This window comes from uncultured Sunxiuqinia sp., from assembly GCF_947495665.1.
Lineage (GTDB): Bacteria > Bacteroidota > Bacteroidia > Bacteroidales > Prolixibacteraceae > Sunxiuqinia > Sunxiuqinia rutila.
On record NZ_CANLZV010000003.1, the window covers coordinates 230,146 to 345,488 of the forward strand.

102 protein-coding genes and 1 tRNA gene (2 of these 103 only partly in view) are annotated in these 115,343 nt (G+C 43.1%); 53 read left to right on the plus strand and 50 right to left on the minus strand.

Annotated features, from left to right (window positions below; translation table 11 throughout):
* From Q1A18_RS06070 to Q1A18_RS06095, 6 genes are all read left to right on the plus strand, one after another.
* A protein-coding gene (locus Q1A18_RS06070) for a DUF5107 domain-containing protein (protein WP_299578139.1) crosses the window boundary here: on the plus strand, window positions 1-641 show its 3' portion. It extends 2,356 nt beyond the left edge of the window; the window shows 641 of its 2,997 coding nt (coding positions 2,357-2,997); its start codon lies off the left edge, out of view; it ends in the stop codon at window positions 639-641.
* A gap of 84 nt (window positions 642-725) precedes the next feature.
* Window positions 726-2,111 (plus strand): Gfo/Idh/MocA family oxidoreductase, encoded by a 1,386-nt coding sequence (locus Q1A18_RS06075; protein WP_299578035.1) that lies wholly within the window; start codon window positions 726-728, stop codon window positions 2,109-2,111.
* A gap of 26 nt (window positions 2,112-2,137) precedes the next feature.
* Window positions 2,138-4,432, plus strand: coding sequence for a glycoside hydrolase family 95-like protein (locus tag Q1A18_RS06080; protein ID WP_299578036.1), 2,295 nt, complete (start codon window positions 2,138-2,140; stop codon window positions 4,430-4,432).
* Window positions 4,429-7,374 carry a glycoside hydrolase domain-containing protein gene (locus Q1A18_RS06085; RefSeq protein ID WP_299578037.1) on the plus strand — a complete coding sequence of 982 codons (2,946 nt, stop codon included), beginning with the start codon at window positions 4,429-4,431 and terminating at the stop codon, window positions 7,372-7,374. Before Q1A18_RS06080 ends, Q1A18_RS06085 begins: the two co-directional genes overlap by 4 nt.
* Before the next feature lie 81 nt (window positions 7,375-7,455).
* The gene (locus Q1A18_RS06090) at window positions 7,456-9,105 is read left to right on the plus strand and encodes a glycoside hydrolase family protein (protein ID WP_299578038.1); all 1,650 of its coding nucleotides are present in this window, start codon (window positions 7,456-7,458) and stop codon (window positions 9,103-9,105) included.
* Window positions 9,106-9,116: 11 nt separating this feature from the next.
* Window positions 9,117-11,483, plus strand: coding sequence for a glycoside hydrolase N-terminal domain-containing protein (locus Q1A18_RS06095; RefSeq protein WP_299578039.1), 2,367 nt, complete (start codon window positions 9,117-9,119; stop codon window positions 11,481-11,483).
* A 434-nt stretch (window positions 11,484-11,917) separates the two neighbouring features.
* Here Q1A18_RS06095 and Q1A18_RS06100 read toward each other — a convergent pair whose 3' ends face one another.
* Entirely contained in the window at window positions 11,918-14,173 is a 2,256-nt protein-coding gene (locus tag Q1A18_RS06100) for a nitric-oxide reductase large subunit (RefSeq protein WP_299578040.1), read from the minus strand.
* A gap of 139 nt (window positions 14,174-14,312) precedes the next feature.
* Between Q1A18_RS06100 and ric the strand changes: the two genes are divergently transcribed.
* Entirely contained in the window at window positions 14,313-15,038 is a 726-nt protein-coding gene (ric, locus tag Q1A18_RS06105; RefSeq protein WP_299578041.1) for an iron-sulfur cluster repair di-iron protein, read from the plus strand.
* 23 nt (window positions 15,039-15,061) lie between these two features.
* Window positions 15,062-15,502: an Rrf2 family transcriptional regulator gene (locus Q1A18_RS06110; RefSeq protein WP_299578042.1), complete on the plus strand. Its 441-nt coding sequence runs from the start codon at window positions 15,062-15,064 to the stop codon at window positions 15,500-15,502.
* 134 nt (window positions 15,503-15,636) lie between these two features.
* On the opposite strand, the gene Q1A18_RS06115 is transcribed toward Q1A18_RS06110, so the two are convergent.
* Window positions 15,637-16,053: a hypothetical protein gene (locus tag Q1A18_RS06115; protein ID WP_299578043.1), complete on the minus strand. Its 417-nt coding sequence runs from the start codon at window positions 16,051-16,053 to the stop codon at window positions 15,637-15,639.
* Between Q1A18_RS06115 and Q1A18_RS06120 the strand changes: the two genes are divergently transcribed.
* Window positions 16,041-16,946: a zincin-like metallopeptidase domain-containing protein gene (locus tag Q1A18_RS06120; RefSeq protein ID WP_299578044.1), complete on the plus strand. Its 906-nt coding sequence runs from the start codon at window positions 16,041-16,043 to the stop codon at window positions 16,944-16,946. The two genes, Q1A18_RS06115 and Q1A18_RS06120, sit on opposite strands and share 13 nt — an antisense overlap.
* A 39-nt stretch (window positions 16,947-16,985) precedes the next feature.
* On the opposite strand, the gene Q1A18_RS06125 is transcribed toward Q1A18_RS06120, so the two are convergent.
* From Q1A18_RS06125 to Q1A18_RS06150, 6 genes are all read right to left on the minus strand, one after another.
* A complete protein-coding gene (locus Q1A18_RS06125) occupies window positions 16,986-18,215 on the minus strand; it encodes a site-specific integrase (protein WP_299578045.1) in 1,230 nt (409 codons plus the stop codon).
* Window positions 18,216-18,501: 286 nt separating this feature from the next.
* Window positions 18,502-18,585 (minus strand) — tRNA-Leu (locus tag Q1A18_RS06130).
* A gap of 108 nt (window positions 18,586-18,693) precedes the next feature.
* Entirely contained in the window at window positions 18,694-19,032 is a 339-nt protein-coding gene (locus Q1A18_RS06135; protein WP_299578046.1) for a hypothetical protein, read from the minus strand.
* A gap of 272 nt (window positions 19,033-19,304) precedes the next feature.
* On the minus strand, window positions 19,305-20,579 hold the full coding sequence (locus tag Q1A18_RS06140) for an L-rhamnose isomerase (protein WP_299578047.1): 1,275 nt from the start codon (window positions 20,577-20,579) through the stop codon (window positions 19,305-19,307).
* Window positions 20,580-20,644: 65 nt separating this feature from the next.
* Window positions 20,645-20,959: an L-rhamnose mutarotase gene (gene rhaM, locus Q1A18_RS06145; protein WP_299578048.1), complete on the minus strand. Its 315-nt coding sequence runs from the start codon at window positions 20,957-20,959 to the stop codon at window positions 20,645-20,647.
* A gap of 12 nt (window positions 20,960-20,971) precedes the next feature.
* A complete protein-coding gene (locus tag Q1A18_RS06150; protein ID WP_299578049.1) occupies window positions 20,972-22,072 on the minus strand; it encodes an L-rhamnose/proton symporter RhaT in 1,101 nt (366 codons plus the stop codon).
* A 146-nt stretch (window positions 22,073-22,218) separates the two neighbouring features.
* On the opposite strand from Q1A18_RS06150, the gene Q1A18_RS06155 reads away from it, so the two are divergent.
* From Q1A18_RS06155 to rlmF, 3 genes are all read left to right on the plus strand, one after another.
* Window positions 22,219-23,082 carry an AraC family transcriptional regulator gene (locus tag Q1A18_RS06155; protein ID WP_299578050.1) on the plus strand — a complete coding sequence of 288 codons (864 nt, stop codon included), beginning with the start codon at window positions 22,219-22,221 and terminating at the stop codon, window positions 23,080-23,082.
* 35 nt (window positions 23,083-23,117) lie between these two features.
* The gene (locus tag Q1A18_RS06160) at window positions 23,118-23,576 is read left to right on the plus strand and encodes a ribose-5-phosphate isomerase (protein ID WP_299578051.1); all 459 of its coding nucleotides are present in this window, start codon (window positions 23,118-23,120) and stop codon (window positions 23,574-23,576) included.
* 197 nt (window positions 23,577-23,773) lie between these two features.
* Window positions 23,774-24,739 (plus strand): 23S rRNA (adenine(1618)-N(6))-methyltransferase RlmF, encoded by a 966-nt coding sequence (rlmF, locus tag Q1A18_RS06165; protein ID WP_299578052.1) that lies wholly within the window; start codon window positions 23,774-23,776, stop codon window positions 24,737-24,739.
* 107 nt (window positions 24,740-24,846) lie between these two features.
* Here the strand turns inward: rlmF and Q1A18_RS06170 are convergent, their stop codons facing one another.
* On the minus strand, window positions 24,847-25,431 hold the full coding sequence (locus Q1A18_RS06170) for an alkylphosphonate utilization protein (protein WP_299578053.1): 585 nt from the start codon (window positions 25,429-25,431) through the stop codon (window positions 24,847-24,849).
* A 244-nt stretch (window positions 25,432-25,675) separates the two neighbouring features.
* Window positions 25,676-28,933 (minus strand): S41 family peptidase, encoded by a 3,258-nt coding sequence (locus Q1A18_RS06175; protein ID WP_299578054.1) that lies wholly within the window; start codon window positions 28,931-28,933, stop codon window positions 25,676-25,678.
* Window positions 28,934-29,190: 257 nt separating this feature from the next.
* Between Q1A18_RS06175 and Q1A18_RS06180 the strand changes: the two genes are divergently transcribed.
* From Q1A18_RS06180 to Q1A18_RS06195, 4 genes are all read left to right on the plus strand, one after another.
* Window positions 29,191-29,799 carry a histidine phosphatase family protein gene (locus Q1A18_RS06180; RefSeq protein ID WP_299578055.1) on the plus strand — a complete coding sequence of 203 codons (609 nt, stop codon included), beginning with the start codon at window positions 29,191-29,193 and terminating at the stop codon, window positions 29,797-29,799.
* 144 nt (window positions 29,800-29,943) lie between these two features.
* Window positions 29,944-30,537, plus strand: coding sequence for an HAD-IA family hydrolase (locus Q1A18_RS06185; RefSeq protein ID WP_299578056.1), 594 nt, complete (start codon window positions 29,944-29,946; stop codon window positions 30,535-30,537).
* A 46-nt stretch (window positions 30,538-30,583) separates the two neighbouring features.
* A complete protein-coding gene (locus tag Q1A18_RS06190) occupies window positions 30,584-30,952 on the plus strand; it encodes a CidA/LrgA family protein (RefSeq protein ID WP_299578057.1) in 369 nt (122 codons plus the stop codon).
* A complete protein-coding gene (locus tag Q1A18_RS06195; protein WP_299578058.1) occupies window positions 30,936-31,631 on the plus strand; it encodes an LrgB family protein in 696 nt (231 codons plus the stop codon). Before Q1A18_RS06190 ends, Q1A18_RS06195 begins: the two co-directional genes overlap by 17 nt.
* A gap of 8 nt (window positions 31,632-31,639) precedes the next feature.
* Here Q1A18_RS06195 and Q1A18_RS06200 read toward each other — a convergent pair whose 3' ends face one another.
* Both Q1A18_RS06200 and tsaD read right to left on the minus strand, forming a co-directional pair.
* Entirely contained in the window at window positions 31,640-32,608 is a 969-nt protein-coding gene (locus tag Q1A18_RS06200; RefSeq protein ID WP_299578059.1) for a GTP-binding protein, read from the minus strand.
* A 132-nt stretch (window positions 32,609-32,740) separates the two neighbouring features.
* Complete coding sequence (gene tsaD / locus Q1A18_RS06205; RefSeq protein ID WP_299578060.1) at window positions 32,741-33,778, minus strand: tRNA (adenosine(37)-N6)-threonylcarbamoyltransferase complex transferase subunit TsaD; 1,038 nt, start codon at window positions 33,776-33,778, stop codon at window positions 32,741-32,743.
* Between the two features lie 169 nt (window positions 33,779-33,947).
* On the opposite strand from tsaD, the gene Q1A18_RS06210 reads away from it, so the two are divergent.
* The 4 genes from Q1A18_RS06210 (at window position 33,948) to tolA (ending at window position 40,541) form a co-directional block, all read left to right on the plus strand.
* Window positions 33,948-38,264: a translocation/assembly module TamB domain-containing protein gene (locus Q1A18_RS06210; protein ID WP_299578140.1), complete on the plus strand. Its 4,317-nt coding sequence runs from the start codon at window positions 33,948-33,950 to the stop codon at window positions 38,262-38,264.
* A gap of 149 nt (window positions 38,265-38,413) precedes the next feature.
* Complete coding sequence (locus Q1A18_RS06215) at window positions 38,414-39,121, plus strand: MotA/TolQ/ExbB proton channel family protein (RefSeq protein WP_299578061.1); 708 nt, start codon at window positions 38,414-38,416, stop codon at window positions 39,119-39,121.
* 5 nt (window positions 39,122-39,126) lie between these two features.
* Window positions 39,127-39,537: a biopolymer transporter ExbD gene (locus tag Q1A18_RS06220; protein ID WP_299578062.1), complete on the plus strand. Its 411-nt coding sequence runs from the start codon at window positions 39,127-39,129 to the stop codon at window positions 39,535-39,537.
* A complete protein-coding gene (tolA, locus tag Q1A18_RS06225) occupies window positions 39,537-40,541 on the plus strand; it encodes a cell envelope integrity protein TolA (RefSeq protein WP_299578063.1) in 1,005 nt (334 codons plus the stop codon). Before Q1A18_RS06220 ends, tolA begins: the two co-directional genes overlap by 1 nt.
* A gap of 39 nt (window positions 40,542-40,580) precedes the next feature.
* On the opposite strand, the gene Q1A18_RS06230 is transcribed toward tolA, so the two are convergent.
* The 4 genes from Q1A18_RS06230 to Q1A18_RS06245 form a co-directional block, all read right to left on the minus strand.
* The gene (locus Q1A18_RS06230; RefSeq protein WP_299578064.1) at window positions 40,581-41,330 is read right to left on the minus strand and encodes a shikimate dehydrogenase; all 750 of its coding nucleotides are present in this window, start codon (window positions 41,328-41,330) and stop codon (window positions 40,581-40,583) included.
* A complete protein-coding gene (locus tag Q1A18_RS06235) occupies window positions 41,327-42,262 on the minus strand; it encodes a DUF368 domain-containing protein (RefSeq protein ID WP_299578065.1) in 936 nt (311 codons plus the stop codon). The genes Q1A18_RS06230 and Q1A18_RS06235 overlap by 4 nt, the downstream gene beginning before the upstream one ends.
* A 115-nt stretch (window positions 42,263-42,377) precedes the next feature.
* The gene (locus Q1A18_RS06240) at window positions 42,378-43,079 is read right to left on the minus strand and encodes a 16S rRNA (uracil(1498)-N(3))-methyltransferase (protein WP_299578066.1); all 702 of its coding nucleotides are present in this window, start codon (window positions 43,077-43,079) and stop codon (window positions 42,378-42,380) included.
* 126 nt (window positions 43,080-43,205) lie between these two features.
* Window positions 43,206-43,700, minus strand: a complete 495-nt coding sequence (locus tag Q1A18_RS06245) for a histidine phosphatase family protein (protein WP_299578067.1) — start codon at window positions 43,698-43,700, stop codon at window positions 43,206-43,208.
* A 127-nt stretch (window positions 43,701-43,827) separates the two neighbouring features.
* Between Q1A18_RS06245 and Q1A18_RS06250 the strand changes: the two genes are divergently transcribed.
* From Q1A18_RS06250 to Q1A18_RS06260, 3 genes are all read left to right on the plus strand, one after another.
* Window positions 43,828-44,328, plus strand: coding sequence for a metallophosphoesterase family protein (locus Q1A18_RS06250; RefSeq protein ID WP_299578068.1), 501 nt, complete (start codon window positions 43,828-43,830; stop codon window positions 44,326-44,328).
* An 87-nt stretch (window positions 44,329-44,415) separates the two neighbouring features.
* Window positions 44,416-45,069 carry a hypothetical protein gene (locus Q1A18_RS06255; RefSeq protein WP_299578069.1) on the plus strand — a complete coding sequence of 218 codons (654 nt, stop codon included), beginning with the start codon at window positions 44,416-44,418 and terminating at the stop codon, window positions 45,067-45,069.
* 2 nt (window positions 45,070-45,071) lie between these two features.
* A complete protein-coding gene (locus Q1A18_RS06260; RefSeq protein WP_299578070.1) occupies window positions 45,072-45,794 on the plus strand; it encodes a DUF3307 domain-containing protein in 723 nt (240 codons plus the stop codon).
* Window positions 45,795-45,897: 103 nt separating this feature from the next.
* Here the strand turns inward: Q1A18_RS06260 and prmA are convergent, their stop codons facing one another.
* The 3 genes from prmA to Q1A18_RS06275 form a co-directional block, all read right to left on the minus strand.
* A complete protein-coding gene (prmA, locus tag Q1A18_RS06265; RefSeq protein WP_299578071.1) occupies window positions 45,898-46,728 on the minus strand; it encodes a 50S ribosomal protein L11 methyltransferase in 831 nt (276 codons plus the stop codon).
* Window positions 46,729-46,818: 90 nt separating this feature from the next.
* Window positions 46,819-47,577: a triose-phosphate isomerase gene (gene tpiA, locus Q1A18_RS06270; protein WP_299578072.1), complete on the minus strand. Its 759-nt coding sequence runs from the start codon at window positions 47,575-47,577 to the stop codon at window positions 46,819-46,821.
* Window positions 47,578-47,706: 129 nt separating this feature from the next.
* The gene (locus Q1A18_RS06275) at window positions 47,707-48,129 is read right to left on the minus strand and encodes a DsrE family protein (protein ID WP_299578073.1); all 423 of its coding nucleotides are present in this window, start codon (window positions 48,127-48,129) and stop codon (window positions 47,707-47,709) included.
* A 215-nt stretch (window positions 48,130-48,344) separates the two neighbouring features.
* On the opposite strand from Q1A18_RS06275, the gene Q1A18_RS06280 reads away from it, so the two are divergent.
* The 4 genes from Q1A18_RS06280 to Q1A18_RS06295 all read left to right on the plus strand — a co-directional run bounded on the left by Q1A18_RS06280 (window position 48,345) and on the right by Q1A18_RS06295 (window position 52,601).
* Window positions 48,345-49,136 carry an amidohydrolase gene (locus Q1A18_RS06280; RefSeq protein WP_299578074.1) on the plus strand — a complete coding sequence of 264 codons (792 nt, stop codon included), beginning with the start codon at window positions 48,345-48,347 and terminating at the stop codon, window positions 49,134-49,136.
* Window positions 49,137-49,429: 293 nt separating this feature from the next.
* Window positions 49,430-49,816 carry a BlaI/MecI/CopY family transcriptional regulator gene (locus tag Q1A18_RS06285; RefSeq protein WP_299578075.1) on the plus strand — a complete coding sequence of 129 codons (387 nt, stop codon included), beginning with the start codon at window positions 49,430-49,432 and terminating at the stop codon, window positions 49,814-49,816.
* Window positions 49,809-51,305, plus strand: coding sequence for a TonB family protein (locus tag Q1A18_RS06290; protein ID WP_299578076.1), 1,497 nt, complete (start codon window positions 49,809-49,811; stop codon window positions 51,303-51,305). Before Q1A18_RS06285 ends, Q1A18_RS06290 begins: the two co-directional genes overlap by 8 nt.
* Window positions 51,306-51,362: 57 nt before the next feature.
* Complete coding sequence (locus Q1A18_RS06295) at window positions 51,363-52,601, plus strand: tetratricopeptide repeat protein (protein ID WP_299578077.1); 1,239 nt, start codon at window positions 51,363-51,365, stop codon at window positions 52,599-52,601.
* 2 nt (window positions 52,602-52,603) lie between these two features.
* On the opposite strand, the gene Q1A18_RS06300 is transcribed toward Q1A18_RS06295, so the two are convergent.
* Window positions 52,604-53,002: a hypothetical protein gene (locus Q1A18_RS06300; protein WP_299578078.1), complete on the minus strand. Its 399-nt coding sequence runs from the start codon at window positions 53,000-53,002 to the stop codon at window positions 52,604-52,606.
* A 296-nt stretch (window positions 53,003-53,298) separates the two neighbouring features.
* On the opposite strand from Q1A18_RS06300, the gene Q1A18_RS06305 reads away from it, so the two are divergent.
* A complete protein-coding gene (locus Q1A18_RS06305; protein WP_299578079.1) occupies window positions 53,299-55,434 on the plus strand; it encodes a Tex family protein in 2,136 nt (711 codons plus the stop codon).
* On the opposite strand, the gene Q1A18_RS06310 is transcribed toward Q1A18_RS06305, so the two are convergent.
* Together Q1A18_RS06310 and Q1A18_RS06315 are read right to left on the minus strand one after the other, a co-directional pair.
* Window positions 55,431-55,637: a PspC domain-containing protein gene (locus Q1A18_RS06310; protein ID WP_299578080.1), complete on the minus strand. Its 207-nt coding sequence runs from the start codon at window positions 55,635-55,637 to the stop codon at window positions 55,431-55,433. The genes Q1A18_RS06305 and Q1A18_RS06310 overlap by 4 nt on opposite strands.
* 5 nt (window positions 55,638-55,642) lie before the next feature.
* Complete coding sequence (locus Q1A18_RS06315; RefSeq protein WP_299578081.1) at window positions 55,643-55,951, minus strand: hypothetical protein; 309 nt, start codon at window positions 55,949-55,951, stop codon at window positions 55,643-55,645.
* Between the two features lie 150 nt (window positions 55,952-56,101).
* On the opposite strand from Q1A18_RS06315, the gene Q1A18_RS06320 reads away from it, so the two are divergent.
* From Q1A18_RS06320 to Q1A18_RS06340, 5 genes are all read left to right on the plus strand, one after another.
* Window positions 56,102-57,766 (plus strand): sodium:alanine symporter family protein, encoded by a 1,665-nt coding sequence (locus Q1A18_RS06320; RefSeq protein ID WP_299578082.1) that lies wholly within the window; start codon window positions 56,102-56,104, stop codon window positions 57,764-57,766.
* Between the two features lie 47 nt (window positions 57,767-57,813).
* Window positions 57,814-58,203, plus strand: coding sequence for a response regulator (locus tag Q1A18_RS06325; protein ID WP_299578083.1), 390 nt, complete (start codon window positions 57,814-57,816; stop codon window positions 58,201-58,203).
* A gap of 53 nt (window positions 58,204-58,256) precedes the next feature.
* Window positions 58,257-60,743: an endonuclease MutS2 gene (locus Q1A18_RS06330; RefSeq protein WP_299578084.1), complete on the plus strand. Its 2,487-nt coding sequence runs from the start codon at window positions 58,257-58,259 to the stop codon at window positions 60,741-60,743.
* A gap of 121 nt (window positions 60,744-60,864) precedes the next feature.
* Complete coding sequence (locus Q1A18_RS06335; protein ID WP_299578085.1) at window positions 60,865-61,737, plus strand: pyridoxamine kinase; 873 nt, start codon at window positions 60,865-60,867, stop codon at window positions 61,735-61,737.
* Between the two features lies 1 nt (window position 61,738).
* Window positions 61,739-62,572 carry an HAD-IIB family hydrolase gene (locus Q1A18_RS06340; RefSeq protein WP_299578086.1) on the plus strand — a complete coding sequence of 278 codons (834 nt, stop codon included), beginning with the start codon at window positions 61,739-61,741 and terminating at the stop codon, window positions 62,570-62,572.
* 15 nt (window positions 62,573-62,587) lie between these two features.
* Here Q1A18_RS06340 and Q1A18_RS06345 read toward each other — a convergent pair whose 3' ends face one another.
* The 4 genes from Q1A18_RS06345 to ligA all read right to left on the minus strand — a co-directional run bounded on the left by Q1A18_RS06345 (window position 62,588) and on the right by ligA (window position 67,130).
* On the minus strand, window positions 62,588-63,415 hold the full coding sequence (locus tag Q1A18_RS06345) for an FRG domain-containing protein (RefSeq protein WP_299578087.1): 828 nt from the start codon (window positions 63,413-63,415) through the stop codon (window positions 62,588-62,590).
* Between the two features lie 147 nt (window positions 63,416-63,562).
* Window positions 63,563-64,444: a 4-hydroxy-tetrahydrodipicolinate synthase gene (dapA, locus tag Q1A18_RS06350; RefSeq protein ID WP_299578088.1), complete on the minus strand. Its 882-nt coding sequence runs from the start codon at window positions 64,442-64,444 to the stop codon at window positions 63,563-63,565.
* A gap of 22 nt (window positions 64,445-64,466) precedes the next feature.
* The gene (locus Q1A18_RS06355) at window positions 64,467-64,994 is read right to left on the minus strand and encodes a hypothetical protein (protein WP_299578089.1); all 528 of its coding nucleotides are present in this window, start codon (window positions 64,992-64,994) and stop codon (window positions 64,467-64,469) included.
* Between the two features lie 129 nt (window positions 64,995-65,123).
* A complete protein-coding gene (ligA, locus tag Q1A18_RS06360; RefSeq protein WP_299578090.1) occupies window positions 65,124-67,130 on the minus strand; it encodes an NAD-dependent DNA ligase LigA in 2,007 nt (668 codons plus the stop codon).
* A 246-nt stretch (window positions 67,131-67,376) separates the two neighbouring features.
* Here ligA and Q1A18_RS06365 point away from each other — a divergent pair, with 246 nt between their 5' ends.
* The 8 genes from Q1A18_RS06365 to Q1A18_RS06400 all read left to right on the plus strand — a co-directional run bounded on the left by Q1A18_RS06365 (window position 67,377) and on the right by Q1A18_RS06400 (window position 75,314).
* Window positions 67,377-67,754, plus strand: a complete 378-nt coding sequence (locus Q1A18_RS06365) for a RidA family protein (protein WP_299578091.1) — start codon at window positions 67,377-67,379, stop codon at window positions 67,752-67,754.
* Window positions 67,755-67,953: 199 nt separating this feature from the next.
* On the plus strand, window positions 67,954-68,667 hold the full coding sequence (locus Q1A18_RS06370; protein ID WP_299578092.1) for a LytTR family DNA-binding domain-containing protein: 714 nt from the start codon (window positions 67,954-67,956) through the stop codon (window positions 68,665-68,667).
* A gap of 130 nt (window positions 68,668-68,797) precedes the next feature.
* The gene (locus tag Q1A18_RS06375; RefSeq protein ID WP_299578093.1) at window positions 68,798-69,628 is read left to right on the plus strand and encodes an aminotransferase class IV; all 831 of its coding nucleotides are present in this window, start codon (window positions 68,798-68,800) and stop codon (window positions 69,626-69,628) included.
* Window positions 69,629-69,784: 156 nt separating this feature from the next.
* Window positions 69,785-71,389 carry a fumarate hydratase gene (locus tag Q1A18_RS06380; RefSeq protein ID WP_299578094.1) on the plus strand — a complete coding sequence of 535 codons (1,605 nt, stop codon included), beginning with the start codon at window positions 69,785-69,787 and terminating at the stop codon, window positions 71,387-71,389.
* A 212-nt stretch (window positions 71,390-71,601) separates the two neighbouring features.
* Window positions 71,602-72,489, plus strand: coding sequence for a hypothetical protein (locus Q1A18_RS06385; protein WP_299578095.1), 888 nt, complete (start codon window positions 71,602-71,604; stop codon window positions 72,487-72,489).
* A 100-nt stretch (window positions 72,490-72,589) separates the two neighbouring features.
* Window positions 72,590-73,015: a DUF5606 domain-containing protein gene (locus tag Q1A18_RS06390; RefSeq protein ID WP_299578096.1), complete on the plus strand. Its 426-nt coding sequence runs from the start codon at window positions 72,590-72,592 to the stop codon at window positions 73,013-73,015.
* 93 nt (window positions 73,016-73,108) lie between these two features.
* Window positions 73,109-73,990 carry a fructosamine kinase family protein gene (locus Q1A18_RS06395; RefSeq protein ID WP_299578097.1) on the plus strand — a complete coding sequence of 294 codons (882 nt, stop codon included), beginning with the start codon at window positions 73,109-73,111 and terminating at the stop codon, window positions 73,988-73,990.
* 103 nt (window positions 73,991-74,093) lie between these two features.
* Entirely contained in the window at window positions 74,094-75,314 is a 1,221-nt protein-coding gene (locus tag Q1A18_RS06400) for a transaldolase family protein (RefSeq protein ID WP_299578098.1), read from the plus strand.
* Window positions 75,315-75,347: 33 nt separating this feature from the next.
* Here the strand turns inward: Q1A18_RS06400 and Q1A18_RS06405 are convergent, their stop codons facing one another.
* The gene (locus Q1A18_RS06405; protein WP_299578099.1) at window positions 75,348-75,998 is read right to left on the minus strand and encodes a response regulator transcription factor; all 651 of its coding nucleotides are present in this window, start codon (window positions 75,996-75,998) and stop codon (window positions 75,348-75,350) included.
* Window positions 75,991-76,953 carry a sensor histidine kinase gene (locus Q1A18_RS06410; RefSeq protein ID WP_299578100.1) on the minus strand — a complete coding sequence of 321 codons (963 nt, stop codon included), beginning with the start codon at window positions 76,951-76,953 and terminating at the stop codon, window positions 75,991-75,993. The genes Q1A18_RS06405 and Q1A18_RS06410 overlap by 8 nt, the downstream gene beginning before the upstream one ends.
* Here Q1A18_RS06410 and Q1A18_RS06415 point away from each other — a divergent pair.
* The 3 genes from Q1A18_RS06415 to Q1A18_RS06425 all read left to right on the plus strand — a co-directional run bounded on the left by Q1A18_RS06415 (window position 76,952) and on the right by Q1A18_RS06425 (window position 81,020).
* Window positions 76,952-77,074: a hypothetical protein gene (locus Q1A18_RS06415; RefSeq protein ID WP_299578101.1), complete on the plus strand. Its 123-nt coding sequence runs from the start codon at window positions 76,952-76,954 to the stop codon at window positions 77,072-77,074. The two genes, Q1A18_RS06410 and Q1A18_RS06415, sit on opposite strands and share 2 nt — an antisense overlap.
* An 86-nt stretch (window positions 77,075-77,160) precedes the next feature.
* Window positions 77,161-80,475, plus strand: a complete 3,315-nt coding sequence (locus tag Q1A18_RS06420) for a UvrD-helicase domain-containing protein (RefSeq protein WP_299578102.1) — start codon at window positions 77,161-77,163, stop codon at window positions 80,473-80,475.
* Between the two features lie 101 nt (window positions 80,476-80,576).
* On the plus strand, window positions 80,577-81,020 hold the full coding sequence (locus tag Q1A18_RS06425) for a DUF4293 domain-containing protein (protein WP_299578103.1): 444 nt from the start codon (window positions 80,577-80,579) through the stop codon (window positions 81,018-81,020).
* Between the two features lie 405 nt (window positions 81,021-81,425).
* Here Q1A18_RS06425 and rsxA read toward each other — a convergent pair whose 3' ends face one another.
* The 8 genes from rsxA to recG form a co-directional block, all read right to left on the minus strand.
* Window positions 81,426-81,998, minus strand: coding sequence for an electron transport complex subunit RsxA (gene rsxA / locus Q1A18_RS06430; RefSeq protein WP_299578104.1), 573 nt, complete (start codon window positions 81,996-81,998; stop codon window positions 81,426-81,428).
* An 11-nt stretch (window positions 81,999-82,009) separates the two neighbouring features.
* Window positions 82,010-82,594 carry an electron transport complex subunit E gene (locus Q1A18_RS06435; protein WP_299578105.1) on the minus strand — a complete coding sequence of 195 codons (585 nt, stop codon included), beginning with the start codon at window positions 82,592-82,594 and terminating at the stop codon, window positions 82,010-82,012.
* Window positions 82,591-83,223: an RnfABCDGE type electron transport complex subunit G gene (locus Q1A18_RS06440; protein ID WP_299578106.1), complete on the minus strand. Its 633-nt coding sequence runs from the start codon at window positions 83,221-83,223 to the stop codon at window positions 82,591-82,593. Before Q1A18_RS06440 ends, Q1A18_RS06435 begins: the two co-directional genes overlap by 4 nt.
* Window positions 83,223-84,206, minus strand: a complete 984-nt coding sequence (locus tag Q1A18_RS06445; RefSeq protein WP_299578107.1) for an RnfABCDGE type electron transport complex subunit D — start codon at window positions 84,204-84,206, stop codon at window positions 83,223-83,225. The genes Q1A18_RS06440 and Q1A18_RS06445 overlap by 1 nt, the downstream gene beginning before the upstream one ends.
* 36 nt (window positions 84,207-84,242) lie before the next feature.
* The gene (gene rsxC / locus Q1A18_RS06450) at window positions 84,243-85,574 is read right to left on the minus strand and encodes an electron transport complex subunit RsxC (RefSeq protein ID WP_299578108.1); all 1,332 of its coding nucleotides are present in this window, start codon (window positions 85,572-85,574) and stop codon (window positions 84,243-84,245) included.
* Between the two features lie 14 nt (window positions 85,575-85,588).
* The gene (locus tag Q1A18_RS06455) at window positions 85,589-86,515 is read right to left on the minus strand and encodes a Fe-S cluster domain-containing protein (RefSeq protein ID WP_299578109.1); all 927 of its coding nucleotides are present in this window, start codon (window positions 86,513-86,515) and stop codon (window positions 85,589-85,591) included.
* A gap of 2 nt (window positions 86,516-86,517) precedes the next feature.
* Entirely contained in the window at window positions 86,518-86,934 is a 417-nt protein-coding gene (locus Q1A18_RS06460) for a SoxR reducing system RseC family protein (protein ID WP_299578110.1), read from the minus strand.
* Between the two features lie 302 nt (window positions 86,935-87,236).
* Window positions 87,237-89,336 carry an ATP-dependent DNA helicase RecG gene (gene recG, locus Q1A18_RS06465; RefSeq protein WP_299578111.1) on the minus strand — a complete coding sequence of 700 codons (2,100 nt, stop codon included), beginning with the start codon at window positions 89,334-89,336 and terminating at the stop codon, window positions 87,237-87,239.
* A 247-nt stretch (window positions 89,337-89,583) separates the two neighbouring features.
* On the opposite strand from recG, the gene Q1A18_RS06470 reads away from it, so the two are divergent.
* The 3 genes from Q1A18_RS06470 to Q1A18_RS06480 all read left to right on the plus strand — a co-directional run bounded on the left by Q1A18_RS06470 (window position 89,584) and on the right by Q1A18_RS06480 (window position 91,156).
* On the plus strand, window positions 89,584-90,282 hold the full coding sequence (locus Q1A18_RS06470) for an ABC transporter ATP-binding protein (RefSeq protein WP_299578112.1): 699 nt from the start codon (window positions 89,584-89,586) through the stop codon (window positions 90,280-90,282).
* Window positions 90,282-90,845, plus strand: coding sequence for a cob(I)yrinic acid a,c-diamide adenosyltransferase (locus tag Q1A18_RS06475; protein WP_299578113.1), 564 nt, complete (start codon window positions 90,282-90,284; stop codon window positions 90,843-90,845). Before Q1A18_RS06470 ends, Q1A18_RS06475 begins: the two co-directional genes overlap by 1 nt.
* 89 nt (window positions 90,846-90,934) lie before the next feature.
* Complete coding sequence (locus Q1A18_RS06480; protein WP_299578114.1) at window positions 90,935-91,156, plus strand: DUF2795 domain-containing protein; 222 nt, start codon at window positions 90,935-90,937, stop codon at window positions 91,154-91,156.
* 47 nt (window positions 91,157-91,203) lie between these two features.
* Here Q1A18_RS06480 and Q1A18_RS06485 read toward each other — a convergent pair whose 3' ends face one another.
* The 6 genes from Q1A18_RS06485 to guaB form a co-directional block, all read right to left on the minus strand.
* A complete protein-coding gene (locus Q1A18_RS06485; protein WP_299578115.1) occupies window positions 91,204-92,655 on the minus strand; it encodes an OstA-like protein in 1,452 nt (483 codons plus the stop codon).
* Between the two features lie 74 nt (window positions 92,656-92,729).
* Window positions 92,730-93,692 carry an AAA family ATPase gene (locus Q1A18_RS06490; RefSeq protein ID WP_299578116.1) on the minus strand — a complete coding sequence of 321 codons (963 nt, stop codon included), beginning with the start codon at window positions 93,690-93,692 and terminating at the stop codon, window positions 92,730-92,732.
* 14 nt (window positions 93,693-93,706) lie between these two features.
* Window positions 93,707-95,050, minus strand: coding sequence for a peptidylprolyl isomerase (locus Q1A18_RS06495; protein ID WP_299578117.1), 1,344 nt, complete (start codon window positions 95,048-95,050; stop codon window positions 93,707-93,709).
* Window positions 95,051-95,056: 6 nt separating this feature from the next.
* Window positions 95,057-95,908, minus strand: coding sequence for a hypothetical protein (locus Q1A18_RS06500; RefSeq protein WP_299578118.1), 852 nt, complete (start codon window positions 95,906-95,908; stop codon window positions 95,057-95,059).
* Complete coding sequence (locus Q1A18_RS06505) at window positions 95,905-97,845, minus strand: peptidylprolyl isomerase (protein ID WP_299578119.1); 1,941 nt, start codon at window positions 97,843-97,845, stop codon at window positions 95,905-95,907. Before Q1A18_RS06505 ends, Q1A18_RS06500 begins: the two co-directional genes overlap by 4 nt.
* A 48-nt stretch (window positions 97,846-97,893) precedes the next feature.
* Window positions 97,894-99,366, minus strand: coding sequence for an IMP dehydrogenase (guaB, locus tag Q1A18_RS06510; protein WP_299578120.1), 1,473 nt, complete (start codon window positions 99,364-99,366; stop codon window positions 97,894-97,896).
* Window positions 99,367-99,526: 160 nt separating this feature from the next.
* On the opposite strand from guaB, the gene Q1A18_RS06515 reads away from it, so the two are divergent.
* The 5 genes from Q1A18_RS06515 to Q1A18_RS06535 all read left to right on the plus strand — a co-directional run bounded on the left by Q1A18_RS06515 (window position 99,527) and on the right by Q1A18_RS06535 (window position 104,483).
* The gene (locus Q1A18_RS06515; RefSeq protein ID WP_299578121.1) at window positions 99,527-101,458 is read left to right on the plus strand and encodes an ATP-dependent DNA helicase RecQ; all 1,932 of its coding nucleotides are present in this window, start codon (window positions 99,527-99,529) and stop codon (window positions 101,456-101,458) included.
* A gap of 41 nt (window positions 101,459-101,499) precedes the next feature.
* On the plus strand, window positions 101,500-102,135 hold the full coding sequence (locus Q1A18_RS06520; protein ID WP_299578122.1) for a DUF5063 domain-containing protein: 636 nt from the start codon (window positions 101,500-101,502) through the stop codon (window positions 102,133-102,135).
* Window positions 102,136-102,137: 2 nt separating this feature from the next.
* Window positions 102,138-102,716, plus strand: coding sequence for a 3'-5' exonuclease (locus tag Q1A18_RS06525; RefSeq protein ID WP_299578123.1), 579 nt, complete (start codon window positions 102,138-102,140; stop codon window positions 102,714-102,716).
* Entirely contained in the window at window positions 102,713-103,894 is a 1,182-nt protein-coding gene (locus Q1A18_RS06530; protein ID WP_299578124.1) for a class I SAM-dependent rRNA methyltransferase, read from the plus strand. Before Q1A18_RS06525 ends, Q1A18_RS06530 begins: the two co-directional genes overlap by 4 nt.
* A 316-nt stretch (window positions 103,895-104,210) precedes the next feature.
* Complete coding sequence (locus tag Q1A18_RS06535; RefSeq protein WP_299578125.1) at window positions 104,211-104,483, plus strand: RNA-binding protein; 273 nt, start codon at window positions 104,211-104,213, stop codon at window positions 104,481-104,483.
* A gap of 64 nt (window positions 104,484-104,547) precedes the next feature.
* Here Q1A18_RS06535 and Q1A18_RS06540 read toward each other — a convergent pair whose 3' ends face one another.
* From Q1A18_RS06540 to Q1A18_RS06570, 7 genes are all read right to left on the minus strand, one after another.
* Entirely contained in the window at window positions 104,548-104,994 is a 447-nt protein-coding gene (locus tag Q1A18_RS06540) for a GAF domain-containing protein (RefSeq protein WP_299578126.1), read from the minus strand.
* A gap of 56 nt (window positions 104,995-105,050) precedes the next feature.
* The gene (gene pyrI / locus Q1A18_RS06545; RefSeq protein WP_299578127.1) at window positions 105,051-105,518 is read right to left on the minus strand and encodes an aspartate carbamoyltransferase regulatory subunit; all 468 of its coding nucleotides are present in this window, start codon (window positions 105,516-105,518) and stop codon (window positions 105,051-105,053) included.
* Window positions 105,519-105,523: 5 nt separating this feature from the next.
* Complete coding sequence (gene pyrB / locus Q1A18_RS06550; RefSeq protein WP_299578128.1) at window positions 105,524-106,435, minus strand: aspartate carbamoyltransferase; 912 nt, start codon at window positions 106,433-106,435, stop codon at window positions 105,524-105,526.
* 302 nt (window positions 106,436-106,737) lie between these two features.
* Window positions 106,738-107,340, minus strand: a complete 603-nt coding sequence (locus Q1A18_RS06555; protein WP_299578129.1) for a YigZ family protein — start codon at window positions 107,338-107,340, stop codon at window positions 106,738-106,740.
* A gap of 53 nt (window positions 107,341-107,393) precedes the next feature.
* The gene (gene dnaA / locus Q1A18_RS06560) at window positions 107,394-108,824 is read right to left on the minus strand and encodes a chromosomal replication initiator protein DnaA (RefSeq protein WP_299578130.1); all 1,431 of its coding nucleotides are present in this window, start codon (window positions 108,822-108,824) and stop codon (window positions 107,394-107,396) included.
* Window positions 108,825-109,099: 275 nt separating this feature from the next.
* Window positions 109,100-110,359 (minus strand): MlaD family protein, encoded by a 1,260-nt coding sequence (locus Q1A18_RS06565; protein WP_299578131.1) that lies wholly within the window; start codon window positions 110,357-110,359, stop codon window positions 109,100-109,102.
* A gap of 68 nt (window positions 110,360-110,427) precedes the next feature.
* Window positions 110,428-111,585, minus strand: coding sequence for an N-acetylmuramoyl-L-alanine amidase (locus tag Q1A18_RS06570; RefSeq protein WP_299578132.1), 1,158 nt, complete (start codon window positions 111,583-111,585; stop codon window positions 110,428-110,430).
* An 84-nt stretch (window positions 111,586-111,669) separates the two neighbouring features.
* On the opposite strand from Q1A18_RS06570, the gene Q1A18_RS06575 reads away from it, so the two are divergent.
* Window positions 111,670-114,291, plus strand: a complete 2,622-nt coding sequence (locus Q1A18_RS06575) for a putative LPS assembly protein LptD (protein WP_299578133.1) — start codon at window positions 111,670-111,672, stop codon at window positions 114,289-114,291.
* Between the two features lie 91 nt (window positions 114,292-114,382).
* Here Q1A18_RS06575 and Q1A18_RS06580 read toward each other — a convergent pair whose 3' ends face one another.
* On the minus strand, window positions 114,383-115,343 hold the 3' portion of the coding sequence (locus tag Q1A18_RS06580; protein ID WP_299578134.1) for a TonB-dependent receptor. The gene runs 1,289 nt beyond the window's last position; 961 of the gene's 2,250 nt are visible here — the last part of the coding sequence; its start codon lies off the right edge, out of view — the gene reads right to left on this strand; the stop codon is at window positions 114,383-114,385.

Sequence of the window (115,343 nt, forward strand, 5' to 3'; positions counted from 1 at the left end):
AGTCGGCAATAGGATTGTGTTACGCTCAATGTTTAAGTGGTGAAGAGAAATTTGAGGAGGCCGCTTATTTTCTGGAGAACTATGAGCTTTTACCCTTTGAGGGAGCGACTGTAGGTCGCGATTTGTATAATGAGGTATGCATCCGCTCAGCTGCGCGGGCATTAAATGGCGGAAAATATAATAAAGCCATCAAACTGGCACAAAAAGCAAAAAAATGGCCACTGAATCTTGGAGTGGGCAAACCTTTCGATGTGGATGAAAGAATTGAAGATTACATTCTGTTTTTAGCCTACAACGCCAAAGGAGACAAGCAAAAGGCAAAAGCTACTGCATTAAAAATAACAGATTACAACCATCCCGACTTTAAGGAAGAAAATTCTAGCTTATTCCTTCAGTTAATGATGTTGAAACGGACTAACAGGGAAGAAGATGCCCAATTGAAGCTTTCTGGCTTTTTAAGAAAGTATCCTGAAAGTAGATATCTGAAGTGGGTAGAAGCAAAGTTTCGGGGAGCTTCTAATGTTGGAGACATTGAAGAGGCGATTCTGGGCAATTCGGGCACAACGATGGCTTACGACACAAAGTTTAAAGATAAACGCGTTGAATTACTGCTTTACCTACTAATAGAACTTAATCAATAATTAAATCTTTTCTTTTTATAATGTATAAGAAGTAGAACGTGATTTATACATTATGCCTGTATTGCACAAAATAACATTATTACCATGACAGAATCAAACTGGAACAGAAGGAACCTATTAAAATCGTTAGGATTAGCAGCGGTTGGAGCGCCACTGGCTTCAAATGTCTTAGCTGGCGAAAAGCAAAACCATCTTATTCCTATTAATAAAGTAAATGATAAAAAGCTGGATAAACCACTTAAGGTTATTGTTATTGGTGCCGGAAGTAGAGGTTGGGGAGCCTACAGTTCGTATGGCTTAAAGTTTCCGAAGGAATTAAAGGTGGTTGGTGTTGCTGAACCAGTTCCTTATCGCCGCGAGCGTATCTCAAGGGCTTATAACATCCCTAAAGAGAATCAGTTTATTACTTGGGAGCATGTTTTCAATGTGCCCAAATTTGCAGATGCTTTGTTTATCACCACACCAGACGATTTGCATTATGGTCCTGCAATAGCTGGCTTAAAGGCTGGTTATCATCTCTTGCTGGAAAAAGTAATTGCTCAAACATGGAACGAATGTAATGACATTTTAAAACTGGCAGAACAGAAAAATTCGATTGTTGCAGTATGTCATGTATTGCGATACACGCCATATTTTAAGAAGCTTAAGGAGATTCTGGATGACGAGGAAATTGGCGAAGTGGTAAGTATACAACATCTTGAACCTGTAGAACGAATTCACATGTCGCACTCTTTTGTTCGGGGGAATTGGGGAAATACAAAAAAATCGAATCCGATGATTCTTTCAAAATCATGCCATGACACAGATATTTTGCGTTGGTTGGTGAATAAACCTAGTAAAAAGGTTTCTTCTTTTGGCTCGCTGACTTTGTTCCGAGAGGAAATGGCACCCAACGGTTCTACCGATCGCTGTACAAACAATTGTGCTGTTGAAAGAGATTGTCCTTATTCTGCCATAAAATTGTACAAGGGAAAAAGGGTATGGTTACAGCACCTGAATCTGGAGGAAGTAAACGAACATACGATATTACGCGAATTAAAAAACGGACCTTACGGACGTTGTGTCTATCGTTGCGACAATGATGTGGTTGATCATCAAATAACCAATTTTGAATTTGAAAATGGGGTTACTGTTGCATTTTCGATGGAAGCATTAACTCATTACGGGGGGCGTAAAACCCGTATTTTTGGAACTAAAGGAGATGTTATTGGTGATGAAAAAAACATAATTGTTACCAATGCTGAGACAGGTAAACAACAAACATGGGATGCCAGTAAAGCTCAAAAATTTGAATCAGGCCACGGTGGTGGCGATCACGGTTTAGTTTACGATTTTGTGCGTGCTGTAAGTTTCGAAGATCCTACTTTGCTTACATCAACCATTCAGGCATCAATGGAAAGTCATTTAATGGGATTCCAGGCTGAGGCATCGCGTTTGGAAGGTGGAGCTCTAAAATATATTAAAATGTAGTTTAAGAATACACACAAAACTTAGTTATGATACAAAAAACTCTTCTTGGCTTATTTCTCGTTTTTATCTTTTTTTCATGTTCCAAACAGTTGGGGCAAAAATCGTTGACTTGTTCAGGAAACAATCTTATTTTTTACGAATTAGCCGATGTTTGGGACGAAGCCATGCCTCTTGGAAATGGAATGGTTGGCAACCTGGTTTGGCAAAAAGATGGCAAACTACGCTTCTCGCTAGATCGGGCCGATCTTTGGGATTTACGCCCGATGCAAAACATTGACTTTAATAAATGGAAATTCCAAAACGTTTATGAGCATTGGAAAGCCGGTAAATACAACGAAGTACAAAAGGTATTCGATGTACCCTACGATAAATTGCCGGCACCATCTAAAATACCTGCAGGGGCCTTGGAGTTCGACATTGAAGAACTAGGAAAAATAAAGCAGGTAAGTCTCGATCTTAAATCGGCAACTTGTGTTGTAGAATGGTTGAATGGGGCAAAACTTACCACCTTTGTACACGCCGAAAAACCAGTTGGTTGGTATAGATTTGAAAACCTGCCTGAGCAAATAAATATAGAATTAATATCACCGGCTTATAATCGTGAGAATAAAGAAGGTTATACCAGTCAGTCGCGTAACGACCTGAACCAATTAGGGTATGAGCAGGGTGAAATAATAAAAGGAGAAAATTCACTTACATACGATCAAAAAGGATGGGGAGAATTTGCATACCAAATTCATACTTCGTGGGAAGCAACAGAAAAAGAACTAACCGGTTGTTGGTCGGTTTCTTCAGAAAATGAAGGATGGGAGAAGACTCCTTTGGCAAGCGAAGTAGTTTCGACCGAATTTCAGCGCGGTATGGATAACTCTTTATCTACGCATTTAAACTGGTGGGAAAATTACTGGTCGAAGTCGAGTGTATGTATTCCTGATTCATTGTTGCAAAAACAATATTACCTTGAAATGTATAAGTTTGGTGCAGCAGCCCGTGTGGATGCGCCACCCATTTCCTTACAGGCTGTATGGACTGCAGATCATGGTAAACTTCCACCATGGAAAGGCGATTTTCACCACGACTTAAATACGCAATTGAGTTACTGGCCTGCTTATGCCGGAAACTACCTGAATTTGGAAGAGGGCTTTTTGAACTGGTTATGGAAATATCGTCCTGCATTTAAAAAATATACCAAAGATTATTTTGGAGTAGAGGGAATGAATGTACCAGGAGTTACCACTCTGGAAGGAGAACCAATGGGAGGCTGGATTCAGTATTCGATGGGACAAAGTGTTGCTTCGTGGCTGGCACACCATTTTTATCTGCACTGGAAATTTTCAATGGATCGGGATTTTCTGAAAGAACGTGCTTATCCCTGGATTAAGGATGTTGCTGTTTTTCTCGGTCAAGTTTCGGTAAAAAGCGAAGATGGCACCCGAAAGCTGAAGATGAGTTCAAGTCCCGAAATATACAATAATTCTGCAGAGGCTTGGTTTGCCGAAACCACCAATTTCGATTTGGCACTTATTCGCTGGACCTATGAAAAAGCAACAGAAATGGCTGAAGAATTGGGTTTGCAGGAAGAAGCAAGTCAGTGGCAAGGAATCCTGAAAGAATGGCCAGAGTTGACCGTTGATAAGGAAAACGGATTAATGTTCGCTCCGGGATTCCCATATGATGAGTCGCACCGTCATTTTTCACATTTAATGGCTTATCATCCGCTTGGATTGTTGGATGTGGCTAATGGTGAAAGCGATAGAACAATCATTGAAAATACCCTAAAAAATCTTGAAAAGCAGGGATCAGGTGCCTGGACTGGGTATTCTTTCAGTTGGCAGGGAAATTTATATGCACGTGCCCTTGATGGTGAAAATGCTGCTAAAGTTCTGCGCATATTTGCCGAATGTTTTTGCCTGAAAAACTCGTTCCATGTAAATGGCGACCAGTGTAAAGCGGGTCATTCAAACTTTACCTATCGGCCGTTTACTCTCGAAGGCAACTTCGCTTTCGCTTCCGGTATTCAGGAGATGTTGATACAAAGTCATACAGGTGTTGTAAAGCTTTTTCCAGCTATTCCCGAAGATTGGAATGATGTAAGCTTTGAGCAACTTCGTACTTATGGCGCTTTTGTTATTTCGGCTAATAAAGCAAACGGTTTGGTTCAGGATGTGAAAATTGTTTCTGAAAAGGGTGGGCTTCTCAGGATGCAGAATCCATTCGCAGGCAAGTTCGAAATGAATAAAAACTATCAATTTGAGGGCGATAATATTGTCATAGAAATGCAAGAAGGAGAAGTCATTAATTTAAAATCAATCAACTTATGAAACTAAGAATACCGATCTGGACTATCTGGACAACTACGCTGATTTTGTTATTCACTGCATGTCAGCCTGAAACAAACTCTTTGTATTCAGTGGCCGATAGGCCTTGGGAAGAGTCACTTGGCAATCATCGTGCTGTAGTTAAGATAAACCAAGCTGCGGATGCCGTAGCTATGGATATTGTTTGGCGTCGACACGATCGAAATCCTGATGAAAAGCAATTTATAATTATCCACGAAAGTGGCGAAAAAGTTGAAAATATTAAACGTATTCATGTGGATAATGAGCGTTGCAAGTTGGTTTTTGGGCCAGTAGTAAAAACGGGCACGTATTACTTTTATTACCTGCCTTATATTGTTCAAGAAGAATATGGATTCTACAATAAAGGCTATTTAGAACCAGAAAAGAACTGGTCGGATAAATTTGATTTTTCTGCGCTTCCAAAAGCGGAATTTGAAGAATTCCAGTCAAGAACTGAATTCGATAGTTTTTATCCTATGGAAGTAATTGCAGTTCAATCCGAAAAAGATTCGTTGCTAAAAGTTTATGGTAATGATTTTCTGGTTTTCCCTGAAGATCGCTTATTTCCCATTCGAATGTTGGATGAAATTCCGCAGCGGTGGATTAAAAAAGGCCCATCCAATAATTTTAAAGGAGAAGCACAAAGAAATGAGTACTACACTTTTCAGTTGGGTGTTTTTGCAGCACAAAAGGACTTAGCTGATCTAAAAGTTGAGTTTACATCATTAAAAAATGGAGATACTGAACTTCCGATTTCGAAGCTGACTTGTTTTAATACAGGGGGAGTGGGACCTTACGGCAAGCCTTTTGTAAAACGATTGGATTTAAAGCAGGGAAATGTTCAGCCGCTTTGGATCGGAGTGGATATTCCTGAAAATATAAAAAGTGGAAACTACAGAGGAACAGTAAATGTTATTGCTGAAAATGCCGAGCCACAAAGCATAAATATCAGTATTAAAATTACCGATGAAATTATAGGCGATCGCGGCGATAGCGAGGCATGGAGGCATTCTCGCCTTCGCTGGTTAAACTCAACACTTGGTATCGATGACCAACCCACTAAAGGTTACAACCCAATTTCAGTTTTGAGTGACAGAACCTATGGTTTTACAGGGAAAACAATGCAGGTGTCGGAAAGCGGATTTCCAGGTAGCTTTAAGGTAAAAGAAACAGAAATTCTGAACCGCCCCATTTCTTTTGTGGTGGAGACTCAAAAAGGCAAGGAGAATTTCACAGCACCTCAAAATGTGCAGTTGGTGAAAAATTCGCAAGGGAAAATGATTGGCTCATGGGAAAGCACCTCCGAGAATATAAAAATAGAAGGGCTTGGAACGATCGAATCTGACGGGTTTATTAACTACAAATTAAAACTGAAAGCCCTGAATACTGTTGATGCAAAAGACATTCGTTTAGAGTTACCATTTAAAAGCCAAGTGGCAAAATACATGATGGGCATGGATTTGCCGGGAACCACAGTGCCACAACAACATAAGGCAAAGTGGAATGGTCCGCACGATAGCTTTTGGATGGGAAACGAAGAGGCCGGAATTTGGTGCGAACTAAGAGGGGGTGAATATCATGGTCCGCTTTTAAACCTTTATAAACCAGATTTCCCTGAATCATGGTATAACGCTAACAAAGGTGGTTTTAAAATAAAAAAAGCAAATGGTGAAGTAAACGTACAGGTTTTCTCCGGCAACCGTAAGCTGCAAAAAGGAGAGGAAATAGAATTTGAATGGTCGTTTCTGATAACACCGGTAAAAGACATTGACTATGAAAGCCAGTTTACCGACCGATATTACCACAATGGAGGCAACCCCATTCCATCGGATGAAGACTTGGCGAGTGGTGTCAAGATTGTTAACCTGCACCATGCCAATAATTACAATCCGCATATTAATTATCCTTTTGTAGCGGTCGATTCCATGAAATGGTTTGTGGATCGGATGCATGAGAAAGGGCAAAAAGTAAAAATCTACTACACCATCCGCGAACTGACCAACTATACTACTGAGTTGTGGGCGCTGCGTAGCTTGGGTGATGAGATTCTGGGTGATGGTCGTGGTGGCGGATACCCTTGGTTGCGCGAACACCTTGTTTATGGCTACCGTCCTCAGTGGTATCAGTGGTTTCCTGATAAAAGTGCCGATGCATCTGTAGTTAACGCCCCGGGCGATTCACGTTGGTACAATTACTACATTGAGGGTTTGAAATGGATGGTTGAAAATATCGACATCGATGGCTTGTATCTCGATGATGTATCATACGACCGTCGCACGGTAAAACGAATTCGTAAAGTATTGGACAATACTAAACCTGGTTGTATGCTAGACTTGCATTCGAATACCGGTTTTTCAAAAGGACCTGCAACACAATACGCTGAATTTTTTCCATACCTGGATAAATTGTGGTTTGGCGAGAGTTTTCATTACGATGAAATGCCACCTGAAAACTGGTTTGTCGAAGTATCTGGAATCCCATTTGGTTTAATGGGCGACATGCTTCACCGCGGAGGAAACCGTTGGTTGGGAATGCTTTATGGAATGACCGTCCGCCATCCATGGATGACTGATGGAATAATTTGCGACCCGCGTCCGATTTGGAAAATCTGGGATGATTTCGGAATAGAAGAAGCAAAAATGACAGGCTTCTGGAATTCCGATGTACCTGTAACAACCAACAATCAAAATGTAAAAGTAACGGTTTATAAAAAAGAAGGAAAAACATTATTGTCCATTGGTAATTTCTCCGATTCTACTCAAAAGGTTGCATTGAAAATAGATTTTAAAGAGCTGGGAATTAATGCGGATAGAGCAACGCTTATTGCGCCTGAAATTGAAGATTTTCAATCGGCTAAAGAATGGAAAAACGGTGAGCAAATTAGTGTTGATGCACGAAAAGGATGGTTGATTTATGTTGAATAATATTTCGAGTAAAACATGTGTGGAATGTAGGTGCCATAAGAGAATCAATAGATAGATTTATATATGCATAAGATATAGGAAATGAAAAATCGAATTCTTACTACGCTACTAACGCTACTTTTTTCAATCCAATTGTGGGCTCAAATAATCGAGCGCGAACGCCCAAAAGAGTGGGGAAACCTGATAGAAGGTGGACGCTTTATAGACCGCTTTCAAGCTATTCCGATAATTGGAGAATTAACGGATGAAACATGGGGGGCTGATGATGTTATACCTCGTTATGTGGATAATGGCATTGAGGAAAAAGAATGGTCGTACTGGGGGGGGAATATTTTGGTTGGCGATGATGATAAATTTCATCTTTTTGTTTGTCGTTGGCCTGAAAATGCAAAAAAAGGACACATGGAATGGCCTCGTTCCGAAGTAGTACATGCCGTTTGTGAGAACAGTTTTGGTCCATTTCAGGTGAAAGAAGTAATTGGAAAAGGGCATAATCCTGAAATATACCGCTTAAAAAATGGTGGCTATGTTTTGTATGTTTACCAAGGCTACTATTATTCTGATAAAATTGATGGACCATGGGAGTACCACCAATTTGAATTTAATGCCCGCAATCGAAAAATCCCCGATGGCTTGTCGAACTTGACTTTTGCACAACGCGAGGATGGTTCGTACATAATGCTGTGTCGCGGTGGAAGTATATGGTTCAGCGAAGATGGACTTTCTGGCTATAATTTGGTGAGCGAGAATAGTATTTACCCACCTTATAAAGGAGAATATGAAGATCCGGTAATGTGGAAAACAAACATTCAATACCATGCTATTGTACACGACTGGAAGGGACGAATTGCCTATTACATGCGCTCGAAAGATGGTATAAACTGGAAATTAGACCCTGGAGAGGCTTATGAAACCGGAATTGCTATTTACGAAGATGGAACCAAAGTAGATTGGTATAAATACGAACGTATAAAAATGTTGCAGGATAAATACGGACGTGCCGTTCAGGCTAATTTTGCAGTAATCGATACCATTAAATGGGACGATTTGGGAGGCGACAATCATAGCTCAAAAAACATTGGAATTCCTTTAACTTATGGCAGGTTGCTTACCATCTTAAATAAAGAACCAATTGATGCAACAACAAAATCAATAAAGGTTAAAGTAGAGGCAGAAAAAGGCTTTAATCCACATAAAGACATCGATTTGATTTCGTTACGATTTGGAGCACCTGAAGAAGTTAATTTTGGGAAAGGATGTAAATTATTGGATTCAGAAAAAGAGGGTAACGATTTGGTATTAACTTTTGAAGGAACAGGAAATGGGATTACGGAAGATAATTTCACCGCCAAATTAATAGGACAAACCACCAAGGGGAAATTGCTTTTTGGTTATGCTCGATTACCGGGAGTAGATTATCTGCAAGCTGCCTTATCGGCTTGTTTGCCCAAAATTAATAGCGGTGAAAATGGAAGTGTTGAAATTGAGGTTCAGAATTTTGGACAGGTTGAATCTGAAAAATCAGGATTAAAAATAGAAGTGAAAACGGAAGGCAACTGGAAACGCTTTGCCTACACCGAAATAGAACCTTTGAAGTCTTTTGAGAAAAGAATAGTAAGGGTCAAAAAGCCAATAGATTATGCTAAAAATGAATGTTTGGATGTTCGGGTGGTTATACTTCAGCCCGGACAAAGAGAGGTAAGCCTTACGGGCCAATTAACAGTTAAATAAAAAACGATACAATGAAAATAACTCTACAGCTATTAACTCTTGGTTTTTTACTACTTGGTGCGTGCAGTTCAGGTGAAAAAAAAGAAAAACAGCTAACGCTTTGGTACGATGAGCCTGCCACGGATTGGATGACCGAAGCTTTACCCATTGGAAATGGTTATATGGGAGCCATGTTTTTTGGTGGAGTTGATAAAGAACAAATACAGTTTACCGAAGGAACTCTTTGGAGTGGAGGGCCAGGTTCAAATCCTGAATATAATTTTGGTACGCGTGAAGAAGCATGGAAGAACCTTGAGAATATTCGGGAGTTGTTGGATGCCGAAAAAATGGACGAAGCCCATAATCTGGCAAGTCGACAGTTAACCGGTGTGATACACGAAAAAGGAGGCGCCATGTTTGGCGATTACGGGGCACAACAAACCATGGGCGACCTTTTTATAAAGGTTGAACATGCAGGCACTCCCAGCAGTTACAAACGTGAACTTGATATTACGAATTCTGAGGCGCGGGTGTATTACGAAATTGCTGGAGAGAAGTATAAAAGGACGTATTTTGGAAGTTACCCGGCAAAAGCAATGGTTTATCGTTTTGAAAGTACTACCCAAACAGATTACTCGATTGAATACAACTCGCCTCACAAAAAAAACAAAGAGTCTTTTTCCAATTCAATATACTCCCATCAGGGAGAAGTTAAAGATAACGGAATGCAATATGAAACCTGTTTGAAAATTGATACCGATGGTGAGGTATTGTTTGAAAAGGGAAGTTTACTTGTTACGGATGCCAAATACCTTATCATTTATCACGTTGCTGCAACCGATTATACTTTAAAATATCCAAACTACAAAGGCTTTGATTTTATTGCCGACAACAAAAGATCCCTGTCAAAACTAGAAGGTAAATCATACGCAGAAATACGGAATGAGCATCAGAAAGACTATCGGAATTTATTTGCTCGGGTAGAATTAGATTTAGGAGAAAGCAATCGTGACTCGGTTCCTACAAACCAACGTTTAATGGAATATGCAGAAGGTTCAACTGACCCGGGATTGGAGCAAACCTACTTTCAATACAGCCGATATATGATGATTGCTGCTTCGCGCCCCGGAACCATGCCATTAAACCTACAAGGGAAATGGAACAACAGCACCAATCCACCCTGGGCATGCGATTACCACATGAATATAAACCAGCAGATGTTGTACTGGTCAGCCGAAATTACCAATTTAGACGAGTGCCACCTTCCGCTATTTGATTATATGGAAAGTTTAGTTGAGCCTGGAAAAGTATCGGCAAAAGAGTTTTTTAATACCCGTGGCTGGATAGTCAACACGATGAATAATCCCTTTGGTTATACTGCACCGGGCTGGGGATTTCCGTGGGGGTTTTTCCCCGGGGGGGCCGCCTGGCTGTGCCAGCACGTTTGGGAACATTACGATTTTACCAGAGATGAGAAGTTTTTAAAAGAAACAGGCTATCCACTGATGAAAGAAGCCGCACTTTTTTGGATAGACTATTTGGTTAAAGACGAAAATGGATATTTAGTATCCTCTCCTTCTTATTCGCCCGAGCATGGAGGAATTTCGCGAGGAGCATCGATGGACCACCAAATGGCATGGGATTTATTAAATAACTGCATTGAAGCCTGTAATGTGTTGGGAATTGATGAAGAGTTTAAAAAAGAAGCCATAACAGTAAGGGATAAAATATGCCCGCCAAGGATAGGGAAATGGGGGCAGTTACAAGAGTGGAAAGAAGATGTTGATGACCCGGAAAATAAGCATCGTCACGTTTCGCATTTGTACGCCCTACACCCTGGGAAACAAATTACAGTAGAAACAACACCTGATTTGGCCGAGGCAGCAAAAGTTAGTCTTAATGCACGTGGCGACGATGGAACAGGTTGGTCGTTGGCATGGAAAGTAAATTTTTGGGCACGTTTGAAAGATGGCGACCGCGCTTATAAATTGTTCAAACGCCTGTTACGCCCGACCGGAGAACAGGAAACTGAAATGATGAGTGGAGGCGGAAGTTATTCCAATCTTTTGTGCGCACATCCGCCATTTCAGCTCGACGGAAATATGGGAGGGTGTGCTGGTTTAGCTGAGCTTTTATTGCAATCCCACACGGGAGTAATTGATTTGTTACCAGCCTTGCCTTCTGCATGGAAAACGGGAAGCGTGAAAGGGTTAAAAGCGCGTGGTGGCTTCATCGTGGCTATTGATTGGCAAAACGGTCAATTGACCCAAGCTACAATAACATCTCTTAATGGCTTGCCTGTGAAATTGAAATATGGAAACAAACTGATTGAGTTTGAGCAAACGGAGAAAGACCAAAGCTATCAATTCGATTCAAACATTCGATTAGTTAGAGATTAAAATGATTTGATCCATAAACATCTTTACAACATATGAGGCTCTCTCAAAACAAGTTTTTTTGGGAGAGCCTTGTTTATTTATGTTGATTTTATATTCAGTTCTTCTCCTGACTTGAACTGCTTCAGAAAGTCATCATTCAATAATTCTTCTTTCTTCATCTCTGTGTAAATTTAAGTAAACAAAAAATACCGGGAGATAACCCTCGGTATTTTAGACTTTACTCAGTTTATGAGATAGTGCTACCGTTAACGTTAAATGCTTTTCCTTCCTTGTAATAAACTATATAACTACTCCTATTGAACACTCGCTACGCTTCTCGAACAGTAAGCCCGACGCTTTACAGCCCTCAATCAATTCTATGCATTCTCAGTAAAAATAAAAGCCACCCCAAAGGAGCAGCTTTTAAGCGGAAAATCAACAATAGAAAGGAACAATCAGTCCTGCGTTGTATCTTTTTCAAATGACCAGCCAAAGGCCAGGCCAAACACATGATAAACCAAAACAAATACCCCGGCAGCAAAAATCGTATCTCCAATCACCCGTAACCATTTCAGCGTTGCCATAAAGGGCTGCTGCATAAACTCGGCCGAACGGGCATACCACAAACCAAACTTAACACTGGCCCAGGTTTGTGCCAATCCAACCGGCAGAACACTAATCAACACCATCAGCAAAAGGCCAATATTAATGGCCCAAAAAGCAAACTTAATTGGCTTCTCTTTCCATTCGCTTTTCAGATTCATATCTCGCAACACAAACAACATCAAGCCAATTCCAAGAAAACCATAAACCCCGAATAAAGCAGTATGACCATGAACCGGAGTGGTATTCAAGCCTTGCATGTAGTAAAGAGCAATGGGTGGATTGATCAAAAATCCAAAGATTCCGGCTCCCAGAAAATTCCAGAACGCAACAGCAATAAAACAATAGATCGGCCACTTGTAAGCTTTTACCCATTCCCCCGAACGACTCAAAGTCAGGTTATGGTAGGCTTCGAAGCCCATTAATACCAGCGGGACAACTTCAAGCGCGCTGAATGTAGCCCCCAAGGCCAACACGGCTGTGGGCGTTCCGGTAAAATATAAGTGATGGAAAGTTCCCAAAATACCTCCACTCAGAAAAATGATGGTGGAAAACAAAACCGTAGTGGTGGCTATCTTCGAACCAATCAGCTGCATCCGTACAAACAGGTAAGCAATAATCACCGTTGCAAATACTTCGAAGAATCCTTCCACCCAAAGGTGAACCACCCACCAGCGCCAATATTCCGCAATAGCCAGGTGTGTTTGCCGCCCCCACATCAGTCCGGCACCGTAAAACGAGGCAATGGCGATAGATGCAATCAGGAACATGATGAGCAGGTTCCTATTTTCTGACCGCTCGCGCAAGGCTGGTAACAGGGCCCGCCCCATCAAAAACAACCAAATAAATAAACCAATAAACAGAAAGATTTGCCAAAAACGCCCTAGTTCAACGTACTCATAGCCTTGGTGTCCGAACCAGAAATTCTCAACCAAACCCAGTTTCTGCATCACCCCAAGCCATTGTCCGGCCAATGATCCGACAACAATAACCAGCAAGGCAAAAAACAACAGGTCAACTCCCAGCTTCTGAAATTTGGGTTCTTTACCGGCAATGGCCGGAGCAAAAAACAAGCCGGTAGCCAGCCAGGAAGTAGCAATCCAGAAAATACCAATTTGAACATGCCAGGTTCTGGATATGGAATAAGGCAACCATTGATCCAGCGGAATGCCATAAAAAGCACTGCCTTCAACCCCATAGTGAGCCGTAATAACTCCGGCAATAATCTGCACCAGCATCAGCAGAGAAACCACCCAAAAATACTTTAAGGTAGCTTTCATCGATGGAAACAATTTCATCCCACTAACCGGGTTCACTTCCGGCACGGGCTGATGTTCTTCATCACCTTTGGAAGAAGCATAGTACCACGACAACCATCCAATACCAGCCAGCAGAATAATTACACTGAAACCCGTCCACAAAATCAAAGCACTGGTCGGTCTATTGCCTACCAGTTCTTCCGGGGGCCAGTTGTTGGTGTACGATATTTCCTGTCCGGGGCGCTCCGTTACCGTAGCCCATGTCGCCCAGAAGAAGAAAGCATTCATTTGATCCATTCGTTTCTGTTCCTTAATGGTATTCTCCGGAATAGCATAAGCTTCCCGCAGAGCAGCTTCCTCAGGGCCATCCTGAAACAAACCGGAATAGTGCTTACTAACCTCCCGGATAGCCAAAGCCCGAAGTTCTGAAATAACAAGATTTCCCGTTGACTCGTCGTAGGTGTTGGTTCGCATTTCCTTTTGAACCCGAGCCTCCAGAGCCGCTTTTTGCTCTTCATTCAACAGCTCATAAGCCTTTCCAAAATCTTTTTTGCCCCAATAGTTCAACAAAAACATGGCCTCCCGGTGAAGCCAGTCTGCTGTCCAGTCTGGGGCCTGGTACGCACCATGCCCCCATACCGTTCCTAACTGATGTCCACCAATTGATTGCCATACATTCTGACCATCCTTAATGTCTTGCCCACTAAAAACAGTTTTTCCGGAGCTTGTCACCACCTGATCAGGCATTGGTGGAGCCTGCCGGTAAATTTCGTAACCATAAAACAAAAGTACCGCGAAAGACAGCACCATTACTGCGGTAAATCCATACCATAACTTCTTCGTGCTCATAAAATTTTAGTTTAGTAGATATTAACCTCCATTGATCTTCTATTGCAAATATAAAAAGATTGCGTTAGATTTGTAGATCAATGGATGTGCTTATCCACAAATATTTTTACAAAGTCTTTATCCCTAAAAATTAAACGTCATGATTAGCTTAGAAACACCCGTTGGCGAAATTGCCAAAACCCATTTTCAAACCGTTAAAGTTTTTGATGATTACCAGATTGACTTTTGCTGTGGAGGAAAAGAAAGTCTGGAAAGAGTCTGTCAAGAAAAATCGCTCAATCCTGGCGAGGTGATTAGCCGACTGGAAGAAGCCATTCAGCAACCGACCAATGCCCCTAACTTTGATTCGATGGAACTGGTCGACTTGATTCAGTACATTATTAATACCCACCATAGTTTTGTCCGGGAGACCATCCCACTGCTTTCCCGGATGCTGGATAAAATCGAAGAAGTACATGGCGAACGCCATCCTGAGATTATTGAGGTAAATGCCCATTTCAAAGAGTCGGCAGGGCAATTGACGATGCATATGCAAAAAGAAGAAATTGTTTTGTTTCCTTTAATTGAGAAGTTAAGCCAGTTGAAGCGAGAAACCAAAACCATCACGATTTCCAACAATGCGTCGGTAAACAACCCCATCAATGCCATGATGCAGGAACATGAAAATGAAGGAGCCCGTTTCGAAGAAATAGCCCGTTTAACACAAAATTACACCATCCCACAGGATGCGTGCAATACTTATCGGGCAGCTTATGAAACCCTGCACTCTTTCGAAAAAGACCTGCACCGGCATATACACCTGGAAAACAACATTCTTTTTCCAAAGGCAGCGCTACTCGAGCAAGAAGTTGTGAAAAAGAACTAAATTTGCGTTCAAACAAAAAAAACATGCTTTCAAAATCTGCAGAATATGCTATTCGTGCACTGGTTTACATCCAAATGCAAAATTGGGAAGGAAAACGTCCGGGATACCGGCAAGTAGCACGGGAGATTGATTCTCCGGAACATTTCACGGCAAAGATTCTTCAGATTATGACCCGCTTCAGTTTGATTTACAGCTTGAAAGGGCGCAATGGTGGTTTTACCTTTGATGAGCAGGATGGCCCGTTAAAACTGTATCGGGTTATTGTGGCCATTGACGGTGAAAAATCCTTTACACGCTGTAGTTTTGGATTTAAAAATTGCGATGCGACCAACAAATGTCCGTTGCACGATGAATTTTCCAAAATCAGAGACAACTTTGCGGAGATGGTAAATAAAGAAACCATCCAATCGCTGGCTCAGCGCATCAAAGCCGGCGAAGCTGTTTTAACACAAAAAATCCATTAAAATAGAGTAGGAGGGAAATTAAATAGGTTTTCCTCCTTTTTTATTTCCTCTGGCTAGTGCTAGTCGCTAGCGAGGCCCAGCTGTATTATGCTTAAATTCTCTTATAAAAGTTCTTCTGGCTTTTTATATAATACTCAGGTGTAATTTAAGGCAATCATACCTTTACTTTCTGTCTGTTCAAATATAGCAACTCCAGTCTGATTTGGATTGACCACTCCTTTTTTCGTTTCATTAATTCTAGGGAGATCTGTATTGAGGATTCTTGTTACACTCAAATTTCTGACAAAGTTATTAATCACTTCCCGGAACGGTAAAGGGGAACTCGCTTTTCGCGGCTCGTTTCCTTCGGATGCGTTCAGCTTTTCATTTTTCACACGGCACATACTCTCCGCGCGAAAACCTGACATGCACCCCATTGACCTCATCCGGGACAGCTCAATAGAGGTACGCCAAAAATTTAAGTTTAATGGCGTGCCAGAGATTTCCTTGGATACTTCAAGGGTGCCAAAATAAGTCTGCAGGGCAGCAGCATTTTCCAATGAAAACTTCATTTGATATTTATGAAATGGTTACCAACCTGATTGTTGAGCGTTTGGAAAAAGGTGTTATTCCTTGGCAAATGCCGTGGAAAGTAGAAAACGGGTTACCGCAGAATATGATTCACCGTAAAGTTTACCGTGGTTCTAATTTCTGGTTTCTTCTGACGGTTGCCAGTCAATTTGATTCCCCGTTTTTCCTCACCTTCAGGCAAGTGCAAGAACTTGGAGGTCATGTTTTGAAAGGGCAGAAAGGATTTCCTGTTGTTTTTTGGAAGATATTGGAAAAGGAAGAAAGTATTGACCAAATTCCGTTTCTAAGGTATTACACCGTTTTCAATCTGAAACAAACCGAAGGAATTGATGAAGGTAAAATTCCATTGACCGAAGCCTACGATCATGATTTTAATCCGATTGATCAGGCTGAAAAGTTAATTGAGTGCTGGTCCGATTGTCCGAAAATTAGCCTTGATCAATCTCATGCGTTCTATTCCCCTTCCGGGGATTATATTGGAATGCCCAATCCACGAACCTTTTTTAAGGATGAACAATTTTATTCAGTTCTATACCATGAATGCACACACGCAACGGGGCATATCAAACGAACCGGGAGGCATGAAAAACTACCTAATCATAAGTTCGGCTCTTCAGATTATAGTATTGAAGAACTTGTTGCTGAAATGGGGGCTGCTTACCTGTGCTACCTCACCGGTATTCAGAATGCCACAATCGATAACAGTGCTGCTTACATTAAAAGCTGGATCGGGAAATTAAAGGAGGATAAAAAGTTATTGCTTACAGCTTCGTCAATGGCTCAGAAAGCAGTTGATTACATCCTGGAGCATCGGACTGAACCGGACGGACTGGTAAGTTTACAAGGATTGGGAGCATTAGCGAAGGCCGAATAGCCTTCGCCTTTTTTACTTTAGAAATTACAGGAATGGCAATTAATCTTTGGGAGGACTGGTCTGGACTTGATTTAATTTCGATTCTAATAATTCCATGTCCTCTGCAATTTTCGTATCCAATACTTTGGCATATATCTGGGTTGTTTTTAGCGAAGAGTGCCCCAGTAACTTTGATACGGTTTCAATTGGAACACCATTGCTGAGGGTGACTGTCGTTGCAAAAGTATGTCTGGCAATGTGCATGGTAATATTCTTATTGATATTGCAGATATCACCTAACTCTTTGAGGTAGCTGTTCATTTTCTGGTTCGTCAAAACCGGAAGGAGAATTGCTTTGCCGGATATTTTCGGATAATCTTCGTATTTCTTTAATATCTCCTTTGCTTTGGGGAGCAATGGTATCCGACACCGGTTATTTGTTTTCTTTCGGTCGATAATAATCCATTCCCTTCCATCATTTTTTTGTTGAAGATGAATTGCACTGAGTTTGGCTATATCAGAGAATGAAAGCCCCGTATAGCAGGCGAAAACGAAAATATCACGAACAACAGCCAACCGTTCAATCTGGATTTGCTTTCCTTCAATCCTCTTCAACTCATCGCTTGACAGAATCTCGCGATGAGTTTCATCCAAGCGAACTTTAAATTTTGAATAGGGATTTTTATCGATGTAATCCAAAGAGATTGCCAGGTTTAAAACCCGTCTGAGGTGTTTGTGATAATTCCATGCCGTATTTTGGGAATTGTTGAAGTTCTTTTTGATGAAAACATCAAAGGCATTAAGGAATTTATAATCAATGGATAAAGCTGAGATGTCTGAACGTCTTAATTTCTTGGTAATAAACTCAGACAACCTTTTTCTGGACGACTTATAGTGTTTGTAGGTTTCCATTGAATAGCCCTTGTTTAGCTTTGCAAGGATGCTATCCAAATAATAATCAAAGACGTCCAAAATACCTTTGGAATCCTGAATTTTCAATAGTCTCTGCTTGATGGTAATTACATCAAACTCCTCATTAGAGGATCTGAGCTGGTTGAAAATATCTAAGATCTCGATTTTAATCCGGTCAAGGTTTTCATTCAGAATCTTTGATCCTTTGACTTTGCTATTAATCTTTTGCCTGGAAATATCCCAATGCTCCGGTAAAGCGTATAGGCCAGTTGAGAGTTCGGTTCGACTACCTCGGTATGTGTACCTTACACAGATCGATGATCGGCCATCTTCTGATTTTCTGCTTTTTCGTAATAAAAAGTTGATACTAATCTTCATGGTGCAACAATAAAAAAATCAAAAACTAAGTCCTTTGGACTAATTAAAATACCTCATTTTGACTTTTTTAAAAAGCGGCAAAATGAGTCAATGTGAATCAAATAAAATGTTTTGAGTCAATTTGTTGCGTGATTTGCCGCGACCAGAAGTTTTTTTGGGTGGCTTGGTCTCGATTTTGTCGCGTTTTATTTGTTTTCCGCGACCAATTTTTGATTTGGTCCCTTAAAACAAAAGCGCTTAAATCGTTGAATTTAAGCGCTTTTGTTTTAATTTGAATCTCTAAGTGTGCCCAGTAAAGGACTCGAACCTTCACGTCCAGATGGACACTAGTCCCTGAAACTAGCGCGTCTACCAATTCCGCCAACTGGGCATTTCTGTTAAGAACGTAACCGGATGTTAATCCGTGTCTCAATTGTGTGTGCAAAACTATAAAAAAATCCAGAACGACGACACTTTTATTTAAAAATATTATCGCCAATTAGAGTCTTTTATAGCTGCTATTATATTGCGTATTGATAATCAATTCGTTTTCGTCGACAATAAAAATGAACTGTTCAACCTTTGTTACGGCCGGCGAGCTCATCGGGTCCAAAGATTTTGTTCCTTGACTGATGGTTGTTTCAGGAAGCCGCTCTTCTTTGGTGAAAATATACTTGGTGTGGTCATTGTTCATTGGGATTTTTGATAGTGGAAGGTTTGAGAACATTTCGGTGACTTTTTCTATCCGTTCACCTTTGAAATCACGATTAAGTTTGCTTTGCATGCTGCAACCTGCTGCGATAATCAATATAAATAGTATACCCAAAATTCGATTCATAGTTTCCAAGTTAACTGTTTGCTGAATGGAAATTCAAAGGTAGAAGAATTCTATTTGTTAAAATGCAAACAAAGGCTAATAAATGTGTAAAAACAGGCACGAAGTATTGTGTCGTGTGATGTTGTGGGATGGCTACTTTTGTTTGGAGAGTGCAGCTGGATTGTGTGAGGAGTGCGTCAAATATTTGTCGAAGAGACGAGTAAGCAAAAATGATTGCCGGCAGAATTTTCTGCCAACAACCATTTTGCATAAATCAACCAATAAGCAGACAATCAACTACTACGTTTTCTTAAAGTTTCTTTTTCATATTGTTGAATTTCAGCAATGTAATCAGCTCCGGAGGGAACCCCTTCCTGCAGGCAGTAGTAGTCCCAAACAGCAGCGAAAGGCATTGTTTTCAATTCTTCCAACATAGCCAGGCGTTCAAAGTTTTGGCCAGCCTCTTCCAGTTCAACCAGTGTTTTAGTTGGCTCCAGCATGGCAATAAGGAAGGCTTTTTGCGCGGCACGTGTACCTACCACATAAGCGCCAATCCGGTTGATTGAAGCATCGAAGAAGTCTAAGCCTACATTGACACGGCTCATAAAGTCGTTACGAACAATTTCTGAAGCGATTAGCTGCACGTCTTCATTCAGGGTAACCACATGGTCAGAATCCCAGCGAACCGGACGTGTTACGTGGAGCAACAGTTCATCGACAAATTGCAAACAAGACGAAATTTTGTCGCCAACCACTTCTGTTGGGTGAAAGTGCCCGCTATCCAGGCAAATCAGCTTGTTATTTTTGATGGCGTAGCCTAAGTAGAAATCATGCGAACCAACAGTCATTGACTCAACACCAATACCGAACACCTTGCTCTCTACGGCGTCTTTCATAAACTCTTTTGGGTATTCTTCAGCAAAAGCTTCATCGAGCGACTTGCGCAGGGTGGCACGATAACCATTACGGTCTACAGGAATATCTTTTGTTCCGTCCGGAATCCAAGTGTTATGCACGCAGGGAGTTCCCAGTTGTTTTCCCATTTCAGCCGAAATTGCCCGGCAACGTTTAACGTGTTCAACCCAAAACTTACGGTTTCCTTCATTTTTACTCGATAGGGTAAAACCATCTTCTGCTTTTGGGTGTGAGAAGCAGGTTGCATTGAAATCCAATCCTATACCGCGGGCTTTGGCCCAGTCAATCCAACTCTGGAAGTGCTTGACTTCAATTTGGTCCCGATCAACAAATTCGCCTCCAAAATCTCCGTATATTGCGTGCAGGTTTAAGCGTTGCTTGCCAGGAAGCAAGGACATGACCTTGTCCAAATCAGCTCGCATTTCTTCAATCGTACGTGCCTTTCCAGGGTAGTTGCCAGTTGTTTTAATACCGCCGCCGCCAAGCTCAGCATCGGGAGTTTCAAAACCACCTACGTCGTCGGTTTGCCAGCAGTGCAGAGAAATAGCCAGTTCGCCCATTTTTTTCAGTGCAGCATCCGTATCCACACCAATGGCCGCATATTGTTCCTTGGCTAGTTCATAAGCCTTTTTAATCAACTCTGTTTTACTCATATTTATAGAAATTTAATTTTTAGATTTTTGATAAATGGATTTTGAAGCTCATTAGCTGAGCCTTCCTATTTCATATAGAAGACCTCTTTTAATGGAATGCTTACCGGTGAATTATCCGGATTGGTTTTCATGATATCGGCCATAAAAGCCCACCATTGTTGCACAATCTCCGTTTTTCCAAGATTTTGAGAGCCTTCTTTCCCGTGCGTATGCTGGAAAGCAAAAAGCGTGTTGGTTTCTTCGTCTAAAAAGATCGAATACTCACTGATACCGGAATCCTTCAGGAGCTTTTTCAGCTCGGGCCAGATTTTCTGGTGCCGCTTGATGTATTCTTCTTTTTGACCATCATTCAGATACATCTTAAATGCTAAACGACTCATGCGATTGGTGTTTTAATTTAAGAAATCACTTTTCGCAATACCCATGATGATGATGGATAACAGAATCAGACCAATTCCAAGAAAAATGGCCGACCGCGTTTTACTCGAAACGCCTGCCCATTCTTTTCGGTAAAAACCCCAGAAGTTGGCCGTAAGAATAATCGTAGACATGTGTAAAATCCATGAGCTGGCGCCGTTTCCAATTTTTGTTTCACCCATTCCGTAAAAGAAAAACTGAAGGAACCAGGTGGTACCGGCTAAGGCACAAAGCAGGTAGTTTCTGAGTAATGGCGAAGATGAATCAACAAAATCACCCCCGGTTTTATTTTTCAGAATAAGAGCCACTGACCAGATTAAATTGGTTGTTAATCCCCCCCAAAGAATAACCAAAAAGATGATGTTATTTTCGAACAGGTAAGTGCCGTCGCTAACAAAGGGAAAATTGTTGGATACAGCAATTTCACGCACGGCTTCTCCCATTTGCTTACCGGCATCGATACCAAAGCTGAAGAATGCACTTAAAATACCCGAAACTCCGGCAATAATTAAGCCTTTGGTCAATTTAAACTCTGTGTTTACGCCATCTTTATGGCCCAGAAGATCCTTGTCTTTCATCAGTCCGGCTTTTCCACAAAGAACAATTCCGACCATGAGTACCAGGATTCCGAACAAAACCACCTGACCGCTTGCGGTTGACAGCATATCGGTAAAAGAATCTCCTGCAGGTAAAACTTCGGCTAAATTTCCAACATCGCGAAGAATTGGTAAGCCCAGCGAACCCACGAGCGAGGTAATTCCCAATAAAACCGAATTACCCAACGACATTCCCAGGTAACGAATACCCAAACCATAGGTCAGCCCTCCGATTCCCCAAAGCACGCCGAGAATGTAAGTTGTTCTTAGGACGGAAGAATCAGCAGCAGCTAAAATTCCCTGCCATTCCGGAGTGGTTAACAAAACTGCGATGAAAGGCATGATTAGCCAGGAAAATAATCCTCCGACAATCCAGTAAACTTCCCATCGCCATTTTTTAACAAGATTATACGGCATGTACCAGCTTCCGGAGGAAGCGCCACCGAGCGAGTGAAAAATAATTCCTAAAATTGCTTGCATGTTTAGTTTGATTTAATCCTGTGAAGCCACAGGAATTTAGTAATTTTGATTTTGTTTGCTTACTAGTCCAATTTCAAAAGTAGCTTGATTAGTAGATTTGAACAATGCACAATCTGGCAGATAGTTTGCACTTTTTGATACCAATTATGAATGACTTTTTTAAATACCTGACCGCTGGTGAGGAGGATCAAAACTGGGGATTGTATTTGAGTGTGGCAGGTGCCTATCGGGCTATGCCCGAGAAGGCTTATCCGCCCATGAAGCACCCCAGTGGGTATTATTTTAGCTGGGATGGTGGCCGGATTCTGCAGGAATATCAGCTTAATTACATAACCCAGGGGAGTGGCGTGTTTGAAAGTCGGGAAGGGCGTTTGCCTATACGGGCCGGCGCTGTTTTGCTGATTAAGCCGGGAGAATGGCACCGTTATCAGCCCAGCCGAAAAAGTGGCTGGCAGGAGCACTATATTGGCTTTGACGGGGAGCTGGCTTCCCGCTTGTTGACGCATCCGCTGTTTAACCGTAATCCGCCGGTTTTAAATGTTGGGGTGCGCGAAGATTTGATTGATACTTACTATAAGATTTTTGACCTGGTGAGTGATGAGAAGCCCGGTTTTCAGCAGATTGCCTCGGGCTTGATTATGAAAATGCTGGGACAACTCATTTCCATTGAAAAACAAAAAGAATTTACCGGGAAGCGTATTGAAGCGATTATTGAAGGGGCCCGCTTTAAAATAAGGGAGCAAGTTGACCAGACTTTGGATATGAAAGAACTGGCACATAATTATAACATTGGCTACTCCTATTTTCGTAAGATGTTTAAAAGCTATACGGGCATGTCGCCGCATAAGTATCATTTGGAGTTAAAAGTGATGCGTGCCAAGGAGCTTTTGCTGGTGACGGATAAAAGTGTGAAGGAAATTAGCTATGAGTTGGGTTTTCAGTCCATTCATTATTTCAGTCGCTTGTTTAAAAACAAAGTAGGGAAGAGCCCTTCCGAGTTTCGTTGTTAAGAACAAAAAGCTTTAAAAACGAATAAATTGTCATTATGAAAAAGATTGCACTGGGAACAGACCATGCCGGTTACCGTTTGAAGGAAGCTATAAAAGCATTCTTGCTGAAAGAAGGTTATGAGCTTGTGGATTTGGGAACTTTCTCGGAAGAGGCCGTTGATTATACCGATTATGTGATTCCTGCTGCTGAGGCGGTTGTCACCGGCCAGGCCGATTGTGGGGTTGTTTTTGGAGGAAGTGGTAATGGGGAGGCTATGGCCGCCAATAAGGTGAAGGGCATTCGCTGTGCGCTTTGTTGGAATGAAAAGTCGGCTGTGCTTGCCAAGGAACATAACAATGCCAATGTGATTGCTTTGGGCGGGCGAATGGTTTCGGAAGAAGAAGCAATCAAATTGGTTGCAGCCTGGCTGGGAGCCAACTTCGAAAACGGCCGGCACTTGAAACGTATTCAGAAATTAGCCGACTACGAGGGCTATACCGGTCCGCTAGGCTAGCATGTGGATTTTGTTGCTTCCATCTTGAGTAAATATTCCACTAACGGTTGCTTTTAATTTTAACAATTGGGTTTTGGTCGTTTTGAAAGAGTTGAGAAGCTAAAACTTCGGAATATAAAAAAGCCCAGGCAGGCAAAAAAAAACTTGTATCTAGACTCAGCTCATTCTAAATTTGCAGCACAGAAAAGCCACGATGCATGCATGCGAAAAAGAAAATTCATCCGAACGAAAAATCAAACTTACATCCACGAAATAAAAACCGATGCCGCTATGATTTCCAACGGCTGGTAACTGCTTGCTCCGAATTGAAGCCCTTTGTACGGCTGAATGATTATGGTGATGAATCCATCGATTTTGCAGATCCGAAGGCCGTAAAAATCTTAAATAAGGCCTTGCTTTTGGCTAATTATGATCTGGCATATTGGGAGATTCCTGACGGTTATCTCTGTCCGCCTATTCCTGGGCGCGCAGATTATATCCATCATATGGCGGATTTGCTTGCCCGTTCAAATCAAGGTAAAATCCCCAGTGGAGGTACCATCACCGGCCTTGATGTCGGTGTTGGAGCCAATTGTATTTACCCCATCTTGGGGACACTGGAATACGGTTGGTCGTTTGTTGGCGCAGATATAGATGCCGTGGCTCTAAAGTCAGCTGCCAACATTGTTTCAAAAAATGAGGTGCTAAGCGGGAAAATAGACTTGCGTCAGCAACCCAATTCGAAGGATATCTTTCGGGGGATTATTCGTGCCGATGAGCGTTTTGACCTGACGATTTGCAATCCCCCCTTTCATGCTTCGGCAGCGGAGGCGCAGGCTGGAACACTTCGGAAGCTGCGTAATTTGAACAAGCAAAAAGGCGGCAAGCTCAAATTGAACTTCGGAGGTCAGAATAATGAATTGTGGTGCGAAGGGGGAGAAGCAAACTTTGTGCGCAGAATGATTCAACAAAGCCGACAGTTTGCGAATTCCTGCTATTGGTTTTCTACTTTAATTTCCAAGAAGGAAAATCTTCCGACAGTCTATTGCGCTTTGAAGCAAGCTGAAGCCGCTGAAATAGAAACGTTGCCAATGGGACAAGGCCAAAAAAACAGCCGCATTGTAGCATGGACATTTCTGACAAAAGAAGCGAGAGCCAGCTGGAGAAACAGCCGATGGAAGTGACGGCAAACTGAAAGGACTGAATATGACAAAGGCAGCGCAATCGGAATAACCGACTATGCTGCCTTTGTTGTTATGGTGAAGTTAAAAACCGGTATCCAGCCAGGTTTCTAGTTTGTTTTCTTGGTAAACTTGGTCAGAATAACAATTTGTTGTCCGTTTACGCGACCTTCAATGTGTTCCGGATTATCGTGCACCAATGAAATTCCGCGTACAGCCGTGCCTCGTTTGGCTACAAAGCTGGTTCCTTTTACGTTCAGGTCTTTGATCAGCACAACAGTATCGCCGGCTAAAAGGGGAACTCCATTGCTGTCCATGTGTTTCGGGGCGTCATCTTGTTCTGCTCCGGTGCTTTGTCCTGTTTTGGCCCATTCCAATACGTCTTCTTCCAGGTAAAGCATGTCCAGCAGGTTTTGCGCCCAGCCTTCATTCCGAAGTTGGTTTAACATGCGCCAGGCCATGACTTGAACAGCGGGCTCCTGGCTCCACATGCTGTCGTTCAGGCAATGCCAGTGGTTGACATCCAATTGGTCTGGATTTTCAATTTGTGTCAGGCAGTGGTTGCAGACAAGAATGCTTTCATCAACCGATCCACTGGTTTTAGGGGGTACTTCATAAGCTTTCAGTTCTTGGTTTGATCCACATAATTCGCATACCGATCCGCTGCGCTCCAGTAATTTTTTCTCCAGGCTCATCTCGTAATAATTCTATGGTTATGATTTTTTGTTTTTTATGAGGGGGCAAAGGTAAGGCAGAATGCTTAGATTGGAACACTTCAGGCCGTTTATTTTCAGAAAAGCACTTTTGATAGGTGTAAGTTTGAAGGTCAGTCCGGATTGGTTAAAGTTGATGTAACCGATTTATTTGGAGTGTGTTTGAGAAATTTGAAGCAAAAAAAAGGAGGCCGTATCGGCCTCCTTCTATGCTTGTTTGATTGGACTATTTTGATTTGTCCGGTGCTTGCGGAACCGCGGGTAATGGTTTGTATTCCGTTTTAACTTTTGCTTGGATCAGCTCAATTGCTTTTTCCAGCTGAGCATCATTGCCCAGGTATTCCTGGTAAGGATCATTGTCTAAAACAATGTCCGGATCAACGCCGTATCCTTCAATAATCCACTCGCTTTTTTCAGACGAGTAAGAGGCGAATTCCGGTTTGTTGAGTTCGCCACCATCGATAAACGGAAGTGAACCGCTGATACCGACAACACCACCCCAGCTGCGTGTTCCGATAACTGTTCCCAGTTTGTAATGTTTGAAAGCATAAGGGAATAAATCGCCATCAGAAGCAGAGTAACGGTCAATTAACAATACTTTAGGACCAAGAACCATCTGGCTGGGAACGGGAGTAGGATGTTTGACATTTCGGCGAACATTGGCGCGTTGTGCCACCCGCTGCAGGCGTTCAATAAGCATAGGCGAAACATTTCCGCCACCGTTGCCACGATCATCAATAATCAGCCCTTTTTTATTCAGCTGGGGATAAAACAAGCGGGAAAATTGATTAAGCCCATCACGCCCCATGTCCGGAACATGAATGTAACCTACTTCGCCGTTTGTGGCTTCGCTTACTTTTTTGATGTTGTTTTGTACCCAGTTGTAGTAATAAAGATTGGCCTCATCGGCAATCGGAGTTACCAGCACCTTGCGCGCATCGGTTTCTGATGGTTTGCTGTTGAGGCTGATTTCTACCTCTTTGCCGGCTTTGCCTACCAGTAGAGCGTAAATATCCTTGGTTGATTGGGTGCTTACGCCATTTACGGCAACAATGTAATCTCCTGCCTGGGCATTAACACCTACTTCGGTTAATGGCGAGCGCAATTCCTTACTCCAGTTCGCTCCCTCCAAAATTTCATCAATCTTGAAATAGCCTGAAGCATCGGCACTGATTTTGGCACCAAGAAGTCCGGTTTGAATACGGGCTGGCTCGGGGCGTTCGCCGCTCTGCACGTAGGCGTGGCCAACATTCAGTTCGCCAATCAATTCGCCAATAATGTAGGTCAGGTCATCGCGGTGACGGGCATGGGGAACTAATGGAGCATATTTGTCGTGCATGGCTTTCCAGTTCACTCCGTGCATATTTTCTACATAGAAAAAGTCACGCATTTGCCGCCAGCTTTCATCGTAAATCTGTTTCCATTCAGCCTGGTAATCCACCCAAACGTCCATGTTTGACAGGTCAATCGTTTCTTCAAGTGAAACTTTAGAGGAAGGGAGGTCGATAACAGCCCATTTCCGGTCTTTGACCACCAGCATTTTTTTGTGGTTGGCAGAAATACTGAAATTGAAGTTACCCAGTACCGTTTCCTTTTTCTTTTCCAGGTCGTAAAGTTTTGCATTGCGCTCATCGCCATAGTCGTAATAGTAAACTTTATTGTTCACACAATTTACATTGTAGTAGTTTGAAGCTGGAATAGGCAGCGAAACAATCCGATCCGACAACCCTTGCAAATCAATTTTTACTGCTTTATCGGTTGACTTCTGCTCGGCAGATTTGGCCACATCTTTCTTGCTGTCTTCTTTCGATGCGTCTGCAACTTTTACCGTGTCGTTTTCAGGCGCAAAGGGCGATGTGGTTTCACTGGATAAAATAGCCAGGTAGATGCGTGACATCTTGGTGTAAGCATGGTTCCATTCGGTGTGGCTGTATGTGGGATTGAAGTCGCGCGCCGAAACGAATACGATGTATTTTCCATCGCTGGAGAAGGACGGCGAGCCGGAATCGTACCAGTTGTCAGTCACTTCATGCAATTCCTTGGCTTCGGTATTGTAGACCACAATTTTTGAAAAGCGGTTATCTGTTGGGAGGCTGAAGGTGATCCATTTACTGTCGGGTGACCAGTTATAAGCCCGGATTAAACCATACTCAGCCGTATGAACCGTGGTTATTTTTTTCGAATCAATATCGACATAGCGGAGTCTTAGTTTACGATCCGACCACATGATTTTTTTGCTGTCAGGCGACCACTCGAGGCTAAATTTATAGGTGTCGGCTCCTTTGGTGAGCTGAATCGGGGCCTGGTTGCCCAGTTGATCCTGGATGTAGACTTCAAACTCACCGGATTGATCGGACAAGTAAGCGATGTATTTGCCGTTAGGCGACCAAACCGCACTGCGATCGTGGGCTCCGGAGCTTTTGGTCAGGTTGTAAGTGATCCCTTTTTTAGCCGGAACACTAAATACTTCGCCGCGAGCTGAAAATGCGACACGCTCTCCGTTGGGCGAAATGTCGCCGTCAGTAATGTGTTTGGAAGCATCTTTCCATTCGTTACGGGCATATGTAAAATCGTTGTTGATGTGAACAGGAACCTTTACCGGTTGCTTGTCATTCACATTCATTTTATACAGGTAACCACCGTTCTCAAACACAATGTAATCTCCGCCGATCGATGGGAATTTAACATCATATTCGGTGAAGTTGGTTACTTTTTCAACCGATTCGGTTTTGGTGTTGTACACAAAGATGTTCATGGTTCGGTCGCGGTCGGAGATAAAGAAAATCTCGTCGCCGGCCCACATGGGGAAAATATCCTGACCATCATTGTCTGTTATTTGTTTGATTGCCTTGGTTTTGAAGTCGAAAACCCAAACGTCGTCAGCCATCCCTCCTTTGTAGTATTTCCAGGTTCTGAATTCGCGAAAAACACGATTGAAGGCCAGTTGTTTGCCGTCAGGAGAGTAGCTGCAAAATCCGCCTTCGGACAGTGGCAGTTCAGAAGATAAACCACCATCAACAGATACCTGAAAAAGCTGTCCTTTAAAGGAATTGAAGCTTTGCTTACGCGAACGGTACACAATGTTTTTCCCATCCGGAGTCCAGCTCATCACAATGTTGTTAGGTCCCATGCGGTCCGAAACTTTATCGCGGCTCAGGGTCGCCGTGTGGGTTAGTCGTTTGGGAGTGCCTCCATTGGCAGGCATTACAAACACTTCGGTGTTCCCATCATATTGGCCGGTAAATGCCAGTTGGCTTCCATCCGGAGAAAAGTGGGCAAAGAGTTCAAAGCCAATGTCGTTGGTTAGTTTTCTTGCGGTGCCTCCATCGGCTGGCACCGAGTACAAATCGCCGGCATAGGTAAAAACAATTTGGTTGCCGGAAATTGCCGGAAAACGCAGGAGTCGGGCTTCAGCGTTTTCTGCGGAAACCGTACTGATTCCCATAAGAAGAACAAAAATGAACGAAAGATAAATTTTAAACATACTGAATCGTTTTAATTGATATCGATAAGGTTGTATTGGATTTCGTACCCAATAAGTATCATTTGCTCAAATGAATTACACTCAAATTTAGGGGTTTGATTTCGTTTTATTAACAAACAGATGCTTGAAAGGTTATTTCTTAGTAAAGGTAATTCCTGTATTAAGGGGGCATTGAACAGAAACTTTTCATCTTTGTCTTAGTTAGTTCATATTTGTATGCAAATACTATAAATAGTCAGTTAAATAATGTCAGACTTATGGTTCAATTGATGATTATACGGCACGGAGAGACGGTTGAAAACGCAAATAATATTTGTCAGGGGCAGCAGCATGGTTGCTTGTCGGAACTGGGGATCAGGCAAGCCCGTCAATTGGGCGTTCAGCTGAAAGAAGAACCTTTGGATCTGGTTTATTCCAGCGATTTGCAGCGGACGATTGATACAGCTAATGAAATCTTAAAGTTTCACCCGGAGATGAAGTTGATTACAGACCCTCTCTTGCGCGAACGATCGCTCACCTCGTGGGAAGGCAAAGCATTTCCCAAAAACTGGAGTTGGGATTATTTACCTGAAGGAGCGGAAACCAATGAAGACATGCTGGAGCGTGCAGAACAGTTTATTGATAAAATGCTGAGGCTGCATGATGGACAGCGGGTGGCTGCCATTACTCATGGCGGCTTGATTCGGGCTTTTTGGACCGTACTTGCCAACAAGCCGGCTAGTGAGTATTTTTCGTGGGAAGTAACTAAAAATACCTCGGTCAGCCGGGTGGAGTTGTATGCCGATGGCAGGCACCGTGTGGTTGAGCTGAACAATGTCGATCACCTGGACGCAGAAACTCCGGGAACCATGCAGCACTTTTCCTGATTTTAATGGGCGTGCATTAAGCTCGGTTCATACTGAAAATTAAAAGAAGTTTAAATTGCCGGTATTCCCTGCGCTAAACCAAGGGCTTTATTTTTTAGGGCGAAAAAAAGCGTAATTTCGCCGCAAACATCAAGAAAAATAGTTATGAAACTAGATAAGCACCCCGAGGCTAAAGCCTTAATTTTTGATTTGGATGGAACTTTGTCGGATTCGCTTCCGGTACATATTGCCACTTGGCATAAGGTATGTGAGCACTTCAATTGCCGTTTCGATGAAAGTATGGTCGCCGAGCTAACTGGCATGCCAACCATTCAATTTGCCTACCGCATTATCAGCGATAATCAGTTGGAAGGGGTTGATCCGGAGGCACTGGTTCGCATGAAGCAAGAAATATTTTGGCAGAGCGCCGATCAGTTGCGTGCGCATGATTCAGTGGTTCAATTGGTGCATGACTATTTTGGAAAAATTCCACTGGCCGTGGGAACAGGCGCCAGCCGCAAAAGTGCCGAAATGCAATTGCAAACGCTGAAGATTATGGATAAGTTTGATGCGATTGTTACGGCTGACGATGTGACCGAGCATAAGCCGGAACCGCAGACTTTTCTGAAGTGTGCTGAGTTAATCAATGTTACGCCAGAGAAGTGTCATGTATACGAAGATGGGGTGTTGGGAATGCAGGCAGCCAAAACTGCAGGCATGTTTCTGACCGACGTTCGTCCTTTTGTTGAGAAGGTTTAAGTGAGCTTGTTCAGCTTCGGTTGGCCGCGTTTTTAATCCGCAAATAATGAAGGTATTTAAACAACTTTTAATTCTGTTGGGAATTAACTTTATGGGAGAATTGCTTTCCCATTATTTGAGTTTGCCCATTCCAGGGAGCATTACCGGCATGATTTTATTGCTCGTGCTATTGTTTGCCGGAGTAATCAAGGAAAGGCAGATTGCAGAAACTGCGGATTTTTTTCTGAAGAACATGGGGTTCTTTTTTATCCCAGCCGGAGTTGGCGTTATGGTTTCGTACCAATCGCTTGAAGGACGGTATGTTCAAACGATTGTTGCTATTTTGGCTTCAACGCTTATTGTTATGGCTTGCGCTGGCCTGGTGACCCAATTTTTAATTAAACGAAGAAAAAATCACGATGAAGTTTCTGACTGATACCCACTTGTTTGGCATTCTGCTATCGGTAGCTTCGTTTTATGGAATTAGCTACCTGAGGGACAAATTGAAAGCCACCTGGCTGAATCCGTTGATGTCTTCCATCGCTTTGATTATTGGGTTGCTACTTCTTTTCGATATTCCTTTTGAACACTTTATGGAAGGTGGTAGTGTTATCCATTCGTTTTTAGGACCGGTAACGGTGGTGCTGGCCCTGCCTTTGTACCGCAACCGAAAGTTGCTGAAAGCCCATAAATTCGCCATCATGGGAGGCATTACCGCTGGTGTTTTTGCGGCCGTGGCATCGGTTATTTTACTTGGGCGGCTGTTTCAGTTGAATGAGCTGTTGGAGCGTTCCATTATGGGGCATTCGGTAACGACTCCGATTGGTATCGGAATTAGCGACAGTTTAGGTGCCAATGAAGGAATCACAGTGCTTTCGATCATGATTACCGGAATTTTTGGGGTGATCATTGCACCTTCTTTGTATCGTTTATTGCGAATAGTACATCCGGTAGCTAAAGGAATTGGCCTGGGAACTTCGGCTCATGCCTTGGGAACGACCAAAGCCATGGAAATGGGGGAGACGGAAGGTGCCATGAGTAGTCTGGCCATTGGAGTTACCGCCTTGACAACGGTATTGGTGGTCATTATTCTTCAGGTGCTGGGCTGGTATTAATTGAACGTTTATTCCTTGTTTAGGTAGTGATCAAGCTCAAAACTGATCCGGTCAAAATCAATTTCCTTTCCGATAAAAACCAACCTGTTTATAGGTTTTTCACCAGGTATAATCATGCTGCCTTCGGCATAGCTGGTTGCTCCGCCAACAGATTGTACAATGGTCTTGGTAGGAGAATTCTGAGAGAATAAAATGCCTTTGATGCGATAAATCTCGCGTTGATTGATGGCCGCAAAGTAATTGAACCAGTATTTGAAGCGTTCCAAAGAAATTTCACCCGAAAACTCATGGGTGAAAGTGGTGTACTTTTTAGATTGCACGAGGCGAAACATAACAGGTTCTGCCATCTTCTTCTCCAGCTGTCCATGCACACTTTCAGCAAAATGATCCAGTTGAAGTTCGTTGCATTGTCCAAACTTTGTAGTCTGTATTTGGGCCGTTCGGTTCCAGGCTGTCAGGTTCTTTTTAATGGCGTCCAGTTTTGTTTCATCAACCATATCTGTTTTGTTTACAACAAGCAAGTCGCTTAAAATAACTTGCATTTGTTGCTCGCGCTCACTCATCTGTTGATCAAAATTACTGGCATCAATCAGGCACACACTGCCGGCGAGCGTGTATTTTTCTTTCAATTCCTGGTCGTCATAAAACGGTTTAATAACATTTGAAAGGTCGGCAACCCCCGTGGTTTCAATTAGTAAGTAATCAATCTCACCAGCTTTGTCAGCCAGGTCAAGCAGGGTGAGTGAAAACTCATTGGAGATGGAGCAGCAGATGCAGCCATTGCTCAGGTCAAAAATGTTTTCACTGCGCATGCCGACAATCAAATCCTGATCAATGGATTGCTGTCCAAATTCATTTTCAACCAAAGCCAGTTTCAAATGCTGGTGGTGGTGGATAATTTCGTTGATCAAGGTGGTTTTTCCGGCGCCTAAAAAGCCGGTAACCAAAACGACGGGTATTTTTGTGTGCTGTTCCAAATTTGAATGTTTAAGAATTCCGGATTGTTTGCTTCAAGGCAGGAAGCAGATTGCCATACTCAAGTTAACCTGCATTGATTTAGCAGGGAGTTGAATGGGCTTTTAATTAACAAATAGGCACGGACGAAAGATTTAGTCATTGATGCTCATACGGGCAAATGGAACGGCATCTTGCGCGGCAAACTGTTTGTTCTGGTACTTGTAATAACCCGTAATGGCAATCATTGCTGCATTGTCCATGGTAAATGCAAATTTAGGAATGTATATGTTCCAGCCACGTTTTTGGGCTTCTGCTTTCAGTGCATTCTGCAAGCCTGAGTTGGCTGAAACACCACCGCCTACCGTAACTTCCTTAATGCCGGTTTGCTTGGCTGCTTTTACCAGTTTATCCATTAAAATATCGATGATGGTTTTTTGCAGCGAGGCGCACAAATCAGCCTGGTTTTCTTCAATGAAGTTCTCATTTTCCTTGAGTTGATCGCGCAGGAAATACAAGAAGCTGGTTTTTAGTCCGCTAAAGCTGTAGTCGAGCTCTTTGATTCGTGGTTTGGCAAATTTGAACCGGTTCGGATCGCCGATTTTTGCCAGTTTGTCAATCAACGGACCACCCGGATAGGGCATGCCCATTACTTTGGCACATTTGTCAAAAGCTTCGCCGGCAGCATCGTCTATGGTTTGGCCAATGACTTCCATTTCCAGGTGATTTTTCACAATAATGATTTGCGAGTTTCCGCCTGATACCAGCAAATTCAGGTGCGGGAATTTGGGCTCGCGAAACTCTACTCCTTCTTCCTGTATGAAATGTGCGAGCACATGGCCTTGCAAGTGATTAATTTCAATCATTGGAATGCCGGCAGCCAGCGAAAATCCTTTGGCAAAAGAAGTACCCACCAACAGCGAGCCAAGTAAGCCCGGGCCACGGGTAAAAGCAATAGCGGAAATCTCGTCGCGGCTAATGCCTGCCTGCTTGATGGCCTGGTCAACTACGGGAACAATATTTTGCTGATGGGCCCGTGAAGCCAATTCGGGGACAACACCGCCATAAGCCTCGTGAACTTTCTGGCTGGCTATAATATTCGATAGCAAATACCCGTTCTTGATGACAGCGGCCGAGGTATCGTCGCATGATGATTCGATCCCTAAAATGATGATATCTTTTTTATTGTTCATGAAAACCAATTTTCAGCGTAGATTTCAATTATTTTAACTGTTGAACCTAACGATTTACGTGGATTTTAGTTTATTTTGTTTTCTAATTTTTTAAAGCCACAAAATTATTAAAAAATCAGTCAAAATAGTCATTTGGATAGTTGGGGCATTTCTGGTCCTGATTTTGGGTGTGTATCTGGCCTTTCAGACCAGTGTGGTGCAGACTTACCTGGTACGGCAAATCGCCAACCACTTTTCGGAGCGCCTGAATACCCGAATCACTTTGGCTAGCGTGGACATTCGTTTTTTTAACCAAGTGGTTTTAAATGAATTTTTGATTGAAGATCAGCAGCAGGATACCTTGTTTTATGTGGATAAAATGGTGGCATCGATTGATGACCTGAAGATCAAACGAAAACTGATCAATCTGTCGTCCATCGAAATGAGTAAGACGAAGTTTTTTGTGTCGTTAACCGAAGATCAGTTGCCCAACTACAAGTTTATTTTTGATGCCATGCGCTCGAATAAACAACAGGATAACTGGGACTTCTTTTGTCAAAATTTTCTGTTTAATGATACTCGTTTGGGCTACTCCTATTACAAAATGGAAAAGCCTAAAACCATTGATTTATATGACATTCAATTGGATGTAAGTGATTTCGAACTGCATCACGATTCGTTATCATTCAGCATCAATAACATGAGTTTTGATGATCATAAATCCTTTCAGCTGAGTTCGTTAAGCACTCAACTTGTTTCCTCGAATCATGTTGTCAAACTTCAAAATCTGAATGTTTCCACGCCTCATTCTTCCATCGGAAATGCCGATGTTACTCTGGACCAGTCGGAGATGGGAACGGGAAGGGACTTCTCATTTTTAAAGCTGGATGTTGATTTAAAAGAATCGGTGGTTGACTTTGTGGATGTGAGTCAACTGGTGCCTTCTCTGCGAGGAATGGATTTGAAAATTGACCTGTCGGGCCGGGTTTATGGAACCATAGCCGATTTGAAAGCAAAAGATCTGCAACTATCGACGGGACAAAATACCCGGTTGATTTGTGATTTATACAGTAATGGTCTGCCCGATCTGGATCAAACTTATATTTTGCTTGACCTTAAAAATTCAACGGCTGACTTTAAAGATCTGAGCAAAATTAAACTTCCGGATGCTATGGATTCCGATTTTCTGGAGTTTCCGGAGTTGCTTTACGATGCAGGCGTGGTGCGTTATGAGGGAAATTTTACCGGTTTCCTTAGCGATTTTGTGGCCTATGGTTCGGTGCAGTCCAACTTTGGTCAAATTAAAACCGACCTTTCTTTTGTTCCGCAAAAGGGTAACCGGCTGAAAGTAAACGGAAGCTTGCGGACTGTGAATTTTGAGTTGGGCGAATTCACTCAAATTAATCAATTTGAGCAACTGACTTTCAACGGAAAAGTTGATGGTTCATTTAATCAGGTGACGCGCGCTTTTGATGTGGCTGTTGCTGGAGTGGTGGACAGCCTGGTGTTCAATCAGTATAAATTCAAAAACCTGAGTCTGGATGGTGCGCTTCAGGATAAAAGGTTTGAAGGGAGTTTCAATATTCAAGACCCAAACCTGGATGCCAACTTTGTGGGAAAGCTTGATTTTAACAAAGTCATTCCGGAGTTTGATTTTGAAATGAAACTGGGGCAGGCTAATCTAAAAGCGTTGAATATCGATCGTCGGTACGAAAAATCAATGCTTTCGATGTTTCTGAATGCCAATTTTAAAGCAAGCAGCATTGACAACCTCGACGGGAATATTTGGGTGGAAGAAGGGCAGTATGTGAATGAAAACGATACTTTACTGTTGAATAGTTTTAGTGTAAATACTTTTTATGAAGATTCGGCTTACCTGCAAATTCGCTCCGATTTTGCCGATGCCGAAATCACAGGAAATTACTCTTTTCGGACCATTGTTGGAAGTGTTAAAAATTTACTTTATCACTATTTACCTTCTTCCGGCCTTGCTTTTGACGAAACTAAAAGTCTGAACCAGTTTAACTTTAAGGTGATGGTGAAAGACGTTGATCCCATTACCCGGACACTGTTACCCCAGTTGTACATTGGCCCGTCAACAATCTCCGGACGGTTTGATGATCAGCAGTTTCATCTGGATTTGCATGCCGATATCCCTGATATGAGGTATGGAAACCTGATCTTCAATGGTTATTCACTTCGCATCCATTCCAACGACGAATTGGAAGTCAAGAGTCGCTTGGAAGAATTGATGATCAACGATAAACAGCGTATTTATAATTTGGCATTTTTGGCCAATGCTGCCGATGATCGGCTGGATTCTAAAGTAGTGTGGAATAACTTTCATGAAACGACCTACAGTGGCGAGCTGGAAACTCAGATTGACTTTCAGAGTACCGGTTATGGCCAAACGCATGTGGAAATTGCGGTCAAGCCTTCCAATATTTACATTGCTGATACGCTATGGATTGTCCATCCTTCAGTGGTTACCATTGATTCGTCGCGCATTGCAGTGGATAACTTTCGAATCTCGAATAAACAGCAGCAACTTACCGTGGATGGGGTGGTCTCTAAGGATAAAGCCGATCGGCTAAACTTGAAAGTAAACGAAATTAACCTGGGAAATTTGAATTCGTTTGCTCAAAAGGACGTTGCAGTCAGAGGTGTTCTTAATGGTTCGGCCAGTTTGTTTGATGTTTATGAGCGGGCCATGTTGTTGTCCGATTTGAAGGTTGACGATTTGAGTTTTCGAAATCATGCTATTGGCGACGTGAGTTTGGTTAGTAAGTGGGATCGGCCTTCGGAAGAATTGCAGGCTGAGCTGAGTGTGAACACGAAGAATCACCAATCGCTCTATGGCTTTGGTTCCTACAAGCCTGGAAATGACTCGATCGATTTTTCGGTGAGGTTGAATGATTTGTCATTAACTATTTTACAGCCCATTTTGCAGAACAGTTTTCAGAATGTTCGGGGCCGTGGTACGGGTGAAGTGTGGATTCACGGGACTCCTCAAAAGCTGTTGTTGGATGGTGATGTGCTGGGACTGGATGCCGGATTGGCCGTAAAATCCATGCAAGTGGATTATTACTTTAGCGATACGGTGAGCTTTCGTTCTGATTCAATCATTTTTGATCAGATTCAGATTAACGATTACCAAGGGAATAAAGGTGTTTTTGATGGATCAATTCGCCATGATAATTTTCAGAATATGGATTATGACCTGGAAATTAGTTCTCCACGCTTGCTGGCCATGAATACGACTTTTAGAGATAACGAACGTTTTTATGGGAAAGCTTATGCCCGTGGGAGCTTTCAGGTTCGAGGACATGGCAAGGATGTTCTTTTAACCTCGGCAGCCAGCTCCTTAAGCGGAACGTCGATCAATATTTCATTGGACTATGAAGAAGAGGCCCAGGAGTATGATTTCATAAATTTTGTGAATCGGGAACGTATCAACACCAGTAGCCCAATAACAAAGCCACAGAGTCAAAAGTCGAATTTGCAGATGAGCTTCGATTTCAATGTAACTTCCGACGCACAGGTTCAGCTTATTTACAACTCGCAAATTGGTGATGTTATCCGTTCGCGTGGAACGGGCGATTTACAGGTTCGAATTGACCCTGATTTTAATATTACCATGTTTGGCGAGTACCGGGTAGAGCAGGGCGATTACTTGTTTACGCTTCAGAATGTAATCAACAAAAAGTTTGAAATAGCCCGTGGCGGAACCATTCTCTGGAACGGAGACCCGTATGATGCCACCATTGATCTGGAAGCCATCTACAGGCTCAAAGCATCGCTGACGGAACTGTTTCCTAACCCGGTTGACAATATTGATTACAGCCAACGAATTCCGGTTACATGTGGAATCGTCTTAACTGAGAACCTGAACAACCCGGAGATTGCATTCGATATTAATTTTCCAACGGTTGAAGATCGAATCAAAGACCAGGTTCAGCAGTTTTTCAGTACGGATGAAGATATGAACCGGCAGATTTTATCATTGCTGGTTTTGGGACGTTTTTACACGCCCGAATATCTCAGAGGATCCTATCAAGCCACCAACCCGAATCTGGTTGGTTCAACAGCCAGCGAGCTGTTTTCCAATCAACTGAGTAACTGGTTGTCTCAAATTAGCAATGATTTTGACATTGGTGTGAACTATCGTCCGGGTAATCAAATATCGGATGACGAAATTGAATTGGCTTTGAGCACCCAGATTTTTAATGACCGGGTGACGCTGAACGGTAACATCGGGAATAACAGCACGACCAATGCAGCCCGCTCAAATAACAGCAATATTGTTGGTGATTTTGACTTGAATGTAAAGCTGACCAATAACGGGAAGCTGCAGTTAAAAGCGTATAATCGCTCAAACGATAACCTGATTTATGAAACATCACCTTATACTCAGGGAATTGGTGTTTCGTACCGTGAGAACTACAATAATCTGGGCGAACTTTGGCGAAAGTTGAAACGTTTGTTTGTCAAAAGGGACGAGGAGTAGATACGAATGGTCATCGGAGGGCGCTTCCTAAAAACTCTTGAGCGATGTTCCGACTTTAAGTCGTAACTTTGCAAATAATCATTATTTTTGGGGGGTATAATAATTGTTATTATACCTCGTTTTTTATGTGTTTCTCTAAATGAAGACTTATGTTTGGATATATTTTGTTACAAGTTTCAAATGCAGCTGGAGAAAGTGCTGAGGCACTGGCTGAAACAGTTGAACAGGATGGCATTGTGACCCGCTTTTTTGATTTAGCACTCAAAGGAGGCTGGATCATGATTCCCATTGTGGCGCTTTCGCTGATTGCTGTTTTTATTTTCTTTGATCGTTATTTTGCCGTTAAAAAAGCCGGAAAGGTTGACGACTCCTTGCTTGAGCGTGTGAAAGATTACATTTCGCAAGGGAATATTGATGCTGCCTTATCTTTGGTTCGTTCACAGGATAACCCAACAGCACGAATGATTCAGAAAGGAATTAGCCGGATTGGCCGTCCGATGTCGGATGTCAATTCTGCCATTGAAACTGTCGGAAACCTGGAAATTGCCAAGCTGGAAAAAGGATTGCCTGTTTTGGCAAGTGTTGCCGGGGGAGCTCCAATGATTGGTTTCCTGGGAACCGTAATTGGGATGATTCAGGCATTTTACGATATGGCCAATGCTGGAAACAATATTGATGTGACGCTTTTGTCTTCAGGTATTTATCAAGCCATGGTAACTACGGTTGCTGGTTTAACGGTTGGAATTATTGCCTATTTCGCCTACAATATTTTGGTGGCTAGTGTTGAAAAAGTGATTTTCAAGATGGAAGCAGCAACATCCGAATTTCTTGATCTTTTAAATGAACCAGCAAAATAGGAATAATGGCCTTAAAACGAAGAAATAAAGTCGATGCCAGTTTTAGCATGTCATCCATGACTGATATTGTATTCTTGCTGTTGATCTTTTTCATGGTTACATCAACACTTATCGCACCCAATGCATTAAAGTTATTGTTGCCGGAAAGTAATAACCAAACTGCAGCAAAGCCGATAACAACAGTATCTATAACGAAAGATCTGAAATATTACGTGAATACAGGGAAGGATGTTGAGCGGGTTGCCTTTCATGAAATTGAGCCTGCACTGCAAAGTGCAATTGGTGACACACCTGAAGCTTATGTCTCGCTTCATGCTGATAAATCAGTTCCTTTTGAACAAATTATAAAAGTAATGAATATTGCGAAACGCAATAAATACAAAATGATTGTGGCTACAGCGCCCGAAGGACGTTAATGAGTTATTTTGAAAAACATAAAAAGGGATTTATCGGGACGATTGTTGTGCATACAATCGTTTTAATTTTGCTTCTGTTATTTGGTTTTTTCACCCCACTGCCATTACCCGGAGAAGAAGGAATTCTGGTGAATTTTGGAAACTCCAGTCAAGGGGCAGGCCCGAGAGAGCCGGCACCAAGCCGGAAAACTCCAGCTCCTGTTGTTAAAGAAGAAAAGAAAACGGTAACTCCTCCGGCTACAACGCCAACGCCACCTCCGCCTGCGGGCAAACAACCTGAAGCAAAAAAGGAGTTGCTAACACAGGATTATGAGAAAACGGTAGCCTTGGAAGCGGCCAAAAAGAAGAAGGAAGAGGAGCAAAAACGGCAGCAAGAGCTGGAAAATAAGCGGAAACAGGAAGAGCTGGAAAAACAACGCCAGAAAGATTTGGAAGCTCAGCGTCAAGCTGAATTGGAACGTGAGCGCAAGGAAGAGCTTGAGCGTAAACGATTGGCTGAAGAAGCTGAACGGAAGCGCAAGGAGGAAGAAGAGCGCAAAAGAATAGAAGCTGAGCAGCAAAAAATAGCAGAAATTAATAGTAGGGTGTCCAATGCTTTTGGAGCAGGAGGAGCTGGTAGCTCCGATTCAAAAAGTACCGGGGAGGGTGTTACTTTCCCCGGAGGAAACCAAGGCTCTCCGAATGGTTCGGCCAACTCAACCAACTATGGCGAGGGTGGTGGACAAGGAAACGGTATTTCATTCAGTCTGGCTGGACGTTCAGCTAAATCGTTGCCCAAACCGACCTATCCGGGAAATGAAGAAGGTGTCGTGGTGGTTCAGGTTACAGTGGATAAATATGGAAAGGTGACAACTGCCGAGCCGGGTGCACGGGGATCAACAACCTACAATGCCCAGTTGCTGAATGCAGCCAAGCAGGCAGCCCTTAAGGCTAAATTTAATCTCGATGAGTCAGCGCCGGCCTTTCAGCAGGGAACGATTACGTATCGGTTTGTACTGGATTAGATTTGATATCTGAAGGTTTGAGGAATTTGGAATGAATGGTTATTCATTCCAAATTTCCCAAGCTTTGATGGCTTGAAGATGCAACATCTCCAGGCCATTTTTTATGCTCGCTCCTTTAGCCTTTCCCTTCTGCAAAAACAAGGTTTCTTCCGGATTGTAAACCAAGTCGAAAAGAACATGATTTGGAGTGAGAGACTCATAAGGAATCGACGGGCAAGTATCTACTTTAGGGAAAGTTCCAAGCGGTGTTGCATTAATGATAATGAGGTGGTCCTTTATCAGTTGCTCGTCAATCTGTTCATAGTTTAATTCCTTTGCTGACAAGCTCTTTTTCGTTGTGGCTGAAAGGTATTCAATGCCATGTTTATCCAGGATGAATTTGACTGCTTTGGAGGCTCCACCTGTCCCTAAAATTAGTGCTTTCTGATGCTTCTCTCCTAACAGAGGCAGGAGTGATTGTTCAAACCCATAACAATCGGTATTGAATCCTTTTAGGATTATTTTTTCGGCTTTCCGGATAATTTTAATTGTATTGACTGCACCTACAGTTGCAGCCTCTTCGTCAATTTCATCCAGAAAAGGCATAACCTCCTGCTTGTAGGGAATAGTGCAATTTAGTCCGGCAATGTGATCATTTTCCTGAAAAATGGAAGGAAAAAGACTGATATCATCCAGCTCGAAGTTCAGATACTCGTGATTATTAAGGCCCTCTTCTTCAAATTTTTCAGTGAAAAAACGTTTGGAAAATGAGTGCCCCAAGCGGTAACCAATTAATCCGTAAGTTTTCATTTCTGGAGTTTTTTGGATAAACCTTCAACAACAAAGATCAACGCAAAACCGGCCACAGCAAGGCTAATGGCGCCTATTAAAAGCGGTTGGTTGCCTGTAATTACTTCGTAGTTGGTTGGTAAAATGTTCTGCTCAATGAGTGGTTTGAGCTCTCCATGACGATCGACAAAGGTTTCTACCACTTCTTTCCAGGGCCAGACTTTGTTCAAAGAGCCAATCATAAAACCGGCCAATAGTGCAATGGTCAGATCATAGTAGCGTTTGAGCAGCCAGCTAAGCAAGTTTGAAAACAGAATGATTCCGATACTGGCACCACCCAGAAAAACGGCAATAACTGGCAAGTTAAAGCTTGAAACGGCCCCCAAAATAAATTTGTACATACCGAGTAAAACCAAAATGAAACTGCCTGAAATACCTGGCAGGATCATGGCGCAGATAGCGATGGAGCCCGACAAAAAGACAAAGGTGTAGCTGGTGTGGGCTTCGGATGGTGTGATGACCGTTATGAGGTAAGCAATTACAGCACCGGTTGCCAGCGAAAGAAAAGTGGAAGCTTTCCATTGGGCAATATCTTTACCTACGTAGATTGCCGAAGCAATAATCAACCCAAAAAAGAAAGACCAGATCAGAATTGGGTGGTGGTTAAGCAGGTACTCAAGCCCTTTGGCTAATGAAAGTACACTAATGCCGATACCAAGTACCACGGCTAGTAAAAAGTTGCCGTTTACGGCATTCCAGAAATCCTTAAATTTTCCGGTGAAGAATAATTGCAGGGTCTTAAAATTAACGGATTTGATGGAGTTGATTAATTCCTGGTAAATTCCGGTAATAAACGCTATGGTACCTCCGGAAACCCCCGGAACTACATCTGCGGCCCCCATTCCCATTCCTTTCAGTACAATCAGAAGATATTCTTTTATTGATCGGTTCATTTTTCCCTTTTTTTTTGATGAAAGGCAAAAATAGGTCAGGAATTATGAAAAAGAAAGACTTGATGAATATTTTAGGTGAATTTGATTTGAATAAATAAGAAATGGGAACCTGATTTTAGGATTTTAGCAGATTAACCGTATGGCAGGCAACCACGGCAGCCGTTTCAGTCCGTAGCCGACTTTGCCCTAAGCTAACCGGTATGAATTGTTTGTGGATTGCTTTGGCTACTTCATCTTCGGAGAAATCGCCTTCTGGTCCGATGAGAATCAAGTTGGATCCACTCTCACTTAGCTCATCTTTTAGCTCTTTCTTATTTTGCTCGTAACAATGAGCAATAAATTTTTTCCCTTCAAAGTCAGTGTCAAGTAAAGTTTTTAAAGGAGTAAGCGGGTTTAATTTTGGAAGATAAGCTTTGAGTGACTGTTTCATGGCAGAGATAATCACCTTTTGTAAACGCTCGTCTTTTATGACTTTTCGTTCTGAATGGTCACACAAAACCGGGGTAATTTCATCAATTCCAATTTCGGTGGCTTTTTCCAAAAACCATTCAAAACGATCGATATTTTTAGTTGGTGCAACTGCCAGGTGCAAGTAATGTGTGCGCTTATTATACTCGCTTATTTTCTTAATGATTTCAACCTGACACCTTTTGGGATGTGCATCGCTGATTTGAGCCTCAAAGAAGTTTCCTTTTCCATCAATAAGCTGGATAACATCACCGGCTGTTAACCGAAGAACGCGAACAGCATGTTTTGATTCTGTTTCATCTAAACAATAAGTAGACTCGCTGATGTCGGGCGTGTAAAAAAGCTGCATATTCAATATTTTTGGCAAAAGTAGCGAAATATTTTTTGACAGAAAGAAGTACTATACAATTAGAATCCCCGGAGATCAATATGAAGTCCGGGGATTCTAAACCTTAAGTTTACACTGAAAGGGTGGCTATTTAAGCATTCGTGGAATAAGGTGGAAAGCCAGGTCGCCTCCTCGTGCTGAAACACCTTCCCATTCGTCAACATCAAAGTCAACACCAACTGTAGAGCATGTTGGCATATCACTATTAAATAGCTTAACCAGATTGTTGGTCAGATGATAAACCATAGGATTATGCCCAAACACAAAAACAGTTTGTATGTCATTTGGTATTTCACGCAAAAGGTCAATAAATTCTTGCGTGGTCATTCCCTCATATAAGTCTTCTTCGAGTTGGATTGAATTGAGAGGATAACGAAAATTATCAGCATATATTTTGGCTGTTTTTAAAGCTCTTTTTGCTGGGCTTGAAATAATGAGATCTGCTTTTACGCCATCACCAATTAGCTTTAAACTAATTCGGTTTGCATCACTTTTTCCGCGGTCCCGAAGTTTTCGGCTAAAATCTTCATCGTAGCCATAAGGGACTGCTTTTGCATGACGAACAATCACAACTCTTTTCATGGGGTTAGATTTTGTATGTTTAACTATAAATATTACACTTCGTTTCGATTGTAAAATCGGGATAAATAAATGATTTTACAACTAAAATAACCCTATTTTTGACGACTACACGTTAATAAAATTTGCAATGAAAAGAATCGGATTGATATCAGATACCCATGGAAAACTAAGCAAACGAGTGGTTCGTTTTTTGGAAGAGGTTGATGAAATTTGGCATGCCGGAGACATTGGTTCCGAAGAATTAGCCGATAAACTGATGGAGTTGAAGCCGCTGCGAGCAGTCTATGGAAATATTGATGGCCATGTTTTGCGTCGGATGTATCCTGAGAGTCTGCGTTTTTTTTGTGAAGAAGTTGATGTCCTGATAACACATATCGGGGGATACCCCGGGCGGTATGAACCCCGCATTAGAAAAGCAATGTACGCTAATCCTCCTCAGCTCTTTATTTCTGGGCATTCTCATATACTGAAAGTTGTTCACGATAAGAAAATCAATACGTTACATATAAATCCCGGAGCTGCAGGAAATAGTGGATTCCATAATGTTTGCACTGCAGTTCGTTTTAAGATTGATGGAAAGAATATAAGTGACCTTGAAGTGTTAGAGTTCGAACGAACAAAATTCTAGATTATAGTCTATTTGAACTATATTGTTGTTGTATAGAATTATTAATCTATATTTGTAAATATAGTCTAAATGTTCTAATTTTGACATGTGGAAAAGATAGCCGTCATATCGTCTGATATAATAAATTCATCACAATTTGATGAGCAAGCCTTTTTGAACACGATGCATGTTCTTGAAGAGCCTGCCGGAACCTACTTGACCAATAAAGGGGAGCCTGTTTTATCAAGTAGAGGCGATAGCTTTCAGCTAATGACTGTTGATATTCAGCATAGTTTCATGAAAGCGATTTATTTAAAATCCTTTTTTAAGAAGCAGCAGATTGGGTTAAAAGATGAAAGAGAAAAAGCTCCTATCGATATTCGAATATCTCTGGCTGTTGGATATGCCAAAGAAATACCTGATCATATCGGTAAATCAATGGAAGAACCTTTTGTGCTTTCCGGACGTGCACTTGATCAGATGAAAAAAAAGAAGCAAAGCTTTATTATTACGACAAGCCATGAGGAGTATAATAAAGAGTTCGAATTGATTTGCTCTTTTTTAGATCATCTTTTTAATGGATGGACACTGGCACAGGCTGAAGTAATTTATTATCTTGTTCAAGGATATAAACAGAAGGAAATTGCAGGTATACTGAACCTCTCACAACCATCGGTAAGTAACCGAATTCAGCTTGCCAATTGGAACCTTATTGAGAAAACGAACAGGCGGTTTCTTGAAATTGTTGAAAAAATTGACTAATAATGGTTTTATTGCTTCGATTGTTAATTGCGCATTTGTTGGCTGATTTTTTGTTTCAGCCTGGCTCTTGGGTGACGGAAAAGAATGAACGCGGAATTAAATCGGTAAAATTACTCCTGCATGTGCTTGTTGTTACTTTTCTATCGGTCGTTTTAACATTGGACTATTTTTCATGGAAAATTCCCGTTTTTATATTCGTATTTCATTATTTGATTGACCTGGGAAAGATATACTTAAAGCCAGCCAAACTCAATCATTTGCTATGGTTCTTGTTTGATCAGCTGGTTCATTTGGTGGCAATAGTGGCTGTTGTTGCAATAACAAATCATTTTTCATTTGATTGGAAAATGAAGTTTACGGAGTTAGTTACCGACCCAAACCTATTGGTTTTAATTGTAGCCTATATTTTCGTCATTTGGCCATCTATGATCATTATTAACCTGGCAACAAAACGATGGCAAAATCAAATGAATGAAGGAGCAGAACCCAGTTTGCCTAATGCAGGGAAATGGATTGGTATTTTAGAACGCGTTTTAGTTTTGACTTTTGTTTTGACAGCCCAGTTTCAGGCGATTGGTTTTCTGATTGCAGCCAAATCCATTTTGCGAATCTCAGTAAAAAGTGAAGCTCATGCCCGTTTGCTTTCCGAGTATGTTTTAGTGGGAACCTTTATCAGCTTTGCCATTGCTATTTTAATTGGGCTATCTGCTCTCTCCTTTTTGTAATAAACTGCATGGCAGTAGAATGCCGATATTTCACTCTACTCCATGCTGTCTTTTTTAGTTTCTTTTTGTTGCAACTACAGTTTGGCTGTCTGTCAGATTCTGCTTATTTCTGGAAGGCACAAGCAATCCAATTATTTTGTTCTTTTATTTCAACTTTTCGTAGCCCAAGCTCTGTAGCTTTTACCAAAATATCCTCTAAATCTTCGTTGTAGAATCCGCTGACAATTAAAAGTCCTTCATCATTTAAAACAGAAATGTATTTTTCGATATCCTGAAGAATGACATTCTTTTGAATGTTTGCGAGAATGACATCAAATGTTTTTTCGCCGAGCAGCTGGGCATCGCCTATAAGGGCCTCGAGGTTGGAAACATTGTTTAGTCTGGAATTCTCAACAACGGCTTCGAATGACCAGCTGTCGATATCAATGGCTGTAACGCTGGCTGCACCCAGCATTGATGCGTAAATGCCTAAAATTCCTGTTCCACACCCCATGTCCAGTACCGTTTCGTTTTCCAGGTTGATTTCCGAAAGGTGGCTCATCATCAGGCTGGTTGTTTCGTGGTTTCCGGTTCCAAAAGCCATGTTGGGTTCAATAACAATTTCGTATTGAGCTTGCGGGTAGTCTTTGTGAAACGGTGCCCGAATCAGTACCTGGTTGTTGATTAACAATGGTTTGAAATAGTTTTTTTCCCATTCTTCGTTCCAGTTGATGTCAGGCATTTGCTCTTCCGAAAAATTTACCTGAAACGGAAGCGTTGACAGGCAAGTTTCGATTGCTTCAGTGGAAACCTTATTGATTGGGAAAAAGGCATTGACCTCTTGCTCGGTTTCATCAAAGCTCTCAAAATCAAGTTCAGACAAGTAAGCTACCAGAATTTCACGGTTGGTTTCATTGTCTGGTGTAAGTTTAAACGTGGCTTTCGTATATTTCATCTCTTTTGTTGTCTAATTTTGTACGAAGATAAAAAAAGCCATCCGGTAAAAACCAGATGGCTCATGATTATTTTTTGTTTCGCGTGCTGACTAGTAGGCGTTGATAATAGCCAGGAAGTCTTCAGCTTTCAGCGAAGCACCACCAATCAAACCACCGTCGATGTCTGGGTTAGCAAACAGTTCGTTGGCATTTTTAGGGCTGCAGCTTCCACCGTAAAGGATTGAAGTATTTTCAGCAACTTCAGCACCAAATTTGTCGGTAATCAATCCACGGATGAAAGCCAACATTTCCTGAGCTTGTTCTGAACTGGCAGTAACACCTGTTCCAATTGCCCAGATTGGTTCGTATGCGATAATGATTTTTGAAAAATCTTCAGCTGAAAGATTGAAAACTGTTTCTTCCAATTGCGTTTTTACAAAATCGTTTTGAGTTCCTGCTTCGCGAACATCTAAAGCCTCGCCGCAGCAGTAAATAGGAGTCAATCCGTTTTCCAAAGTCAAAGCTACTTTTTTGTTCAAAATTTCGCTTGTTTCACCGTAGTACTCACGTCTTTCAGAGTGACCTAGGATTACGTATTCGGCTCCGGTTGATTTTACCATAGAAGCAGAAACTTCACCAGTGTAAGCTCCTTTTGCTTCTGCGGCACAGTTTTGAGATGCTACACCAATACGGTTAGTATCAACAGCATCAACAACACTTGTAATATGAGTGAAGGGAGTTCCCAGAACAACAACAACATCTTTAGCGCCTTCTTTAGCAACTAATTCATTTACTGCTTTGGCTAGTTCAACACCTTCCTGAACGGTTGTGTTACATTTCCAGTTACCCGCAACAACTTTTTTTCTCATGATTTTTTATTTTGTGGAATGTAAAAATTGATTCAAAAAATATCGTCTCAAAAATAGGAAAAGCAGCCAAAACCACCTAACGAATCTTTCTCCAACTTTGGAATTTAACTTTAGGTTAAACCCGCTAAGTCAGAAAGTAAGAGTATGCCAACCCTCTTTTAAATAGTTGCTTAACGGGATGCCCATGCCTTTTACATCAATGTCCATTGCTTTTAATTTATCTACAACGCCATACATGTCAGCACAATAGTAGCATGCTTCAATTTTTACGCCTGATTGCTGCATGGTTTTGATGTAGTCTTGAAGCATCTTGTTTTCGGTCAGTAGTTTGGCAGAAGGGCCCCAGACAATCAATACAACTTCGTCAAACCATCCTTGTTTTTTGGCATTGTTGGTATACATGAAGCACACTTTTTCAGCAACTTCCGGATCGCCGCTGGTCCATAGCACTGCCAGCTTATTGCTGTTATCGTCAATTGTTTCGAGTTTGGTTGCAAAACTGTTGCCAGAAAGCGTCAGAATAGTGATTAGTACAAGTAAATAACTTTTCATGATTGCTTAATTTTGTGGGTTTCAGCTTAATTTAGAACTAATGTATGGAAAATCAAAATCAGGTAGGATAGGGAGGTTTGTCGTAGTCCTATTTTGTGCGGAATTTTGGTTGTGAGTCTTAATTTGGAGCTATGATAAACATATTTTGTTGGCTACACACCTCAAACTTTTTATGAGTAACTTTACCCACTTGCACGTAAAATGAATTGAGAGGCATGGAATTGGTTGAAAACGATTTGAATATTACCCTGGTACAATGCGATTTGTTTTGGGAGCAACCCGCTGAAAACCGGAAACATCTGACTCGCTTGCTGCATGATTTGCCGGAGAATACGGATTTGGTGGTTTTCCCCGAGATGTTTGCTACCGGGTTTAGCATGCAGGTTGTGCAATGGGCCGAGCCAATGGATGGAGAAACCATTGCCTGGATGAAGGAATTGGCGATTGCCAGGCAGGCATCGATAGCCGGAAGCTTGATGATTCATGAGGGTGGTTCGTTTTTTAACCGCTTTGTTTTTGTACATCCCGATGGAAGGCTCGACTATTACGACAAGCGGCATCTTTTTTCGATGGGAGAGGAGCATGTTCATTTTACGGCAGGGCAAAACCGAAAACTGATTCAAATAAAATCTTTTCGAATACTGCCTCAGGTTTGTTACGATTTGCGTTTTCCGGTATTTAGCCGCAACCGGCAGGACTACGATTTGTTAATCAATACGGCCAACTGGCCCGCTCCCCGCCGCGAAATATGGCAAACGCTGCTAAAAGCCCGGGCCATTGAAAACCAGGCGTATGTTGCCGGCGTGAATCGAATTGGCCGTGATGCCAAAGGCATCAATTATAAGGGCGATAGCTGCCTGGTGGACGCAAAAGGAAAACCCATGTTGATTGCAGAAGAGAATAAAGAGCAGCTGCTTCATGCTAAACTCTCTAAAAGCTCGCTGGGGCGCTTTCGTAAAAACTTTCCAGTACTACCTGACGCAGATGATTTTCAATTAAATTCATAGTTGTAAGTTGCAGATAGTTAAAGGTATGTGCCTTTGGTTGTTAATTCAAACTCATCATTAACTATGAATTTAGTTTGAAAACTAATAAATTAGTTGTAGGTTTGAATTGGAATTCCAAATCAGTATTCATTTAAACTCAATTGTATGAAAGCAAAAAACGAATTAACAAGCAAAGAGCCTTTTCCCTAGCGCTTTTTTTTTAACCAATAAAACTAAGAGTTTAGTTTATAAACTATGTTTCTAGTTTTGTGGCTTGATTTTTGTTATTGATTCAACCTATAAAAATTGACCCCATGAAAGAATTGACCAAAGCCGAAGAACAAGTGATGCAACTACTCTGGAAAAAGGAGAAAGCCTTTGTAAAGGAGTTGATCGAGCAAATGCCTGAGCCAAAACCCGCGTACAACACAGTTTCAACCATTGTTCGCATATTGGAGAAAAAGGGCTTTGTAGGTTACGAGGCTTTTGGAAAGACTCACCGGTACTTCCCACTCATCAGCAAAAAGGAGTATACCCGGAAATACATGAAAACCTTTATGAAAGGCTATTTCAGTAATTCCTTTAAGGAAATGGTTTCCTTTTTTGCCCGCGAAGACAATATGAGTATTGCCGAGTTGGAAGAGCTCATGAAAGAAGTTGGAAAAGATTTGGAAAACGAAAAAGGTAAAAACGATGAATAGTTTTATTAACTACATTCTGGAGTCGGGGATTAGCCTAGGAGCTTTATCTCTTATCTACTTTGTGTTTTTGCGGCATGAAACGTTTTTTAAAACCAACCGCTTGTTTCTGCTTTTTGCCGTTGTATTTTCCAGCTTGCTGCCTTTGTTGCATTTCAAAATCTATGGTTCAGGCGGAGTGGTGGCCTTGGAGAATTCCGGAGCCACCAACATGTTGGAAGCCATTACGGTTAGCAGTTCTGCTGTTTCCAATTCTTTGATTGGCTGGATTTCAGCCAGTCAGGTAATCATTGGTGGCTATTTTACGATAGCTGGTTTGATGGCTTTGGTGGTTGCCTGGCGCATTTACCAGCTGGTTCGGGTGATCCGGCAAGGAGAGCTCGTTTCCAAACATGGAATCAATTACGTTTATATCGATGATAATTCAAGCCCATATTCCTTCCTCGATTATTTGTTTGTGAGCCGAAACCTGGAAACGAAACCCGGGTGGGAGAAGATGCTTGCACACGAATGCGAACATATTCGCCAGGGACATACGGTGGATATCTTAATACTCGAACTGATCAGTATTATTCAATGGTTCAATCCATTCTTCTGGTTGCTTCGGAGAGTGATCAAGGAAAACCATGAGTATATGGCTGACCAGGCAGTATTAAATAAAGGAGTGGCTATAAATCATTACAAGGAAATATTAGTCACCCAGTTTATTGGCGAACAATTTTCGATTGCCAATAATTTCAACTCTTCCTTAATCAAATCAAGACTAAAAATGATGACAAAAATAAAATCTTCCAAGAAAGCGAATTTCCGTTATTTAATCGGATTGATGGCAGCTATTACGCTGGTGTTGGTTTTTGCCTGCGAAAACAAAGAAGCTGCACTGGTTGAACCGGAAAGCGGTGTTGTACTGAAGTCGGCAGCAAGCGAGCAGCCTTTAATCATAATTGACGGAGAACTGGCAGGTAAAGAAACAATGGATCGGCTGGACCCGAAAGATATTACCAGTGTGAATGTCGTTAAGCAAGCTGATGATGTCTATATCCAAAAGTATGGCGACTTGGCCAAAAACGGGGTGATTGAAATTACCTTGAAATCCGGGGCAATGGATGCTCAAAATACCGATGTAGATGACGTTGTTGTTGTGGCGTATGGTAATTCGTCGCCTGAATCGTCTGATCCTGTTTTCCATGTGGTTGATGAAATGCCTGAATTCCCGGGTGGAGAATTGGCCTTGCGCAAGTTTATTGCGAGGAATATTAAGTATCCTGTTTCAGCGAAGGAAAATGGCGTTCAGGGCAAGGTTTATGTAACTTTTGTGGTCGAAAAAGATGGTTCGGTTGGCCGCACCAAAATTGCAAGAGGTGTTGATACCGCACTGGACTATGAAGCTTTACGCGTGATTAACCAATCACCCAAATGGACCCCTGGAAAGCACAAAGGGGAGCTCGTTGCTGTGTCGTTTACGGTGCCCATTAATTTTGTTTTAGAATAAGTGATTAAAGGGACTTTGGCATGCCGGGGTCCCTGTTTTTTTCATACCGAATAAGCCATGTTCAGAAAATCAGTCTTCCTGTTGCTTTTGCTACTCCCTTTTTTCGGGAAAGCTCAAAAAATCGATATCCTCTTGTTGAATCAGAAGTATCCTCAGGCTTTGGAAACTATTGACGCTGCCTTGAGTGAAAAGCCAACTGCCGAGCTGTACTTTAAGAAAAGTATGGTGCATCAGCGGCTGATGGATTACCCGGCAGCTTTAGCTGATTTAAATGCGGCCCTGAAACTTGACTCACTCAACGTAACTTATCTTCGGGGACGGGCAGACCTTTTTCAGGCCATGGGAAACAATACAAGGGCGGTGACTGATTTTCAGAAAGCCTTGACGATTGCTCCCGATGATTTGTTGCTGAAATACGAATTGGGTAAAGCCTTCTTGTTTCTGAACGATTATAGCCAAGCGTTTCAAGTGTTCGAAGAAATTCAGGCGGTTGATTCAACCAATGTGATGTTTAATAAATACAGTGCTTTAGCGGCCTCTAAAGCTGGCCGAAAGAAGCGGGCCATGCATCTGTACGAGAAGTATCTGATTCAGAATCCGGATGATCTGAGTGCGTACTTAAATCTGGCTGCTATTTATGAGAAGGCAAATCAGCCAAACAAGTGTATGAATCTTTTGGCGATGGCACATTATCGCTTTCCGGATAGTCGGGCTATTCATTTAAAACGGGCGAATACCGCTTTTGTCAATAAAAAGTACCCCATTGCACAGCACGTTTATCAATCGTTTATGGCCCGGCACGATACCACTCTGTCCGTTTACCTGAACTATGGTATTTGTCTTTACCATAACAAGCACACGGAGCATGCCTTAGAAGTTCTGGAGGCTTGCTATGCGGAAAGCCCCAGCGATGTTTACATCAATTTTTATTTAGGAGTTGCTCATAAACGGCTGGATCATTATGAGCTGGCGGCAAATTACCTTGATTTTGCCATATTCATTTCCATTCCTGAATTTCATCCGGAAATGTATCATCATTTAGCACAGGTGTATGGTTCGCAGCGTGAGTTTGAGAAGTCGATTGCCTGTTATGAAAGAGCGTATGAGTTGGACTCTCGAAAAGTAGAGGTCTTGTTTGAAATAGCAACCACCTACGAAGAATTCAATTTTAACAAAACACTGGCATTAAATTACTACCAGTCGTATTTGAAAGAAGCGGGTGAGGAGGCTGAGAATGCCTATTACGCGCTGGATCGGATCAAACGGATCAAGGAAGACCTTTTCTTTGAAAAGTAGTTTTACGCGTCAGCCAGCAATTGAATGGCTTCCTGCTTCAGCACAGTTGGCAATTGAATTTTCCGGCGTTCGATGCTGAGCAGCCATTTGCGAATATCTTCACTGTCGAGGGTGTAAAGCACATCGCGAAACTCATCGATTTGATCATCCTGATAAGCATTAGAGTCAATTCCCTGAAAACGATCCAGTTCTTCATCCTCATAGTACACGATTTCATCCGGATTTTTCAGCATCTCTTCAAAATCGCACACCTCATGTGCGCCACAGCAATCCAAGGCGACGTTCACATTTTCCTTCTCTTCCTCGTTCCCGGCTTCCTTTTTTCCGAAGCGATTTGAAAGCCAGGTGCCACCGACCAATAGAATGAACAAAGCGGCAATAATTCCAACTAAAACCAGCATAATCTATCTGTCTCAATAAGTCTCTGTTTCAAAAATAAAAAAAAGAGGGTCGGCATTCAACGCTCTTTTTCAGCAGACAAAGTTAATACGAAAAACAGAACCTGATGTGCCTGTGAGGGATTTCTAACAATGGCTTAACTTTAAGCTCAAAATAGTTTGGAGAGGATGCTTTGTATGGAGCAGAAAAAAGAGTTGTCGGTTTAGTGGATTAAAGGTTCATATGCCACATTTATTCCGCGCAGAATAAGGCATCCCGCCAAAAAACAATTATCTTCGCTAGCCCAAATTTCAAGACTATGAATACACAACTCATACAACGACTGGCAGCTCAGTTTCAGTTACCAATCAAGCAGGTACAAAATACCGTCAAACTTCTGGATGAAGGAGCTACCGTTCCTTTTATTTCACGTTACCGCAAGGAAATGACGGGTAGTTTGGATGAAGTTCAGATTGGTGATATCAAGGAAGCGAAGGCCCGTTTGGAAGAATTGGCCAAGCGGAAGGAAACCATCCTAAAAACCATTGAGGAACAAGAGCTGCTGACCGATGAGTTGAAAGCCCGCATTGAAAATTGTTTTGATGCAACCGAGTTGGAAGACATTTACCTGCCTTATAAACCTAAGCGAAAAACCAAAGCTTCCATCGCACGGGAAAAAGGTCTGGAGCCTTTGGCCAAAATTATGATGAAGCAAGACGAGCGCGACTTGGAAAATCGGGCGCATGCTTTTGTCAAAGGCGAAGTGAACTCGGTGGAGGATGCCTTGTCAGGCGCCCGCGACATTATTGCCGAGTGGGTGAATGAAAACGAGAAAGCACGAAATATGGTGCGTCAGGCTTTTGCGCAGGGAGCTCTGATTAAAAGTAAACTGGTTAAAGGAAAAGAAGAGGAAGGCATTAAGTATCGGGATTACTTTGAATGGGAAGAGCCTTTGAAGCGTTGTCCTTCGCATCGCTTGCTGGCTATGCGCAGAGGGGAGCAGGAGAGTGTTTTACGGATTTCGGTGTCGCCGGATGAGGAGGCTGTCCTGGAGCGTCTGAATCGCTTTTTTGTTCGGTCGGGCAATGCCTGCGGAGAACAAGTCAAGCTGGCAGTTAAGGACAGCTATAAGCGGTTACTTTCCTCGGCTATTGAAACCGAATTTGCCCAGGCTGCGAAGTTGAGCGCAGATCAGGAGGCAATTCAGGTATTTGCTGAAAACCTTCGGCAATTGCTGCTTGCCGCACCACTTGGACAAAAGCGGGTGCTGGCAATTGATCCTGGCTACCGAACGGGCTGTAAGTTGGTTTGCCTGGATGAACAGGGGAACTTGCTGCACAACGAAACCATTTATCCCAATAAACCCCAGGAAGAAGTCAAGCAGTCGGCTCGAAAAATTACCTCGCTGGTGAGTGCCTATCAAATTGAGGCCATCGCTATTGGGAATGGAACAGCCAGCCGGGAGACAGAGCATTTCATCAAGAAATTGCACTACGATCGTGATCTAAAAGTTTTTGTTGTTTCTGAAGATGGTGCGTCAATTTATTCTGCATCGAAGGTGGCTCGCGAAGAGTTTCCAAGCTACGATGTGACGGTACGTGGCGCTGTTTCCATTGGGCGCCGTTTAATGGACCCTTTGGCCGAGTTGGTAAAGATCGATCCTAAATCGATTGGGGTGGGACAATACCAGCACGATGTTGATCAAAAGTTATTGAAGAATAGCCTGGACACGGTGGTTGAATCGGCCGTGAACAAGGTTGGAGTCAACGTGAATACGGCTTCGAAGCACTTGCTAACCTATATTTCAGGTTTGGGACCGCAACTGGCGCAAAACATTGTTGACTTCCGGAAAGAAAACGGTGCTTTCAAAGCCCGGAAAGAGTTACTGAAAGTGCCACGAATGGGCGCGAAGGCTTATGAGCAGTCGGCCGGTTTCTTGCGTATTGCTGATGCCCAAAATCCCTTGGATAATTCAGCCGTTCACCCTGAATCTTACCATGTGGTTGAGCAAATGGCCAAAGATTTGAAATGCAGCATTGTTGATTTGATGCAGTCCGAAGAGCTGCAACAGGCTTTGGTGTTGGAAAAGTACCAAACGGAATCGGTCGGATTGCCTACTTTAAAGGATATTCAGAAGGAATTGGCCAAGCCCGGACGTGACCCCCGAAAAAACATAAAAGTGTTTGAATTTGCCAGTGGCATTTTTAAAATCGAGGATTTGCACGAAGGGATGGTGCTTCCGGGGATTGTCACCAACATCACTAAGTTTGGCGCTTTTGTGGATGTGGGTGTGAAGCAGGATGGTCTGGTGCATATCTCTCAACTAGCTGATCGCTTCGTAAGTGATCCAAATGAGGTGGTAAAACTACACGAACATGTGAAAGTAAAAGTCCTCGAAGTGGATATCCCCCGAAAACGAATTCAGCTAAGCTTGAAAGATGTAGACCAAAACTAGTATTGCTGGGGAATAAGTACCCAGCAAATAAGATAAATTAGTAATCCCGGAAAACCTGCGCTAAGGATAGATACAACAACATAAATTACCCGCAACAAAGTCGGGTCAATGTTAAAGTACTCGGCAAAGCCGGCAAGTACGCCGGCAATTATCTTGTTCCTGGAACGGGTTAACCGTTTTTTTGGGGCATTAATAATTTCCATTGGTTTTAGTCTTCGTCGTCTTCATCAAAAAGGTTCTCTTGACTCTCGAATTCCGCTTCAAGATATTCTTCTGCTTGTTCCAGCAGTTGTTTGATAAGCTTTTCTGATTCAGGTACATCACTTAGCCAGTGAACCACTTGGTTTGACCAGAAGTCTTCAATGTCACTTTCAACAATGAATTTAGGTACTTCGGTGTGAACCACGAAAATTGTGTCAGGTGTTTCCTGAGAATTGTCTGCAAGTAAAAATTTTGGTAGCATAGCTTTTTTGCTTAATTGTTTAAAAGCAAATTTATGGAAAAAAACGGTTTGCATTCTGCTTTCCCTGAGATTTTTGAATTAAAATAATTCCTGCAAAATTCGGCTTTAATGTTACGATTTGAAGAAAATAACAGGTTTCTGCTATTTAATTTTAACAAAAGCAAACGATGTGTTATATTTAGTGCCCTAAGCTAAACGGCAACTATGAATAAACTGAACGATCTCCTTTCTCTTATTGACGGATATATCGGCGGAAGCCAGTGGTTTGTTTTCTTTTTATTGGGGACTGGCCTGTTTTTTACCTTTTATTTGCGATTTCCACAGTTTCGATACCTCAAATCAGCTTTTCGCATTGTGCGAGGAAAGTTTGACCGCGAAGGTGATGAAGGTGATACCTCACATTTTCAGGCTTTAACCACGGCACTCTCCGGCACGGTGGGAACCGGAAATATTGCTGGCGTGGCCTTGGCTATTCACTTGGGCGGACCGGCTGCTCTATTCTGGATGTTGGTTACAGCCTTGCTAGGAATGACCACGAAGTTTGTGGAAGTAACCCTTTCGCACAAGTATCGCGAAAAAATGACGGATGGAACGATGGCCGGTGGACCAATGTATTACATGAAAAACCGGTTGAATATGAAATGGTTGGCGGGCCTGTTTGCCGTGGCCACTATTTTCTCGTCTTTCGGAACCGGAAATTTGCCACAAATCAATTCCATTGCCAATTCAGTGCACGCCACTTTTGGAGTCAATAAAATTTTGATAGGAGCGGTTCTTGCCATCTTACTGGGTTTTGTAATTATTGGCGGCATCAAACGGATTGCCAAGGTTACTTCACGCTTGGTGCCCTTCATGGCAGTAATTTATTTTGTAGGTGCTGTTGCGGTGATTCTTTATAACTATCAAAATATTGTTCCTTCGTTAGTTGCAGTTTTTCGCGATGTATTTACGGGTACTTCAGCAGCGGGAGGCTTTTTGGGGGCTAGTTTTGCTTTCGCCTTCAACCGAGGGGTTAACCGAGGCTTATTTTCCAATGAAGCCGGGCAAGGTTCTGCGCCTATTGCTCACGCGGCAGCCAGAGCACACGAGCCGGTTTCGGAAGGTTTAGTCGCTTTGCTGGAACCATTCATCGATACGATTATTATTTGTATGCTAACCGGTTTGGTTATTCTTTCATCAGGGGTTTGGACCGAAAAAATGGAAAATAAGTTTCAGGAAGCTGATTTGGAAGTACTGGCCGGTTTTTACGATGAAGGTGAGGAGTTAGATAGGGAGCAAATTGCTGATTTTTTGTTGGGAAAAAGTGAACTGCCTTTGTTTACGGGCGACCTGGAAGTGATTGATGGTAAAATTATCAATGAGGTAACTCTTTTGCATGCCCGCTCGGTGGCCGAAGAGGTGTTTGTTCGTAAAGATGGCGCCGTTTTTTCCGGCAGGCTCCCGGTAATCGAAGGACATATTCCATTGGATAATAGGATTGAAATTGCCGGAAAATCTTTGATTCACAGCGCGCCGCTGACCACAGAAGCGTTTACCAAAAGTTGGTTTGGCGACTCCGGACGCTATATTGTGGCCATTGGCCTGTTGTTGTTTGCTTTTTCCACAGCTATTTCCTGGTCTTACTATGGAGGGAGGGCCGTAACTTTTCTCTTCGGAATAAAATGGGTTGTTTATTTCCGGATGGTCTATGTGCTTGGTTTTTTTGTGGCCTCTTTTATGGACACAACCATTGTTTGGACATTTTCAGGAATTACCATAGCCATGATGACGATTCCTAACTTGTTTGGAATTTTGATGTTACGTAAAGAAATGAAGTCAGAAGTCAATTCCTTCTGGAAAGAGTATTCCGATTTCTTTGGAGAAAAATAGTTGGAGTCATTAATTAATATATTTTTGTCATATTCTTTTTGATAAGTATGAAAAATGATTTAGATAAACTATCACTTTTGGTAGTTGATGATAGCCCAATCAATCAACGGGTTGTTACCATGTCTCTGAAAAGCACGATGGGTGAAATTGATTCAGCCCAGAATGGAATGGAGGCTTACAAGATGTACTGTGAGAAGCATTACGACATTATTTTAATGGATGGTCGGATGCCCATTATGGATGGTTATGAAGCCACTCAAAAGATTCGGAACTATGAAAAAGAGCAGGCGCTTGAAAATCAAGCCGTCATTATTGCCTTGACCGGAAGTGATACCGATCAGGAAATGAAAGCCTGTATCGATTCGGGGATGAATGCCTGCATGCTGAAACCTTTTCGGGTTCATGAATTTCTGCAAATCCTAAAAGATTTTAACTGAGATTCTATTATTAGACCTCACATCTTTCTATTTTTGCCGAACAATTAAAGGTAATGGCAAAAATATATCCTCAAAATTTTGAATCAAAAATTGGTTTCGATCGGGTTCGAAGCTTACTTAAAGAGAATTGTCTGGGATCGCTCGGAAAAGACCGGGTGGACGAAATAGACTTTTTAACGGACTTTGATACCATCCAGCAAGAATTGGCTTATGCCGATGAATTTATGCGGCTGATGGCGGAAAATGATAATTTCCCAACCAATTATTATTTTGATTTGCGTCAGTCGCTTGCAAAAATTCAAACGGAAGGACGTTTTTTGGAAGTAAATGAGTTGTTTGACTTGAAACGATCCTTGGAAACCATTACAGCAATTGTTCGTTTTCTGAGTCAGCAAAAGGAAGAACTGTACCCGAACCTGAAAGCACTGGTTCGTCCTGTTCAGGTGTTCCCATACCTAAAAGATCGAATTGATCAGATCATCACCCAACACGGAAAAATTAAGGATCAGGCTTCGCCCGAACTTGGGCGGATTCGTAGAGAATTACTGAGCAAGCAAAGCAATGTATCCAAACGCCTGCACAGCATTCTGAGGCAAGCGCAGCGCGATGGACTGGTGGACGAGGATACTTCAGTCTCCATTCGCGACGGGCGTCCGGTCATCCCGGTTTCTTCGGCAATGAAAAGGCGATTGAATGGGATTGTGCATGATGAGTCTGCCACCGGGAAAACAGCCTACATTGAACCTGCAGAAGTGGTGGAGATCAACAATGAAATTCGGGAACTGGAGTATGCTGAAAAGCGAGAAATTGTGCGTATCCTTATTGAGTTTTCAGATGATATCCGTCCTTACCTGAACGAGTTATTTGGCTTGTATGACTTCCTGGGAACTGTTGATGTAATTCGGGCAAAGGCACGTTTGGCCCAACGAATGGATGCCATAAAACCCTTCATGGAAGCAGGTCCGCTCCTGTTGTGGGAAAAAGCGGTTCATCCCTTGTTGCGCATCACCCTGGAGCGTGAAAAGCGCCCGGTTATTCCATTGAATATTGAGTTGAATCCGGAAAAACATTTGTTATTGATTTCGGGGCCCAATGCCGGAGGTAAATCGGTTTGTCTGAAAACCGTTGGTTTGTTGCAGTACATGTTGCAGTGCGGTTTGCTCATTCCGGTTGATGAAACCAGTCGCGCCGGGGTGTTCGATCAGCTTTTTATTGATATTGGCGATGAACAATCCATCGAAAATGATTTGAGTACCTACAGTTCGCACCTGATGAATATGAAACATTTTCTGAAATTTGCGAATGACCGAACCCTGGTGCTGATTGATGAGTTTGGAACCGGAACAGAGCCAATGATTGGTGGGGCTATTGCCGAGGCCATTCTGGACCAGTTGAATAAAGAGCGAACTTTTGGGGTAATTACAACGCATTATACCAACCTGAAGCATTTTGCCTCGTCAGCCGAGGGGATCGAAAATGGAGCTATGCTCTATGATAACCACCGAATGGAACCCCTATTTCAATTGCAAATTGGGAAGCCCGGAAGTTCTTTTGCTTTCGAAATTGCCCGTAAAATCGGGATGCCGGAGTCAATCTTGCAGGAAGCGACCGAAAAAGTGGGGAAGGACCACATCAATTTTGATAAGCACCTGCGCGACATTGTGCGCGATAAGCGCTATTGGGAGTCCAAGCGTATGCGTATCCGAAAGGTGGAGCGCAGTTTGGATGAACTGGCCGAAAAATATGAGTTGGATCTGAGCGAACTGGGAAAACAGCGCAAGCAAATTATTGCTGAAGCTAAAGAAGAAGCTGCTCGTGTATTGGCTGAAGCTAACAAGAAAGTGGAAAATACCATTCGTGAAATCCGGGAAAGCCAGGCTGAAAAGGAAAAAACCAAAGCCATTCGAAAGCAGTTAGCAACCTTTAAGGAAGCGGTGGAAGAGCCGGAAGAAGAAAACGACGAATGGATCAACAAAAAGATTCAGAAGCTGAAGGATAAGGAAAATCGTCGCAACCAACGTCGTCCGGAGCAGAAGGAGAAACCGAAAGTAACGCCAAAAAGAGCAAAGGAAGAGCTGGCGCCTGGCGATAAAGTGAAGATTGAAGGGCAAAACAGCATAGGCGAAATTCTGGAAATAGGCGATAAGAATGTGGTGGTAGCCTTTGGACAGTTGCGAACCTCGGTTAGCCGCAAAAAGCTGCAGAAGGTGAGTAATAATGAAGCAAAGAAAGAATTGCGCGGCACCAACAGAACCCTGCCCAATGTCCACCGAAAACTGTCGGAAAAGCGAAATACCTTCAAACCTGAAATTGATGTTCGCGGCCAGCGGGCCGAAGAAGCGATCACCAATATCCAGGCGTTTTTAGATGAGGCAATTATGCTGGATGTTCATGAGCTTCGCATTTTGCATGGGAAAGGAAACGGTATTCTTCGGGAAATGATCCGTAACTTTCTGGGAGCCGATCCTGTTGTCCGATCCTATCGTGATGAGCACGTCCAGTTTGGAGGTGCCGGAATCACCATTGTTGAAGTCAACTAAATTGAGATACGATTGAAACAGGCAGCAGAGGTTTTGTGAAATCGTTGCATCCTCATCTTTTTTGCCTGTCAATTGTTTAGAATGAAAAGATTATAATCAGATAAATGTAAGCCAACCAGTAATGAGAAATTCAGTTCCAAGGGTAGCAGCAATTCATGATTTAAGTGGTTTCGGTCGCGCCTCCTTAACGGTGGTCATTCCGATCCTTTCTTCCATGGGAATTCAGGTTTGTCCATTACCTACGGCTGTTTTGTCATCGCACAGTGCTTACAAGGATTTGCACGCCATTGATCTGACCGATGAGCTGCAGCCCATGATCGATCACTGGAAACGTTTGAATCTTGATTTTGATGCCATTTATTCAGGCTATCTGGGATCCGCCGGACAGGTGGATACCGTCAAGCAGTTTATCCATGATTTTTCGGGCAATCAACCGCTGGTTGTTGTTGATCCGGTGCTGGGTGACAATGGTGCGCTTTATTCGGCTTACACACCGGCTATGGTGGATAAAATGAAAGAGCTGGTGACTTTGGCTGATGTGATTACGCCAAACCTGACTGAAGCGGCATTTTTACTTGGCGAAGTGCATCAACCGGAAATTGAGTTGTCGGAGATTAAGCAATGGGCCCGGCGACTGGCCGAAATGGGCCCCAATAAAGTCATAATCACCAGTGTCCCCGACCAAATGAAAAATAACAATACTTCGGTTGTGGCATTTAATCAAACAGACAACCGGTTTTGGAGGGTGAGTTGCGATTACATCCCGGCTCATTATCCGGGAACCGGCGATGCCTTTGCCAGTGTTATGGTTGGTTCGTTGCTGCAGGGCGACAGTTTGCCGATAGCGCTTGATCGGGCCGTGCAGTTCATTGCCTTGGGCGTGCGCGCCACCTTTGGACACAATGGACGAGCGACAGAGGGGATTTTGCTGGAAAAAGTTTTACCATCGTTAAATGCCCCGGTACAAATGAGTAGTTATCAATTATTGGATTGAAATGATGAAAAATATTCGATTGGTGGCCACCGATTTGGATGGCACATTTTTGAAAGATGACAAGTCGATCAGTGACGAAGATATTCAAATGCTGCAGGTGTTGGGTGAACGAGAAGTATTGCGCGTGGTTGCTACCGGCCGTAACTTCAAGAAAGTGCTTGAAGTGCTGCCCGACCATTTGCCTTTCGACTATGTGGCTTTCTCTTCCGGAGCCGGTATTTATGACTGGAAAAACCGGGAGCTGGTCTTTCGGCAGAACTTAAAGCGTGAGACCACTGAAGGTATTGTTCGTTTTTTGATTGATCGTGACATGAACTTTCACCTTTTTCGTGCAGTTCCTGAAAACTTTCGTTGTTGGTTTTACCGCGGAAGTCAAGCGTGTGAAGAGTTTGAACGTTATTTCGATTTCCATAATTCAGTTTCTGAAGAGCTTCCTGTCAATCAACAGCTGGATAGCGATGCCTGCCAGTTTTTGGTTATTTTCCCGAATGATTTGGAAGCGTTTCTAGAAGCCAAGCAACAACTTGAAGCCCAGTTTGACGATATTAAAGTGGTGCGCACCAGTTCGCCCTTGGAGACTGGTTATATTTGGATGGAAATTTTTCACAAAGATGTATCGAAAGGCAATGCTGTGAAGTTTTTGTGTGAACAGAAGCAAATTCAGCATGACATGACCTTTGGAATAGGCAATGATTATAACGATTTGGATTTGCTCAATTTCACCTCGTATTCCTATTTGGTTGAAAACGGGCCCGAAGAATTAAAGCCTCACTACAGGAAAGCACTCTCCAACGAGAACAGTGCTTTTAGCCAAAGTCTGAAAAAATATTTGTAAGGCCGGGGTTCGAATTTAATCCTCCATTCCATCATTTGGAACGGGTTTATAATGCCGTTTTAGCCAAGTGGCCAATCCGTCAAGCCCAGGGAATAGCACCCGTTCGGTAATATTTGCCTGATCCAACTTGTCGCGTACTTCCCATTTTAATTCCTTCGGAATAATGATGCGTCGGTAGAGTTCGGGGTGGTTTACCAGCCATTCATCCAGGATGCTGGTCGATTGGCTCATGACCGAAAAAAAAGCGTATTGGTTGACAATGCGTTGATCGATGGAAGGGGGTTCAAAGAAAATGACTTGTTCTTTATCCATCTTCTTGTCAAAGTCGGATAGGGACATGATGCTTTCTTCCAGCATTTCAACAGTAAAGGCATTACACTTTTCTTCGCACAGCAAGTGGTTCAGCGGCTCCGAAACCATCTGGTTTACTTTTACAAAATCCACTTTCCAGATTACGCCGTCGAGGTCGAATTTTTCGGTGTTGGCGGTGGCAAAATGCATGGCAATAAATGGCGAATAGGTCCAGTCGAGCAGTCGGGTGGGGAGGCCATGGTGTTGCGCCATCACCAGCGAGCGCCAAAACGAAGCGCTGAGCTGTGCGTCTTTGGACAAGCTGTATTTTCGAAAATTGCGCAGCAAGTGGTACTCCAGCTCGGGGCGGTGACCGCAATTACGAAGAAAGCTGTTTTTTAGCTCATAGTTTGAATCGGAAAGGCCCCGAAAGGCATAGTCGGAACGATAACGGCTCAAGTGTGGTTTCCACGAGTCATGGTAAACTTCTTCACACAACTCTTCCCAGCTGTGTACGACTTGATCATTCTGATGGAGCTTATAGGATTTCATGTTGTCCAAAGTTCATTAAAAAATTGGAATTTTGATTACGATTAGGCTTCATTTTTTTGAAGAGAGACCCTGCCAATGCCAATAGCTTTTGCAAACAAAAAAGACTCGCCACATGGACGAGTCTTTTTTGAATATGGGATGCTTTTCTTAAAGCAATTTCTTCAGTTCAGTTTCAATTTCAGTATAGAGTTTTTTGCTGACCGGAACAAGCGGCAAACGAACAATGTTTTTAAGCTTACCAGTAATTTCCATGGCTGCTTTTACGCCGCCAGGATTGCCCTCGCGGAACAAAAGTTTAAATAAATCAAGCATTTGCAAGTGCAGTTCGCGGGCCTCAGCAAACTGGCCATTATTGGCCAAGTGAATGAGTTGGCTGAGTTTTCCGGGCAGCACGTTGGCAATAACCGAAATAACGCCAATGCCTCCTACGGCAATGGTGGGCAATGCCAAAACATCGTCGCCTGAAATAACTCCGAACGTTTCGGGGGCGTACTTAACCATGCGCGAAACTTGCGATGAAATACCGGAAGCTTCTTTGATGGCGATGGCGTTGGGACAGGTTTTCGCAATTTCAACCGTTGTCTTTCCATCCATGTTTACACCGGTACGCGAAGGTACATTGTACAGGATGACGGGCACGGGGCTGGTTTTGCAAACCAGTTTGAAGTGCTCAATTAATCCTTTTTGCAAGGGTTTGTTATAGTAAGGGGTCACACTCAGAATTCCGTCAATACCGGTGAAATCTGTTTGCTGAATGGTTTGCATAATTTTGTATGGGTCGTTGCCGCCCATGCCCAGAACCAGTGGAACCCGTTTGTTTGTTTTGGATTTGATGCAGTCAACCACTTCTTTTTGTTCCTGTAACGACAAGGTGGGTGTTTCGGCAGTTGTTCCGAGAGCCACCAGGTAGTCCATGCCATTGCTAATCTGATCTTCCACAAGGTCTTCAAGTCTGTTGAAATCAATGGATGAATCTTCTTTAAAAGGAGTTACCAAAGCAACTCCGGCTCCTTTAAACGGGTGTGTCATGTTATGTTTATTATAGATTACTTTATACTTCTTGCTTAACCAATGATGGTTTATTTAGTTCATTTAAATAAAAAATTAGCTGTTCGGCCAGGTAGCTGGGGTCTTTACGGTCTTGAATGTCAATGCTCAAATCAAAGTAATTGGGTTCTGCATGGCTCCACCCAGCTTTGAAACGGGCTCGAGACAAGCATCGTAAGTACTGCATTTCAATCCCAGGGCATAGGCTGATATCTAACAGCAAATCAAAAGGCTGGTCTATAAAGCGACCAATTTCCGGTTTTTTGATTTTGCCAAACAGGGAGAAATCTTCCGGACAAAAAAACACTTCACCACCAACGGATCCTGGCTGGTTTGAAAAGCACAAATTGCTAACTGAAATGCCAAGCTCGTTGAGTTGCTCGTTGAGCTGTTTAAACGCCTTAGCATCATCCGACTTCCAAAGAATGCCAGCTGTTTTAACCTGCTTCAGATTAAGGAACCGAATGGTTCGCTTTAGCTGTTTTTGCTTACGTTTTAATGACCAGGTGATGAATTGATTTTTTATACTCATAGCCTGAGGCAAAAATAACAATTTGTTTTTGATACAACGAGTCGGAGCAAACCAAATGTAAAAACTTGTTTGATAAAAGTTTGCTCGTTCTGCTTGCCTTTCTTTTAACTTTTCCAGCCTGTCTCAAAATCAGTTAATCAGGGCCAAAAATTCATCTTCTGAAAGAATTGGAATGCCTAGTTTTTCAACTTTCTGAATTTTAGATGGGCCTACATTGCTACCTCCTAGAAGGTAAGACGTATTTTTGGAGATGGAGCCCACGTTTTTGCCACCGTGCTGTTCAATCAATTTTTTCAGCTCGTCACGCGAATGTTTTTCGAAGGTTCCTGATATAACTATACTCAGTCCTTCCAATTTGTTGGTTCGTCCTTCCAAACTACTTTCATGTAACTTGAATTGAAGCCCTTGAGCTTTGAGCTTTGCGATGAGTTGCTGGTTTGATTCGTTTTCGAAATACAAACGGATGCTTTCAGCTATTTTGCCACCAATTTCATCAATTTCAACCAGTTGTTCATAGCTTGAGTTGGCAATGGTGTCGATGTCCACCAGTTTGTTGGCCAGCTTTTTGGCTACCGTTTCACCCACAAATCGGATTCCCAGTGCAAAAAGAACCCGCTCGAAGGGAATTTCCCTGGACTGCTCCAGGCTCTTTAAAATACGATTGGCTGATTTTTCGCCCATGCGTTCGAGGGTAGCGAGTTGCCCGACTTCAAGTTGGTACAAGTCAGCACTGTTGCCGATAAGCCCTTGATTGAAAAGGAGCTCAATGGTTTCCTGACCCAGTCCATCAATATCCATTGCCTTGCGGCTGATGAAATGTTCAATTTTTCCTTTGATTTGTGGCGCACATCCGGTTTCATTGGGGCAATAGTGTGCCGCTTCGCCGTCGCGACGAACCAGCGGGGTATGGCACTCCGGGCAGGCTTCGATGAACTGAATCTTTTGAGCTTCTGGCTTTCGGGCCGATTGGTCAACGCCTACGATTTTAGGAATGATTTCACCTCCTTTTTCAACAAAAACGATATCCTCAAGGTGTAAGTCCAGTTTTTCAATAATATCGGCGTTGTGTAGTGAGGCTCGCTTAACGGTGGTGCCTGCCAGCAACACCGGACTGAGGTTTGCCACCGGGGTAACAGCGCCGGTACGCCCTACTTGGTAGCTAACAGACTCAAGCCGGGTGCTGACCTGCTCAGCCGTAAATTTATAGGCGATGGCCCAGCGTGGCGATTTGGCTGTGAAACCCAGGTTGTTTTGCAAACGACGTGAGTTAACCTTAATAACGATGCCGTCAGTAGCTACCGGAAGATCGAAACGAGCCGTATCCCAGTAGCTGATATACTCCAGCACTTCGTTCATGCTGCTGCACTTGCGGGTATGTTCTGAAATCTTAAACCCCCATTTTCTGGCTTCCTGCAGGGTTTCGTAGTGTCCGTCTTCGGGCAGGTTTTCTCCCAGCAAATAATAGAAATAGGCATCCAACTTTCGTTTAGCTACTTCGGATGAGTTTTGCATTTTTAACGAACCGGAAGCCGTGTTTCTAGGATTGGCGTACAACTGTTCTCCGGTTTCTTCCCGTGCTTTATTTAGTTCGGCAAACACCTGAAAGGGAAGTACCACTTCTCCGCGAATTTCGAACGATTCAGGGTACGATTTTCCTTTAAGCGTTAAGGGAATGCTTCGGATGGTTCGGGCATTGGCGGTAACATCATCTCCTTTTTCGCCATCACCCCGGGTTACAGCCCGCACCAATTGCCCATTTTCGTAGAGCAAACTGAGTGAGGCACCGTCAAATTTCAGCTCACAGGCATAGTCAAACTCATCGCCAATCAGTTTACGAATGCGGTTGTCAAACTCCAGCAATTCTTCTTTCGAGTATGAGTTGCTTAAAGACAGCATGGGGTACTTATGAGCAACCTGGGTAAATTCCTGGTTGCTGTCGCTGCCCACACGTTGTGTTGGGCTGTTGGGATCCTGAAACTCGGGATGTTCCTGTTCCAGCTGTTCCAGTTCTTTCAGCTTCATATCAAAATCATAATCGCTGATTACGGGTGAGGAAAGGACATAATACTTATAGTTGTGTTCTTCGAGTTCCTGCCGAAGTTGTTGAATTCTCTGTTGGATGGATTCAGTTGCCATATTTTCAAAATTTGGCCTAAAAATACGAAAACAAGTTTGGATGAAACGAGCCTGGGCTGGATACTTCTTGCCTAAGCGTATAATTTTTTCGAGCGAAGTAGCCTTCCGGAAATAAATAAATCAAAATTAGTTTCTTTGTAAGACTAATTTCAGCATTGGCACAAATGGATTTGCTTCTCAAAGGCAGATTGGTGCTAAAAGCGAAATGAAAGAAGAAGAATTTTTAACCCCAAATACGATTGAATCATGAAACGAATAATTTCAACAACAAATGCCCCTGCAGCGATTGGGCCTTACAGTCAGGCCGTAGAAGTTAACGGAACGCTGTATGTTTCAGGCCAAGTGCCACTTGATCCGGCGACGGCAACTGTGGTAGAAGGTGGCATTGCCGAGCAAACTGAGCAGGTGATGAAAAACATTGGAGCCATTTTGGAAGCAGCCGGTTATACCTACGGCGATGTTGTTAAGTCAACTTGCCTGCTGAGCGACATGGCCAATTTCAAGGCGATGAATGAGGTGTATGGAAAATATTATGCTGAAAATCCACCGGCACGTGCGGCCTTTGCTGTCAGAGAGCTTCCGCTGGGTGTGCTCGTTGAAATAGAGACCATAGCGGTTAAATAATTCCGCTCGTTTCTCGTTCTGTTTTCTGTTTAAAGCTGGTTTATTTCGAATTTCTTGCCGAAAAAGTGTAACAAAAGGACAAGAAAAAGGTCTATTATAAACGTAGCGTTTCCGTTTTTGACGACACGTTTATTCAACACCAAAAACAACCGGCTAAGCAACTATCCTTCTATTTTTGAATGCATTAAAACAGAAAACAATGAGAAACAAATGCCTGATTGTGGACGATGAACCATTGGCTCGTGAATTAATTTACAGGCATGCTCAAAAGTTCGATTCTTTGGATATTGTGGCGCAATGTGCTTCTGCTGAAGAAGCTGCAGAGCTGTTACGAGAAATTCCGGTTGATTTGATGTTTTTGGATATCGAATTACCGCGACAATCCGGAATCCAACTTTTGAAGTCACTTCACCATCCGCCCAAAGTCATTGTAACCACGGCGCACCGCGAGTACGCTATGGAAGGCTTTGAGCTGGAGGTGGTGGACTACCTGCTGAAGCCAATCCGGTTTGATCGTTTTATGCGGGCAGTAAACAAATACCTGCAGCTAAGTACTTCCTTTCAAGCCGACTTTCAGGCCGGACGCCCTTTTATTTTTGTTCGCGAAAACAAAAAGGAGGTCAAAGTGCCGTTGTGTGATATTCTTTACATTGAAGGCCTGGGTGAGTACATTCAGATTCATACCAAGCAACGAAAAGTGATTACGAAGATGGGCCTGAATCAGGTGGCTGAGAAGCTGCCTTCGCAGTTTTTTCTGCGCATTCATAAATCCTATGTAATCTGCACAAGTCATGTGGATGCTTACACCAATACCTCGCTGGAAATTGCCGGAGTAGAACTCCCGATAGGGCGGCGCTACAAGAACGAAGTGCTTGCCATGTTGAATTATGCCAGTAGCCTGAGTGGTGTTTAAGGTAACCTCATAGTTTTGCTGGCATGAGCAGGGGAGACCATTCACGAATTGAGCAAGCTGCTAGTCTTCGTGTAGATGATATTTGATTATAGTTTTGCAGGTATAAACCTGGATTTGAAAAAATTAAGCCATGATTGATTGTACAGGAACCTATTTTATAAAAGATGATCGTCTTTTTCCGGTTGGAGTAGTAGAAGTATTGACCACGGATGCCATCCTGATTTATGAAGTGCTTCGGGTAATGGATTCGGTGGGCTTGTTTCTGGAAGAGCATTATGCCCGCCTGGTACATTCGGCCCAATTGGCTGGTATTCCTTTAGCAATGACGGAAACAGATTTTGCCCGGGAAATCAGAAACTTGGTTCAAGCCAATGATTTGGCGGTGGGCAACATCAAGGTTTTAATTCAGTATGGAGACGGAAAACAAGCCGCGTTCTTTTATTTTATTCCTCATGTTTATCCAGCTGCTGAGGCTTATTTATACGGGGTGAAAACGGACTGCATGTTGGCAGAACGCGTGCTACCCAAAGCCAAAACGGTGCAGCAAAGTTTACGCAACACTGCCAACCAAGCTATTCAGGAACATCAGCTTTTTGAGGTCATCCTGGTCAATGTAGAAAAGCAGGTGCTGGAAGGAAGTCGTACCAACCTCTTTTTTGTAAAGGGCGATCGTTTTTACACACCCCGCTCGGAGTTTGTGCTCTCCGGAATCACCCGGCAAAAGGTGCTTGAATGCCTTGGCGAGTTGAATTTTTCATGCGTAGAACAAACCATTCCAATGGATACGCTTGCTGATTATGATGCTGCTTTTTTAACGGGTACTTCAACCAAAGTTTTGCCCATTGCCTCAATTGGTGAACAAAAATTTGATCCCATGAATCAGGCTGTAAGAGCCTTAATGAAAGCCTACGATGAAAAAATGATGACTTACATCCAAAACGCCCTTAGGAAAGGTGTGTGAAGGCTTTGTGAAGAATTTCTTTTTCGAGGCGAAATTGGTTAATTTGCGTGTCTCATTTTTCGAATATCCCTATATTTGTTCGATTTGGAACACGTTTCCTTAAAACATAATAAAAAAACCAAAATTATTATATAATCTTTTCAATAACATAAAGCTATGGCAGATTTCAAGTATCAAAAACCATTTCCAATTTTAAAAGACACCACACCTTATCGCTTGTTGACGACGGATTACGTGTCAACGGTGGAAGTTGATGGCCGGAAAGTCCTGAAAGTTGATCCGAAAGGACTGGAATACCTGGCAAAGGAAGCTTTTGCTGATGTTTCTTTCTACTTAAGACCAACACACCTGGAAAAGCTGAAGCACATTTTAAGTGATGAAGAAGCTTCGGATAACGACCGTTTTGTGGCACACACCATGTTGATGAACCAGGTGGTGGCAGCGGAAGGTGAATTGCCAACCTGCCAGGATACAGGTACTGCCATTGTTGTGGCTAAAAAAGGAGAAGATGTTTACACAGGTGCATCTGATGCTGAGTTCTTATCGAAAGGGATTTATGACACTTACCAGGACCGCAACTTACGCTATTCGCAAGTGGTTCCTTTTTCAATGTTCGAGGAAAAAAATACAGGCAACAACCTGCCGGCTCAAATTGACATCTATGCCGAACAAGGCAATCAATACGAATTCTTGTTTGTAACTAAAGGTGGTGGTTCAGGTAACAAAACCTTCCTGTATCAGCAAACCAAATCATTGTTGAACGAAGAGAACCTGACCAAATTTGTTCAGGAAAAAATTAAAGACCTTGGAACTTCTGCTTGTCCTCCATACCACTTGGCTTTGGTTATTGGCGGTACTTCGGCTGAAGCAACGCTGGCTACGGTGAAAAAAGCATCAGCCGGATACTATGACCATTTGCCAACAGAAGGAAATGAGGGCGGACAGGCTTTCCGCGACTTGGAGTGGGAAGAAAAAATACAAAAGATTTGCCAGGATAGCGCCATTGGTGCTCAGTTTGGTGGAAAATACTTCGTACATGATGTACGGGTGATTCGTTTGCCACGTCATGCTGCATCTTGTCCGGTAGGGCTGGGCGTAAGCTGTAGCGCCGACCGCAATATCAAAGCAAAAATTACAGAAGAAGGTATTTTTGTAGAGCAACTGGAGAAAGATCCGGCGAAGTATTTGCCTGAGCAAGCTCCTGAATTGGCACCAGCTGTTGATATCGATCTGGATCGTCCGATGGAAGAAGTATTGGCTGAGTTGAGCAAATACCCGACCAAAATGCGTTTGAACTTGAAAGGAACACTGATTGTTGCCCGCGATATGGCGCATGCTCGTTTGAAACAAATGGTTGACGAAGGAAAAGAATTGCCTGATTACTTCAAAAAACATCCGGTTTACTATGCAGGTCCTGCAAAAACTCCGGCAGGTATGCCTTCCGGAAGCTTTGGCCCTACAACGGCCGGACGTATGGACCCTTATGTTGATCTGTTCCAGAGTTTAGGTGGTTCTATGATTATGCTGGCTAAAGGAAACCGCTCGCAGCAGGTGACTGACGCTTGCCAGAAATACGGTGGTTTTTACCTGGGGTCAATTGGAGGCCCGGCTGCTATTTTAGCTAAAACGAACATTAAGTCCGTTGAGGTTGTTGATTTCGAAGAATTGGGTATGGAAGCCATCCGCAAAATCCGTGTGGAAAATTTCCCGGCCTTCATCATTGTTGATGACAAAGGAAACGATTTCTTCAAACAGGTTTAATCGTTTTATCAATCAAAATATAAACCTGGGAAGGTCATTTCAACATACAGAAATGACCTTTCTTTTATACTAATAAGTGCCTTGTTTGCAATTTTGAAGCGTTGCAGAACGGGCCATAATTATTGAGTTGTTATTTCATGATAAGTACTTGAGTTGATTGGCGGGTATAACATTTGTGTTAATAATGACGTTGGAAAAACAAAGAGAAAACTATGAAATCAAGATCAGGTATTTTAATTGTAATGATTGCGCTAATGGCAGGTGGTTGCGGGGCGCCAAAAGTAACCACATCTTACCGGAATATGGCACAGCAGGCTGTTGCAGCAGGAAATTTTGAGGCGGCAACCGAAAACTGGCGGTTGTATTTTGAACAGCAATTGCTTGAAGGAAATGAGGTTCCCCCGGCCTATTATGCCGAAGCTGCGAAAATGGCTACGCAGGCCAATCAATCCCAACTGGCTTTGAATTGGCTGGAGCAGGCCCAGTCGCTTAATTATTCCGATTCGGACATGTACCTGAACCTGGCGGCTCTTTACGAACAAAAGAAGAACCTGTCCAAAGAGCTGGCAGCACTGGAGTTTTTTCAGGCCAATTATTCCGATCAGCCTGAACTGAAAAAGGTGAATGCACGCTTATTTGAAATCTACAGTGAGATTAATGAGCGTGAAAAGGCTTTGGCCTTATGGCCATCTTTGAGAGTGGAAGATCGTCAGCAAGAAAAATACCTCGATCCGTATTTTTCCATTCAGAAGAAATTAAAGAATGAAGCTGTTTGTGACTCTGTTGCAGAGGAAATTCTGGCACTCAATCCGAAGCATGTAGCCGCCTTGGAATGGCTGGGAATAAAGTACTACAACCAGGCAGAAAACCGGTACCAGAGCGAGATGAAGAAATACGAAGAGAACCATACGCGGGTGCAGCACATCAAACTCACCCAGGCGCTGAAAACGGTAACGGCCGACTTTCAGAAATCGTTGTCCTACTTTAAGCCTTTGTGGGAAATGGATCAAAATTCACGCTATGCCGCTTATTTGGTCAATATTTATACCCGGTTCGAAGATCCAAAATCGGCTAATCTGTATCGCAAATATTTGGAGTAGAAAGCACTAAGTCCAGCCTGATTCACCTGTAATTCTGTTCGCGTTGTTTAGGCTGAATCCATGGAAAATAGTATATTCGCCGAGATTAAAATTTGAATTTATGTTGAAAGGAATTATGTCTATATCAGGCCAACCAGGACTCTTTAAACTGGTGGCTGAAGCAAAAAACAGTATTATCGTTGAATCTTTGGTGACTGGGAAAAGAATGCCAGCTTATTCTACATCGAAGATTAGTGCGTTGGAAGATATCGCTATCTTTACTGAAACAGGAGAAGTGCCTTTGAAAGAAGTTCTTAAAAGTATTTCTGAAAAGGAAAATGCTGGCGAAGTAGCTAAAGTGAGTTCAGGGAATGAGCTGAAAACGTATTTCGGAGAAATTCTTCCTGACTATGATCAGGATCGCGTTTATGTTTCGGATATGAAAAAAGTCATTCAATGGTACAACTTGCTGCAGAGCAAAGAATTGCTGAACTTTGACGAAGAAACAGAAGCGGACGAAACACCCGAGACTGAGACAGAAGCTTAATAGCTAAGCTTACAAGAGAATACAAAAGTAGCCAATCAGCTTTTTCAGGAAGCGGGTTTGCTACTTTTTTTTATTATGCTGAAATTTGTTTGCATGGAGCAAAAAATTCTCAGGCACATCATTGATAATTATCGCACGAGCTTTAGTCAGAATTTGGTGATTACTAACCAAAAAGCAGTTGGAGGAGGATGTATCAGTACCAGTATTAAGCTGGAAACCAACCACGGAAATTTCTTTCTGAAATGGAATGCCAATACGCCGGCTGACTTGTTTACTCGTGAAGCGGAATCTCTACAAGCACTCGGCGAAGCCGACCAATCAGACCTGCTCATCCCCAAGGTTGTTCTGGCTCATGAAGCCGGTCAGCTTCCCGGCTATTTACTGATGGATTATTTAATGCCCGGGCATGCTCCTTCCGAAGATGAAAAGTTGGGCATGGGCCTGGCCCGACTGCATCGAAAAACAAATAAGGCGTTTGGATTTTCGCATAACAATTACTGTGGCGCCACCGAACAGGATAACCGGTGGAACAGCGATTGGATTGCTTTCTTTGGATCTCAGCGCATTCTTTACCTGGTTGAAAAGATCAGCCAGCATCGGGCACTCGCTTCCAAAGAAAGAAACACCTATGAAAAACTGGTGGCGCGCTTGCCGGAGCTTATCCCTGCTGATACTACTCCGTCGCTGATTCATGGCGACCTGTGGTCAGGCAATTACCTTTATACTTCGCAGGGGCCAGCCTTGATTGATCCGGCAGCCTATTATGCCGACCGCGAAATGGAACTTTCCATGATGACCATGTTTGGCGGATTCTCACGAACATGTTGGAGCGCTTATCAAAATGAGTTTCCTTTAAATCCCGGTTGGGAAGAACGGATCGAACTATACCAACTTTATCATGTGTTGAATCATTATTATTTGTTTGGCGGTTTTTACGGCAGCCAGGCACTCAGTCTTGCTCTGCGTTTTCTGTAATCAGTAGTTGGTAGAAAAGGACGGTCTAAATATAACAATATAAATAAATTAGGTATATTTGGTTGTTGAGGTTCTGATTTGTTCAATCTTTAAATAACCGACTATGGATGCTAAACTGAAAACAAAGATCAAAGAATTTGTATTAAGTGAAGTTAATGAGCCTGTTGCTGCAGCAACACCTGATCCCTTTTGGCAAAGCCTGAAAAATACCGGTACCGAACTGTGGCTGGACACGGGGGATATCGATGAAGCGAATAAAAACTGGACCTCCGAAATGACGGCCTTAACCACCAATAACACCTTAATTAATAAAGAAATTCAGAAAGGAATTTATGACGAACTGATCGGTCAGGCGAAAGCAATTGTTCAAGATTTACCTATCCGGGAGCAGATCATGGAAATAGCCTTTATCGTAAACGCCAGGCACGGCTTGAGGCTGGCTAAAAAGTTTGGGGGATTTGTCAGTGTTGAACTGCACACCAATACAGCCCACAATATGGAGGCTACGGTAGATTATGGGTTGCGCTATTTCGAACTTTGTCCTGAGCAGTTTATTGTCAAGGTTCCCTATACGGCTTCGGGAATGCTTGCTGCGCGCAAGTTGCGGGATTTAGGCGTAAAAATCAATTTTACGCTTGAATTTAGTGCTCGCCAGAATGTTTTGGTGGCGTCAATTACAAAACCCAATTACCTGAATGTTTTCCTGGGGCGCCTGGGGGCTTACATTAAAGACAATGGGCTTGGAGATGGTTCCGGAGCAGGGGAAAAGGCCGTTCTTGAAACCCAGCGTTGGGTGACCAAACTGACTTCAAAAAATAAGGTTCCCACCAAGCTGATTGCGGCCAGCTTGCGCAGTGCCAGCCAACTGGAAGATTTGGCCGGAGTGGATGTATTTACCATGCCAACTCAGGTAGCCGCAGCAGGAAAAGCAAGCCTGAAGGGGAACTTCAGCTCCAGGCTTGATGCTGATTACCCCGTTCACTTAAATTCGCCGGAAGATGAGCCTTTGATTTCGAAGCTGTGGCATGTTTCGGAAGAGGAACTTGCGCTGGCCCTGGACCTTGGTGCCAACCTCCCTCAGGATGGCAATGAATTGATTCAGCGAGTGCATGATGCCGGCTTCCGAGATCTGTTCCCGTATTTAAGTGATGAGGATCTGGAGGATATTGCCAGTGACGGCAAGATTCCGGTTCACGAGCGATGGGCTTCAAGAATAAAGTCTGGCGAACTGGCTGTTGATACCTTGCTGAATCTGGCCGGGCTGGCCAGTTTTACAAAAGATCAGGCACAGTTGGATGCACGGATCGAACGGCTGATCAGTTAAAGTTTGGCTTAACAGATCCTTTTTTTGCCTGTCTCAAATTTCGACCAATTGGTTTTTAATGGCATACATCACCAGTTGAGCGGTATTTTTACTCTCACTTTTCTCCAGAATATTGGAGCGGTGTTTGTCAACCGTTCGCTTGGAAATGAATAGCTGATCGGCAATTTCCTGGTTTGAAAATCCCTGGCAAATGAGAATCAGAATTTCGGTTTCCCGTTCGGATAATACATTCTGTTTTTCATGATGTTGAGACTTGGATCGCAGGCTGCTGACCAGATTCTGCAGGAGTTCGGAAGAAAAATAAGTACCCCCTTCTGCTACCGTTTCCAGTGCCTGTTTGACTTCCTGAATATCTGAATCCTTCAGCAAAAAACCTTTAACTCCGGCATCAACCATTTTGTAGTAATAATCCTCTTCCCCATACATCGAAAGGGTAATAATCTTCAGGTCGGGATTCTTTTTGATGGCCCGGCTGGCAGCCTCAATACCATCCATTACCGGCATGTCAATGTCCAGCAGCACCAGGTCAGGGGTTTGTGTTTCCAGCAAGTCCAGAAATTCCTGCCCGTTAGCAGCTTCTCCGCTTACGGTGTACTCGTTCAGGTTGTTTAGCAAAATTCGCAAGCCATTGCGAAATAAGGTGTGGTCGTCGACCAGCATGATATGGTAGTTGGGTTTATTCATCCTTATCTATTTTTACTTTGATGTTGACACGGGTACCTTGGTGAGGTTTACTTTCAATATGCAGTTCACCTTTCAGCGAATTGATGCGCGAGTAAATATTGGATAAGCCCATTCCTCCCGTTGAAGGCTGCTTCTCCAGTTGTTTTTTGTTGAACCCAATGCCATCGTCCTTATAGGTGATGACAAGCTCCTGCTCGATGTGCTGAAGGTTTATGCGTATATTTTTGGCTTTGGCGTGCTTAATGGTATTGTTAATCAGCTCGCATACCACCCGGTAGAGCACTACCTCAATGTTGTTGGAAAACCGCTCGTTTGTAATGTTCGAACTCAGGTGAATGCGAATAGCTTTGGTTGCATTGATCTTGTTGGTGAAATTGCGCAAAGCACGCAGCAGGCCAAAGTTGTTGAGGACATGCGGACTCAGGTTATCCGAAATTTCTTTAAGCGATTTCATGGCTTCATTGATGACCATTTCGGTGTTCGATACAATTTCCCGCGAAGCCTGGTCGTGTTCCAGCTGAGCGAGCGATGAAATGGACATTTTTACTGTCGACAGCAAAGGCCCCAGACCATCGTGCAGGTCTTTGGCAAAGCGCTTTCGTTCTTTTTCTTCGGTTTGAATGATGGCATTCAGAAACATCTTTTCCATCAGGCGGCGCGAATCTTCTACGCGTTTCATGTATTTAAAAATCCGCTGAATCATGAAAACGCCAATGGCAAAGGTGAGGGAAATAACCACGCCAAACCAAATGACGACTTCACCCAGCTCTTGAGGTTCAAAATTGCTGATGAAGGGCAGGAATTCAACCATGCGGCTGATGGCCATGACGATGAAGCCAACGGTCAGCAAAATCCAGGAGAAATTGAATTTAGTGACGCGGGTGAGCTTGATGGCAACCCCTGCCGCAAAAAACTGGAGGATGATGGAAAATCCTAATAAAACTTGAAGTACCATGCGTGTTGAATTTGAGCTTCCTGCAAATGTACAATTGCCAAAGGGCTTTTCAAACTTTGAATGGCCGGCAGCTGAAAGAAAACAGGATTTTGCTGTAGTTGAATCTGGTTTGAAGCAATGACTATTTGCTGCTTGCTTGAGTCGGATCGCAATATTATTGTACTTTTGTTTAACACATACTTTCAGTTAACTTTTTCGAAAATAAGCATGTCGAAACTCAAAATTTATAAAGCCTCAGCCGGCTCCGGAAAAACTTTTCGCCTGGCCCTTGAATACCTGAAGATTGCCCTGGATAACGAGTGGAACTACAAAAACATTTTGGCAGTTACCTTTACCAACAAGGCCACCACGGAAATGAAAGAACGGGTGATAGAAGAGCTTTATGTGTTGGCCAAAGAAAAGCCTTCGCCTTACTTGCCTTTACTGAAGCAGGAAATGAAGCTGAGTGAGCCGGATATTGCTGAACGTGCACGAAAAAGTCTGAAACGGATTTTGCACGATTACTCGCGTTTTTCAATCAGCACGATTGACAGTTTTTTTCAGCGGGTTATCAAATCGTTTAACCGCGAGCTGGGCATCAATTCATCGTACCAGGTTGATTTGGAAGACAACCTGATTCTGGAGGAAGCAGTGGACGAATTGCTGCTTTCCATCGAAGATAACCCGGAGTTACTGGAATGGTTGAAGAAGTTTGCCAATGAAAAGATCAGGGAAGGCGGTGGCTGGAACCTGAAAAATGATATTCTGAAGTTGGGCGTGCAAATTTACAATGAAACCTTCAAGGCACTGAACCAAACCCTGCACGAGAAAATCAATGATAAAGCATTTATCACGCAGTACCAAAAGGATCTGAATCGTCTGATTTTTCAGTTTGAAAGTAATTTGAAACGAATTGGGCGGGCTGGTTTACTGACCATGCAGCAACATGGCGTGTCGGTGGATGATTTTAAATATAAGAAAAGCGGTGCTTGCAGTTCATTTCAACGGCTGACCGATTTGAACCTGGATAACTGGCCCGGCACCCGGGTGCTGGATGCAGCCAACGATCCGGAAGTGTGGACGAAGAAGAACGACAAAGCCAATGTGATGGAAGCGGCCGTTGCTTTGCAATCATTGTTAAATGAAGCGGTTGAGTTTTACTTTCAAAAACTGCACGAATACAACAGCGCCAAACTCATCGTGAGCCAACTTTATACCTTAGGGATTCTGGTTGACTTGCAAGCCATGGTGCGCAAAGTAACGCAGGAGAAAGGTGTTGTGCTGATTTCTGAATCGGGAACCTTGTTGAAAAGCATTATCGATGATTCGGACACGCCGTTTATCTATGAGAAAACCGGTGTTTTTTACAACCACTTCATGATTGATGAGTTTCAGGACACCTCGGGCTTGCAATGGGGAAACTTCCGCCCTTTGATTTTAAACGCTCTTTCAGAAGATCATTTGGGCATGGTTGTAGGCGATGTGAAACAAGCCATTTACCGGTGGCGAAATGGTGACTGGAACCTGCTTGCAGGCGAAGTGAATGCGCAGTTTCCCGGCAATGGGGTGGAAGAGGAGACTTTGCAAAAGAACTGGCGAAGTACCGGTAATATTATTCGCTTCAATAACAGTATTTTTCAGGTCATGCCTTATCTGTTTCAGCAAAACATCAATGAGGAGCTGGAAGCCAATCGCCTGAAGGATAACGAAATGTCGGGGCAGATTGAAGCTATTTACGGACAAAGTTTGCAAGAGATTGCGAATACCAAGCTGGAAAACGATGGCGCGATTCGGATGCGGTTTTTCGATAAGCCGAAGGAGGAAGAGAAGGAAGAACTGTTGGAGACGATTCTGGATGAATTGGTGGAAAGAATCAAGGAAGTTCAGTCAAGCGGAGCCAGCGCTTCGGAGATTGCGGTATTGGTGCGTAAAAAGGACGAAGCCAAGATGGTGGCCGATCGCTTGCTGCAGGAAAATGCGCTGGGCGATTCTGCTTACAATTTCAATATTTTATCCAGCGAGTCGCTTTATGTGAAAAACTCACCGGCCGTAGGTTTTGTGCTCGCTCTGCTTCAGCTGTTGGCCGATCCGAACGATGCGGTGGCATTGGCGCTGGCCAATCATTTGTACTACAATGAGCTGTATGATCAGCTTCAGGCTATTCATCGGGTGCCCGATTTGTCTTTTCCTTCTTCTGACCAGCTCTCACTTGGTTTTGATGCGCTGGTTAAACCGGATGATATCAACTGGTTCGAAAAGCTGACGGATGACAGTAACAAACTTTCTGACTTCTTGTCCAGCTTTTATTTTTCGGAAACACTTGGGGGGCGCAATATTCAGGAAATTAGCTTTAAAGTGTGCGAGCTGTTTAACCTTTTCAGCCTGAAAGAAGAATTAGCCTATTTGCAGGCTTTTATCGATCAGGTGGCGGGTTTTATGAAGAGCCGGACCACGGATATTGCGGCTTTCCTGCTTTGGTGGGAAGACCAGGGCCAAAAGAAAACCATTGCCGTTTCGGAAGAACTGGATGCCATTCGGATTCAAACCATCCATAAAGCGAAAGGGCTGGAGTACAACTATGTTTTTATTCCGTTCTGCGACTGGAAAATTGATGTGTCGCCGCAACACGCGCCCATGCTGTGGTGTCGTCCGCAGTTGCCGCCCTTTAATCAACTGGAATTGGTGCCTGTTAAATTTGAAAAGCGAATGGGGGAGTCTATTTTCTTCCGCGAATATTTTCAGGAAAAAATAAGCAACTACATCGATAATTTGAACATGCTTTACGTGGCTTTTACACGCGCCCGGACCGCTTTGTTCACCTGGTCAGTAACAACTGGCAAGTTTGGCAACATGGCTGATGTGTTGCTTCATGCTTTGGAAAAGGCCGCTGCTTTGTCGCTTACACAGGATCAAGCCTTGTTTTGCCAGTTGGCTGAACATTACGATGCCGAGACCATGAGCTTTGCCATGGGCGCTATCAAGCCTTCCACGTCCAAAGGAAAAATGTTTGAAAATCGCCTGGAAATGAATCAGTTTCGCTTTGCTGATTTTCATGATTACCTGAATTTGCGAAAGCACAATGAGCATTTTTTTGTTGCGGATGAACTGGCATCGACGAAGATTAACAAGGGAAAGGTGTTTCATGAAGTGCTGGCGAAAATCTCAACGGCCGATGATGTGGATATGGCGGTGAAATCGTTGGTCTTTAAGGGCGTTGTGCAGGCGGATGAAGCCCAACAAATGACCCAACAGCTGAATGAACTGGTGACTGACCCGGAGGTGAAAAGCTGGTTTGATGGCACTTATCGCGTGTTGAACGAACGCTCGGTGTTAACCGGAGAAGCCGTGAAACGCCCCGACCGCATTATGCTGGGCGAAAAAGAGGTGATTGTGGTTGACTATAAATCGGGCGAAAAAGAGTTGGATAAATACCATTACCAGGTGCGTAGTTACGTAAATGAACTGAAGCGTTGCGGCTATCCCCATGTTTCGGGCTATATTTGGTATACGCAAAGCAATAAACGGGTAAAAGTGGATGATTAAGTTTACTTTACGCAGAGCGCAGGCGATTGGTATGAAACTTTTCCTTTCGTGGAGTTGCCACATTTGCCCAAAAATGTAATTTTGTCAAAAAAAATTAAATCATGATTCAACGTATTCAAACTATTTATATGCTTATTGCCGCTATCTTGATCGGCGCTTTGTTTACTCTTCCATTTGCTGAAATTGTGGCACACAACGAGTTGTACCTGTTCAATATTAAAGGTATTCTGAAAAATGACGAACTGATAAACAACGGACTTCCGATCATGCTTTTTGTCGGGCTTATTCTTGTGCTGCATGTTGTGGCTATCTTTCTTTATAAAAACAGGGTATTGCAGATGCGCGTGCTTACGTTTACCATCATTTTGTTGTTGGGGCTGTTTGGCATGTTTTACTTTTTTACCTACTACGATTTTAAAGGAGCTGAAATCAGTTTTAAGTTGTCTGTTGTGTTTCCTCTAATTGCCATTATTCTCGATTACCTGGCCATTCGTAACATCCGGAAGGATGAAGATTTGGTTCGCTCATTGAACCGGATTCGATAAGCATTGAAATAACATTTTTGAAAAGCACTTTCCGTTGGAAGGTGCTTTTTTTTGTGGTAAACAGTTTGCCTCGGCCTGGAAATGGACCGTTTTCTGAAAAGGGACCATCTTGGGGGAGTTTATTTTGAATGATGGTTGGAGTGAGAGTTGGGCTGTTAAGTCCTTAGGCAGGTTATAAGATGTGAGAATCCTGGGTTAATTGCACTTGAACGAATCTCACGAGTAACTTATCCGGAAGATTGAATTGTTGCAGAGTAAGTCGGACAGCAGCTTTTTCGCACCTTATTGACACAAAAAAAGCAACACCCCGTAAGATGTTGCTTGACCTATTTCCAAGTGTTTTGTTGGATTCTAATTGCTCATAAGTTTGAAATATAGGTTTTTTTGTAAGAAAAAGGTTGTTAGTTATACCAAGCCACTGAATCCCATGAATGCCATAGCCAAAATGCCGGCAACAATCAGGGCAATCGGTGTTCCTTTCAATCCTTTCGGAATGTTCATTAGGTCGAGGTGTTCACGCAGGCCGGCAAACAGCACCAAGGCTAAGCCAAATCCAATGGCGTTTGCAATGGCAAAAACCACGCCTTCCATCAAATTAAATTCTTTCTGATAGGTAAGGATTGCCACACCTAAAATAGCACAGTTCGTCGTAATTAGTGGCAAGAAAACGCCCAAGGCCTGGTAAAGCGATGGACTCACTTTTTTCAGGATAATTTCAACCAATTGTACCAATGAAGCAATAACCAGAATGAAGAAAATGGTTTGCAGAAACTGTAAACCCAGCGGGTTCAGAATCGATACCTGAATCAGGTAAGTTACAATCGTTGCAATAACCATCACAAAAGTTACCGCACCGGTCATGCCTACAGCTGTCGAGATTTTCTTGGAAACACCCAAAAACGGGCATATCCCCAGGAATTGGTTAAGTACAATGTTGTTGACAAAAATAGCCGATATAATGATAATAATATATTCCATGGTAAGACCTCCTATGCTTTATTCATTCGGTTGATTAATGCAATCAGGTATCCCAGAACAATAAATGCTCCCGGGGCCAGTACAAACAGCAACATGCCATAATCTTCGGGGAAGATTGCGATGTCAAAGATTTTTCCACTACCCAAAAATTCGCGGGCAGCTCCCAGCAGGGTTAAGGCAAACGCAAAACCTAAGCCCATTCCCAAGCCATCGATGGCAGAGGAAACAAGGGTGTTTTTCGAGGCGAAGGCTTCTGCCCGTCCCAGTACAATGCAGTTTACCACAATCAGCGGAATGAATAAGCCCAGACTTTTGTAAAGGGCTGGCAGGTAAGCTTGCATCACCAGCTCTACAACTGTTACCAACGAGGCAATAACTACAATGAAACTGGGGATTTTAACTTTGCTGGGGATGACATTTTTGATGGCTGAAATGACAATGTTTGACATTAGCAACACAAAAGTTGTTGCCAGACCCATACCCAATCCGTTGATGGCCGAAGAGGTAACTCCAAGTGTTGGACACATGCCAAGCAATAAGACGAAAACCGGGTTTTCTTTGATAAATCCTTTGGTGAAGTTCTTCATTTGATTCATGACTGTCCTCCTTCATTCAATTGATTGGTACTGATTTCCTGCTGATCCGGATTGTTTTTGTAGGTGTTGTAAGCCCTGACAATCGCATCTAAAAAGGCGCGGCTGGTAATTGTTGAAGCGGTGATTGCATCCACATCGCCACCATCTTTGCTCACTTCAAATTTACTTGTTGCCGGACTTTTGCCAATAATGTTTTGTCCGGGTTTGCTTTCATCTTTAAACCAAGTGTTCATTTTGGCTCCTAAACCCGGCGTTTCTTTGTGTTCAAGTACCTCAAAGCCTGTAACTGTTCCATCGGGAGCCAAACCAGCCATAATGCTGATCAGTCCGCTAAAACCATCTTTGGTAAAGGTTTTTACTGCAATTCCCACCAACTGTTGGTTGGCATCGTAAGCCGGGAAAAACTCCAGGCTGTCAGTCGCATCTTCGGGCAGTACTTTATAGGAGTCGCCGAGCGTGTCGAAGGCCGGCAAAACGCTTTCAATCGCTTCTTTTTGTGCTTTTTGTTTGGCCAGGGCAATATCACCTTTGGTCAAGTCGTAAATAAAACCCAGTATCGTTGCCGCAATCAAGGTAACCAAAAACAGGGTCAAGGTCATGTTTAAAAATGTCGATTCTTTTTGTGCCATTACTTCGTCCCTCCAAATCGTTTTGGTTTAATATATGCGTTAATGAGCGGCGTAAATCCATTCATGATCAGGATGGCGAAGGATATTCCTTCCGGGTAGGCTCCAAAGTTTCTGATTAAAACTGTCAGAACCCCGATTCCGACTCCAAAGATCAGTTGTCCCTTAACGGTCATGGGCGAGGTAACCATATCCGTCGCCATAAAAATTGCGCCAAGCATAGCTCCACCGGTCAGCAGGTGGAAAACCGGTTCGATAAAGTTTTCGGGATTCAGCATCCACAAGGCTCCCTGGAAAATAAAAATGGTTCCCAATACGAAGACGGGGATGTGCCAGGTAATAACTTTTTTCCAGACCATATAAGCAAATCCCAGCAACAGAAACAGGGCTGAAATTTCACCAAGCGAACCCGGCATGTTTCCATACAGCAAATCCATGTTGGATGGCAGGTTTAGCATAACTTCGCTTACCGGCTGCCCTGCTTTTACACCTTCTTTTAAAAGTGCCAAAGGGGTAGCTGTCGTTAAAGCGTCAACAGCAGCATGTTGGGTTACCGGCCAACTGGTCATGTGCACCGGAAAAGAAATCAGCAAAAACACGCGGCCAACCAAAGCCGGGTTAAACGGATTGTTTCCCAAACCTCCGAAGGATAGTTTTCCAACACCAATAGCAACAAGGGCTCCAACGATAATCATCCAGGAGGGAAGACTTGCCGGAACGTTAAAGGCTAAAAGGATGCCGGTAAGTGCGGCTGAACCATCGGTAATTTGCGGGACTTCTTTTAACAGAAATTTCTGAATCAGAAATTCGAAGGCCATACATGCGGCAACAGCTAAAAGTGTAACGCGAATGGCTTCGAAGCCAAACATAAAAACGGACCAGGCTAAGGCCGGCACCAGTGCCAGAAGTACCCGGTACATAATTTTATTCACCGAATCGCTGGTATGAACGTGCGGTGAAGGTGATATTGTTAGCAATTTACTCATCTCTTGTTGATCAGAATTATGAATTTTACTTACGAATTAGTTTTTTCTTGAGCGAATGATGGAACCCACTTTGCCTTTTCCCAGGCGGATATAATCCAGCAGAGGACGATCAGCCGGGCAAGTATAGCTGCATGAACCACATTCGATACAATCCATGATGTGCTGTTCTTCTGCTTTCTCCCACAGCTTTTTATCAGAAACAGTCATCAGGTAATAGGGCTCAAGACCCATCGGGCAAACCGTAACACAGCGGGTACAACGGATGCAGGTTTTCATCTGTTCCCGTTTGGCTTCCTTGTCCTGCATGATCAGGATTCCTGATGTTCCTTTCGTTACCGGAACAGTTGTGGAAGCAATGGCTTTTCCCATCATTGGGCCACCACTGATAATTTTTCCGGCATCTTCAGGAAGTCCGCCTGCCGCATCAATCAGCTCCTGAACGGGTGTTCCGATGCGTACTAAAAAGTTAGAAGGCTTGGCTACCGATTTTCCGGTGATGGTCACCACGCGTTCAACCAGCGGTTTATTTTTCTGAACGGCTTCATACACAGCCAGGGCTGTGCCTACGTTGTTAACCACAGCGCCAACAGCAATGGGAAGTGCGCCAGAGGGTACTTCGCGGCCGGTAACTGCTTTGATTAATTGTTTTTCACCGCCTTGTGGGTATTTTACTTTCAAAGGAACCACTTCGATGGATGCATCCGAAGCCGTTAGTTTTTGAAGGTGAGCAATGGCATCGGGCTTATTGTTTTCAATACCGATGTAAGCTTTTTTGACTTCTAGTGCGCACATCAATAGGCGAATTCCAACCAGCAGTTCCGGTGCTTTTTCCAGCATCACCCGGTGATCCGAGGTCAGGTAAGGTTCGCACTCTACGCCATTGATCAGCAGCATTTCGGCAGTCATGCCTTGTGGTGGCATCAGTTTTACGTGGGTAGGGAAGGTGGCTCCTCCTAAGCCCACAATTCCGGCTGCATTAATTTTATCAATGATTTTCTTGCTGTCTGCTTCAAATTTTTCAACCAGCTTATCTGAAGTGTCAATGCCTTCCGCCCATTCGTCGCCTTCCACATCAATAAAAATGCCTTGCTTGGGATAGCCGGAGCTATCGGGCGACAAATCAATTTTTTTGACGGTTCCGGAAACGGATGAGTGAATGTTGGCAGAAACAAATCCCCCGGACTGGGCAATGAGTTGTCCTGCTTTCACTTGATCGCCTTTTTTAACCAGGGCTTGTGCTGGTGCTCCAATATGCTGGGCTACGGGGATAAAAACGCTTTTGGGCAAAGCCAGTTTTTCAATGGCTTTGTCGGCTGAAAGTTTATTTTCTGCCGGATGAACCCCGCCGAGTTTGAATGTTTTTAACACGATGGCCTCCTATTTTAATCTAAGTTTTCGGTTTTCTTTTCTTCAGAAGCAGTACTTTCTGGTTTGACAACTGCTTCCTTCTTTACTGCCGGCTTAGGGGGCAGGTCTGTTTTTATTTTGCGAGGTGGGAACCCTACTTCAATTATGGCATTGGTAGGACATTCAACCACACATTTACGGCACAATTTACACTTGTCTGAATCGATGAAAGCCAAGTTGTTGTTCATGGTAATCGCATCGAAGGGACAAACTTTAAAACACTTGGAACAGCCAATACAGGCCACTGCACAGGATTTTTTGGCTACGCCGCCTTTGTCTTCATTTCTGCAGGAAACAAAAATTTTCCGGTCTTTGGGGCCCCGTTTTCTGAGCTCAATCAGCGTTTTCGGACAAGCTTCCACACAGGCACCGCAAGCGATACACTTGTCGTCAACAACTTCCGGCAAGCCGGTTTCGGGATTCATGTGCAAGGCGTCAAAGTCGCAGGCAGCAACACAGTCGCCATGGCTCAGGCAGCCAAACTGGCATCCGGTATCGCCACTGTACAGCGAAGCGGCTGCAGCACAAGAAGAGGCTCCATCGTACTGGTTGGTCTTCGGACGATGTTCACAGCTCCCGTTGCATCGAACAACGGCTACACGAGGATCCTGCTGAACGGCTTCAAGTCCCAGTACACCGGCTACATCGCCCATGCAATCGTTTCCACCAACGGGACAAAAAAGATCCGACAAGTCGTTTTCTTTCACACAGGCTTCGGCAAAAGCCCGGCAGCCTGCGTACCCACATCCGCCGCAATTTGCGCCGGGGAGTGCGTTTTCAACTTCATCGATCCGTGGATCTTCGTATACTTTAAACTTTTGAGCAACAAAGTACAAAATGACAGCAGCCAAAATGCCAATCGCACTCAAAGCAATCATGGTATAAATAATCGTATCACTCATAATTATTGTAAAGGCTTGATTTCAAATTCAAAGCTTTTGCGAATTCTGTTTCTCGTAAAATAAAGGATTAAATAATACGGAATAAGAATTGACAGCGAAAGCAATCCACTGATTCCCTCGCTAAACTGCAAACTGGTCAGTGTAATTAATACAATCATAATTAGTAGGAAGGGGAGGAGGTAGCCATAAAAAAGGGCTTTGAACCCCTGAGAGGTTTTGCCCACCACTTCAACGGTTTGGCCCACATGGAATTCGCCCGAAAAATGATTGATTTCTATTTCTTTTTCTTTCATGTCAGCGGCAGAACACATGCCTTTGGCATGACAGGCAGAGCAGGCTGACTCGTTGATAATCTCAACAAGAATTCGTTGAGCAGAAAGTGCTTTAATAATTCCTTTGTGTGAAATTTCTCCTGACATCTTTTCTACTTCCTAGCATATTTATGACTGCAAAACTAAAGATGTTTAGATAACTCGGTCCCTACTTTAAATCATTTTTAAAACATCAACTCCTATTTATATTTATTTTAAATAATTGTCATTTATAGGTGTCTTGGATCTGATTGACTATCAGTATTATGAAGAGGTGTATGACAAAGATCATTGTTTTCTGCCATCTGGAGATGGCAGTGTTTTGCCGATAAATTAATCTCTGTTTTGCAATGTGGCGGTATTTTTAGCGTGCCTGATAAGCAAAAAAAAGCAAAAGCTGTTAACTAATCTTAGCTAATTACGCTCCAATTGAACTCGGCATTCTTCATTTTTAGGTAGTGATAACGAAGCAATTTGTTCTCTTCTTTTTCCAATCGGGGGTCATCCTCTAGGATCTCGCTGGCAATCATTCGCGCTACACGTAAAATTTCACCGTCTTTTCCCAGATTGGCAATATTCAGGTTAACACCCAAGCCACTTTGCTGCGTGCCTTCAATATCGCCAGGCCCTCTTAGCTGAAGATCCACTTCGGCAATTTCAAAACCATCATTGGTTCGTACCATGGTTTCGAGCCGTTTGCGGCTTTCATTGCTAATTTTGTAGGACGACATCAGCAGGCAGTAGGATTGCGAGGCTCCACGTCCAACACGCCCGCGAAGCTGGTGAAGCTGAGACAGACCAAAGCGTTCAGCACTCTCAATCACCATCACCGAGGCATTTGGAACATCAACGCCTACTTCAATAACGGTGGTGGCCACCATGATTTGTGTTTTGCCTTCTTTAAAAAGTTGCATTTCAGCCTCTTTTTCGGCGGGCTTCATGCGCCCGTGAACCATGCTAAGCTTGTATCGGGGGAAAACCTCTTGCATTAGTTCATAGCCGTCCTCCAGATTTTTGTAATCCATCTTTTCCGACTCGCTGATGAGCGGATAAACAATGTAGGCTTGCCGACCGGCATCGATTTGCGAGCGAATAAATTGATAGACTTCTTTCCGGCGATTTTCAAAAAAGTGCTTGGTTGAGATGGGTTTACGTCCTGGTGGTAGCTCATCAATAACCGAAACATCCAGATCACCATAAAGGGTCATGGACAGGGTTCGGGGAATTGGAGTGGCAGTCATCACCAAAATATGAGGCGGAATGCCGGCATTTTTTTTCCATAGCTTGGCGCGTTGGGCCACGCCAAAGCGGTGCTGCTCATCGATGATGACCAAACCTAGTTGGTTAAAACTAACAGAATCTTCAATCAGTGCGTGCGTGCCAATCAGCAATTGAAGTTCGCCGCTTGCAAGTTGCTCGTGAATGACCTGGCGTTCCCGTTTTTTGGTCGATCCGGTTAATAAGGCGATGTTGACCCCCAGTCCATCAAGCATTTTTTGGATGGTGTTGAAATGCTGAATGGCCAGAATTTCTGTCGGAGCCATTAAGCTGGCCTGGAATCCATTGTCGAAGGCCAGCAGCGCCACCATAAGGGCGACCAGTGTTTTGCCACTGCCCACATCGCCTTGCAGCAGTCGGTTCATTTGTTTACCGGAGCCAAGATCCTTGCGGATCTCTTTTACAACTTTCTTTTGAGCACCGGTCAGTTCAAAGGGCAGGTTGTTGGCATAAAAATGGTTAAAGTTGTAGCCTACCTTTGAGAAGACAAAGCCTTTAAAGGCTTCCAGCCGACGGTGTTTTAGACTGATAATTTTTAGTTCAATGTAAAAAAGCTCTTCAAACTTGAGCCGAAAAGTGGCTTTTTGCAGCAAGTGAGTACTTTCTGGAAAATGAATTTGATGGAGCGCATCGCTGAGGCTCATCAGCTTTAAAGGTGCCTTGATTTTCTCGGGCAAGGTTTCATAAATCTTTCCCTGAATTTGATTGGCCAGACTAAACTGAATTTTATTTAAAGCGTTGGTATTCAGAAAACGCTTTTTGAGCTTTTCTGTGGTGTTGTAAAATGCCTGAAGAACACCAGTTTTAAATTGCTCACTTTGGCGGTCTTCCACTTCGGGATGAATGATGTTGACCCGGCCGCTAAACACAGATGGCTTACCAAAGACCACATAGGTTTTTCCGGGGACCAGGTTTTCCAAAATATATTTAGTCCCTTGAAACCAAATTAAATCCATGCTGCCTGTTTCGTCATAAAAAACGGCACTCAGGCGTTGTTTCCTTCCTTCGCCTAAAAGCTTAAACGAACGAATTTTTCCTTTGACCTGGATGTAGGCCTGGTCGGCACGTACTTCGGCAATCTGGTGAAAGCGCGTCCGGTCAATATAACGATAAGGGAAATAATAAAGCAGGTCGCGAAACGAACGAATACCCAGCTCTTTGTTAAGTAGTTCTGCTCGTTTGGGGCCTACTCCCGGCAAAAATTTAATGTCTTGATCTAAATACTCAGGCATGAAGCAAAGATAAAAAACAAATACCAGCAGCGAATAACCCTATAAAAAGTAGTTATTAAGATTATTCTGTTTGTAAAACGAAATTAATTGCATGGTTTTTGTATGATCGTGAATTTAATCATGATTTATGAAAATCAAAAATACTTTCGTTAAGTGAAAATCTAGGACTATATCCCTATATTTACGAATCCAATGACGAATAAACGATAATTTTCCTAATTAAATACTGAAAGCTCAATTCTAAAAAATGAAACAAGTAATCAACCTTACCGACATTGTCAAAAACTATAAAGTAGGGACACAAGTGGTGCGTGCTTTGCGTTCCGTCAGTCTCACAATCAACGAGGGCGAATATGTGGCCATCATGGGGGCATCGGGCTCCGGAAAATCAACGCTGATGAATGTAATTGGCTGTTTGGACACTCCAACAAGCGGAAAATATGTTTTGAACGGGCACAATGTTAGCGATTTGACCGATGACCAGTTGGCTGTAATTCGGAATCGGGAAATCGGCTTTATCTTTCAAACATTTAACCTGTTGCCGCGAAGTACGGCCTTGGATAACGTGATGTTGCCTTTAATTTACTCCGGGGTTAAGAAACAAGAAAGACAGGAACGAGGAACGAAAATATTGACTGATGTGGGCCTGGCTGACCGGATTGAGCATAAACCCAACGAATTGTCGGGGGGACAGCGGCAGCGTGTGGCTGTGGCCCGAGCGCTAATTAATAAACCTGCTATTTTGTTGGCTGATGAGCCAACAGGGAATCTGGACTCTAAAATTTCAGAAGAAATTATGCAGCTTTTTGCCGATATTCACCAAAAAGGCAATACGCTGATTGTGGTCACTCACGAGGAAGATATTGCCTTGCATGCTCATCGGATTATTCGTTTGAAAGATGGGCAGATTGAATCAGATGAAGTTAACCCAAATCCTGTAATTTGATGGATAAAGAAATTCGAATATATACAAAAACCGGCGATGATGGCACTACTGGTCTTATCGGTGGAGCCCGGGTGAAAAAATACGATGTTCGCCTGGAAGCCTACGGGACCGTAGATGAGTTGAATAGTTACCTGGGGCTAATTGTTGCCATGGGGATTGATGAGCATGCGCAGGCGATTTTAAAGCAGATTCAGTCCTTGCTGTTTTCAGTAGGGGCTCAATTGGCTACCGATGATTCAGCGGCTGATTTCAGAAATCAGATTCCCTGCAAAGATTCAGATATTGCTTTGCTGGAAAATGAGATGGATGAGATGTTTAAGGTGCTGCCCAAACTGAGTCAGTTTATACTTCCTGGCGGAAGTCCGGCAGCAGCGCATGCGCAGATTGCAAGAACCATTTGCCGAAGGGCAGAACGGCGTATTATTGAGCTATCTGAAAAAACAGATGTCAATAAAAACCTGATAAAATTCATAAATCGCCTTTCAGACTACCTTTTTGTGCTCGGACGCAAGATCTCATTTGATGATCAGGTGCCTGAAAATACCTGGAATTCGGGAGTTTGAGCAAAACTCATTTTTTCTTAGGTATTGCTGTAATTTTTTATATATTCGCAAAATCAAAAAAAAGAATCAAAACTAAAATTCCTTCGAATATGTACTGGACATTAGAATTAGCTTCGAAATTAGAGGATGCACCTTGGCCTGCAAGCAAGGATGAGTTGATCGACTATGCAATGAGATCAGGAGCACCACTAGAAGTGATTGAAAACTTGCAGGATATTGAAGACGAAGGGGAGATATACGAAAGTATTGAAGATATTTGGCCGGATTATCCCAGCAAAGATGACTTTTTCTTCAATGAGGACGAGTATTAATTGATTTTCAAGCAAGTGAAAAAACAAATAGCAAGGCTTAAGCCTTGCTATTTGTTTTTGTGGAAAATATCTTCTACCTGCTTGGGGCGAATGGCATCATACCAATGAAACCCGGGCAATTCTTTCTCTTTATCCGGAACGTTGAGCAGAGGTATGAGCTGTCCGTCCGGAGTTTTTATAAACACAATCTTCGATACCTTACTGCTGTCCAGGTAAATTTCAATTGAGCTGCTTTGCGCTTTGTTAATTCCGATGATGCCTTCTCCGTCTCGGGCATAGTATATGGACTGTCCGTTTCCATCCACATTAATTTTATACAATTCATTGTCGCGGATATACCCCAGCATGTTACGACCTTTAATTTGGTTGTACCGGCCTGAATCTTCCATGGCAACAATAAAGGCATTTTGCTCCATGCGAACCAGGTCGGGGGCATTGCTTTGATTGACCATTTCAATGTAATCTGCGGTCATTTGATTGTTTTCAGACCATACAATGGGCTCATGAAACAGCTGGATGGTGGAATCCATCGACCAGTACACCATTGAGTCGCACTGTCCCTGCATGTCTTCCCGGAAAAATTTCACCTGATAATAGGCCATCACCAACTTCTGGTCAGGAATGGAGTCCGGGACGGAAAGCAGGGTGTCGGCGTGCAAAAACAAGGTGTCTTTTTCGGAGTAAAGCATAAAATGAGCCGAATCGGTGGCAAGCGATGTTTCCGTCTGGTCATTATAAACGACCCGATTTCCTTTGACAATCATTCGGTTTTTGAAGTCTTCAATCCGCGCATTGCCAATGGCGCGTCCATCGCCGGTCGTTTTATTGTAGAAGATGGAGTCGGCATTGATCTTTTGCTCCTCGCCGAGGATTTCCGGATTGTTGTACAGTTCCACATCGCCGGAATTGCTGTTGTAAAACCCGCGTTCGGCATACAGGTTGTTTTCATCATCTTTGATGTTGGTTGGGCCAACGATGGAGATGACCTGGGTTTTGGTGTCATAAATCAGTGTATCCGAGGTCAACGTATAGTTCTGTGACAACACTTCCACTTCGGTTTTAAAATAAGCCTTGTCCTCATTGGCGTAATATTCACCAATCTTGCTGTACAAGGTGCTTGCGCTGTCGACAACGGTTCCGTAGTCATCGTAATAGCCTACGTTTTTGGTCATGTCAAAATCCAGGGTATCGGTGGTCAGCGTAGTCGATTTATTGACCAGCCGAACATTTCCTGTGGCAACTGTCCATTTGAGATCTCCGTTGTAATTCAAAAAATCAGAGTATAAATGCAGGGTGTCGTCTTTCAGGATATGCACATGCCCAAAGGCATGTACCATGTTGGTATCGTTGTACATATAAGCGCTGTCGCACCATAGTCGAATGTTGTTGTGTCTGACAATAACATTGCCAATCAAGCGCCGAGCATTAGCTACAATTTTATCATTTGTTAGCAAATATTCTGCTTGTTCAATGTCTATGCGTTTCCTGGTTTGTGCCATTGAAACGACAGGTAATAATAACAGTAAGAATATGAGTTTACTGTACTTGGTTTTCAAATTCATTTAATTTTAAATTACAGCAATTCCTCTATAATTTGATCGACGGAAATGTTTTCGGCTTCGGCTTTGTAATTCTTGATTACCCGGTGACGCAAAATGGTTTTGGCAACCGCTTTGACATCTTCGATGTCGGGAGAATATTTCCCGGACAAAACGGCATGGGTCTTAGCTCCTAAAACCAGGTATTGCGAGGCTCTTGGCCCAGCACCCCATTTCAAGTATTTGTTGGTTACCGCCGTTGCCAGCTTGGTTTCGGGGCGTGTTTTGGCCGAAAGGGAAACCGCATATTTCAATACATGATCATTAATCGGAATTTTCAATATCAAATCCTGAAAATACTTAATCTCTTCCGCTGAAATAATCTCACTCAGTTCTGTTGTAAAATCAGAGGTTGTATTGCGAACAATCTCAAGTTCATCAGCATACTCCGGGTAGTCTAGCCAGACCGAGAACATGAAGCGGTCGAGCTGGGCTTCGGGCAGGGGATAGGTTCCTTCCTGCTCAATGGGATTCTGGGTGGCCAGCACAAAGAATGGCCTGTCCAGCTGAAAACGTTCGCCGGCTGCAGTTACTGCCCGTTCCTGCATGGCTTCGAGCAGTGCTGCTTGCGTTTTGGGCGGCGTTCGGTTGATCTCGTCAGCCAAAATAATGTTGGCAAACAGTGGTCCGCGGATGAACTTAAATTCCCGGTTTTTATCCAGAATTTCAGTTCCAATAATGTCGGAGGGCATGAGGTCGGGGGTAAACTGAATACGACTGTATTGCAGACCCAGCACTTCGGCAATGGTATTTACCAGAAGGGTTTTGGCTAGTCCCGGTACACCAATAAGCAAACAATGTCCGCGGCTGAAAAGCGAAATAAGTACTTGCTTGATGATTTCATCCTGCCCGTAAATTCGCTTTTTTATTTCTGCCTGAAGTACATCATATCTGCTTTTTAGGGCATCAACGGCTTCAACATCATTTTTGAAATTCATATCCGGTGGTCAGTTTATTTTATCCAGCCATTAAAATTGAAATTGCAATTGGCATAGGTTGGATCAATTCGGATATAGGTTTTGGCCTGTTGTTCCGAGATCCACTGATTCAGGGCTTCTTCTTGCTTTTCGCGAAGATAAATTTCCGTCAGCATCTGGTAATCCTCCTGCAGGTTTGCCCGATGTTGTTCCGTACGGTTCACCAATTTAACAATCTTATAAACGGTACGTTGTTTGTCGTCTATCGTTTTAAATGGCTCTGATATTTCGTTTACGTTCAGCTTGTCTAATATTTTACTTACATCGGGGGGAAGCTCTTGTTGTCTCCAGCGGGTTGACATGGTTTGTGGGTTGATCACCTTTCCGCCACTGTTTCTTGAGTTTTTGTCAAAAGAATAGCGCATGGCGGCATCGGAGAAGGAAATCTCTTCTTTCCGAATAAAGTTTGCCAAGCTGTCCAGTCGGTTGTGGGCCTCTTCCATGGCTTTGGCCGTTGCTTTGGGTTTCAGAATGATGTGGCGGGTGTTTACTTTCTCCCCTTGACGATCAATAAGTTGAATGATGTGGTAGCCAAATTCACTTTTCACCACATTGGAAACACGGTCGCCTTTGAGGTTGAAAGCAGCAGTGGCATAAGCCGGATCCAGTTCGGCACGGCCCATATAGCCCAATTCTCCTCCAGTCGAAGCAGAAGGTCCCTCAGAATAGGCTACGGCTAAAACGGCAAAGCTTTCTCCTTGTTCAACCCGTTTCTTGAATTCGCGCAGGCGGGCTTTAATGCGGTTTTCCTCTTCCAGTTCGATGGGAGGGAAAAGCGTAATTTGAGCAAATTCCATCATGGGTTCTACCATCGGAATCTCATCTTTCTTCATATTTCGGAAGTGGTAACGAACTTCGGAGGGGGTAACTTGCACTTTATCGATGATTTTGCTTTGCATCTGGCTGGTCAGTGACTGGTTGCGAATAACTTCTTCCAGATCGGCCTTGATTTGAGCAATAGGCTTTTTAAAATAATCTTCAACGGCTTTGTCCGAGCCCAGGTGCTGGCGGAAATACTGCATCCGTTGGTCGAGGTTCTGGTTAATCTGGCTGTCACTAACCAGGATGTTTGTGTCCAGTTCTGCTTCAGCCAATAAAAGCTTCTCAACCAGAAAGTCTTCCAGAATTTCACACTTCATATCGCCATCAGAGACGATTCCCTGAGCTTGTTGCTGGATATACATGTTTTCGATATCCGATTTCAGGATAATGTTGCTTCCGACAACAGCTACAATCTGATCAATTGTTTTATCTTGAGCCAGCGTTGCGGTTGTAAAGCAACTGAATAGCAAAATACCAGCTAATACTTTTTTAAACATATTGGTTTATTTTTTAATAGTATAAAGTTTGAACTTACTCGATTCCAGGCCTTCTTGATAGACATCAGTCTCTATTTTTTTGAGAAAATCAATTTTTCGCTGATTCAAAAGGATATTTTTGATGGATGACTTGACAAAGTCAACAGGTGCGTATTCTCCTTTAAACCTGAAATCGCGGATACAAATAAAATAATAATATTCTGTATCATCACTTTCAATAAACTTGTTTCTGCGTAAAAAACGTTCCAGGTTATCTATTTCAAGCGGAATTTGGGTTAAGATGCGGTTGGCATCAATCCATTTATCTCCAAACCGGTCGTAGCTTTTGGCGTAACGAATGCCATATTCGTCCAGTTCAAGCAGTTTTTGAGGATCATTATCCATCGACAGCTCTTTCAGTATTTCGGGGTTGGACAGCTCGATGGGGGTTTTTAAATACACCGCTTTAACGATGTCGTTTTTCAGGATGAACTCTTTTTTGTGCGACTCATAGTAGTTTTCAATCTCCTGATCGGTGATCAGGGTGTCCATTTTTTGTTCCATGAGTGCTTTCTTATACCGGTAAGTGATCAGCGAATTGCGGTAGTCTTCCAACTCGCGGCTCACATCTTTTTGCGAAGCACTCAGGTTTTCTTCTGCATTCAGAACCATTAGTTCTCGTTGCACCCATTTCTGAATAAAATCATCCATCCAGATGGTGCTGTCCTCCGGGCTGAGGCTGCCAGGCAAAACTTCTTCCACTTCTTCGAGGTAGAGGATTTTGGTTCCCACCTGAGCCAGCGGAACTTTCTCCTGTTCAACCTTACAGGCGCTAAATAGCAGTAGTATTAATCCAATGTATAATGGTGTATGCTTCATTGTTTCTCCAGGCTATTGAGTAATTTTTTGTTTATTTTTATTTTGTACTGTTTTCGGAGTTGTTTTAGCCAGTCTTGCTCCAGTTGTTGCTGATAGTCGGCAACATACAAGCCTTTGGCTTCTTGCAGCGTTTTGGCTTGCGGCGGCACTTTGTTTCCACGAACAAAATGCAGGCCATCCACAAAGTCGTAGGGCTTTGGTGCATTCCAAACAAAATAATCCACTAAAGGATCCTGGCCTTGTTCAAAATAGCCAAACTCCACTTCCACGCCTTCTTCATTGCGATGATTTTTTAGAAGATCCTGAAGTTCTGTTAACCGAATTTCGGGTTCTTGTTCAAAGACGGCCTCAATAAAATCCCTTGACTCCTGAGTGGGGCATTTGATGCGCCAACCATGAAAGCGGGTATCCCATTGGTACTTCGATTGATTTTTTTTGTAAAAAGCGACCAGTCCGGCTGAATCAGTAGCAGCTGCATGCCAGATTTTATCTTCTGAAATATTGAAAAGTAATATGCCATCGTGGTATTCCTGAATCAGGTTTCGAAATTCCGGATATTTTGTTTCCAGATGAGCGTTCTCATATTGCCGCAGGATTTTTGCTACAAAGTTGTTGTAAGTCTGCGGGATTGAAAGCGTTTTTTGATCTGAAGCAATTGGCTTGAGGTAAGTCAAAAATTCGTCCGAACTTACTTGCTGATTGGCAAAACGAAACAAAACCTGGTCAGGCTTCGATGGTCGGAACTGGCCCAGCTTGTTGCTGGCAAGCGCTTTTTGCAGCTCGCTGGTCAGCGCTGCAACTGCTGCATCATCTTGCCGGAACTGATATTCTTTCTTCAAGTTTTGAATAAAACGTTCGGCATTGTGCTGGCTGATTTCAGGATTGGTTCGAATCTTCTCTTTCAGAAAATCCTCCAGTTCATCGAATGATGGAACTGGTCGGTGCTCCAGACGTTTGATGATATGCCATCCGTAAGGTGTACGAATGACGGGCGAAAGCTCATCATCATGCTTCAAGGCAAAAGCGGCTTCTGCAAATTGAGGTGGCATACCCGAAGAGGAGAACCAGGACAGTATGCCTCCCTTGTTGGCCGATTGACGGTCGTCGGAGTGAAGCTCGGCTAAACGGGCAAAATCGGCCCCGTTTTGTAGTTCTTTGAGCAAACTGTCCAATTGTTGTTTCGCAAGCTGAATGGCCTCTTCGCTAGCTTGTTCGTCCAGCTTTTTCATGATGTGTGCTACTTTGAGCTGACCACGGGCAGGACGCTTTTGGTTGACTTGGATGAGGTGGTAGCCAAACTTGGTTCGAATCGGAAAGGAAACTTCACCAACTGCCGTTTTGTAGGCAGCATCTTCAAAAGGGTAGACCATTTGAAAGGCACTGAAGTATCCCAGGTTGCCTTTGTTTTGCCTGACCGAAGGGTCTTCGGAGTATTTCTCGGCAAGTGTTTCAAAAGCTGCACCGTTGTTTATTTGTTTGCGAAGTTCGAGCAAATGATTGTAAATTCTTGCGGTGTCCTGTGGGCTTGCATCGTTTTTTACCAGCAACAGTATATGACTGACATTGATTTCGGTTTGCATGCGCTCGTAAGCCGTTTTTACCATTTCGTCGGTATATTGAACAGCTGTCAGGTAGGGCTTGGCCAGTTCGTCCCGGTATGTGTTTAGTTCGTTTACAAAAGTAGGGAGTGTATCGTAACCCAGGCGTTGGGCTTCCAAAACTTTCAGCTTGAAATTGATAAATAATTCCATGTATTCGCGGGGCGATTTCATCTCTGCACCATCAAGCATAAGCTGGGTATTTTTATGGTATAACCGAACAAACTCTTCTTGGGTTATGGCGTGATCATCAATGGTAACAATGATTTCGGAATCGCCTTGACCCAAACAAAAGGTTGTGGTTAATACGGTAAAAAACAAGAGCAGGAAATGAGGCATACAAGGATTATCAATAAAAATTTCAACTTAAAATTGTGCCGGGACTATTCAACGGCTACTGTAATTGGGAGCTTCCCGGGTTACAGAAACATCATGCGGATGACTTTCCTGAATGCCGGATGCCGTTATTTTGGTGAACTTGGCATGCATTAACTCCTCAATGTTTCTGGCACCACAGTAGCCCATTCCTGCTTTCAATCCGCCAATCAGCTGGTAAAGGACTTCGTAAAGCGTGCCTTTGTAAGGAACCCGGGCAGTGATACCCTCCGGAACCAGTTTTTTGATGTCATCTTCCACATCCTGAAAGTATCGGTCTTTCGAACCGGCTTGCATGGCTTCCACAGAACCCATGCCGCGGTAGGACTTGAACTTTCGACCCTGGAAAATGATGGTTTCACCGGGTGATTCTTCAACTCCGGCAAATAGGGAACCAGCCATGATGGAATTGGCTCCGGCAGCAATGGCTTTAACAATGTCGCCGGAATAACGGATACCTCCGTCAGCAATGACCGGAACATCACTATCTTTTAGGCTTTTGGCAACATCATAAATGGCCGATAGTTGTGGGATTCCGACTCCGGCTACCACGCGGGTGGTGCATATTGATCCGGGACCAATACCCACTTTTACGGCATCAGCTCCGGCAAGTACCATGTCGGCGGCAGCTTCAGCAGTGGCAATGTTTCCGGCAATAAAATCAATTTCCGGGTATTTGGCTTTGGCCTTTCGCAAGGTTTCCAAAACGCCTTTGGAATGCCCGTGTGCGGTGTCAATAACAATGGCGTCTGCCTGGGTTTTTACCAACTCATCAATTCGGTCCATTGAGTCGCTGGTGACACCAACGCCAGCAGCAACGCGTAGCCGCCCTTTATGATCTTTGCAAGCCAACGGTTTGTCTTTGGCCTTGGTAATGTCTTTATAGGTAACCAAACCAATCAATTTTTTATGCTGATCGACTACCGGTAGTTTTTCAATTTTATATTTCTGAAGAATCTCGGCTGCTTTGTCCAGATCGGTTGATTCGGCTGTGTAAACCAAATTCTCCGAAGTCATGACTTCAGCAATCGGACGATCCATGTTTTGCTCAAAGCGAAGGTCGCGGTTGGTAACAATGCCAACCAGCAGGTTATTGGAGTCAACCACCGGAATCCCTCCGATTTTGTAGGTTTTCATGATCTCCAGTGCATGGCGTACAAGCTTATGTCGCTCAATCGTAATGGGGTTGTAAATCATGCCATTTTCAGCTCGTTTTACAGTCATTACTTGCTGGGCTTGTTCCTCAATACTCATATTTTTATGCAAAACCCCGATACCGCCTTCGCGGGCAATGGCAATAGCCAAGGTGGCTTCGGTAACCGTGTCCATGGCTGCCGTAACGATAGGGGTGTTTAGCTTGATGGAGCGCGAAAAGGAAGAACTCAAATCAACATCGCGAGGCAATACATCAGAATATGAAGGGATTAGTAGTACATCATCAAATGTCAATCCTTCGCTGATTATTTTATCGGCATAAAACGACATGGTTGCGATTTTTGGGTTTGATACAATAGGCCAAAACTACAAAAAATAACCGGATTAAGCTTGGATACGGGCATTGCAAGACTCCATTAAAAAAATTAAATTTCATTAAAATTTGTTAAGTTGAATCTGTTTTTATAATCATTGCAAAAAATTAGTTCGCTTGAGTGATTTTAAATCCATATTAACCCGTTACTGGGGCTATTCAGATTTTCGTCCGTTGCAGGAAGAAATTATTCAGTCAGTTGATAAGGGAAATGACACCTTGGGATTGATGCCTACCGGTGGTGGGAAATCAATTACCTTTCAGGTGTATTCCTTGGCAAAACCCGGAATTTGTTTGGTCATTACCCCGCTGATTTCCTTGATGAAAGATCAGGTGGAGAACCTGAGTAAAAAGGGCATTAAAGCGTTGGCGATTCATTCTGGCTTAAGTCAGCAGGAAATCAAAATTGCCTTTGACAAAGCCAGCTGGGGAGATTACAAATTCTTGTATCTGTCTCCGGAGCGAATCAACACCGAGCGCTTCAAGGAGCATCTGACCAATATGGATATCAACCTGATTACGGTTGATGAAGCGCACTGTATTTCGCAATGGGGCTTCGATTTTCGGCCTTCGTATCGAAAAATAACTGAGCTTCGGAAACTATTGCCGGATGTGCCGGTTTTGGCCCTTACGGCCACTGCTACCCGTGAGGTTGAAAAAGATATTCAGAAACAGCTGGCGTTTAAAAAGGAGCACATTCTGCGTAAAAGCTTTTTCCGCGAAAACCTGATTTATATTGTTCGCGAACGGGAAGATAAACTGAATTATTTGCTGCAATCGGTTAAACGAGCGAAAGGAACGGGGATTGTGTATGTACGCAGCCGGAGGCTGACCAAAGAGATCAGTGAATTTTTGCGACGCAATCAGATTTCGGCTGACTATTACCATGCCGGCCTCAGCAGCTTAAACCGGGAGCGCAAGCAAGACGACTGGAAATCGGAGAAAACAAGGGTGATTGTAGCCACTAACGCCTTTGGAATGGGGATCGATAAAGCCAACGTTCGGTTTGTGATTCATTATGGTCCTGCGGATTCGCCGGAAGCTTATTTCCAGGAGGCTGGCCGCGCCGGAAGGGATGGAAAGAAAGCTTATGCGGTACTGATTTATGGCCAATCGGATATTCTGGCCTTAAAAAAGAATGTGGAAAAATCCTTTCCCGAAATTCAGGTCATCAAGAATGTGTACCAGGCACTTTGCAATACCTTTCAAATGGCGGTTGGCTATGGAAAAAATCAGACTAAGGACTTTAACCTGGGCAATTTTGCCTCGAAATACAAGATGCAGATTCAGGCTATTTACAGTAGCATTAAAATTTTACAGCGTGAAGGGTACCTGGAGCTGACGGAAGAAAGCGATAACCCGTCGCGCGTGACGTTTGTGGTTGGGCGCGACGAACTGTATAAGTTTCAGGTGGCCAATTCGAGTTTCGATGGCTTTACCAAATTATTGCTGCGTTCTTATTCCGGCCTTTTTTCTGATTATGTACCGATTAATGAAGAGGTGCTGGCTAAGCGTGCCGGCCTTAGTCTGGAGGTGGTTTATCGTTTTTTGAATCACCTGAACGCCCATAAAATCATTCATTACATTCCGCGGAAAAACACGCCTTACATTTATTTTCCGAAGGAGCGAATTGATATCAGCCGTCTAAAGATTTCGAAAGAACATTATGCCGACCGCAAAAGCGATTATCAGAAGCGGATTGATGCGATGATTCACTATTCAACCCAAAAACTAAAGTGCCGAAGCCAGGTTTTGCTTCACTATTTTGGTGAAGATGAGTCGGTTCGTTGTGGGAAATGTGATGTGTGTCTGGAGCGGAATGAGTTGAGCCTGAGTAAGCTCGAGTTTGATCAGCTGGCTGAAGATATTAAAAAGAGTTTAGCGGAAGCATCTACTTTTGAAGAACTGATCATGAAATTGAAAGGCAAGGAAGACCTGAAAATAAAGGTTATCCGCTGGCTGATGGACAATGGTAAGATTGTGCGGCGCATTGATAATAAGCTGGAATGGAAAAGGAATCCGGAGACTAACGGTTCAAAAACCGAATGAAACGGAAAATCTTATTATTTTTGCAGGATTAATTGCACAATATGACCGAGGAAAATTTAAATCCAATTGTTTATTCTAAGAATGTTATTGAGTTTGTTACGGTAGCCAACGAATACTGTAACTTTCTGGAAACAGCCAATACGCAAAACACACTTTCTTTTTTGAATCGGGCACAGAAAATTTTGCCTTTACTGTACCTGAAAACATCGGTTTTGCCAGATGTGGAGAGTTTTGAAGAAATGGGACTGGAAAAGTTTGTTAGTGAGGTTGATTATAACTTTCTGCAGCAAAAGGTGATGAATCTTTTGGGAGAATACGATGATTTTCAGGAAGTATTTGATGCAGATATGCAATTCAGCGATGCCCCGTTGAGTTCCAGTATTTCAGAGTGTTTAACTGACATTTATCAGGATTTGAAGGACTTTTTGATGTCTTACCGGACTGGTGATGAACTGGTGATGCAGGAAGCCTTATGGGTTTGTATCGATAATTTTAAAAACTACTGGGGGCAACGTCTGGTAAATTCCTTACGAGCTGTTCATGCACTCATTTATGGCGATGTTGATTTGGAAGACCAGGTAAATATAGCCGCGGAGAATGACCCTCGTGAGGAGGAAGAGGGTGCAGGCAACAAGCCGGAATGGCTGAACCAATTATTCAAGAATCAGGGAGATTAAGTATGTTTATAGAAAGTATTACGAAAGAAGCACTGGCCGAATTACCATTACATGCCTTTGATGGAAAAATTGTTTTGGTGGATAGTCAAGAACAGTTAGAAAAGGCCATCGCTTATTTGCGTGACCAGGATGTTTTAGGGTTTGACACGGAAACCAAACCTTCGTTTAAGCGAGGACAGGTCCACCAAGTAGCGCTACTGCAGTTGTCAACCTCCGATAAAGCCTTTATCTTCCGAATCAATAAAATTGGCTTACCCAATGCGCTGAAAGACATTTTAGCCGATGAACAAATCGCCAAAGTGGGCGTGGCTATCCGCGACGATATCAAGGCACTTCAAAAAATTAACCGATTTACGCCTCAGGGCTTTATCGAACTGCAGGATGAAGTAAAAGGCTATGGGATACAAGATTTTAGCCTGAAAAAAATTACGGGCATTGTTTTAGGATTTCGCATTTCCAAATCGCAGCGTCTGTCTAATTGGGAAGCCGATGAATTAACTGAAGCGCAACTGAGCTATGCGGCCACTGATGCCTGGGTTGCTTGCGAAATTTTTAACTCCTTAATTGCAGCACAGTCATGAGTCTACCCATAATTACCCTGAAAGCCGGAAAAGAACAATCGCTAAACCGGTTTCATCCCTGGATTTTTTCGGGAGCCGTCAACTACATTAGTCGGGAGTTGGAAGAAGGAGAGTTGGTTCGCGTGGTTTCCAGCAAAGACGAATTTTTAGCCATTGGCCATTTTCAGATTGGTTCAATTGCGGTGCGTGTGCTGTCTTTTGAAGATACCGTGATTGATCGTAATTTCTGGAAAAAGAAACTTGCTGTAGCTCTTGAACTGCGTCGCAGCCTGGGCTTTCATGAATCTCAAACCAATGTGTTTCGCCTTATTCATGGCGAAGGCGATGGCCTGCCCGGACTGATTGTTGACTTTTACAACGGAACGGCAGTTTATCAGGCGCATTCGGTGGGTATGTATCTTGTTCGGCATGAGCTGGCCGAATTATTTAAAGAACTTATGGGCGACCAGTTGGTTGCCGTTTACGATAAGAGTGACAAAACACTTCCGTTCAAAGCCAATATTCAACCTGAAAACGGCTACTTGCTGGGCCAGTCGGAGCCTTGCATTGTTCAGGAGTACGGACTTTCTTACCGGGTTGATTGGGTGGAAGGGCAAAAGACAGGCTTTTTCATCGATCAGCGGGAAAACCGGAAGCTTGTGGAACAGTTTTCGAAAGGCCGCGATGTGTTGAACATGTTTTGCTACAGCGGAGGTTTCTCCTTTTTTGCCATGCAGGGAGGAGCCCAAAAGGTGCACTCTGTGGATGCATCGGCTAAAGCCATTGAGCTCACCCGGCAAAATGTGGCGCTGAATTTTAAAGACGATCAACGCCACGAGGCTTATGTGGCTGATGCCTTTGATTTTATGCGAGATATGAAAGATCGTTACGATTTGGTAATTCTTGATCCACCGGCTTTTGCTAAGCACCGGGGTGCGCTACGTCAGGCGCTTCAGGCTTACAAACGATTGAATGCTAAAGCATTTGAGCAAATTCGTCCGGGCGGTATCTTATTCACATTCAGCTGTTCGCAGGTGGTTAGCAAAGATCAATTCCGGGAAGCAGTATTTTCCGGAGCAGCCATTTCGGGGCGTAAGGTGCGCATTTTGCATCAGCTTCATCAGCCGGCTGATCATCCCATCAATATTTATCACCCTGAAGGAGAATATTTAAAAGGCTTGGTTTTATACGTTGATTAGATGGACGATAGTTTTTTTCGTTTTTCATAATTTATTGTGCAAAAAACCATTGAAAAAATTTGCAGATTCGAAACAATACTTATTTTTGTATAGAGTATGGTTGCGAATCGGTATTTTTTCAGATTAAAAATCAACCTTTTCCCGGAAAATGAATCACATTCATCCCCAACTGACAACGTTATTTTATGTATTTAGGGTAGGGGGTGAATTTGCTTGGTTTCTGTGATAAATTATTCGGATAATTGAATTTTACGGTCCGCATGTTTTTCCCCGCCAGTTATGTTTTTATTTATTTCAAATTTTTTATTCTTAAACTATGAACATTTACGTAGGTAACCTGGACTACAATCTTAGAGAAGACGAACTGGGTGAAATTTTTGCTGAATACGGAGAAGTTGTCTCTGTGAAAATTGTTAAGGACCGTGAAACTGGAAGAGCCAAAGGTTTTGGCTTTGTTGAAATGGCTGTTGAATCCGAAGGAGACAAAGCCGTTGAAGAATTGGATGGAGCTGAAGTAAACGGAAGAAATATAAAAGTTAACAAAGCCCGGCCCAGACCGGAAAGACCTCCAAGAAGAGATCGCTATTAATGCTGACTTTTATAGACTGCTAAAAATATTGGTTCGTCCGGATTTCCGGACGAACCTTTTTGTTTTAAAAAGAAGCTTCGAGTAAGGCGCAAACCTGTTCCAAAAAGTCCTGGTCTTCTTGTGTGAATGGGGCAGGAGAGTGACTGTCAATATCCAATTCGGCAATAAATTCGCCGTTACGAAGGATGGGAACCACTATTTCTGACTGTACATCCAAGCTGCAGGCAATGTAGTTCGCTTCCTGGCTTACATCCTGAACAATGATGGTCTCTTTCTTTTCTGCTACCTGTCCGCAAACGCCTTTGCCAATGGCAATTTGAGTATGATCGGTAGGTTTGCCTGCATACTCGCCCAGTTCGAGAAGGCCGTCTTTTAGCAGGTAAAAACCCACCCAGTCGTAATGATAGACTTTCTCTTTCAATAGCTGGCAAACCCTTAGGTGCAGGTCTGCCGAATTGGTGGCAACCTGCTGTTTTATTTCTTCTAAAATGGCACTAAAATCTGGTCTCATTTTCTCGTTATTAAAATAATAATGCACGTTGTTTAACTGCCTTTACGGCCTTTTAATTATTTGATAACCATTTGGTTTTCGTGGGTAATTTTCTCGCAATACTTACACTTAAGCGCAACAGGTTCCTTCGAAATAACCGAAAATGAAGTGGTTATGGGCTCCGAGTTGGTGATGCACTTCGGGTTGAAACACTTAACAATTCCAACGATGCGATCGGGTATCGTAACTTCTTTTTTCTCAATTACTTCGTAGTCGCGAATAATGTTTAGTTTCGCATGCGGAGCAATCAGCGCAATTTTGTTGATTTCATCATTCTCAAAAAATTGATTGGAAACCTTGATGATGGCTTTCTTACCCAGCTTGTCGCTTTCGAGGTTGGCGCCAAAGGTAATCATGTTTGGTGTTTGATCCAGTTCCAGGATTGAAATTACATCAAACAGGTTTTCAGAAGGAATATGATCGATTACGGTGCCTTCACTGATGGCGCTGACTTTCAGTTTTAATTTTTTCTTATGCTCTTTCATGACAATTACTTTAAGTTTAAAGCATGAGCAATGATGGCCTCGCGGGCATAAACACCGTTGCGTGCTTGCTGAAAATAGTAGGCTTTTTCATTTTGGTCTACGTCGGTAGCAATTTCGTTAACACGAGGCAGTGGGTGCAGAATACGCATGTTGGGTTTCGTGTTTTTGAGCATGCTGTTTTTAAGGATGTAGACATTCTTGACTTTTTCGTATTCCATGGGGTCTGAAAAACGTTCTTTTTGCACGCGGGTCATGTAAACGATGTCAGCCTCTGAGATGATATCGGTAAACTCCAGGTGCTCGAAGTAGCGAATCCCTTTTTCGCGCAGGTAAATTTTGTATTCCTCTGGCATCAGCAGCTCTTCGGGAGCGATGAAGTTGAAGATGGGGTTGTCGAATTGAGACAGGGCCATCAGCAGTGAATGTACGGTACGTCCGTAGCGAAGATCGCCTACCATGAACAGATTCAGGTTGTCAAACGTCTGCTGGGTTTTCAAAATAGAGTACATATCCAGCAGGGTTTGGGTGGGGTGCTGGTTGGCTCCGTCGCCGGCATTGATAACCGGAACTGAGGAAACTTCGGCGGCATACCGGGCACTTCCCTCCATGGGATGGCGCATCACAATCAGATCAGCATATTGTGAGACCATACGTATGGTGTCGTGCAGCGTTTCTCCTTTGGTCACACTGGACGAACCGGCATCAGAGAACCCGATAATTCGACCGCCCATACGGTTGATGGCGGTTTCGAAACTCAACCGGGTACGGGTTGATGGCTCAAAAAAGAGCGAGGCTACAACTTTGCCATCCAATAATTTCTGATTGGGATTTGCTTCAAAATCTGCAGCCAGATCCATTATTCTCAGGTAGTCTTCCTTCGAATAATCCATGATGGAAATTAAATCTTTTTTATTCATTCGATCTGTGTCATTAAGTGATTTCAAAAAAAAACCAACAGGATTAAAAAATCACTGTTGGTTTTTACTATCCGGAAAATATACCGGTAACAAATAAATTTGCTGAGTTGAAAAATGTCTATCCAAGACCTTGATGAAACGTCTAAATTTGGGAAAAAAATATGTCAGGTGATCCTGCTCACCTTTTGGGAATTCATATTGAACGTTTAAACGCTTCATCAAAATCCAAAATTAAATAAATTGTGCATGTAACAATTGCCTTTTTGGTGTGTTTTATTAGCGATTTATCAACAAAATCGGGATTAATCAACAAGTGTTACGTTTACACCGTGAATTTTCCGGAATTTTTCCATGATACGCTCAGCTTCACTTTGCCGGACTGATGTTGTAATCTGGCAACGTAGTTCAAACCTGGTTTCTTTCTGCTCCAGCTCTTCTTCCTTAAAAATACGCATGACCGGATTCATGTTGGGATAGTCAAAATCAAGCGTGAAATAGGTTTCCACCAGCTTTTCAATGATTGTGGTTTGGTCCAGCACATCAGCGGCTGCGGCTTTGTATGCATTAATCAGCCCTCCAACTCCCAGCAAGGTTCCTCCAAAGTATCGAACCACTACGACCAAGACATTGGTAAGTTCCAGACGCTTGATCTGGCCCAGAATCGGCTTGCCTGCTGTTGATGACGGCTCTCCGTCGTCGTTGGCCCTGAAGCGTTTTTTTGCAGCTCCCAAGCGCCAGGCATAACAATGGTGACGCGCCGAGTGATGGGCTTTCTTTAGATCCTGAATGTGCTCTTTGATTTCATCCTCGGTTTCAACCGGAAAAGCGTAGGCAATGAATTTGCTGCCTTTGTCTTTAAACAGGCCTTCTGCTGCTTCGGCTATGGTTCGGAAAGAATCGGTCATTTTTAAAGTTATAAAAAAGGCAGATCAAATTGATCTGCCAGCACTGATTACAGTTACATTTTTAATTTCTTTTCTATCTCGTCTACAAAGAACTTGAAATTCTTGTCCGTTTCTTTGAGGTTGTTTACTGTCTTGCAAGCGTGCAACACCGTAGCATGGTCTTTCTTCCCAATTTGGGAACCGATGGATGCCAAGGATGATTTGGTCAGGCTTTTGGAGAAGTACATTGCCAACTGCCGTGCCTGAACAATTTCTCTTTTCCGGGTGCGTGCCTGAAGCGTGTCAACCGGCATGTTGAAATAGTCGCATACTACTTTTGAAATGTAATCGATGGATAATTCGCGTTTCGAGCTTTTTACCAATTTGTTGACCATTTCGCTGGCCAGTTCAATGGTTACTTCTTTGCGGTTCAGGGTTGACTGAGCCAGCAGCGAAACCAAAGCTCCTTCCAGTTCACGAACATTGTTCCCAACATGCGAAGCAACATATTCCAATACTTCTTCTTTGATTTCAATGCCGTCTTTGTAGGTCTTGCGTTTCAGAATTTCCATTCTGGTTTCAAAGTCTGGCATCTGAAGATCAGCTGTTAAACCCCACTTGAAACGAGAAAGTAAGCGTTGTTCCATGCCTTTCAGTTCAATAGGTGGTTTATCCGAAGTCAGAATCAATTGTTTTCCGCTTTGGTGAAGGTGGTTGAAAATGTGGAAGAAAGTCTCCTGCGTTTTTTCTTTTCCAGCAAATTCATGCACATCATCCAGAATCAGCACATCAATCATTTGATAGAAGTGCAAAAAGTCGTTGCGGTTATTATTACGGATGGCTTCCGTGTATTGTGTTTGAAATTTGTTCGCGTTGACATACAAGACAATTTTCTCAGGAAAACGTTCCTTAACTTCAATACCGATGGCGTGGGCCAGGTGCGTTTTTCCAAGTCCAGAGTTTCCGTAAATCATTAACGGGTTGAAAGCTGTTCCTCCCGGATTTTGTGATACCGCATAGCCAGCACTTCTGGCCAGACGGTTACATTCGCCTTCAACAAAATTTTCAAAGGTGTTGTCAGGCTTTAATTGAGGGTCAACCTGAAGTTTTTGAATACCAGGAATAATAAACGGGTTCCTGATAGAGGCTTTTCCCTCCGTTTTTAATGGTACGTTTAATGGTTTATTTTGGATTTTGCTATTGTTTGTTGTTGGGTATTTTACCGTGTACGGTTGCGTGTTTGTTTGGTTGTTCCCCATAACAACAACATATTCGAGCTTGGCATCGTTTCCTACTTCTTTTCGCAAGGTTTTACGCAACAGATCAATGTACTGCTCTTCCAAATATTCGTAAAAGAATGGACTTGGTACCTGAATGGTCAATACCTGATCGTTAATTTTTACCGGTACTATTGGCTCAAACCATGTTTTAAAACTAATTGTAGGAACATTATCTTTTATAACTGAAAGACAACGATTCCATACAGCAAGATGATTGTTACTCATTTTGAACAGCAGGATTTAAATATAATTCGACAAATTTTTTCCCTAGTTGAATTCCCGACAACAAATCTTGTGAAAAAATAAGTATTAAAAAAATCAATTTTGACTTGACTTTTATGAAACCAATATAACCTATGTCGTAGTCAGGTAGTTAAAAAAAATACTTTTTTCATGCTTTATAACAGTCACGCTATCAATCATTTATCCTTGATGGGTTTTGGAACCATTGTATTCTGAGGGGGTTGCGATTTTTAAAAATTTTGGAAAAAATTAAGATGCTAATTTCCTAATTTCTTCAAAGCCTTTTCCAGCCTTACTTTTCGTCCATTTTTGAATGCAACAATACTTGCATCTGGGAAAACAGTTTTGGCTTTAGTGTGCATTTTCATAATATCATCGATGTCAGATGTACTTCCCGTCAGGTAACTGTATACGCCGGATATTTCCACCTCTTCTACTTGCTCAAATTGCTCAAAAATCGAATTTTCCAACGACATCCGTTTAGGGCTCGATATTAAATGAACTTTCAGGGTGTAGTCGGCATTTTTGTTTTGAGCTCTTTCAGGAGAAACATAAACGTTTTTGCCTAGGTCGAAAGCTGAGAAGTGGACGTAGCGTTTCGGATTGTTCCGAAGGTCTTTGAGCAGGTTGTCCAGGCTTTGGCTCATGTCGGCCAGGTTACTGTATAGTTCTTCGTCATTAATCAATTTTCCAGCTGTTCCTTTGCCGGTATCCAGCTTTTCGAGGATACTGTTCATGCCTTGAGCCGAGGCATGGAGTTCGCCGATGAGCTTGGCCAGATCGGCTGCAGCCAGGCTGTCGCTGATGGAGGAAAAGTTACTGACAATATTGGTGAAGTCATCGCTGTTGTCATTTAGGCTGGCCGACAGTTCATTCATATTTCGAATAATGCCTTGGAGGTTCGATTTTTCCGAAACCAGTAATTCGCTTACTTCATTGGATGCTGTTTCAAGGTTGAGAATGGTTTGATTAATACGTGTAAAACTTTCGGCCAGGTTTTGCCGGGCTTCAGCATTAAATACGTAAGTAATTACGGTAATTGCCGAATCGAGTGATCCCAGCAATTGTTCGGCCTTATTTTTTAGAGGCAGCACCTGCATGCTTACTTGTTCTTTCAAATCTTCCTCAATACTTCCGGGAATGGTGTCTCCCGGCTGGTAATAGGCATTGGATGGAACAATTTGCAGCTTAATTGATTTGGTCCCCATTATGTCAGAGGAAACGATTCGTGCGGCTGATCCCCGGGGAATGAGAAAATCACCTTCCAATGAAAAGGCTACGACAAGACTTCCATCATTTCTGGCTGAAAAATCAATGGACTTGACTTGCCCCACCTGGTAGCCATTCATCATTACGGCACTGGATTCCAGTAGCCCGTCAACTCGTTCATACACGACATGGTAGGTGGTGTTTTGTTTGAAAAAGTCAATTCCCTTGAGGTAGTTCATCCCCCAAATGAAGATGGCAAAACTAAATACGATTAAAAGACCTAACTTGGTGTACTTGGTGAGTTTCATAAATGATTTCTGCTTATTTTTACAATATTAGTGAGCATTCCGGTAGTTTACAAACATTGCGTTGTGAACTACGGTTTTATTTTCCGCAAGGCTTTTTTTATAGGGATGGTTTTATCCTTTTCAAAAGCAACAATAAAGGCATCCGGAAATAAGTGTTTAATTTGATTTCTTAGTGTTTTTATTTCCTCCAGCGTTTGGGTATTGCCGTAAAAATATTTGTACACCGGGCTCATTTGTTTGCGCTCAACTTGCTTTAACCCTTTAAAATTAGATGGTTTGGTGTCAATGGCTTTGCTGGTTGCGGCAAGCTGAATGCAAAAATAAATGTTCTGGTCGCTACTCACTGGAAGTTCTTTTTTCACTGGCTCAGCAGCAGATGTTTTGCTGGGCGTATTGGCGGCCACAAGTTTATAGTCGCTTTTGCTGTCAACCACCTTTTTATAATCTTTAACAGCGCGGTATACTGCTGAAGCCAGGTAGGCCTGTCCGTCATCCGTATTCATGTAATTGGCTTCACGCGGATTGCTTAAGAAACCAGCTTCAACCAACACACTGGGCATACTGGTTTGGCGCAAGACCAAAAAACCGGCTTGTTTGACACCTCGGTCTCTACGTCCTGCCCGCTCTCTGAACTGATCCTGGATGGAAGCTGCCAGGTTGATACTCTGATAAAGGTGTTCATCCTGTACCATTTCGAACATGATGTATGATTCCGACGAATTTGGATCAAAGCCCTGGTAAGTTGTTGAGTAATCTTCTTCCATCAGAATAACGGCATTTTCTTTTTTGGCCACGTCCAGGTTTTCCTCACTGCGGTGAAGTCCCAGCACAAAGGTTTCGGTTCCGGCAATGGAAGGGGTGCCGCAATAGTTTGCATGCAGAGAGATAAAAAGATCTGCTTTATGCTTGTTGGCAATGGCAGCACGCTGGTGCAAGGGAACAAACACATCCTTGTCGCGCGTATAGATAACTTTTACGTCCGGAAGATTCTTTTGAATGTAATTTCCCAATTTCAAGCCAATGTTCAAGACAATATCTTTTTCTTTAATCTGTTTTGTTACTGCGCCTGGATCTCGTCCTCCGTGTCCGGGATCGATGATCACGGTGAAGGGTTTGTCCGGCAGGTTGCCGCTTTTCACGATTGGCGGGAACCATAAGATTAGAAAGACAATAACAACTGTTAATTTTGGGCTGATGTCCATATTGATGATTATAGAATGAAACAAAAATAGAAATATTAAAATTATTTTGCATTCGTTGGCCCGTTTGTCTGGGTTGAATTTATATTTTTGCAGACCAACGTGACCGCAATGGCAAACATTTTACCTGATTTGATAAGAATTCGATTTACATATATGCTGCTTTTGTTGGGGCTTTCTGCCTTTGCGCAGGAATTGCCGGACACAACACAAGTACTCAAGCCGCTAAGAGAGTTGCCAGTCGACTCATTGGTTGTAGCTGGCGAAGCTGTTCCTGATACAACCAGTCAGGCTGATTCCGCCAGTTCAACAGTTTTGGAAGCACCTATTACTTATAATGCCACCGACTCCATTGTAATCTCTTTGGATGGTAAAAAAGTGTATCTCTATAAAGATGCCGTAGTTACTTACCAAACCATTGAGTTGAAAGCCGATTACATTGAGCTGGATCTTCAAACCAAAGAAGTTTATGCTGAAGGGGTGCCGGACTCTGCGGATGTGATGCAGGGCGAGCCGGTGTTTAAAGATGGGCAGGAGGAGTTTGAAAGTGAAACTTTGCGTTACAATTTTGAAACGCAGAAGGGGATTATTACTGAGGTGAAAACGCAGCAGGGCGAGGGCTATGTGCATAGTGAACGAACCAAAAAGATTGATGCCAACGCTTTCATTCTAAAAAAAGGAAAGTACACTACCTGCGATGCGGATCATCCGCACTTCTACTTAAGAATGACCAAAGCCAAGGTGATTTCAAACAAGAAAATTATTACCGGTCCGGCTTATTTGGTACTGGAAGATTTTCCAATTTATTTTCCGATGATTCCGTTTGGCTTTTTCCCCAACTCGCCAACTTATTCGTCAGGTATTATAATACCAACCTATGGTGAAGAACAAAACCGGGGTTTTTTCCTGCGTGAAGGAGGATATTACTGGGCCGCAAGTCAGTATTTTGATTTGACCGTAAAAGGGGATATTTATTCGAAAGGATCGTGGGGAAGTAATTTGCACACCAACTATAAAAAGCGGTATAAGTTTTCAGGAAGCTTTGATTTTAGGTACAATGTGAACCGGTACAGCGACCCGGGCTTGCCTGATTTTAGCCGGTCGCCTGGTTTCTCACTGCAATGGTCGCATTCGCAGGACAGCAAAGCCAATCCGTTTCAAACCTTTTCAGCGAATGTGAACTTGTCGACAACCAGCTACGACAAGCAAAACTCGTATAACGTACAAAATTACCTGCAGACCACTAAATCATCGAGTATTTCCTACTCCAAAAAATGGGAAAACTCGCCGTTTAATATGTCATCCAGCTTCAGGCATTCGCAAAACTCACGGGATTCAACCATCTCGTTAAGTTTTCCGGAGCTTACTTTTTCCATGTCTAAAATTTATCCATTTAAGCAAAAAGGACGGGTTGGTCCGGCAAAGTGGTACGAGAAAATTGGCTTTAGCTATACCGGTAACATTAAAAACTCGATAACGGCCCGCGAAGATGAAATTTTAAACAAGTCGCTGATAACCGACTGGAGCAATGGTTGGAAACACTCGATTCCGATTTCTTTGCCCAACTTCAACTTGTTTAAATACATCAATGTGAGTCCAAGTATCAGTTATTCGGAACGTTGGTATACCAATTACCTCGAGAAGAACTATGCTTTTGACCATGTTGCTCAGGAAGGAACACTTTGGGTGGACACCATTTACCACTTCAAGCGGAATTACAACTATTCTTTTGCGTTGAGTTCGCAAACCAATATTTACGGAATGTATCAGATTAAAAACCCGAATTCGCGGGTTAAAGCCATCCGTCATAAAATTTCGCCTTCCATCAGCTTGAGTTACAACCCGGACTTTACTGATCCGAAATACGGATTCTGGGACAGCTATATTGATGAAAATGGGAATGTAATCAGCTATAACCGGTTTGCGAATGGAATTTTTGGTTCAGCAAGCTCCAAAGAAAGTGGTTCCATCAACTTTGGGTTGACCAATAACCTGGAAGCCAAAGTTGCCGCTAAAAATGACACTACCGCAACGGAAGAGAAATTTCAGAAAGTAAAGATTATCGATAACCTTGGCTTTAGCGGTTCTTACAACCTGATTGCTGACTCGCTGAATTTGAGTAATATCCGAATTAATGGCCGAACAACAATTAAGGGCGTTAACCTTAATTTTGGCGGAACACTTGATCCGTATGCTACCGACACGAAAGGAAATAAGATTAACAAATATATGTGGAATGAAGCCTCCGGCTTGGCTAAGCTGGGGCGTTTAACCAATGCCAACTTATCTTTCGGGATGTCTTTCAAGTCGAAAAAGGAAGATGAGAAGAAAGAAGGTGAGGAGTCGACGGTGGAGGAAGTGGTTTACCCGGATGGCCGTGTGGAGTATTACGATTTTAGCATGCCTTGGGATTTTCGCTTTGATTATAGTTTAAGCTATTCGAAAAGAAGTCCTTATCATGATGCGCAAATCAACCAAAGTTTGAACTTTAGTGGAAGGTTGAATTTGACCCGCGAATGGAACATGCAGTTGACGACCAACTTCGATGTTCAGGCTGGTGAGTTTTCATTTACCACTTTCAACATCAACCGGAAACTGCACTGTTGGAATATGAGCTTTAACTTTGTTCCTTTCGGACAACGTAAGAGTTACAGCTTTACTATCAACGCCTCTTCTTCGATGTTGAAGGACCTGAAAGTAAACAAACAACGAAGCTGGTTCGACAATAACTAATCAGAGGTCGTTTATAAATTGTAAAAAAGAAAGCCCGCAGTACGATTCGTACTGCGGGCTTTCTTTTTTGTTGCTGGTCGCTTAGGCGACACTAGTTAAAGAGTTTGACTCCGAAAAATAGGGTTTGTGGTTTAGCCGGACCGTACACATAGTTGCTGTCGCGGTATTTTCCTTTGTCAAAATCGTCCTGGTATTGATTAAATACATTGTTGATTCCGCCAAAAAGCTGTAGGTTCGAATCGAGGTGAGGCAGCTTGAAATCATAGGACAACTTGATGTTGGTTTCCCAAAAGGTGTCGGATTTAAATAAAACATCTGCCTCAGGTGTTCCTGCATCGCCTGCCAGTCCGTAGTGAGGAATCAGCATGGAGCCGGTGTAAATGCCTGAGAGGGTGGCTTTAAACGGACTCTCGGGAGTGTAGGCAAGTGTAAAGTAGCCGTATGAGTCGGGGGTGCGAAGGTAATCTTTGGTTCCTGCAATGTCGGCCGACCAAGCCACTTCATCGTCGTATTGACTCTTTTGTAAGGTTAATCCGGCTTCCAGTTGCAGTTTCTGGTTGAAATTGGCCCGTGCTTCAAATGTTCCACCAAATACCTGCGAGTTTCCGCCATTTCGTTTCTCCAGAATTGAATTTCCTTCCGGAGTATTGTCCATTTCTTCTAAAATGAAAGCATCTTTCAGTTGGGTGTAAAATCCTTCGATGGTAAACCCATAAATATGCGATTCCGTAGCGCGGTCCCAATTCAGCGAAGTGCTGATGCTTTGAGAGCGCTCTTCATCCAGCTGATCTGCCAGCTGAACTTGTTGAATGCCACCACCCGAAAAAGCGATGTGCATGTCGGTGTCGAAGGCCTGTGGTGCCCGAAAACCTGTTGACCAGGAGATTCGGTACTGGGTTTCCTGGTTAAACTTGTACAGCGCGGATACGCGTGGATTAAGAATGATTTTGTCCACATAGTTATGCTGATCGGCACGAACACCCGTGAGCAGGTTTAGTTTTGAAGTGACAGACCAATCACTTTGCAGGTAGAAACCCAGGTTTTTGGAGGTC

What these genes read in the sequence shown, in the direction of transcription:
- Q1A18_RS06160 (WP_299578051.1), top strand. Translation starts at nt 23,118, where the DNA reads ATGAAAAAGATTGCACTGGGAACAGACCATGCCGGTTACCGTTTGAAG.
- Q1A18_RS06455 (WP_299578109.1), bottom strand. Translation starts at nt 86,515, where the DNA reads ATGAGTGATACGATTATTTATACCATGATTGCTTTGAGTGCGATTGGC.
- Q1A18_RS06340 (WP_299578086.1), top strand. Translation starts at nt 61,739, where the DNA reads ATGATGAAAAATATTCGATTGGTGGCCACCGATTTGGATGGCACATTT.
- Q1A18_RS06480 (WP_299578114.1), top strand. Translation starts at nt 90,935, where the DNA reads ATGTACTGGACATTAGAATTAGCTTCGAAATTAGAGGATGCACCTTGG.
- Q1A18_RS06245 (WP_299578067.1), bottom strand. Translation starts at nt 43,700, where the DNA reads ATGAAAAGAGTTGTGATTGTTCGTCATGCAAAAGCAGTCCCTTATGGC.
- Q1A18_RS06445 (WP_299578107.1), bottom strand. Translation starts at nt 84,206, where the DNA reads ATGAGTAAATTGCTAACAATATCACCTTCACCGCACGTTCATACCAGC.
- Q1A18_RS06075 (WP_299578035.1), top strand. Translation starts at nt 726, where the DNA reads ATGACAGAATCAAACTGGAACAGAAGGAACCTATTAAAATCGTTAGGA.
- Q1A18_RS06110 (WP_299578042.1), top strand. Translation starts at nt 15,062, where the DNA reads ATGCTTTCAAAATCTGCAGAATATGCTATTCGTGCACTGGTTTACATC.
- Q1A18_RS06310 (WP_299578080.1), bottom strand. Translation starts at nt 55,637, where the DNA reads ATGGAAATTATTAATGCCCCAAAAAAACGGTTAACCCGTTCCAGGAAC.
- Q1A18_RS06520 (WP_299578122.1), top strand. Translation starts at nt 101,500, where the DNA reads ATGACCGAGGAAAATTTAAATCCAATTGTTTATTCTAAGAATGTTATT.
- Q1A18_RS06220 (WP_299578062.1), top strand. Translation starts at nt 39,127, where the DNA reads ATGGCCTTAAAACGAAGAAATAAAGTCGATGCCAGTTTTAGCATGTCA.
- Q1A18_RS06085 (WP_299578037.1), top strand. Translation starts at nt 4,429, where the DNA reads ATGAAACTAAGAATACCGATCTGGACTATCTGGACAACTACGCTGATT.
- Q1A18_RS06425 (WP_299578103.1), top strand. Translation starts at nt 80,577, where the DNA reads ATGATTCAACGTATTCAAACTATTTATATGCTTATTGCCGCTATCTTG.
- Q1A18_RS06305 (WP_299578079.1), top strand. Translation starts at nt 53,299, where the DNA reads ATGAATACACAACTCATACAACGACTGGCAGCTCAGTTTCAGTTACCA.
- Q1A18_RS06530 (WP_299578124.1), top strand. Translation starts at nt 102,713, where the DNA reads ATGAGTCTACCCATAATTACCCTGAAAGCCGGAAAAGAACAATCGCTA.
- Q1A18_RS06215 (WP_299578061.1), top strand. Translation starts at nt 38,414, where the DNA reads ATGTTTGGATATATTTTGTTACAAGTTTCAAATGCAGCTGGAGAAAGT.
- ligA (WP_299578090.1), bottom strand. Translation starts at nt 67,130, where the DNA reads ATGGCAACTGAATCCATCCAACAGAGAATTCAACAACTTCGGCAGGAA.
- Q1A18_RS06400 (WP_299578098.1), top strand. Translation starts at nt 74,094, where the DNA reads ATGGATGCTAAACTGAAAACAAAGATCAAAGAATTTGTATTAAGTGAA.
- Q1A18_RS06320 (WP_299578082.1), top strand. Translation starts at nt 56,102, where the DNA reads ATGAATAAACTGAACGATCTCCTTTCTCTTATTGACGGATATATCGGC.
- Q1A18_RS06335 (WP_299578085.1), top strand. Translation starts at nt 60,865, where the DNA reads ATGAGAAATTCAGTTCCAAGGGTAGCAGCAATTCATGATTTAAGTGGT.
- Q1A18_RS06505 (WP_299578119.1), bottom strand. Translation starts at nt 97,845, where the DNA reads ATGCCTCATTTCCTGCTCTTGTTTTTTACCGTATTAACCACAACCTTT.
- Q1A18_RS06460 (WP_299578110.1), bottom strand. Translation starts at nt 86,934, where the DNA reads ATGTCAGGAGAAATTTCACACAAAGGAATTATTAAAGCACTTTCTGCT.
- tpiA (WP_299578072.1), bottom strand. Translation starts at nt 47,577, where the DNA reads ATGAGAAAAAAAGTTGTTGCGGGTAACTGGAAATGTAACACAACCGTT.
- prmA (WP_299578071.1), bottom strand. Translation starts at nt 46,728, where the DNA reads ATGAAATATACGAAAGCCACGTTTAAACTTACACCAGACAATGAAACC.
- Q1A18_RS06470 (WP_299578112.1), top strand. Translation starts at nt 89,584, where the DNA reads ATGAAACAAGTAATCAACCTTACCGACATTGTCAAAAACTATAAAGTA.
- tolA (WP_299578063.1), top strand. Translation starts at nt 39,537, where the DNA reads ATGAGTTATTTTGAAAAACATAAAAAGGGATTTATCGGGACGATTGTT.
- pyrB (WP_299578128.1), bottom strand. Translation starts at nt 106,435, where the DNA reads ATGAATAAAAAAGATTTAATTTCCATCATGGATTATTCGAAGGAAGAC.
- Q1A18_RS06315 (WP_299578081.1), bottom strand. Translation starts at nt 55,951, where the DNA reads ATGCAAACCGTTTTTTTCCATAAATTTGCTTTTAAACAATTAAGCAAA.
- Q1A18_RS06415 (WP_299578101.1), top strand. Translation starts at nt 76,952, where the DNA reads ATGCGTGTTGAATTTGAGCTTCCTGCAAATGTACAATTGCCAAAGGGC.
- Q1A18_RS06375 (WP_299578093.1), top strand. Translation starts at nt 68,798, where the DNA reads ATGATTGATTGTACAGGAACCTATTTTATAAAAGATGATCGTCTTTTT.
- Q1A18_RS06080 (WP_299578036.1), top strand. Translation starts at nt 2,138, where the DNA reads ATGATACAAAAAACTCTTCTTGGCTTATTTCTCGTTTTTATCTTTTTT.
- Q1A18_RS06575 (WP_299578133.1), top strand. Translation starts at nt 111,670, where the DNA reads ATGGCAAACATTTTACCTGATTTGATAAGAATTCGATTTACATATATG.
- Q1A18_RS06475 (WP_299578113.1), top strand. Translation starts at nt 90,282, where the DNA reads ATGGATAAAGAAATTCGAATATATACAAAAACCGGCGATGATGGCACT.
- Q1A18_RS06370 (WP_299578092.1), top strand. Translation starts at nt 67,954, where the DNA reads ATGAGAAACAAATGCCTGATTGTGGACGATGAACCATTGGCTCGTGAA.
- Q1A18_RS06355 (WP_299578089.1), bottom strand. Translation starts at nt 64,994, where the DNA reads ATGAGTATAAAAAATCAATTCATCACCTGGTCATTAAAACGTAAGCAA.
- rlmF (WP_299578052.1), top strand. Translation starts at nt 23,774, where the DNA reads ATGCATGCGAAAAAGAAAATTCATCCGAACGAAAAATCAAACTTACAT.
- Q1A18_RS06260 (WP_299578070.1), top strand. Translation starts at nt 45,072, where the DNA reads ATGGTTTTATTGCTTCGATTGTTAATTGCGCATTTGTTGGCTGATTTT.
- dapA (WP_299578088.1), bottom strand. Translation starts at nt 64,444, where the DNA reads ATGACACACCCGTTTAAAGGAGCCGGAGTTGCTTTGGTAACTCCTTTT.
- Q1A18_RS06525 (WP_299578123.1), top strand. Translation starts at nt 102,138, where the DNA reads ATGTTTATAGAAAGTATTACGAAAGAAGCACTGGCCGAATTACCATTA.
- Q1A18_RS06565 (WP_299578131.1), bottom strand. Translation starts at nt 110,359, where the DNA reads ATGAAACTCACCAAGTACACCAAGTTAGGTCTTTTAATCGTATTTAGT.
- Q1A18_RS06440 (WP_299578106.1), bottom strand. Translation starts at nt 83,223, where the DNA reads ATGGCACAAAAAGAATCGACATTTTTAAACATGACCTTGACCCTGTTT.
- Q1A18_RS06435 (WP_299578105.1), bottom strand. Translation starts at nt 82,594, where the DNA reads ATGAATCAAATGAAGAACTTCACCAAAGGATTTATCAAAGAAAACCCG.
- Q1A18_RS06185 (WP_299578056.1), top strand. Translation starts at nt 29,944, where the DNA reads ATGAAACTAGATAAGCACCCCGAGGCTAAAGCCTTAATTTTTGATTTG.
- Q1A18_RS06135 (WP_299578046.1), bottom strand. Translation starts at nt 19,032, where the DNA reads ATGAATCGAATTTTGGGTATACTATTTATATTGATTATCGCAGCAGGT.
- Q1A18_RS06275 (WP_299578073.1), bottom strand. Translation starts at nt 48,129, where the DNA reads ATGAAAAGTTATTTACTTGTACTAATCACTATTCTGACGCTTTCTGGC.
- Q1A18_RS06140 (WP_299578047.1), bottom strand. Translation starts at nt 20,579, where the DNA reads ATGAGTAAAACAGAGTTGATTAAAAAGGCTTATGAACTAGCCAAGGAA.
- Q1A18_RS06240 (WP_299578066.1), bottom strand. Translation starts at nt 43,079, where the DNA reads ATGCAGCTTTTTTACACGCCCGACATCAGCGAGTCTACTTATTGTTTA.
- Q1A18_RS06180 (WP_299578055.1), top strand. Translation starts at nt 29,191, where the DNA reads ATGGTTCAATTGATGATTATACGGCACGGAGAGACGGTTGAAAACGCA.
- Q1A18_RS06540 (WP_299578126.1), bottom strand. Translation starts at nt 104,994, where the DNA reads ATGAGACCAGATTTTAGTGCCATTTTAGAAGAAATAAAACAGCAGGTT.
- Q1A18_RS06365 (WP_299578091.1), top strand. Translation starts at nt 67,377, where the DNA reads ATGAAACGAATAATTTCAACAACAAATGCCCCTGCAGCGATTGGGCCT.
- Q1A18_RS06490 (WP_299578116.1), bottom strand. Translation starts at nt 93,692, where the DNA reads ATGAATTTCAAAAATGATGTTGAAGCCGTTGATGCCCTAAAAAGCAGA.
- Q1A18_RS06155 (WP_299578050.1), top strand. Translation starts at nt 22,219, where the DNA reads ATGAATGACTTTTTTAAATACCTGACCGCTGGTGAGGAGGATCAAAAC.
- recG (WP_299578111.1), bottom strand. Translation starts at nt 89,336, where the DNA reads ATGCCTGAGTATTTAGATCAAGACATTAAATTTTTGCCGGGAGTAGGC.
- Q1A18_RS06125 (WP_299578045.1), bottom strand. Translation starts at nt 18,215, where the DNA reads ATGAAGATTAGTATCAACTTTTTATTACGAAAAAGCAGAAAATCAGAA.
- rsxA (WP_299578104.1), bottom strand. Translation starts at nt 81,998, where the DNA reads ATGGAATATATTATTATCATTATATCGGCTATTTTTGTCAACAACATT.
- Q1A18_RS06295 (WP_299578077.1), top strand. Translation starts at nt 51,363, where the DNA reads ATGTTCAGAAAATCAGTCTTCCTGTTGCTTTTGCTACTCCCTTTTTTC.
- Q1A18_RS06285 (WP_299578075.1), top strand. Translation starts at nt 49,430, where the DNA reads ATGAAAGAATTGACCAAAGCCGAAGAACAAGTGATGCAACTACTCTGG.
- Q1A18_RS06115 (WP_299578043.1), bottom strand. Translation starts at nt 16,053, where the DNA reads ATGAAGTTTTCATTGGAAAATGCTGCTGCCCTGCAGACTTATTTTGGC.
- rhaM (WP_299578048.1), bottom strand. Translation starts at nt 20,959, where the DNA reads ATGAGTCGTTTAGCATTTAAGATGTATCTGAATGATGGTCAAAAAGAA.
- Q1A18_RS06385 (WP_299578095.1), top strand. Translation starts at nt 71,602, where the DNA reads ATGAAATCAAGATCAGGTATTTTAATTGTAATGATTGCGCTAATGGCA.
- Q1A18_RS06175 (WP_299578054.1), bottom strand. Translation starts at nt 28,933, where the DNA reads ATGTTTAAAATTTATCTTTCGTTCATTTTTGTTCTTCTTATGGGAATC.
- Q1A18_RS06500 (WP_299578118.1), bottom strand. Translation starts at nt 95,908, where the DNA reads ATGAAGCATACACCATTATACATTGGATTAATACTACTGCTATTTAGC.
- tsaD (WP_299578060.1), bottom strand. Translation starts at nt 33,778, where the DNA reads ATGAACAATAAAAAAGATATCATCATTTTAGGGATCGAATCATCATGC.
- Q1A18_RS06100 (WP_299578040.1), bottom strand. Translation starts at nt 14,173, where the DNA reads ATGAGCACGAAGAAGTTATGGTATGGATTTACCGCAGTAATGGTGCTG.
- Q1A18_RS06485 (WP_299578115.1), bottom strand. Translation starts at nt 92,655, where the DNA reads ATGGCACAAACCAGGAAACGCATAGACATTGAACAAGCAGAATATTTG.
- pyrI (WP_299578127.1), bottom strand. Translation starts at nt 105,518, where the DNA reads ATGAAAGAGCATAAGAAAAAATTAAAACTGAAAGTCAGCGCCATCAGT.
- Q1A18_RS06235 (WP_299578065.1), bottom strand. Translation starts at nt 42,262, where the DNA reads ATGAACCGATCAATAAAAGAATATCTTCTGATTGTACTGAAAGGAATG.
- Q1A18_RS06120 (WP_299578044.1), top strand. Translation starts at nt 16,041, where the DNA reads ATGAAAACTTCATTTGATATTTATGAAATGGTTACCAACCTGATTGTT.
- Q1A18_RS06395 (WP_299578097.1), top strand. Translation starts at nt 73,109, where the DNA reads ATGGAGCAAAAAATTCTCAGGCACATCATTGATAATTATCGCACGAGC.
- Q1A18_RS06555 (WP_299578129.1), bottom strand. Translation starts at nt 107,340, where the DNA reads ATGACCGATTCTTTCCGAACCATAGCCGAAGCAGCAGAAGGCCTGTTT.
- dnaA (WP_299578130.1), bottom strand. Translation starts at nt 108,824, where the DNA reads ATGAGTAACAATCATCTTGCTGTATGGAATCGTTGTCTTTCAGTTATA.
- Q1A18_RS06250 (WP_299578068.1), top strand. Translation starts at nt 43,828, where the DNA reads ATGAAAAGAATCGGATTGATATCAGATACCCATGGAAAACTAAGCAAA.
- Q1A18_RS06405 (WP_299578099.1), bottom strand. Translation starts at nt 75,998, where the DNA reads ATGAATAAACCCAACTACCATATCATGCTGGTCGACGACCACACCTTA.
- Q1A18_RS06095 (WP_299578039.1), top strand. Translation starts at nt 9,117, where the DNA reads ATGAAAATAACTCTACAGCTATTAACTCTTGGTTTTTTACTACTTGGT.
- Q1A18_RS06090 (WP_299578038.1), top strand. Translation starts at nt 7,456, where the DNA reads ATGAAAAATCGAATTCTTACTACGCTACTAACGCTACTTTTTTCAATC.
- Q1A18_RS06410 (WP_299578100.1), bottom strand. Translation starts at nt 76,953, where the DNA reads ATGGTACTTCAAGTTTTATTAGGATTTTCCATCATCCTCCAGTTTTTT.
- Q1A18_RS06535 (WP_299578125.1), top strand. Translation starts at nt 104,211, where the DNA reads ATGAACATTTACGTAGGTAACCTGGACTACAATCTTAGAGAAGACGAA.
- Q1A18_RS06380 (WP_299578094.1), top strand. Translation starts at nt 69,785, where the DNA reads ATGGCAGATTTCAAGTATCAAAAACCATTTCCAATTTTAAAAGACACC.
- guaB (WP_299578120.1), bottom strand. Translation starts at nt 99,366, where the DNA reads ATGTCGTTTTATGCCGATAAAATAATCAGCGAAGGATTGACATTTGAT.
- Q1A18_RS06150 (WP_299578049.1), bottom strand. Translation starts at nt 22,072, where the DNA reads ATGCAAGCAATTTTAGGAATTATTTTTCACTCGCTCGGTGGCGCTTCC.
- Q1A18_RS06190 (WP_299578057.1), top strand. Translation starts at nt 30,584, where the DNA reads ATGAAGGTATTTAAACAACTTTTAATTCTGTTGGGAATTAACTTTATG.
- Q1A18_RS06330 (WP_299578084.1), top strand. Translation starts at nt 58,257, where the DNA reads ATGGCAAAAATATATCCTCAAAATTTTGAATCAAAAATTGGTTTCGAT.
- ric (WP_299578041.1), top strand. Translation starts at nt 14,313, where the DNA reads ATGATTAGCTTAGAAACACCCGTTGGCGAAATTGCCAAAACCCATTTT.
- Q1A18_RS06420 (WP_299578102.1), top strand. Translation starts at nt 77,161, where the DNA reads ATGTCGAAACTCAAAATTTATAAAGCCTCAGCCGGCTCCGGAAAAACT.
- Q1A18_RS06345 (WP_299578087.1), bottom strand. Translation starts at nt 63,415, where the DNA reads ATGAAATCCTATAAGCTCCATCAGAATGATCAAGTCGTACACAGCTGG.
- Q1A18_RS06280 (WP_299578074.1), top strand. Translation starts at nt 48,345, where the DNA reads ATGGAATTGGTTGAAAACGATTTGAATATTACCCTGGTACAATGCGAT.
- Q1A18_RS06325 (WP_299578083.1), top strand. Translation starts at nt 57,814, where the DNA reads ATGAAAAATGATTTAGATAAACTATCACTTTTGGTAGTTGATGATAGC.
- Q1A18_RS06390 (WP_299578096.1), top strand. Translation starts at nt 72,590, where the DNA reads ATGTTGAAAGGAATTATGTCTATATCAGGCCAACCAGGACTCTTTAAA.
- Q1A18_RS06230 (WP_299578064.1), bottom strand. Translation starts at nt 41,330, where the DNA reads ATGAAAACTTACGGATTAATTGGTTACCGCTTGGGGCACTCATTTTCC.
- Q1A18_RS06300 (WP_299578078.1), bottom strand. Translation starts at nt 53,002, where the DNA reads ATGCTGGTTTTAGTTGGAATTATTGCCGCTTTGTTCATTCTATTGGTC.
- Q1A18_RS06290 (WP_299578076.1), top strand. Translation starts at nt 49,809, where the DNA reads ATGAATAGTTTTATTAACTACATTCTGGAGTCGGGGATTAGCCTAGGA.
- Q1A18_RS06170 (WP_299578053.1), bottom strand. Translation starts at nt 25,431, where the DNA reads ATGAGCCTGGAGAAAAAATTACTGGAGCGCAGCGGATCGGTATGCGAA.
- Q1A18_RS06195 (WP_299578058.1), top strand. Translation starts at nt 30,936, where the DNA reads ATGAAGTTTCTGACTGATACCCACTTGTTTGGCATTCTGCTATCGGTA.
- Q1A18_RS06495 (WP_299578117.1), bottom strand. Translation starts at nt 95,050, where the DNA reads ATGTTTAAAAAAGTATTAGCTGGTATTTTGCTATTCAGTTGCTTTACA.